Source organism: Ruegeria sp. AH3, assembly GCF_056536265.1.
In genome coordinates this window covers 226,966-340,393 of record NZ_JBQFJL010000001.1, presented here as the reverse complement: position 1 = coordinate 340,393, position 113,428 = coordinate 226,966, and the positions used below count along the sequence as shown (strand labels likewise).

The window sequence follows — 113,428 nt, the reverse complement described above, 5'->3', positions numbered from 1 at the left end:
TAGCAGACGGCGCGCATTCAGCCTGACTGACCTTCTGAGTTACAACTTTTTCTACAAGCCCCAGCGGACATCCTGTCGGCTGGGGCTTTGTCATTGGACCTCGTGATCAGCGCGGCAACCCACCGCATTCACGCGATGTTGCACAGGGCTTCAAGAATTGGTAAAGAAACTTAACCAATCCTGCAAAGGCCTGATGTCATGCCCGTGATCACCAATATCGAAGACCTCAAACGAATCTACGAACGTCGCGTTCCACGTATGTTTTATGATTATGCCGAAAGCGGCAGCTGGACTGAGCAGACTTTCCGCGAGAACAGCTCGGATTTCGAAGACATTCGCCTGCGGCAGCGGGTTGCAGTCGACATGACCGGACGCTCGACAGCATCGCAGATGATTGGGCAGGATGTGTCGATGCCGGTCGCGTTGGCACCTGTGGGCCTGACCGGGATGCAGCACGCCGATGGAGAGATCAAAGCGGCCAAAGCTGCCGAAGCTTTTGGTGTTCCGTTTACGCTTTCGACAATGTCGATCAACTCGATCGAGGATGTCGCCGAAAACACCTCGGCACCATTCTGGTTCCAGCTCTATACCATGAAGGATCAGGACTATGTCGGTCGACTGATCCAGCGGGCCAAAGACGCAAAATGTTCAGCCCTTGTCATCACGCTCGACCTGCAGATCCTGGGTCAACGGCACAAAGACCTGAAAAACGGCCTCTCCGCCCCGCCGAAGCTAACCCCCAAAACCATTGCCAACCTGATGACAAAATGGGCTTGGGGTATCGAGATGCTCGGCGCCAAGCGGCGAGAATTCGGCAACATCGTCGGTCATGTCGACAACGTAACCGACACCAGATCACTGGGCACGTGGACGGCAGAGCAGTTCGACCCTAGCCTCGACTGGGGTAAGGTCGAGAAGTTGATGGAGCAATGGGGCGGCAAAGTGATCCTCAAAGGCATTCTGGATGCGGAAGATGCCAAAATGGCCGCCAAGCTGGGTGCAGATGCGATCGTGGTTTCGAACCACGGGGGTCGGCAGCTGGATGGCGCACTCAGCTCGATCCGGGTTCTGCCTGAGATCATGGACGCGGTCGGCGGCGACGTCGAGGTGCATCTCGACAGCGGCATCCGCTCGGGTCAGGATGTGCTGAAAGCGCTGGCGCTTGGCGCCAAGGGCACTTTCATAGGCCGCGCCTTTGTCTACGGTCTGGGGGCGATGGGCCAGAAAGGTGTGACGACCGCCCTGGAAGTGATCCAGAAAGAGCTGGACACGACAATGGCGCTCTGCGGCGAACGCAACGTGGCTGATCTGGGGCGTCATAATCTTCTGATACCCGAGGATTTTGGCGGTCGCTGGCAGGATTGATTTGCAGCCGCAATCAAGGATGGGGGCTCTGCCCCCGCCGCCCTTCGGGCGTCTCCCCCGGGATATTTATAGCCAGATGAAGCAGGGGATCCGTTCTTCATCTGGCTATAAATATCCCGGAGCGCGAGGCAGAGCCTCGCAAAATTCCCTGCTGACCAAAAAGCCCTTTCCAAACTGGGTGAATCAAGCTAAGGACGCGGCTTCACGCGGGCATACAGCCTTGGAGGATGCCCGCCCTAACATTGGAGAATTATCATGGCTGGAGAGATTCCTGATCTCGTAGCTCTGGAACGGACGGGGACAGGCAAGGGCGCCGCTCGTCAGGCACGCCGCGACGGCATGGTTCCGGGCATTGTTTTTGGCGGCGACAAAGACCCGCTGCCGATCCAAATCCCGTTCAACGTCCTGTTCAAGCGCCTGAAAGCAGGCCGGTTCAAGTCGACCCTGTGGAACCTGAAGGTCGAAGGCCACGAAGACGTTCGCGTCATCTGCCGCGACGTTCAGCGTGACGTCGTCAAAGATCTGCCGACCCACCTGGACCTGATGCGCCTGCGTCGGACCACGAAGATCGCGTTGTTCATTCCTGTTGAGTTCGTCAACGAAGAAGCAGCCCCCGGCATCAAGAAGGGCGGCGTTCTGACCGTTGTCCGTCCGGAAGTCGAACTGATGTGCACCGCTGGTGACATTCCCGAGAAAATCACCGTTGATCTGACCGGTCTGAACATCAACGATGTTGTCACCATCTCGTCGGTTGACCTGCCCACGGGCACCAAGCCGACCATCGACCGTGACTTCGTGATCGCCAACATCTCGGCACCGACAGGCCTGTCGACCGACGATGAAGAGGAAGGCGAAGAAGTGGCCGCAGACGAGGTTGAAGTCGTCGGCCAGGAAGAAGCCGAAGAATAAATCCGGGCGGAACATACCGGAGATTGAAACGGGGCCTCTATCAGGCCCCGTTTTCTTTTGTCGCCCGGGCTGGAAAACCGGGGGCAATTCGTGCCATCAACCTGCTGCACTGGTTTCAGCGAACAAGGACGAGCCCATGAAACTGTTTGTCGGATTGGGAAACCCCGGATCAAAATATGCCCGGAACCGGCACAATATCGGCTTTATGGCCGTGGATCGGATCGCTGAAGATCACGGTTTCGGCCCGTGGAAATCCAAGTTCCAGGCCGAGATTGCCGAGGGGCGGCTCGGTCGCGAAAAGGTTCTGTTGATCAAACCCCAGACATTTATGAATCGTTCCGGCCAGTCCGTGGGCGAGGCGATGCAGTTCTACAAGCTAGATTCGACCGACGTGACCGTCTTTCACGACGAGCTGGATCTTGCGCCCGGAAAGGTGCGCGTCAAGGCGGGCGGAGGCCATGCCGGTCACAACGGATTGCGCTCAATCCACGAACACATCAGCCCGGCCTACGACCGGGTTCGGCTGGGGATTGGGCATCCGGGGCGGAAAGAGATGGTCTCGCCCTACGTTCTGGGGGACTTCGCCAAGGCCGATGCAGACTGGCTGGACGACGTGTTGCGTGGAGTATCGGATGGTGCGGGATACTTAGCCGATGGAGATGGCGGAAAGTTCATGAACGCGGTCGCGCTACGCACCGCCCCGCCGAGGTCTTCAAAAACCCCTGCCGAGAAGGCGAAAGCAGCCTCCAAACCTGCGCCAGAACCCGAGGTTGATGACCGCTCGGCCATGCAAAAGCTGCTTGATAAATTCAGATAGATCTTTGGCTGTTGCCGCAACGTCGTAATTGCGGATCGACATTCGGCACGCTCCAATACGGCAGCCGTTTGGGAGAGGACATATGAGAACACTGTTGAAGTGGGTGCTGCGCATCGTTTTGATGCTGGTGCTGGCAGCGGTTGTTGTCGGGGTCTGGAAACGCGAAGAGATTCAGCGGTTAATGGCGGTTAACTCTTTGTTTTCCGAAGACAAAATCATCCACAACTTCTCAAATATGGATAAGGCCTTCCTGACCGTCGACCTGCCACGCGGCACCGGTCCGACATGGGAGCTGCCCTATGGTCCCGGCTTCGACCTGCCCGCAGGCACAGATCAGTGGATTGAGGAACGCGCCGTGACCTCGCTGCTCGTGATGCAGAATGGTGAGATCCAGTTTGAAGAATATTATCTGGATACGGGGCCTGAGGATCGCAGGATCTCATGGTCGGTCGCAAAAAGCTATCTGTCGGCCTTGTTCGGTATCCTGATGGAGGAAGGCGCGATTACATCGCTGGATGATCCCGTTGTACAATATGCCCCCGAGCTAAAGGGCAGCGCCTATGAGGCCGCCACGGTCCGCAACGTATTGAACATGGCCAGCGGCGTGACCTTTGACGAAGATTATCTGGACTACAATTCAGACATTAACAGGATGGGCCGCGTTGTGGCATTGGGCGGAGAACTGGATGATTTCGCCGCCTCTTTGCAAGACAGCTTCGCCACACCTGGCGAGACCTGGCAATATGTATCGATCGACACTCATGTCATCGGGATGGTCATTCGCGGTGCAACCGGGCGCAGCGTGGCGGACCTGTTGACCGAGAAAATTATCCAGCCGCTTGGGCTTGAACGGGATGGGTATTACATCACCGACGGCGCGGGTGTGGCCTTTGTGCTGGGCGGGCTGAACTTCACGACAAAGGACTTTGCACGTTTCGGGCAGCTGATTTTGCAGAACGGCGCGCGCGATGGGCAACAGGTGGTTCCAGCCGGATGGATCAGTGATTCAACATGGCCCAGCGCCCCCACTGAGCCGGGCAAGATCGGATACGGCTACCAGTGGTGGATACCTGTTGGCGCGCATGAAGGAGAGTTCATGGCGCGCGGCGTTTATGGGCAATACCTGTATTTCGACCAACCGCGCGGCGTGCTGATCGTCACAACAGGTGCCGATCGCAAATTCCGCGAACCGGGCGTCAGCGCGCAGAATGTCGAAATGTTCCGCAAGCTCGCGGAAAGCCTGTAAGGTGGCGGCATGCAAAAGCAAGACAGCATCAATGTCCTGGGTGGCGTGCTGGCACTCTGTTCGCGCGACCCTCTGACCGGGTTCTTCCGCGATGGGGCCTGCAACACCTGCCCCGAAGATCAGGGCAGCCATACGGTCTGCGCGGTGATGACGGCCGAGTTTCTGGCCTTCTCCAAATATGTCGGCAATGACCTGAGCACCCCACGCCCTGAGTTCGATTTCCCGGGCCTCAAGCCGGGGGACAGCTGGTGCCTCTGTGCGGGCCGTTTTCTTCAGGCCTACGATGAGGGTTGCGCCCCGATGGTACATCTTGAGGCGACGCACCAAAGTGCCTTGGATATCGTGCCGCTGGACGTTCTGAAAACCAAACGGGTCGAAGACTAGATCGCTCTTGCCCGATACCCGCGGGACGTGCGCGATGGGGGTCCGGTGGGGAAACTGTGTTCAGCCAACAATTCCCAGCCTGAGCGCGCCAGCATATCTGCCACCGCCTCTGGTCGATATGTCCGATGTCGCCACTGCAACCATATGATTGCATTGCACCAATGCGGTTTGCTTACGACCAACCACAACTCCGCGCCCGCGGCAGCCAGATCACGCATACGGCGCAAGGCATCGATCGGGTTCGGACAATGCTCCAATACATGTGCAGCCATGATGCAGTCAAAGGGCTGCGTCGCTTTGAAATCTTCCAGCCGAGAGTTGTCTATCGCCGCATCTATACCGCGTCTGGCCAACGCGCTTTTAGCCTGACCCAGCATTTTCTCTGACGGTTCCAGCAGGGTCACCAAACCGTTCGTCTGAACCACCGCGCGCGCATCAGCAAAGGCACCCGTTCCACACCCAACGTCGAGGACTTTATGCCCGTAGTGCGCCGAGGGATCAGACGAAAGAAATCCGAGGTAGGCGTCGAAATAGCCAAGCAACCGCATCTTGTCCGCCCATCCGGGCGCAGCAGCATCGTATTTCTGATCGAGCTGCTCAGACCTTATGGAATGGGACGGGTTGCGCATGGGCGCAACCTGACACAATTCAATCGGAACGCATAGCCCTAGGGTCAGTCAGCTGTACGCCCCTCAGTATCCGACATATCGAAGTTCAGATATTTCGCCACGGTCTGCACATCCTTGTCACCGCGCCCGCACATGTTCATGCAGATCAGGTGATCCTTTGGCAGCTCGGGCGCGATTTTCATCACATGCGCTAGCGCATGGCTGGGTTCCAGCGCCGGGATGATGCCCTCAGTCGCGCAGCACAGCTGGAACGCCTCCAGCGCCTCTTTGTCGGTGATCGAGACATAGTTGGCGCGGCCAATCTCATGCAACCAGGAGTGCTCGGGCCCAATACCGGGATAATCGAGGCCGGCCGAAATCGAATAGCCTTCCAAAATCTGCCCGTCATCGTCCTGCAGCAGATAGGTACGGTTGCCGTGCAGCACGCCCGGTCGACCGCCGGTCAGCGAGGCGCAGTGCTCCATCTTCTCGTTCACGCCCTTACCACCAGCCTCGACGCCGATGATGTTCACATCCTTGTCGTCAAGGAACGGGTAGAACAGCCCCATCGCGTTCGATCCACCGCCGATGGCAGCGATGATGGTGTCGGGCAGACGGCCCTCGGCCTTCATCATCTGCTCTTTGGCTTCCTTGCCGATGATTGACTGGAAATCGCGAACCATAGCCGGGTACGGGTGCGGGCCAGCCACGGTACCGATGCAATAGAAGGTGTCGCGCACATTGGTCACCCAATCGCGCAGCGCATCGTTCATGGCATCTTTCAGCGTGCCACGGCCCGAGGTCACTGGTATCACTTCAGCCCCCAGCAGACGCATGCGGAACACATTCGGGGCCTGACGCTGTACGTCATGGGCACCCATATAAACGATGCATTTCAGACCGAATTTGGCGCAGACCGTTGCAGTGGCAACGCCGTGCTGCCCTGCCCCGGTTTCCGCAATGATCCGGGTCTTGCCCATACGGCGTGCCAGAATGATCTGGCCCAACACGTTATTGATCTTATGCGCACCGGTGTGGTTCAGCTCATCCCGCTTCAGATAGATTTTCGCGCCACCCAGATGTTCGGTCAGGCGTTCTGCGAAATACAGCGGCGAGGGGCGACCGACGTAGTTAGCCCACAGATCGTCCATTTCGGCCCAGAAAGTGGGGTCGTCCTTGGCTTTGTCGTATTCCTCTTCCAGCGACAGGATCAGCGGCATCAGCGTTTCGCTGACAAAGCGTCCGCCATAGATGCCGAAGCGACCCTGCTCATCCGGGCCGGACATGAAGGAATTAAATAGATCGTTAGCCATGGATATCTCCCTCGTCGTACCTGATGTTCATAGGAGGTAGCGCTAGGATTTGCCATCGCAAAACGTAAGCACGTGGTGCGGCAATGGGATCAGCTGGCAGCTTCGATGAAGGCGCGGATCAGCTCCGCGTCCTTGACCCCCGGAGCACTTTCGACCCCAGATGCAACGTCTACCTGACGCGCTCCTGTCATTCGAATCGCTTCGGCCACATTGTCAGGGGTCAATCCACCGGCAAGCATCCACGGCTTGCGCCAGTATTTTCGCCCTGCCAACAGGCGCCAATCAAACGCCAAACCGTTTCCGCCCGGCAAAACCGCGTTTTTCGGAGCTTTGGCATCGATCAAGAGCTGATCGGCCACTTCGCTATAGGTATCGATTTTGGCCAGATCCTCGGCCTCGGCCACGCCAACGACTTTCATCACTGGCAATCCATAGCGCTGCTTGATCTCTCGAACACGCTCAACGCTCTCACTGCCGTGTAATTGGAGCATATCGAACGGCGCAGATTGCGTGATGCTATCCAGAAGTTCGTCTGAAGCGTTCACCACCAGCGCCACACTTGCCACCCCTGCGGGAACTTCGGACGTCAAAGCGGCAACCTCGGCAGGTGCGACATACCGGGGTGATTTCGGGAAAAAGTTAAACCCCAAATAGCCCGCACCGGCATCTACCGCGGCGCGCACGTGATCAGGGGCGGTCAGGCCGCATATTTTGACACGAATATCAGAAGGCATGGTGGGGCCTCAGCTTGCCTCATCCAGCAGAGCCAGAACGTCATCCTGACCTTCATTCTGCTTTTTCTTGAGCTTTTTGACCTCGCGCTCAAGCTTGCGCACTTCGCCTGTCTTAACGGTCGCGTCTTTGCGGTGCTTGTGCTCGCGCAGCCATTCCCAGAGGAAGCCAATAACCAGACCGGCCACAACGCCGCCCAGCACCACCAGAAACAGCGGCAGGGATGTGGTCAGGTTGAACCCCAGCAATTCGGACAGAGCGTCCGGCATCAGTTTCAGTTCAACAATCTGGCGGTTGGCCAGCGAGACAGAAACCAGAATAATTCCCAAGGCAGCCAAAAAGGCGTAACGAATGTAGCGCATCATGGCTTAGGCTTTACCGTTCAAACGGTCCCTTAGCAACTTGCCCGTTTTAAAAAACGGAACACATTTTTCTTCGACCTGTACGGTCTCGCCGGTGCGGGGGTTACGACCTACGCGCGCATCACGCTTCTTCACCGAAAACGCGCCAAAGCCGCGCAGCTCGACACGGTCACCGCGCGACATCGCGTCGGTGACTTCTTCAAAGACAGTGTTCACGATCCGCTCGACGTCGCGTTGATAGAGATGCGGGTTTTCGTCGGCAATTTTCTGAATCAATTCTGAACGGATCATTCGCAATACCCTCCCAGGCGGACGATGTGACAAGCCTACTGTTCTGACAGTATAGGAAAAAACCCGGATCGGGGGAACGGATACTCTGCCAGCAAAGGCGGCATTTTGCGGCAAACTCACGCGAAATTTTGCCCGTGGGGCTGATTTACACACTTCAAGCGCGAATGATTGGCGAATTAAGCCGGTTATTTGGAAGATGTTGATTCGCAACAAAAACGGCCCCGCACTGGCATGCGGGGCCGAAATATCGGCTTGGGTTGAAGCCTTAGGCTTAGTCGCCGGACTTCAGCGCCGCACCCAGGATATCGCCCAGCGATGCACCCGAGTCGGAAGAACCATACTGTTCCACGGCCTCTTTCTCTTCGGCGATCTCGCGTGCCTTGATAGACAGGCCCAGACGACGGGTCTTGCTGTCAACGTTGGTGACGCGAACGTCGACCTTATCACCGACCGAGAAACGCTCGGGGCGCTGTTCGGCACGGTCACGGCTCAGGTCCGAACGACGGATGAACGACTTCATGCCTTCGTACTCGACCTCGATGCCGCCATCTTCGATTGCGGTGACTTCGACGGTGATGACCGAGCCACGCTTCACGCCGCCCACGGCTTCGGCGAACTTGTCACCGCCCAGGGCTTTGATCGACAGCGAGATACGCTCTTTTTCCACGTCAACTTCCGAAACGACGGCCGAAACCATGTCGCCTTTGCGGTAGTTCTGGATCGCATCCTCGCCGCGCTCATCCCACGACAGGTCCGACAGGTGAACCATGCCGTCGATGTCGCCTTCGAGGCCAATGAACAGACCGAATTCGGTGATGTTCTTGACTTCGCCTTCGACCTCGGTGCCCTCGGGGTGTGTTTCTGCAAACACTTCCCATGGGTTGCGCTGAGTCTGTTTCAGGCCCAGAGACACGCGACGCTTGGCGCCGTCGATTTCCAGAACCATGACGTCGACTTCCTGGCTCGTCGAAACGATCTTGCCGGGGTGGACGTTTTTCTTGGTCCAGGACATCTCGGATACGTGCACCAGACCTTCGACACCGGCTTCCAGCTCGACGAACGCGCCGTAGTCGGTGATGTTGGTAACGCGACCCTGATGAACCGAGCCGAGCGGGTACTTGGCAGCAACCAGATCCCACGGATCTTCCTGCAGCTGCTTCATGCCCAGGCTGATGCGGTGGGTCTCTTTGTTGATCTTGATGACCTGAACCTTGATGGTTTCGCCGATCGTCAGGATCTCGGACGGGTGGTTCACACGGCGCCATGCCATGTCAGTGACGTGCAGCAGGCCGTCAACGCCGCCCAGGTCAACGAACGCACCGTATTCGGTGATGTTCTTGACGACACCCTCAACGGTCTGACCTTCGGACAGGTTGCCGATGACTTCTGCACGCTGCTCGGCACGCGATTCTTCCAGGATGGCGCGGCGCGAAACAACGATGTTGCCACGGCGGCGGTCCATTTTCAGAATCTGGAACGGCTGCTTCAGACCCATCAGCGGGCCAGCGTCGCGCACGGGGCGCACATCAACCTGCGAGCCGGGCAGGAACGCAACTGCGCCACCCAGATCGACAGTGAAACCACCTTTGACGCGACCAAAGATAGCACCTTCGACACGCTGGTCGTCGGCATATGCTTTTTCCAGACGGTCCCATGCCTCTTCACGGCGGGCCATCTCGCGCGAGATGACGGCTTCGCCACGGGCGTTTTCTGCGGCGCGCAGGTAGACTTCAACCTCGTCACCAACAGCGATTTCAGGGGCTTCGCCGGGATTTGCGAATTCTTTCAGATCAACGCGGCCTTCCATTTTGTAGCCTACGTCGATGATGGCTTGGCCGGCTTCGATCGCCAGAACCTTGCCTTTGACAACAGAACCCTCTTCGGGTGTGTCCATTTCGAAGCTTTCATTAAGGAGGGCTTCGAATTCCTCCATGGATGCGTTAGCCATGTGGCGTCATTTTCCTTTACAGTACGTTTTTGCTGGCCGAGCGGTTGTCTCCGCCGGTCTTGTTTCATGATGTCTTCAGACGTGACCCGGTGCGCTCCTGAGCAAACAAACACAAAGGGCCGAGGTTTCCCGGCCCTGCTCAGAAACGTCATCCGGACGTTGACCGCCCTTGTATCGACAGCGCGCGTATAGGCGGATTTCACTACCAGCGCAAGGGCAAAGCCCATATTTCCAAGGCCCGGCCAGATATCGCCACCGTTGTGCACTTAGCCTTTTTGAACCCAGACCCTCGTATCCCGTTGCAGCATTGCAAGCTCGACTGCGTTCAGTCGAGCAATCGCGGTCGCGGGGTCACTGTCGCCACCTGTCTGCCGCCAGATTTTCAGGGCCGAGGTCGGGCTCCATGGCAGACAAGCCTGCGCCAACCACTGTCGCAGCGCTTGCGGCAGAACATCATAGGTCTGCATCGGCGAACCCCGACGCCGGCGGCGCTTCAGATCACTACGAAGGTTACGAGTCTTAGCAGATGGACGCTGTTCAATTCTCGATTTTCTCATATTGTAATGATATTACATATTCATCCATCAAGCACAATGTAGATTGAACGGTCGCCAGGGCAAAATAGTCCCCCACTTTTACTGATAGTCATCATAAGCGCAAAAACTAACGCCTCCGCGACGGTCATCGCGAAGGCAGGGGCTCAACTCACGGCCTCGAAGCGTTTCTCAAGATACGCTCTGTACCAAGAGCAAAGGTCTTTAGAACAGTTGCAGATCTTTCTGACCGCTTTGGATTTCGGCGAGGTTCGGCATGTTCTGGACCACCAAAGGTGCAGGTTTCGCACCCGGCATCGCCACCGTCGGCTTTGCTGCTGCCTTTTTAAAGGCCGGTCGATCCAGCTCTCCCCGGATGTCGCGCAGCAGAGTCTTGTGATCTGGCATCCTTTTTAGAACCTGCGCAAGATGCGCCTTTGCGGTTTTCATTCCCTGGAACCAGATCGGCTTTTTCAGCGGTCGCAGACGATCACGAATGTCGGGTCCATAGCCTGTATCATAGACCCGCTTGCCCAAAAGAACCGTTTGATAGACGCGATGGTCAAACAGGGTCGCGAACTCGATATCGTGTTCCATCGGCAAACGGTACTGCCACAAATCAAGATTCTCGGCCAAACGATCCGGCAACTTCATCTCGGTACGCGCGTCGATCCAATATTGGTCATCCGTACGATTGCCCAACCGATAATGCAGACAAATGAACTCCAGAACTTCATTATAGAGCTTATCCATCTGGCGGTTGTATCTGTCTCTGAGCGACGGCTCTATGTCCTGAGTGGGCAAATGCTCGGCGAACCAGCGAATTGCATGGTCAATCATATGGATCGCGGTGCTCTCCAATGGCTCGATGAAACCTCCGGACAGACCGATCGCCACACAGTTCTTGACCCATGCATTGCGCACACGCCCGACACGCATCGGGATTACACGCGGCGTCAGGCCCTTACCACTGTCCCCCAGCCATTCAAGATACTCATCTGCCGCCTGATCGTCCGTGCGATGCGCGGATGAAAACACATAGCCCGTGCCGACACGGTTGTAGAGCGGCACCCGCCATGTCCAGCCTGCGCCAAGTGCCGTAGACCGTGTGACGCTTTCGATCTTTTCCGGATCAGGATGCTCGACCTGCAAGGCCATGGCGCGATCATTCGGCAGATATTCCGAATAATCCATAAACGGCTCGCCCAGAGCTTGGTTGATGATCAACCCCCGGAAACCGGTGCAATCGACCACCATCTCGATATCGTGACGGCCCTTCCGCTCCAGCATCAGATGGCTGACGTTACCCTGCTCATCCAGCTCAACCGCTTGCACCTCATCCTGAATGTGCTCAACGCCGCGATTGGTACAGACCTTGGTCAGCATGCCCGCAAACTTCACAGCGTCCAGATGATAGGCATAGCCGAACCGCTGCTCGAACTCCGGGGCACCCAAAGGCCGCGCGCCCTTGCACAGACGTGCCAGATCATCATGCGGCGCGATGGACTGTGTAAAATCCCGATCGCCATTTCCAAAGCGCAGGAAATACTCAGCGGCCTCTAACCCCTCTATCATCTGGCCATGCGCAAACGGGTTCACATAATCGATGCGATTGCCCTTGGCATCGTTGTTCCAGTTGCAAAACTTCACTCCCAGCTTGAACGACGCGTTGGTTTCGCGGAAAAAGTCCCGCTCGGAAATGCCGGCCTGGCGCAGAGTGACCGGCATTCGTGGCACCGTGGCCTCGCCGACTCCGACTGTAGAGATATTGGGGCTTTCGATCAGGCATATGCGCGGGCGATCTTTGGGTCCCGACGTGCGGGAAAGCACCATCTCAAGTATCAGCGCGGTCATCCAACCAGCCGTGCCACCACCTACTATGGTGATCTTACGCAAACGATTGTTCATATTATTCTGTCCCTGTTGGCTTGAGGGATTATTTAGCTGCTGCCCTTTTTTTTGAGCTTTTTTGCAGCTTTCCCTCATGGCGTATCGGAAACTATAACAGCTTTCCCGCATCCAGCTAGGGTTAAGGCTTTTGGTGAGAGTGCCACTGTGGCTTCTTTGATCCGTGCTGACACAGCCGTAAGACCAAGGCGGTGCCAGAGCGAGAAGCGTCAGAGGCCGCCGCGCCGCGCTCCCACATCAACATGCTCTTATGATATCGGCGAATATGGAGAACTCTGCCGATCTCAGATCTCCTCGCCCTTCTTCAGAAGGTCTTCGATCAGATCGCGCTGCAAATCATGACTGTCGCCCCCGCCGAACTCCGCCGCTCCCCCGGAATACAGGGTGCCGTATGTATTGGCGATATTCACAGTCTGGGCCAACCCTGAGATCAGTTGATCCCTTTGCAATGGAGACAATGGGTGGATATACGCAGCCCATAAGGTGCCGTTGGCAATGGCGTACCGTGCATCCAGCGTACTGTCGAAATTCGCCTGCATCACGCGTTGCAGATCTTTAGGCGATAAATCCGCGGCCCGGCCAATCGCAACCATCGCGCGCATCCGATCCGCATTGGTATCCGTGACGACAAGCACTGTTACGTCCGAGACCGTCATCTCAAACCCTGGTCCAACCGGTCGCGCCTCAGGATCGAGCGCGAAGATGATCTTGCCCAGACGCTCGTAAGTCATCGGAGGTTCAGCCTCAGGCGTCGGGGCCTCAGCCTCTTGTGCGGCAAGCCCGCCCGCGACGAAGAACAAAATCAATGCTAGTCGGATCATGAGGCCACTCCTGCGATTGCCCCCTGACTTTAGGCGGCAAGACAGCGGCTGGCTAAACAAAGCTGTGTGAACAGTTTTTACGACAAATCCAGCCATTCGAATGATCTGCAATGTTTCACGGCCTATCTGCGATTAAACGTCCGATCAGATCCTCCTAACCTTGTCACATCGGTCGAGGCGCACACTGACCCCGATCTGAAAACAGAAAGGACTACTGCCATGAAATCTCAGTTTCTCACTGCACTTGCTGTAACACTGGCCCTGACGGCTCCGGTTTTTGCGGCGGATGAAATCAACGTCTCAAAAGGCATCTCAGCGGCTGGTGCCCCACTGGCCGCACATGGTGTCGATCTGGTCGCGCTCGTTACCAACGGCAACCCGGTTGAAGGTTTTGCCACCCACTCTGCCACCTATGACGGCGCGTCTTACTATTTCACCAGCTCGGAAAACCGCGAAGCGTTCGAGGCCAATCCGGCGGCCTATCTGCCTCAGCATGGCGGCTACTGCTCGTTCGGTGTGTCCGTAGGCAAGAAGTTCGATGGTGACCCGGATCAATACCTGGTTGCGGACGGCAAGCTGTACCTGTTCCTGAATGCCGAAACCCGCACCGCGTTCCTGAAGGACGTCACCGGCACCGCGAAAACCGCGGACGACCAGTGGGCCAACATCAAGAGCATCGCAGTCGGCGAACTGTAAACCTTGTTGGTGCCCGTGGCGAAGCTACGCCGCGGGCATTTTTTCTGCGATGAGCGAGATGGCCTGCGCCAACGCTTCGTCAATGCTCAGCTCAGAAGTATCCAGTAGAATGGCATCTTCGGCTGGTTTCATCGGCGCAGTGCTGCGCTCGGCATCCCGCGCATCGCGTTCGCGCACATCGGCCAGAACTTGCTCTGGCTTCACATCCGATCCCTTGGCGCTGAGCTCACGATACCGGCGCTCGGCCCGAACTTCGGCGCTGGCGGTAACGAACAGCTTCACCTCGGCTTCGGGGCAAATCACCGTGCCGATATCGCGCCCATCCAGCACAGCGCCTCCGGCGCGACGTGCAAAGCTGCGTTGGAAGTCCACCAAAGCGGCACGGACCTCGGGTATCACAGCCACTTTGGACGCAGCCTGCGCGATCTCGGCGGTGCGCAGATCACCCTGCCCAAGTTCTTCCGCCGTCAGGGCCTGCGCTGCTTCGACCGGGTCTGTACCTTCGAGAGTGCGCCGACCGACAGCACGGTACAAAAGACCCGTATCCAGATGTGCGAAACCGAAATGCGCGGCCACACCTTTCGAGATGGTCCCCTTCCCCGCCGCTGCCGGGCCGTCGATTGCGACGGTAAAGCTCATGTGCGTTCGACCCTGGCCCCCAACGTGGCCATCAAAGGCTCGAAGATCGGGAAAGAGGTCGCGATGGGGCCGCCATCATCTACCGAAACCGGAGCTTTGGCGCCCATGCCCATCACCATGAAGGACATGGCGATGCGGTGATCCAGAAAGCTTTCGCAGGTGCCGCCGCCGGGAACGTTGCCGATGCCCAGGCCTTCGACCGACCACCAGTCTTCGCCCTCTTCCACGGTTACACCATTGGCGCGCAGACCTTTGGCCATGGCGTCGATCCGGTCGCTTTCCTTCACGCGCAGCTCTTTGACGCCACCCATCATGGTGGTTCCGGTGGCATTCGCGGCAACGACAGACAACACCGGATATTCGTCGATCATCGAGGCCGCACGTTCCGCTGGCACCTCGATCCCATTCATGTTCGGAGAGTATTTCGCCCGTAGGTCGGCAACAGGTTCGCCACCCTCTTCCCGCTCGTTTTCATAGGTCAGGTCGGCACCCATTTCGCGCAACGTGGTGAACAGGCCCGCGCGCGTCGGGTTCAGACCGATGCCGGGAACCAGCACATCCGAGCCCGGTGTGATCAGCGCGGCGCAAACTGGAAAGGCCGCACTGGACGGATCGCGCGGCACGGCGATGACCTGGGGTTTCAGCTCTGGCCGGCCTGTTAGAGTGATAACGCGCCCTTCCTCCGTGTCTTCGACAGTGATCTCAGCACCAAACCCGGCCAGCATGCGTTCCGAGTGATCGCGGGTCGCCTCTTTCTCAATCACCACAGTCTTGCCGGGCGCATTAAGACCAGCCAGCAACACAGCCGATTTCACCTGCGCCGATGGAACTGGGACTTCATATCGTACCGGAGTGGGATCCGCCGCGCCGATGATCGTCATCGGCAAGCGCCCACCAGATCGGCCAACGGACCGCGTCCCAAACAACGAAAGCGGCTCGGTGACCCGCGCCATCGGGCGTTTGTTCAAGCTTGCATCGCCGGTGAACGTTGCCGTGATCGGGCACGTCGCCATCGCGCCCATGATCAACCGCACACCGGTGCCGGAGTTGCCGCAATCAATGACCTGATCCGGCTCGGCAAACCCACCGACACCCACGCCGTGCACCGTCCATTCACCACCGCCGTGATCCGTCACTTCAGCCCCAAAGGCGCGCATGGCTTTGGCGGTGTCCAGAACATCCTCACCTTCTAGCAGGCCCGAAATCCGGGTCTCACCCACAGCCATCGCGCCCAGGATCAGCGACCGGTGCGAGATCGACTTGTCCCCGGGCACCTCTGCCGTGCCGGTCAGCGGGCCGCAGGGGTGCGACGTCATCGGGATGGGCGTGCCGTGTCCGGACATGGGGGCTCCTGTTTTCGCTATCAGTTCAAGGCGGATTAGCGAATTGAGGGCCGATGGTCCAGCAGCAATCAGCCTTTGCGGCGGAAGGTCAGGTAATGAGGCGTGCGCCCTTCACGCAGGGCTTTCTGTTCATAGCGGGTGGAAATCCAGTCATCCCACGGCTCACGCCAATCCGCCGGGCGCTCGGCCAGCCATTCGAACCCGGCGCGCGGCACCTCTTCCAAGGTCTGGCGGACGTAATCCGGAATATCGGTTGCAACGCGAAAGATCGTGCCGGGCTTCAGGACCCGCGCCAGAGGCTCGAGATGTTCTGGGGTTACGAAACGGCGTCGGTGATGTCGCTTCTTGGGCCAGGGATCAGGATAGAGTAGAAACGCACGCGAGATACTGGCCTCAGGCAGCACGTCGAACAGGTCACGCGCATCGCCAGGATGCACGGCCAGGTTTTCGACACCCGCCTGACGGATCTTACCAAGCAGCATGGCTACGCCGTTGATATAGGGCTCGGCCCCGATGATCCCGATATCGGGGTTGCTTTGCGCCTGATGAATAAGATGCTCGCCGCCGCCAAAGCCGACTTCAAGCCAGACCGGTTTGCCACCAAACAGCGCATCAAGATCCAGCGGGTTTCGTTCGGGATTGCTATCCCAATCGACGGCACCGGGGGACAGCGCAGCAAGATCCTCGTTCAGATAGGTCTTTTGGCTGGGCTTTAGGGTTTTGCCCTTGAAGCGACCGTAAAAGTTTCTGCGCGGGCGTTGTGGGGTCTGCGTGCTCATGGCGGTCGCCATACTGCGGTGCGCGCGATGTGGCAAGAGGTGGAGGGCAACCTCCACGCTCGTGCTGTAATTTCGAAGAGAATGCATAGCGCGCCTATCAGGGCGCGCGATATAGCAGTCGATCAGACAGCAGACTTCAGCGCCGCAGTCAGATCGGGGCGTTCCCAGCTGAAGCCTCCGTCAGCATCCGGCTCGCGGCCGAAATGGCCATAAGCTGCGGTGCGCTGATAGATCGGTTTGTTCAACTGCAGATGTTCGCGAATCCCGCGCGGTGTCAGGTCCATAACCTGGCCCACTGCCTTTTCGATCACGGCGTCAGCGATCTGACCGGTGCCATGTGTGTCCGCATAGATCGACAGCGGCTTGGAGACGCCGATCGCATAGCTCAGCTGGATCGTGCAGCGTTCGGCCATGCCAGCGGCCACGACATTCTTGGCCAGATAGCGCGCGGCATAAGCGGCTGAGCGATCGACCTTGGTTGGATCTTTCCCCGAGAACGCACCACCACCGTGCGGAGCTGCCCCGCCATAAGTGTCGACGATAATCTTACGTCCGGTCAGACCAGCATCCCCATCAGGACCACCAATGACGAATTTTCCCGTAGGGTTGACGTGCCACTCGGTTTCGTTGCTCAGCCAGCCTTCGGGCAGGGTTTCGCGGATATAGGGCTCAACAATGGCGCGGATGTCATCCGAGGTCAGCGCAGCATCAAGATGCTGTGTCGACAACACGATCGAGCTGACGCCGACCGGCTTGCCATCACGATAGACCACCGAGAGCTGCGATTTGGCATCAGGGCCCAGCGCTGGTTCGGTACCGTTCTTACGAACCTCAGCCAAACGGCGCAGGATCGCGTGCGAATACTGGATCGGCGCGGGCATCAATGCGGGCGTTTCAGTTGTGGCATAGCCAAACATGATGCCCTGATCGCCAGCGCCCTCGTCCTTGTTATCCGACGCGTCCACGCCCTGCGCGATATGGGCGGATTGTTCGTGCAGCAGGTTTGTCACCTCGACGGTTTCATAGTGAAACTTGTCCTGCTCGTATCCGATATCCTTGATGCAGGCGCGCGCGATGTCATCAATATGCGCCATATAATCGTGGAGTTTTTCCTGATCCGACAGGCCAACCTCACCACCGATGACCACGCGGTCGGTCGTGGCAAAGGTCTCACACGCGACGCGGGCTTCGGGTTCTTCACGCAGAAACGCGTCAAGTACGGCGTCCGAGATACGGTCACAGACCTTGTCCGGATGCCCTTCGGATACAGACTCCGAAGTAAAAGTGTAGTTCTGTCGGGACATGAAAGTGCTCCATTAAGATTTCTCCGTCACGCCAGGAAGCCGTTGTGACGGGCGACCGACCGAATACGCGTGCTATCAGTCAGGGTCAATCGGTAATTGGTTTCGGCCGCGACGGTTGTGGTGCCAGAGCAGCACGAACAGCACCAGTAGTGCCAAGAGGATCGGATTGTCTCCGATCCGGGAATAGACGGTGGCGCGCTGGGCCAGCGGCAATTCAGCATCAATGAAACCCGCCTGCTCCAAAGGTAGGGATGCGGTGATCCTCCCCAAAGGGTCAATCATGGCCGATATTCCGGTATTGGCCGCGCGCATCATCGGCAGCCCCTGCTCTATCGCGCGCATCCGCGCCTGAGCCAGATGCTGATAGGGGCCGGACCACGTCCCGAACCAAGCGTCATTGGTGATCTGGAGCAAGAAATCAGCGCGTCCCGGTGCGGACAAGACATCCTGCGTAAACACTGCCTCGTAGCATATCAACGGCAACGCGTTGCCCAGAGGGCCAGCCTCCATCAACGCAGCACCCGGTCCAGCACTGAACCCGTTGCCCGTAGTTGCAGCCATCCCGTGTATGCCAAAGCGAGCCATCAGATTGCCGAACGGGACATATTCGCCAAACGGAGCGAGATGGTGCTTGTCATAAAGCCCTTGCTGCTGACCCTCGGCGTCCAGGTAGATCATCGAATTGTAGGTCCGCTGCCCTTCAGCCCTTTGGATACCCAAAAAGACCGGCGTGCCCTGGGCGGCATCGGCAATGGCGGACAGATGAGGCTGCGCGCTGCCCAGCCAGGCGGGTACTGAAGTTTCAGGCCAGACGATCAGATCAGGCCTGGGCTCCGCTACCGTAAATTCGAGCTGACGCGCGAAGAACAACGGGGCGTATGCCGGGTCCCACTTCTGATGCTGCGGCGCGTTGGGCTGGACCAATCGGACAATATATCTGGATTGTTCGACAGAGGGTCGCGTCGAAGCATAAGCGATCGTCACTGCAACAAATCCAGTGATTATGACGACGGGTATCATCAGCCCGCGCGGCGAGCGATCGTTGAACAGCGCAGCACCCAACAGAAGCGTCGCCAGCAGTGTCAATGCACCAACGCCATAAGGCCCCATAAGCGAAAGCAGTTGGGCAACCGGTGTATCCACCCAAATCTGGGCAATGCCCGCCCACGGAAACCCCGTCAGCAAATACCCACGCCCAAACTCGGCGAGGGATAGTGCTACGGCCAATATGGCGGCTTGCGTGACGGGTCGTCCTCCGATCCGCTTTGTAACGCCGAAAGCCGCACCCCAGAACAGAGCGAGACCGGCGGACATCAACAGCAGCGCAAACGGCGCCATCCAGGCGTGTCGTTCTGCATCAACCTGAAACGGCTCGACAATCCAGCTGAGGGCATGGGCAAAATACCCGGTCGCAAAAGCCCACCCCAGCGCGGCGGCACGGCGGGGTGTCTCGCAGGTCAGATAAAGCGGTGCGATCAGCAGCAAAGCCAGAAGCGTAGCCAACCAGTATCCCAAAGGGGCAAGACCCAAGGCCCCGATAGCCCCAAGCACGGCTGCCAACGCAGTCCGCAACCACATAGGCCACCGGCGGGCAGCATTCATGCAGCACTATCCGGCAGCATGACCCGCAAACGCTTGATACGGCGCGGGTCTGCGTCAAGCACTTCAAACTCGGGGCCTTCGGGATGGCAAACAACTTCACCGCGCGTAGGCACCCGGCCAGAAAGCATGAAGACCAGACCACCCAGCGTATCGATCTCCTCCTCATCCACGTCTTCGTGGCTGGTCAGAGAGCGACCGATCTCGGCCTCGAAATCTTCGAGCGGGACACGGGCTTGAACAACGTAGCAACCCGGCTTTTCCTGGATCCACAACTGATCTTCATCAGCATCATGTTCATCGGCGATCTCACCTACGACCTGCTCGATCAGGTCTTCGATGGTCAGCAGACCGTCGACCCCTCCATATTCATCAATGACCAACGCCATGTGACGTCGTTCGGTTTGCATCTTGGTCAGAAGTACACCAATCGGCATCGATGGGGGCACGAACAGCAATGTCCTGAGCATCGACTTCAGATCGAACTCGGTCGAGTTGCCGTTGAACCCGTGCGTCAGTGCGAAATCCTTCAGATGAACAAATCCCAGTGGCGTATCGAGCGTTCCCTCATAGACCGGGATTCGGGACAAGCCGCTGTCGCGGAATATCTGCGCCAACTCATCCTTTGGGGTTGTCGAGGGGACCGAGATAATCTCGGCGGTCGGGATTGCAACATCTTCCACCCGCATCCTGCGCAGGTTGATCATGCCTCTGGGTTGTTGGATGCTGACCTCGGCACCGTTTGCCTGATCCGCCTCATCACCCTGTGAAGAAAAAGCGTCGAAGATGCGTGACAACAGTCCGCCTTTTTCGTCGCCATCATTGCTGCTGTTCTGAGATTGCGCGCTCTGCGCCGCCCTAGAACTGCCGTCTGTATCGCCCATTATCCTGTTCCAAATGATCGGGCAAAGCTGCCCCTGTCATACATTATATGGGTTATCTATACCCAGTTTGCCAAGTATCTCGACCTCGACCGCCTCCATCAAAGTGGCGTCGAGGTCACGAATGTGGTCGTAACCCAGCAAATGCAATGTTCCGTGAACGATCAAATGGACGACGTGATTGTCCATATCTTTACCTGCTTCTGCAGCCTCGCGCGCGCAGGTATCGTATGAGATCGCTATGTCGCCCAGCGCTATTTCACCGGTGAAATCCGGTTGCGGCGGCGGCGGCGTATCACCGGCCCGGTCGGCGGCCAGATCTTCCGCAGGCCAGCTGAGTACATTGGTCGGCTTGGACTTGTCCCGAAACTCAGCATTCAGTTCCGAGATTCGTTGATCGTCACAGCCCAACAAGCTGACCTCACACAGGTCGGCATCCAAATCGCAATGAACCAGGGTGACCACGATTGCACGCGTCGCCAGCTCGTCCAGACCGAGCCAACGCCCATCTTCGAGAGTAATTTCCAGATTCATACCAGTGATCCCGGGCCCAAACATCGTTGGGCCCGAAGGTTATCCGGTTTCGCGGCCCGCGTCGGCCTCATACGCTTCGATGATGGCGGCGACAAGCGGGTGGCGCACGACATCCTTCGAAGTGAAATAGTTGAAGCTGATATTCGGAATCGTCTTCAACAGCCGCTCGGCATCCGCCAAACCCGACTGCACCCCGCGCGGCAGATCAACCTGAGACCGGTCGCCAGTGATCACCATCCGACTGCCCTCACCCAAACGGGTCAGGAACATCTTCATCTGCATCGTGGTGGCATTCTGCGCCTCATCCAGGACAACAAAGGCATTCGCGAGCGTGCGCCCGCGCATAAAGGCCAGCGGCGCAATCTCGATCCGTTTTTCCTCGATCAGTTTGGCCAGCTGCTTACCCGGAAGGAAGTCGTTCAGCGCATCATAAAGCGGCTGCATATAAGGATCGACCTTATCCTTCATGTCGCCTGGCAGATAACCCAGCTTTTCCCCCGCCTCGACCGCCGGTCGGCTGAGGATGATCCGGTCCACATGGCCGCCGATGAACATCGAAACACCAACAGCGACGGCCAGATAGGTCTTGCCGGTTCCCGCTGGGCCAATGCCAAAGGCCAGCTCATTGTTGAACAGCGACTGCACATAGGCTTTCTGGGCGTCGGTGCGGGGCTCAACCAGTTTCTTGCGGGTCTTGATCTCAACGGTGCCGCCCTTGAACATCTCAAGCTGATCGCCATCCCGAGTGCCAGTTCCAGCCTCAGAGTTACCCATGCGCAGCTCGCGATCTACATCTGCGGCTTCGACATCGCGCCCGCCTTCGAGGCGCGTATAGAGCGATTGCAAAACTTCGATCGCCTGCTTTTGCGAATCTTCGTCACCAAGCACGACCAGTTGATTGCCGCGCCGAACGATCTGGACCGAGAGCTTTTGCTCGATATCAGTCAGGTTGCGGTCATATTCACCACAAAGATCGATCAGTAATCTGTTATCTGGAAATTCAACAAGCGCCTCACGCTGGGGCATGTCATCTTGCGGTGGGGTCAGGGCACCGATGGCCAATCCGTTCTCCTGTCTTGGCGTTTCAACCTGAGCGTAGACAACATTCTGAGGTAGACGCAAGCCGCAGATTCAATTTTTGCAGGACCGATGGTAAAACCGTCGATTTGTGTTGCAAGCCCAGGCGCTGCAACTGATCTTTCCGACTGATCAGAAGGTGTAGTTCAATCCAAATCGCAAACCGCGATAGCTGGGTGTGGATTTGGTGGAGAACGTCGGGCCAAGATCGACGGTTTTCGAATCGAACTGAAGGTATTCGATCTCACCCGTGATCGACCAGTTTTCGTTCAGCTTGTGCTCCGCGCCCAGACTTGCCGAAAACCCCTGACGCCGGTCGACATCTTCAAACCGCGATGACCCGCCGGGATCGGATATAGAGGTCGATGTGGTTATGTCGCCCCGCACGTACCCCAGTGTCGCAAAATATAAGACACTGCCGCTGCGATTGGTCAGGCCGTTTTTCAACCGCACCGAAAATACATCCGAGATTGCCGACCTGCCCGAGACGACCGCCCCTCCGATCGTGGTTGTTGTGCTGTCATCCAGCGTTCCGTAGTCGTATCCAAGCTCGATACCATAGACGTAATCTCGCCCACCCCAGGCAGGCAGAACACCACGCCAACCGCCGCGGAAGCCGCCGAAATTTCCACTGGGGTTCAACTCTCCGAGGCCAAACAGGGTTGCGCCATTGACCCTCAGGCCGAATTCGTCTGAGCCGCCCGAGGCGCGACCACCGCTCACACCCAAATAGAACGCGCTGACGTCCCGTGCAAAACGGTTTGCCGAAACCACTTCCGGTTCTTCCACGCCCCCAGTCACATCACCCGCCAACGAAGGCGCGGCACAGCCGAACATCACGGCGACCGACATCAAAATCCGAAATGGTCCTGATCTTGGGAAACGCATCCGGCTCACCACTCATACCTCCACCGCGACAGGGTTTCATTCAACCCGCGCAGATTAAAACACCCAGAGTCCTATCCCTGTGAAATCTGGTCTTTCTCGGAACATGACTGCGATTAATAAATCAAGGGTTAAATTCCACTGAATTTTTCCCCTATGACGCAGATACGACGGCCTAAACCAGCTCTCCGGCCAGTGAATTCGCGCCAGAAGCGGTGATTCTTACCCGACGCAAATCGCCACTTTCCACATCTGCATTCGCGACGTGGACCGCGTGCAGATATTCGGATTTCCCAACCATCTGGCCCGGTTGGCGTCCCGGCTTCTCAAACAGAACGCTGACACTACGACCTACCATCGCGTCCTGAATCTCGCGTTGGTGACGTGTGATCATCGCCTGCAGGCGCTGCAGGCGGTCGTCGGCCAGTTCAGCATCGACCTGTGGCCGTTCTGCCGCAGGTGTACCGGGCCGAGTCGAATATTTGAACGAATAGGCATAACCGTATTTAACCGCTTCCACCAAATCCAGCGTCGCCTGAAAATCCTCTTCGGTCTCTTCGGGGAAACCGACGATAAAGTCGCCCGACATCAGAATATCGGGGCGCGCCTCGCGGATACGTTCGATCAGACGCAGGTAACTTTCGGCTGTATGGCTGCGGTTCATCCGTTTAAGGATCTTGTCCGATCCCGACTGCACGGGCAGGTGCAGATAAGGCATCAACTTCTCGCAGGTTCCATGCGCCTCGATCAGATCATCGCTCATGTCATTGGGATGCGAGGTGGTGAAGCGAATGCGCTCCAGCCCGTCGACCTTGTTCAACTCCCAGATCAGAGCGGCCAGTGTCATGTCTCCATTCGGGCCTGCCCCGTGATAGGCGTTGACGTTCTGGCCCAGCAGAGTGATTTCACGCACGCCCCGTTCGACCAGATCCTGAGCCTCGCGGATGATACGATCGGCGGGTCGGCTGACCTCGGCCCCGCGGGTGTAGGGCACCACGCAGAAGGCACAGAATTTATCGCACCCTTCCTGAACCGTCAGAAAGGCCGTGGGACCGCGTTTGGCCTTGGGCCGGTTCTTGAGCTTCTCGAACTTGTCCTCTTCAGGAAAGTCGGTATCGAGCGCCTTTTCGCCCGCGCGGGTCTTGGCCTCCATCTCGGGCAAACGGTGATAGCTTTGCGGGCCAACCACGAGATCGACAAGCGGCTGGCGGCGCATGATCTCTTCGCCCTCGGCCTGCGCGACGCAACCGGCAACACCAATCTTCAGATCAGGTTTGTCGGCCTTCAGCCCTTTAAAGCGCCCCAGTTCCGAATACACCTTTTCTGCAGCTTTCTCGCGGATATGGCAGGTATTCAGCAGGATCATGTCCGCATCTTCGGCGGATTTCGTTTCGACATAGCCCTGCCCGCCCAGCGCTTCGGCCATGCGTTCACTGTCATAGACGTTCATCTGACAGCCATAAGTCTTGATAAACAGCTTCTTCGGTTCGGACATGGATCGGGCCTCTGGGTTCGCTGGATCGGCGTCGTCTATACGCAACGAACGCCGCTTGCAATGCCGGCGCAATTACCCGAATTTGACGGGAATTTCCAGCAAGGCGAAACCCGGACAGGCGATGCACTACGAATCCCTCGATCACTTCCTGCAAACCGGCCAAACTGCACTTGGCAAAGGTCCTCTCGCGCTGATCTTTGCAGAAGATGACGTCGAACTGGATGGCACCTTGCGGCATCATCTGAGACTGGGTTTCAAATCCGTTATCGCTTTCATGCCCGATGCGTTCCCGCTTAGCGACGATCTCGCGGATCAGATCCATCGCGTTTCTCTGACCTGTGCGCCACGCACAGTGGTGTTCGACACGATCAACCGCATCATCCAGACCGCACCGGATCTCTGGATGTTCTACTGCTACAACGCCGAATACCTGATCTTTCCGTTCTGCGAGACGCGAACGATCGGAGAGTTGCTGGCCTTCCATACCGAAGAGCGGCGCTCGGCAATGCTGACCCACGTGATTGATCTTTATGCCGATGACCTGACGGCGTTTCCCAACGGAGTGGCCCCGGATCGGGCAATGCTCGACAGCACAGGATATTACGCACACACCCGCCACGACGCTGCAGGCAGACCTCTTGAACGGCAGCTCGATATGTCCGGTGGCCTGCGCTGGAGGTTCGAAGACCACATCCCCTATGCGCGCCGCCGGATCGACCGGATTGGGCTGTTCAGAACTAAACCCGATCTGAAACTGCAGCCGGATCACACGTTCAACGAGGCCGAATACAACACCTATGCCTGCCCCTGGCACAACAACCTTACAGCGGCGATCTGTTCGTTCCGCGCGGCCAAAGCACTCAAGACAAATGCGGGCTCTGCCTTCGGCATCTCCGACTTTCGCTGGACCCATTCGGTGCCCTTCGAATGGACATCGGCCCAATTGTTACAGCTGGGCCTGATTGAACCGGGGCAATGGTTCTGATCCGTTCCTCATCTGGCTAAAAATACCTCGGGGGAGTCGCGGCCCGCCGCGGCCGGGGGCAGAGCCCCCTAGCTTCACCGTTGCAACAAGACCGGGAACCAATCCTCGCGCAAGCGCTGCCCCGGCACCATATCATGCCCGGGAAACGGGGGCGACGTGCGACCCGGGCGCTCGACATAGCGCGCATCATCCCCCACCAGCCGTAGAGAGAACGCACGTCGACGACTATCAGATTGGTTCCCCCGCGCACCATGCAGAGTGCGATAGTTGAATGCGACCGCATCACCGGGTTCCATTTCGAACTCAACCACCCGCATACCCTCGGCGTCCGGATCCGGAACGGGGATGTATTGGCCTTCGTCGGGGAAGAACCCCTCTTCGCTGACCCAACGGGTCGGCAGCACCTCTTTCTCCCACCGGTGCGAGCCCGCAACGCAGCGCAAGGTCGCATGTGTGACTCGATCCAGCGGTGACCAGAAGCTGATCGTCTGCTGGCCTTCGACAAAGTAATACGGCCCGTCCTGATGCCACGGTGTGGCCATTGAGGTGCCCGGCTCTTTCACCAGCACATGATCATGGAACATCTGCACCCTGTTCGACTGCATCAGGTCTGCGGCAACCTCAGCTGCAGGTGAGGCTTGGATCACGTCGCGAAACTGGGGAATGCGCGACCAATTGCAATAATCGTCAAAGAATCGGCCCGACTCGCCCTCTTTCTTGTTTTCCGAGGCATAGGGTCCCGGCTCGGCCATATTGGCCGCTACCCCGTCGCGCAGGGCGTCAACGTGATCGGCAAAAAGGCCTTTGACCAGGACGACGCCATCGGACTGATAGGTGTCGATCATCTCTTGGGAAACAAGGCGGTGCGGCATGTCGGCCTCCATAAACAGCTCAGCATGATCTGCACATGGTTGCGCCCACTGTTCAAATCATATCTTTCAAACTAACTATTAACTTCATGTTATATATTTCTCTACGCCAATACGAATACATTTGCGCCATCGGTCGGTGTGGCAGCCTCTCTTTGGCGGCGGAGCAGGTCAATGTATCGCAGCCAGCCTTGTCCAACGCCCTGACCCGTGTCGAATCGCATCTTGGCTATCCTTTGTTCTCACGCAGACGCGGGGCGGCGATGGTACTGACACCTCAGGGCCGAAAATTCATCGAAGAAGCCGAGGCTCTGCTGAATCGTGCCGCCCTGCTGGAAGCTTCGAAAGAGCCCGTTGCAGGTGCAAACAGGCTGCGACTGGGCTGTTTCATCGATCTGGCGCCATTCCTGCTGGCCCAGGCCCTTCACACGCTTCGGGACAATTTGCCGGAGGTCGAAGTGACCCATGGCGTCGAGAGCTTTGAGGATCTGATCACCGGCTTGATCGAAGGTCGGTTCGATCTTGCATTGACGTATGACTTGGGTATGGACGCCGGATTTACCCGTTCAAAGCTGTTCGACAGCAGCCCATGTGCATTGGTTTGTCCGGACCACCCTCTGGCGAAGTCGCGCCAAACAACACTGGAAGAACTTGAGACCTATCCGCTGATTCTGTCCAAAGAAGGGCTCTCTGCCCAACATGTCCTTGGATTGTTCAAACAACTCAGCCTGAACCCAACGGTTTCGCATCGAGCAGAATCGCTTGAGATTCTGCGCAGCTTGTCGGCCCATGGCGAAGGTGTCGGGATCAGCTATGCGAACCCTGCGAACACGTACAGCTATGACCGGTTGCCATTGATCAGCCTGCCGATCAGCGATCCCAGCGCACGTGAGGCCGTCGTCCTTGCCCGTCATGGCAGCGGACCAACCGACTCGATTATTGCAGCGGCTGAACAGACGCTCACCGCAAGACTGCAGACTGGATAGTTACTGTGTTTTGCGCAGGCGGATCACCACATCGACCGAAGCGATTTCAACCCCTTCCGGGGCTTCGGGCAGTTGCTGGATCACCAACTGGTCCGAGGGCGCATCGCTCAGGCGGCTTTCATCTTCCCAGAAGAAATGTGGGTGATCATGCGTGTTGGTGTCGAAATAGCTCTTGGATCCATCCACGGTGATTTCTTGCAAAACGCCTGCCTCGCAGAAGGCCCGCAGGGTATTGTAGACCGTGGCCAGCGAAACTGCGTCGCCCTTGTTCTTGGCCGACTCAAACAGGCTTTCGGCGGTCACATGACGATGCAGCCCATCGCCAACGAGCAGTTCCGCCAGAGCAACCCTCTGACGTGTCGGTCGCAATCCTGCGCCAACCAACCAATTCGTAGCGATTTCCCGGCTCTGAGGTGTCATCAATCCGATACCTGTGTTTTGCTACCCCATATATAAGTGCGCTGGCACCGTAATTTCAAATGAAATTCATTCGCAAAGAATGTCGTAAGCACAACATGATATGGCGTCCCGCTCTTGCAGGACCTTGCGTACGGGTGCTAGACGAGGCCAGATGTAACAAAACAGACCCCTGGCAGGAGAGGCGGCAGAATGGCCCAATTCCCGAGCAGTTTTGACAAGGACGATCTGCTGAAATGCGCCCGAGGCGAGTTATTCGGCCCCGGCAACGCTCAACTGCCTGCTCCGCCGATGCTGATGATGGATCGGATTACCGATATCTCGGGTGATGGCGGTGCGCATGGCAAGGGTCATGTGGTGGCCGAGTTCGATATCACTCCGGACCTTTGGTTCTTTGACTGCCATTTCCCGGGAAACCCAATCATGCCCGGCTGTCTGGGTCTGGACGGCCTGTGGCAGTTGACGGGTTTCAACCTGGGTTGGCGTGGCTGGCAAGGACGCGGCTATGCGCTGGGTGTGGGCGAGGTCAAGTTGACCGGCATGGTCCGGCCCGATCGCAAGATGCTGACTTACTACGTTGATTTTACAAAAGCCGTTCAAACCCGTCGCCTGACCATGGGCGTCGCCGATGGCCGGGTCGAGGCCGACGGCGAGGTGATCTATCAGGTCAAGGACATGAAAGTTGCATTGTCCGAAAGCTGACCCCAGCTGTTGGACAGGGAACTGAACCAAGGAACACAGGAGTACGCTTATGCGTCGCGTCGTCGTCACCGGTCTGGGGGTCGTCTCCTCCATCGGGAACAATGCCGAAGAGGTCTTGGCCTCACTCAAAGCAGGCAAATCCGGGATCGAGGCCTGCGAGCAGATGGTTGAACATGGCTTTCGCAGCCAGATCGCCGGTACGCTCAAGATCGACGTAGCCGAGCATGTGGACAAACGCACGCTGCGCTTCATGGGTCCCGGTGCAGCCTATGCCCATATCGCGATGAGCCAGGCGATTGCCGATGCCGGTCTGACCGAAGAACAGGTGGTCAATCCCCGCACCGGCCTCGTAGCCGGATCGGGAGGGCCGTCAACCAGCGCCATGCTGACCGCGCACCAAACGGTGCTGAAAAACGGCGCGACCAAGCGGATCGGCCCGTTTGCGGTTCCGAAATGCATGTGCTCGACCATTTCGGCGAATCTTGCGACTGCGTTCAAGATCAAAGGCATCAACTACTCGATCACCTCGGCCTGTTCGACCTCGCTGCATTGCATCGGCAACGCGGCGGAACAGATCATGCTGGGCAAGCAGGATGTGATGTTCGCTGGTGGTGGCGAAGAACTGGATTGGACCCTGTCCTGCCTGTTCGACGCGATGGGCGCGATGTCGTCCAAGTACAACGAGACACCAGAAAAAGCCTCGCGTGCGTTTGACGAGAATCGCGACGGATTCGTGATCTCCGGCGGCGGCGGAATTGTCGTGCTTGAGGATCTGGACCACGCACTGGCGCGCGGCGCAAAGATCTATGCCGAAGTCACCGGTTATGCCGCAACCTCAGATGGTCACGACATGGTGGCCCCGTCCGGCGAAGGCGGCGAGCGCGCGATGCGTCTGGCGCTGTCCACCCTGCCCGAAGGCCGCAAGGTCGGCTATATCAACGCCCATGGCACCTCGACCCCGGTTGGCGATGTCGGGGAGGTCGAAGCTGTGCGCCGCATCTTTGGCGAGGGCGACGTGCCGCCGATTTCATCGACCAAGTCGATGACCGGCCACGCACAGGGTGCGGCGGGCGCACTTGAAACGATCTTCTGCCTGCTGATGCTGGACAATGATTTCATAACACCGTCGATCAATGTCGACACACTTGCCGAAGGCATCGTGCCCGGTGAAATTGCAACTCAACTGGTTGAAAACGCAGGCTTGGATAGTGTGATGACCAACAGCTTCGGCTTTGGTGGCACCAACGGATCCATGATTTTGTCGAAGTATAACGGGTGAACAAGATGTCAGATCAACTTAAAGGAAAACGCGGCCTGATCATGGGTGTCGCAAATGATCGCTCGATCGCCTGGGGCATCGCCAAAGCCATGCATGAGGCGGGCGCAGAACTGGCTTTCACCTATCAGGGCGATGCGTTCGGCAAACGATTGGAACCGTTGGCCCAAAGCCTGGGTAGCGATTTCATGGTCGACGCAGATGTCACCAATGACGAATCGCTGGATCGTGCATTCGATGAACTGGCCACGCGCTGGCCGACCATCGATTTCGTGGTCCACGCCATCGCCTATTCTGACAAGTCTGAACTGACGGGTCGGTTCCTGAATACCACGCGGGCAAATTTCAAACATTCATTGGACGTGTCGGCCTATTCCTTCATCGAAGTCGCGCGTCGCGCTTATCCGCTGATGAAAGACAATGGCGGCACGCTGCTGACGCTGACTTATCAGGGCTCGAACAAGGTGGTTCCCAACTACAATGTCATGGGCGTGGCCAAGGCGGCACTGGAATCGGCGACCCGCTATCTGGCCAATGATCTGGGCCCCGAAGGCATCCGCGTGAACGCCATCTCTCCCGGCCCGATGAAAACGCTGGCCGGCGCGGCCATCGGTGGTGCGCGCAAGACATACAAGTTCTGCGACCAGAACGCGCCCATGCGCTCGAACGCGACGCTTGAGGCGGTAGGCGGCACCGCTGTATATCTCGCCTCGGATGCAGGAACATATACCTCGGGCGAAATCATTCGCGTCGACGGCGGTTACCACATCCTGGGCATGCCACAACCCGAAGCGATGTGACCATTTCTTTCCCTGCGGGTGTCAAGATTTGACCATCTTTGGCCTGCAGGGATTGCATATGAGCAAACTAGAACAGATCCTTGCCAGCAATGGGCGGTCGCTCAACTTCCGGCGGAAGGTCGGAGGCATGCATGCGGGCGTGCTGTTGCTTACTCTCAGCATATTGTTGTTCGCATTGGTGTTCCTGACCCAACCGCATGTCCGGGATGCGGTTGAGCCGTTACTGGCACAGATTCCGGGGCTTTAACCTCCCGCGCGATCAGTTGACCGAAACGATTTCGATATCGAAGATCAAATCCTGCCCGGCCAGCGGGTGATTGGCGTCAAGCGTCACGGTTGCGTCATCAACCTCTACCACCGTTACAGGCAAGGCTTGCCCGTCGGGGGTCTGCATTTGTAGCTGCGTACCGGGTTCCAGCGGAATATCATCAGGGATGCCCTCACGCGGGATCTGTTGACGCATGCCCGGATTGATCGGGCCATAGGCGTCGACGCAGGCGATCTCGACCCGCTTCTTCTCACCGATCTCCATACCCGGCAACGCCACGTCCAGACCGGGAATGATTTGACCTGAGCCAACCGCAAACTCAAGCGGATCGCGTCCCTCGGAACTGTCAAAGACTTTACCGTCCAGCAGAGTTCCGGTGTAATGGATGCGAACGGTGTCGCCTTGTTTGATTGCGGTCATGGTGGCCTCCGGCCTCAAGGGGAATGAGCGGCGCAGCGTATAGGCTGACACGCTATTGTAAACCCTGCCCTCTTTAACCTGTGGAGCGGTTGTGCTTACCTGCGCCCGATCAGGGGAGGATCAGATGGCAATCACCACTTGTGTATTCGACGCCTATGGCACGCTTTTTGACGTTGCCGCCGCAGCAAGACAGGCCGCCTCCGAGCCGGGGTTCGAGAGATTGGCCAACAAGTGGCCTGAGTTGGCAAATCACTGGCGGTTGAAACAGCTGCAATACACTTGGTTGCGCGCGGTTGCTGATGCGCATGGCGATTTCTGGGATGTGACGCAAGACGGGCTCGATTGGGCGCTAGAAGCGGTTGGCTTGCAGGGTGATGACACTCTGCGCCAACGTCTTCTGGACCTTTACTGGGAGTTGCAGGCCTACCCCGAGGTTCCCGAGATGCTGAAGGCGTTGAAAGCAGGTGGTTTACAGACGGCCATCCTGTCCAACGGATCGCCCCCGATGCTGGATGGTGCGGTGCAATCTGCCGGGATCGGAGAGGTTCTGGACGATGTACTGTCCGTCGAAAGCGTAGGCGTCTTCAAGCCGCATGCCCGCGTCTATGACCTGGTCCAAGATCGGTTTGGCTGCGCCCGAGACGAGGTTCTGTTCGTCAGCTCCAACGGCTGGGATGCCGCCGGCGCCAGTGGCTACGGCTTTGTCACGGCCTGGGTCAACCGTGCGGGTGAGCCAATGGACCGTCTGCCGTGGAAACCGGCGCATGTAATGTCTGATCTGACAGCGATACCTCAGCTGGCAGGGCTTTGATGGCGTTTTTCACGACCTCTGATGGCAAACGCCTCTACTTTGAAGACACCGGATCGGGCCAGCCTTTGCTCTGCCTTGCGGGCCTGACCCGCAACAGTCGAGATTTCTCGTTCCTCGCGCCGCATATCAGCGATCTGCGGATGATCACGATGGATTATCGCGGGCGCGGACAGTCCGATCACGACCCGGATTTCATGAACTACAATATCCTGCGCGAAGGGCTGGATGTGATCGAGTTACTGGATCATCTGGGCCTAAAAATGGTCTCGATCCTCGGCACTTCTCGCGGTGGGTTGATCGCCATGGCCCTGGCCGCCAGTCACCCCGAACGTCTGTCTGGTGTCATCCTGAACGATGTCGGGCCTGTGATCGAAGCTGAGGGTATCGCCAAGATCATGGATTATGTGGGCAAACAGCCCGGCGCAAAAACCTATGACGAGGCGGCAGAGACGCTACAAAAGATCATGGATTCGCGGTTTCCCGGCGTGCCGCTCACCATCTGGCGTCAGCAGGTTGAACATCAATATCTGCAATCTGAAACAGGCCTCGATCTGCGCTATGACAGCGCCCTGCGCGAAGCTCTGATCCAGCAGGCCGCCGCGGGGCTACCGCCCGATCTCTGGCCCTTGTTCGACGCGTTACGCGATATCTCGACTGGCGTGATCCGGGGCGCAAATTCTGACGTGTTCGGAGCCGCTACGCTCGGCGAAATGCAAAGCCGTCATCCCGACCTGATCTGGGCCGAGATCGCTGATCGGGGGCATGTACCCTTTCTGGATGAGCCCGCCTCCCTCGACGTAATCCGCAAGACATTGGACGCGACATGAGCAGTATTGAGATGATCGAAGCCGCCGCAGAGCGGCTGAAGGGACATGCACGCGAAACGCCGCTGCTGTCTTCACCGTTTCTGGACGAGATTGCCGGACGCAGGGTGCTGGTGAAACCTGAATGTCTGCAACACACCGGCAGTTTCAAGTTTCGCGGCGCGTGGTCCGCGATTTCGGCTCTGGATGACACTGCGCGACAGCGGGGCGTCATCGCCTATTCCTCGGGCAACCACGCACAGGGGGTTGCTTATGCAGCCAGCCAGCACGGGATATCGTCGGTCATCATCATGCCGTCGGACGCGCCGCAGCTGAAGATCGAGAACACGCGGGCACTTGGGGGCGAGGTCGTTCTATATGACCGCGCCAATGAAAGCCGGGAGGAGATCGGCGAGGCGCTGGCCGCCCAGCGCGGACTGACCCTGATCCGGCCCTATGACGAACCACAGGTGATCGCGGGGCAGGGCACGGTCGGGCTGGAACTGGCGCGACAAGCTGAGGCGCAGGGCGTCACGCAGGCGGATGTGTTGATCTGTTGCGGCGGCGGCGGCTTGACCTCGGGCATCGCGCTGGCGTTGGAGCGCCACGCCCCCAGTCTGCGCACCCGCCCGTGTGAGCCGGAGGGATTTGATGACGTCAAACGCTCGCTCGCTTCGGGCTCAATTCAGAACAATACCGCGTCTTCCGGCAATATCTGCGATGCGATCCTAACACCAGAACCGGGAAAGATCACCTTTCCGATCCTAAACCGGCTCTGCGGACCGGGGTTTTCGGTCACCGAGCAGGAGGCACTGCGCGCAATGGCCATGGCATTCCTGCGCCTCAAGATCGTATTGGAGCCCGGCGGTGCGGTGTCGCTGGCTTCGGCGTTGTTTCGGGCCAATGAAATCGAAGGCGATGCGGTGATCGTCGTTGCCTCGGGTGGCAATGTGGACCCGCAGATTTTTGAACAAGCGTTGGAATTCCTGACCTGACAAGCGCGTGCAACACGTGCACTATTGTAGCTCGAAGCCATTTGCTCGGGACCTCTCACATGCACATCGCCGATCTTGGAGACGTCAAGATACACTACCGCATTGACGGGGACCCAGATGGTGCGCCACTGGTCTTCGGCAATTCCCTCGGCACCGACATACGCCTTTGGGATCCGATCCTGCCATTGCTTCCAAAAGGCCTGCGCATCATCCGCTTTGACAAGCGCGGCCATGGCCTGTCTTCGCAACCCGATGGTCCATATTCCATGGGGGCGTTGGTCCGCGACACCGAACGACTTCTGGACCATCTTGAAGTCAAAGACTGCATGTTTATCGGCCTGTCGATTGGCGGGATGATTGCGCAGGGCTTGGCGGTAAAGCGCATGGATCAAATCCGGGCGCTGGTCCTTTCCAATACTGCCGCCAAGATCGGTACGCCAAAGATCTGGCAGGAGCGCATGGACGCAGCCCGCGCAGGTGGGATCGAGGCGCTCGCGGATGCCACCATGGAGCGGTGGTTCTCAAAACCCTTCCGCGCCAATGTCGACCTGGAGTTGTGGCGCAACATGATGGTGCGGCAACCCTTGGAAGGGTATCTCGGCTGCTGCGCGGCAATTTCGGGAACTGATTTCTATACGCCGACCAGTGGCCTGCGCCTGCCCACGCTTGGAGTAGCTGGCAGCGAAGATGGTTCGACCCCACCCGATCTCGTGCGCGAAACGGTTGATCTGATCCCCGGCTCGCGATTTGCACTGATCCGCAAGGCAGGCCACCTGCCCTGTGTAGAGCGGCCGGCAGAGTATGCCGAACTTCTTAACGGTTTTCTGGCCGAGACCGGTCATGTGTGAGGGGGTGTAGACTTGGCTGATTTCTTGCTGGTTCACGGATCCTGCCATGGTGCTTGGTGCTGGCGCGATCTGATCCCCGAGCTTTCCACGTTCGGACATACTGCGCGCGCCATCGACATGCCCAGCCACGGCTCTGATCCAACGCCCATTCCCGATGTCACGCTGGAATCTTGCCGGGATGCGGTACTGAATGCCTCAAAGCCAGAGACAATTATCGTTGGGCATTCCTGGGGCGGTTACCCGATCAGCGCGGCAGCCGAAGCCGCGCCCGACGCGATGCGGGCTTTGGTCTATCTCTGCGCATATGTCCCGCAATCCGGTCTTTCGATGATCGAAATGCGCAAACGTGCACCGCGCCAGCTGATCGGGGATGCGGTCGAGAAATCTGCAGATGGTCTGTCCTACAGTGTTTTGCCGGACCGGGTGCACGGGTTGTTCTATCATGACTGTCCGCGCGAAGTTGTTGCCTATGCTCTCGGGCGTCTTTGCCCGCAAGCAATCGCGCCACAAGATACTCCGCTGGATCTGAGTGAGAATTTCGCACGCGTACCCAAGGCTTATATCCGTACAGCGGATGATCGTACCGTTCCGACCGAGTATCAGGCCGAGATGGCACATTGCGCAAATCCGAACCTGAGCCTGACCATCGACAGCTCTCATTCACCGTTTTTTTCGCATCCGGAGCATCTGGCCGGACTGCTGCACCAGATATCGCAGCGAATTTAGGCGTGTATTAGGCGTTTCCGCCCTCCTCGTTTGCCTTTCAGCACAACAGCGACACCCGGGTGGCGGATTCCGCCTTGCCTGTTGATCCGCAACGGGTCACCGTGACTGAAAAAGGAACGGGGAAAGACATGCAATCCATCAAAGCAGCCGTGTGCCGGGAATTCGGCGCGCCACTGGTGATCGAGGATATTCTGATCGCACCACCCGGTATGGGCGAGGTCGAGGTCACGCTCGATGCGGTGGCGATCTGCCACTCGGACATCTCTTTCGCCAGCGGGGCGTGGGGCGGACATCTGCCCGCCGTTTACGGACATGAGGCTGCGGGTGTCATCTCGGCAATCGGAGAGGGCGCCGGGGCATTCAAGATAGGCGATCCCGTGGTCGTGACCCTGATCCGCGCCTGCGGATCATGCCCATCCTGTGCAGGCGGCAAGCCTACCATTTGCGAAACGCCGTATGACACCGTTAAGGGCCCACTGCGCACCGCTGACGGCGGCGCTCTGGAACAAGCCATGGCCTGCGGAGCCTTTGCCGAGAAAGTCGTGGTCAGCCATCGTCAGATCGTAAAAATCCCTGAAACACTGCCAAAGGACCTCGCCAGCCTGCTTTCATGTGGCGTGATCACCGGGGTTGGCGCTGCGGTGAACGCCGCAGAGTTGCGCCCCGGACAGGATGTTGTCGTGATTGGTGCGGGCGGGGTTGGCCTCAACGCCATACAGGGCGCACGCATCGCCGGGGCGCGGCGGATCGTTGCGGTCGACATGACCGAAGAAAAGCTCGAGATCGCCAAGGAATTCGGCGCAACACATGGCGTTTTGGGTAGCCTCGATGCGCCGTGGAAGGCCGCATATAAAGCCCTCGGCGGGCGTGGCGCGGATGCGGTTCTGATCACCGTCGGCGCGATCCCTGCTTATGATCAGGCCCCGCGTTATCTGGGTCGGGGCGGCAAGGCGATCATGATCGGGATGCCGCATTCGGGCGATATGTCCAGCTATGAACCCGTCGTTCTCGCCGCGCTGGGACAGGGTATGGTCGGTTCGAAAATGGGGGACGTTGTGATCCAGCGGGACATTCCGTGGATGATCGATCTTTATGAACAGGGGCGTTTGAAACTGGATGAGCTGATCTCGGGTCGTTGGTCACTGTCGCAGATCAATGAGGCGATCGAGGACACCAAAACCGGTGCTGCCAAGCGCAATGTGATCCTGTTTGACAGGGACTGATAACCGGGGGAATACCAAGTGAAACTGCAGGATCTCGATGTCATCGTCACCGCGCCTCCGGCACCCGGTTGGGGCGGGCGGTATTGGATACTGGTCAAGGTCACGACCGATACGGGCGTGATCGGTTGGGGCGAATGCTACGCCTCTTCCGTCGGTCCCGAAGCCATGACCCATGTCATCCGCGATGTGTTCGAACGACACATGATGGGGGAGAACCCCGAAAATATCGAACTGATGTTCCGCCGCGCTTATTCCAGTGGCTTCACCCAACGCCCTGATCTGACCGTGATGGGCGCATTTTCAGGGCTTGAGATCGCTTGCTGGGATATCCTTGGCAAAGACCGGGATCGTCCGGTTTATGCGTTGCTGGGCGGGCGGATGAATGATCGCATTCGGTCTTATACCTATCTCTACCCCCTGCCTCAGCATAATCTGACAGACTTCTGGACCTCACCTGAACAGGCCGGGGAATGTGCTGCTGAAATGGTGCGTCGCGGTTATACGGCCGTCAAATTCGACCCTGCAGGCCCTTATACCATCCGGGGCGGGCATATGCCTGCGATGACCGATATCTCAATGTCGGTGGCCTTCTGCAAAGCCATTCGTGAGGCCGTGGGCGACAAAGCCGATCTGCTGTTCGGAACCCATGGGCAGTTCAATACCGCCGGCGCGATTCGTCTGGGTCAGGCGCTTGAGCCTTATTCGCCGCTCTGGTTCGAGGAGCCGACCCCGCCCGACATGATCGAGGACATGGCCCGCGTGGCCCGCGCTGTACGCATCCCTGTTGCAACGGGTGAGCGGATGACCACCAAAGCTGAATTCGGCGCGGTTCTGCGTGCTGGTGCCGCCGAAATCCTGCAACCCGCGCTTGGTCGCGCTGGCGGTATCTGGGAGATGAAAAAAGTCGCCGCTATGGCCGAAGTGTTCAACGCCCAAATGGCACCTCACCTCTACGCCGGACCGGTAGAGTGGGCGGCCAACATCCATCTGGCTGCATCCATTCCAAATCTCCTGCTGCTGGAAACCATCGAAACCCCGTTCCATGACCAGTTGATCAAAAGCTCGATCCGGGTCGAAAACGGCTTCGTCACCCCACCGAGCGCACCCGGCCTGGGGATCGATGTGGACGAGGACCTTGCCCGCGCCAACCCTTATTCAGGCGACGGGTTGCACCTGCAGATGCAGGAAGATCCTTGCGATTATGAGCATGGAAACGCCTTTCAGGGTGGTGCTCCGGCAACCGAGGGGTGACAATCCGCGACCAGTTGGGGCATATTATGCGAACCCCCTAATGGCATATCGGTTTATTAAGTGACGACGCAGCCCCCTGAAACCAAGACACCATCCGCAGATACCTCGGCTGACATGAAAGAAAGCGCCACTCAAGCGACCACGTTCCTGAAAGCGCTGGCGCACGAAGGCCGTCTCATGACCCTGTGTCACCTGGGTGCAGGTGAGCGATCCGTGGGCGAATTGGAAGCTCTGCTGGGGATGCGGCAAGCAGCAGTCAGCCAGATGCTAGCCCGCTTGCGCGAAGAACAGCTGGTCAAAGCACGCCGCGAAGGCAAAACAATCTACTACGCACTGAACGACGGCAAGACCGAACGCGTCATAGCGCTACTCTATGACCTGTTCTGCCAGCCAGAAAGCTGATCCGGTCAGTTCGAGACGTATCCCGCAATCACCTGCAACAGCTTGAATGCTGTCGCGGCATCGTTTTCGACAACCGCCAGGAATTCCTCTTCCCCGATGCGCAGGCACGACAGATCGGTTTCGGCGATCATACTCAGCGCGCGTGGCTCCTTGCGGATCAGGCCAAGCTCTCCGACCAAAGCCCCTGCCCCGACCTTGGTGATTAACTGATCTGCCTCTCCCGGATGGGGCAGATACAATCCCGCTTCGCCTTCCAGAATGACATAAGCACCATCCGTCGGCTGATCATCCTTGAGGAAGATCACCTGCCCCGGCTTTGCATCGAACCAGCGCGCACCAAAGGCCAGCAGGCGTAACTGACGACGGTCCAGACCAGAGAACAGCGGCGTCTGCTCCAGCGCCCGCAGCTTGCGCCCAAGGTCAGCCGAGGCCGCGCCGTCGCCTTCGACATCGGTGGGTCCTTCATCCGTCACGACGCGACCTTGCCGGATTTCAACGTACATGTCGAATACGTCCGGGCTTTCAAATTGGTCATTCAGATAGATAACGGTCGCTTCTGGCAGCAATTCGCGCAGGTTCTTATACACCGCCACCTGCGTCTGCATATCGTAACTGGCCAGCGCGTTTTCGAGGATCAGGATATCCGGCTTCTTGATCGCAGCACGGGTAAAGGCCAGAGGTTCGGCAAAAACTGCAGGCAGGTTCTGACCACCCAACGCCACCGGCACGTCATAGATCAGTTCGACCACCATCGGGCGTGCGCCGTTTTCGGCCAACACATCCACAATCAGCTTGCGTGCCTCATCCGTGCGCGCGCCGCCAATCTGACTGACCTTGCCAAAGAGCGCGTTCTCCATCACCGTCAAACCCGGTGCAAAGGTGGCCTCATCCAGTGGCACAAAGACGTTGTGCAACCGTTCCAGCAGTTTCTCGGAATGGCTGTGTCGCAGCTCTAGAATGCGGTTCTTCAATTCGTCCGAGAAAGCCGGGCCGATCTGTTCCGCCGAAATCACGAATGGCACAGCCAGCAGGTTGGCCAATTGCTCGTCATCTAGCCCGCTGACGCCTTCCTTGCGGGTCTGTTCGACCAGCTCAACTGCCGCCTCGTAGGTTGTGACCTCAAGGCCCAGCTTGCGGAATAATGGATGATCTGTGCCGTCCAATCCAAAGATCTGGCGCAGCATTTCGATTACATCTCGGGTCAGGTTGGCCAGTGTTTCATCCAGCCCTAGCTCCCGCAGTTGCCCCAGGAACACCGTTTGTTTTGCCAACAGTTGCTGTGTGACCGGCACACGAGGGGTCGCGAACAGCAGGTTCTCTACCACAGGCAGCGCGGGGTTGTAAGCGCAACGGTCAAAGACCAACGCCTGCTGTTCCAGCCCAGCCTCGCGCACAGCTTTTTGCACCAATGGGCGCAATTCAACCAACTTGGCTGCAAGTTCCGGTCGCTCTTTTGCATTGAAAACCTGTTCGGCGCCCCGCTGGAACAGCGTTGCACCCGAACCCATGCCGTCGATCAGTCTAAGCCACCATTCACGCAGATGAGTGATATCGTCGAAACCGGCAAGTCCGGGGTCTAACCATTCCGCCTGAAAGGGATCTGTGCTGTTGCCCGCCCGCAATGTCTCGGCGAAATCGGGATCCTCGGTCGCAGTAGACATCGGACGCGACCGGATCGGCATCATGACGTTCTCGCCCAGCGTTCCCTGAAACATGACCGGGCGCGAGGTCGCCAGACCGATCCGCGCTGCAACAACGCTTTGGTGCAGCCCTGACATATCGACCCCACCAACCTCAAGCCTTCCTGAGGTGGGCAAAACCTCGCGCGTTAGCAATTCGGTCAGGGCGTGGCGATCTTCTTCGCTGGGGGCCGCGATACCGATGGTCTGGCCCGCAGGAAAGGTCAGATCCAGATCGTCCAGCACCTGATTACCGTCGATATCGCGTACCGAAATCCGGTTAAGGACGATATCGCCATTCAAATGCGGACGCTGGTCGGGCTCGCCATCGAAAAGGGATTCGTTGATCATCCCGTCCGGCGCGAAACGTTCAATCACAACTTCCCAGCGCAGCGACATATCCTGCGTCTGGTTATAATAGGTCAGCAATTCCTTCCATGGAGAACTCAGGTCCTTATACGCCGCCAGCGCGGCCACCAGCGCCCCTAGCGAAACCGAACCCTGCAACACCAGCAGGCCACCCACCAGATAGAACATGAACGGCGTCAGTTGCGAGATGAAGTTGTTGATGAACTTCATAAAGAATTTTTTCTGATAAATCTCGAACCGGATGCCGAATAACCGGCCCAACTGATCCGAGATCATCGCCCGACGATAGCGCCAACCGCCATTGGCCCGCAGGGTCGAAGCACCCGCCGCGTTCTCGCCGATCTGAGCAGCCAGTACGCGGACTTCTTGTATGCGTTTCTTGTTCAGAAGATTGATTTGGCGCTGCAAGCGCGGAATCAACCAAGCCTGCAAAGGTATCAATGCAACCGCTGCCAACCCGAACCATACGCTTTGTAAAAACAGGAACGACAGGATGGTGATCATTTGCCCGGCCTGCAGCACTGGCTGGCTGATCGCATCGCCCATTAACCCGCCCATCGGCTCGCTTTCGGCGGTGATCATCGAGACCATCTCGCCCTGGCTCACACGCTCGAAATAGGGTTGCGGAAAGCGGAGCGCGCGGCTGATCAACTGATACCGGAAACGGCGCAGCATCCGTTCGCTCAGGACACCTTTCATGGTATTGATGCGCATCTTCATCAAGCCATGGGCCAAAACGGCCGCCAGGAAGGCAAAGCACAAGATCATCAGGAACGTCGTCTGCGGCAGCGCATAACCCCAGACGTTGACAATATCGCTGGTCGCGCCGATCGCATCGTTGATAATACGCTTGGGCAGTTCCAGCGTCAGATACAACAACGGAAACAGCGTCGCTGTCACGGCCAGCAGGATCAACTGGTCGCGCTTGGAGTATTTCCAGATGAACCGAAAAATCGTTCGTTCTATGGAACCCGCCCCTGCTTTTGATCCGCCGCTCAAATCGATGTTTTTGGCGTGAATACAACAGCCCGAAGTTACCGCAATCGTATCCGTGGACGCAATTAAATTTCCAAATTGCGCCGAATTACCCTTGTGTGAACAAGTTCATTTGCGCGGCAGCCAATTACCCCCTAGTCTTCTGATTCAGGACGATATCGGGAGGATTAATTTGCCTGCCAGTTTTGGCGCTGTGTTTCTGTTGCTCTGTCTGCTTCAGATCAAACATATGTTTGCCGATTATTATTTACAGACGCCCAAAATGCTTTCCGGGCGAGGCTCGTATTTCCATGTGGGGCGCGCGCAGCACGCAGCTGTGCATGTCGTGGGCTCAGTCCTTATCTTCGCGCTGTTTCGCGCGCCGGTAGAATTCATCCTGATCATTGCCGCGCTAGAGTGGATCGTGCATTTCCACATCGACTTCGCTAAAGCGCATTATTCAGAGCGAAAGCAGCTGCAACCCAATCAGGCCGCATTCTGGCGCGCTGCCGGTCTGGATCAGCTTATGCACAACCTGACTTATATCGGCATGGCTTGGGCTTGGGTGTCCTTCGCCACCTGATACTCAGGGAACTACCGGACGATTCCGCTTGATCGGGCGCAGCACGACATTGGTTTGCGCGCTGGCAACGGCTGGCAAGCGGAACAAAAAATCCTCGAGGAAAACGTTATAGGCCGCAAGGTCGCGGCACAGAACGCGCAAGTGATAGTCCGCCTGCCCGGTCGTGGCATAACACTCCTGAACTTCCTTGCTGGTCTCAACGGCCCGGATGAAATCCACGATCTTCTCGGGGTCGTGGCGCGTCAGATGTACATGCACGATAGCCTCGAAGGTAAGCCCTATAGCGGGAGGATTTACCAATGCACCATAACGCTCGATCACCCCCGCCTCTTCCAGCGCTCTGACCCTGCGCCAAAGGGCCGAAGCCGACATTCCGACGGTATCGGCCAATTCGGCATTGGACATGCGGCAATCACTTTGCAGCAGAGTGAGGAGGCGGCGATCTCTGTCATCGAGTTCAGTCATAGTGGTTTATTTATCCGATTTTTTTCAAAGATTCGAGATACTCATCCTGTTTACTCACATATCTCGCGATTTTAGGCAAAATTATTCAGCCTCGCCGGGATAAACTTCCAACTCTTACAGTTAACACCCATGGATCGCCGGAATGAGCCACCACGACCCCAACCCCCGCATCTATCAGCTTGAGGACCGCTATGCCCTGACCCAAGGCCGGGTCTTTCTGACGGGCACCCAAGCTTTGGCTAGGATCATGATGGATCAGGCACGCAGGGACCGGGACGCAGGTCTGAACACAGCCGGTTTTGTCTCGGGATATCGCGGCTCTCCTCTGGGTGGATTGGACCTCGAACTCTGGCGCGCCAAGGAGCGGTTAAAAACCGACCGCATCACCTTCATGCCCGCAGTGAACGAAGACCTCGGGGCGACGGCTGTGCTTGGGGCGCAGCAGGCAACACTGGATCCGCATTGCGAGGTCGAGGGTATCTTTTCCATGTGGTACGGCAAAGGCCCCGGTGTCGACCGATCCGGGGATGCCTTGAAACACGGCAACGCCTACGGCTCTGCACCAAAAGGCGGAGTGTTGGTTGTGGCTGGCGATGACCATGGTTGCGTCAGCTCTTCGATGCCGCACCAGTCGGATGTGGCCTTCATGGCGTGGTTCATGCCCACGTTGAACCCCGCCTCGGTCGGGGAATATCTCGAATTCGGGGAATACGGGTTCGCCCTGTCCCGCTTTTCTGGCACGTGGGTCGGGTTCAAGGCCATCTCGGAAACAGTCGAGAGCGCACGCTCCGTCAACCTGCGTCCAGACCGAAGCTTCACACTGCCGCGACTTGACCTGCCCGAACGCGGATTGCATGTGCGGACCGCAGACCTGCCCTCACCCGAGATTGAAACTCGTATCCAACACAAGCTGCGTGCCGTACGGGCCTTTGCCGAAGAGAACCCCATCGACCGGCGCATTTATGACATCGACAATGCGAAGTTCGGCTTCGTGACCACCGGCAAGGGGCATCTGGATCTGATGGAGGCCTTGCGTCTGCTGGGTCTGGATGAGGCCGCCTGCCGCCGTCTGGGGATCGACATCTACAAGGTTGGCATGGTCTGGCCGCTGGCGCGCCGCAACGCATTGCGCTTTGTGAAGGGCAAAGCCGAGGTTCTGGTCGTCGAGGAAAAGCGCGGCATTATCGAAAGCCAGTTTAAGGAATACTTCTATGACTGGCCCGGTGACAAACCCCACAAAATGGTGGGGAAGTATGACAGCCATGGTGAGCCGCTGATCCCGTGGACCGGGGAGCTCAGCCCCTTGATGCTAGCCCCCATCGTGGCCGCCCGCCTTGATACGTTCTTTCCGGAAGAAAACCTGCCCGCCAAGGCGCGCGCTCTGACTGAAACACCTCCGCCCGTCATAAGTGTTTCCGGCGCAAAGCGGACACCCTATTTCTGCTCGGGTTGCCCGCACAATACTTCGACCAAAGTTCCCGAAGGCTCCACCGCCGCCAGCGGAATCGGTTGCCACGTCATGGCCTCGTGGATGGATCGCGAGACGGTCGGCTATGCGCAGATGGGGGGCGAGGGCGTGCCCCATGTGGTGGCTTCGCAATTCAACGGCGGCAAGCACATCTTCCAGAACCTTGGTGAGGGAACGTGGTATCATTCGGGCTCTCTCGCTATCCGTCAGGCTGTAGCTGCCGAGACGAACATCACGTATAAAATCCTCTACAATGATGCGGTCGCGATGACCGGAGGGCAGCCGGTAGATGGACCTGTCAGCGTAGCGGGTATTGCCCAGACCTGTCGCGCCGAGGGGGTAGAACGGATCGCGCTGGTCTCGGATGATATCTCCAAATTCGACCGCGCCAATTTCCCGGTGGGAACCACGTTTCACGATCGGGCAAAGATGGACAGCTTGCAACGAGAGTTGCGCGACATTCCCGGTGTCACGGTTCTGATCTATGAACAAACCTGCGCCACCGAAAAGCGCCGCCGCCGCAAGCGTGGCACGATGGAGGACCCCTCGACCTTCGTCTGGATCAACGATCTGGTCTGCGAAGGCTGCGGCGACTGTTCAGTCGCGTCGAATTGCCTGAGCGTTGAACCGCGCGAAACCCCGCTGGGTCGCAAGCGCAAAATCAATCTGAGTTCCTGCAACAAGGATTTCTCGTGCCTGAACGGGTTCTGCCCGAGTTTCGTGACCATCGAGGGCGCAACCCGTAGAAAGCGGACCATAGAACTGGACCTCAATGTGATTGAGGCGGATTTACCCACTCCTGAAGTTCACTCACTGGATAAGCCATTCGATCTTCTGGTAACGGGCGTCGGCGGAACCGGCGTAGTTACAGTTGGAGCCTTGATCACCATGGCGGCGCATCTGGAGGGCAAAGGGGCCTCAGTTCTGGATTTCACCGGCTTTGCCCAGAAATTCGGAACAGTGCTGAGCTATATTCGCCTTGGCACCGCACCCGATGCGCTTAACCAGGTTCGTATTGATCAGGGCGCGGCGGATGCGGTGATTGGCTGCGATGTGGTCGTCAGTTCGGCACCCAAAGCCTCCGCCCATTATACGCATGGCACACAGGTCGTGCTGAACTTGGCCGAGATGCCGACCGGAGATCTTGTGCTGCGGCGTGATGCTCAGCTTCGGGTCGATGCACGGGAACAGGCCATTGCCGATGTGGTGGGAGCTGACAATCTGTCCAGCCTTGATGCAAACGCAATTGCCGAGGCGCTGCTTGGGGATACAGTCTTCGCCAATGTCATCATGTTGGGCTACGCGTGGCAAAAGGCACTGGTACCCGTCTCGCACAGCGCGCTGGCTCAGGCCATCCTGCTCAACGGTGTCGCGATCGAGAAGAACCGGCTGGCTTTCGCACTTGGGCGATGCCTGGCGGTTGATCCCGGCCGGGTTCAGGGGCTGACGCAACCGACCGAGGCAGAAGAAACGCTCGATCAGATGATCGCGCGTCGGGTTGCGTATCTGACAGAATATCAGGACGCGGCTTATGCTGAACGCTATGCGCAGCAGATCGAAGCAATCCGTGCATCCAAGCCGGAAATTTCTGGTCGTGTCCTGGAGTCCGTGGCCCGCAACCTGTTCCGATTCATGGCTTATAAGGACGAGTTCGAAGTGGCCCGGTTGCACACATCCTCTGCCTTCACGGATGAACTTGCGCAGCAGTTCGAGGGTGACTTCAAAACCAAATACCACTTCGCCCCGCCGATGTTCAGCTGGCGAAAAGATGAACGCGGAAGGCCGCTCAAATTTGCATTGGGTCCGTGGATGCGCCCGGTTCTTCAGAGGTTATCACAGCTGCGTGGTTTGCGCGGATCAGCGTTTAACCCCTTTGGGTATCACGCTGAGGCGCGTCTGCATCGGGATATGTTGGGATGGTATCAGTCACTGCTGGATCAGTTGCAGGCAACCTATTCCTCCGAGGATGACGCCATTTGGTATGATGCGTTGGCTTGCGCCGATGAGGTCCGGGGATATGGTCCGGTCCGCATCGAGGCCGCCCGCGCGGCGCGCCTCAAGGCTGACGGACTGCTGAAAGGCCAATCCGGTCAGGCGACCTGATGCGGACATGAGGATCGAAAGATCTTGAGCCACCGTTTGTCGAACATATCGATGTCGGCAGGAAAGCTCTCAGGGTGGATGAGGAATCCCCAATCACTGCAGAGACACCATGCGTTGTTGATGGTGATAATATGCATGAAGGGTTTACGCGGCCATGGAGCAGAACATGCGGGGCTTGATCTGTCATAGGAACGGCCTTTTTTCCAGTTCCCCGGAAAGTCAGGCCGACCCACGCTGCCGTCTAGCCCAGAACCGAGAAACTGCTTTCGTTATTGATCGGTCGTTTGCGCGAGTAGAACCCGACATCGATGCTGCGCCCGATATAGGGCAGCTCGAACCGCAGCGGATTTGCATCGTGATCCGCCCCGCCCTCGCAATAATCGATCAGGGCCGCCATCATCTTGCCCGCGATCGGGGCGTTCTTGTACTGGTTCCCGCTGGTGCCGCAGGCCATGTAGAACCCCGGAAGGCTAGATTTGTCGTAGATCGGAATCCAGTCGGTTGACGCATCATAGAGATCGACCACACCGCGGGTTTTCGATGGAATGCCAAGGCTCGGAACCCGCTGCGCATATCGCATCGCCTGCGTGGTCCACTGATCAGTAAAGTCTTGATTGTAGGTCTTATCGTCCTCGCACCACTGATGCGGGTCGCATTCCGGGTCTTCAGATCCGATCAGGATGTGATTGCCATGTTCAGGTCGGCAATAAAGCGCGATATCGCTGTCCGAAACGATGGTACCCTGGCTTTCGAAATCAAAACCTTCGGGCGCTGGAACGTGCACCACTTCCTGCCGGAGCGGACGGGTTTCGATGGTCATGTCGTCCAGAACCCCAGCCATGCCGTTGATGATCGCCGAGCCGGGGCCCGCGACATTCACGACGACTTTCGCGTGGATTTCCTCGCCCGAGGCCAGTTTGACGCCCGAGACACGCCCAGCGTCGGTGAGGATCTCCACCACCTCAACACCTGTGCACACTTTTGCGCCGTGTTGTTTGGCGGCATCCATCAGGTTTTGCGCCGACAAGGCCGGGTCCGTGACATAGCCCGCTTTGGGCCAGAACACAGCACCCTGCATCTTCTCTCCGTTGGGTTGTCCGAATTCGGGATCATCCATGCGCTTTGCCGGGGCAAAGCTATCAAGCGAATAGATCGGCAAGTGTTTCTTAATGTCCTCCGGTGACCATTCCTCGAACGGGCACTCCAATTCGGTGCTGTTGGTTTTGTGTTTGTCCAGATACCCGTTGGCTCCGGTCTTCATGACCAGACAGCCGGTCTGCCGAAATTGGGCCAGATTGGCATCCTCCGGCAGCCCCAGATACTCTGCCCAATCCCGCCAATAATGATAGCCCTCCCACGCGAACGCAGTTCCATCAAATGTCGAGTAATGCATTCTGATGATGGCGCAAGATCCGGCGGTGGAGCCATGTCCGACCTGCGTATTGCGATCCAGCGACAGGGTCTTCCACCCGGCCTTCGACATCTCGAACGCGATGGCTGCGCCGATCACGCCAGTGCCGATGATGATTGCATCTGGCTGACTCATGCGGGGTCTCCTTTCCAGTGGCTCCGGCTATATCTGCTGAATTCTTCAACTTCTTCGGCGCGCGGCTCGACCCCGGTGAAAACATAAAGGTAATGGGGGACCATCGAGATTCGCACCGAGATGGGTTCATTCAACTGCGCGAGGTCATAACCGATCTGCATATAATAGAGGACACGCGCGCGGGTCTCGGCCTCAACCTCGGTATAGCCATAGCGCGTGAACATCGCATGCAACGCTTCAAGCCGCCGTGCATCGGACTGGTCCAGCGCGCGGCGCACCTTGCCGGATTTACGCGCCCAGTCGCGAATGGCAAAGTCCAGTGCGGTGTCGAACAGATCGGTATTCACCACGCAGCGATGCACATTGCAGACCGCACCTGTTATGGTCTCGGCCGGAGCCTCAGCTTGCGCCACCAGAGCCGCCGTGTTCATCGCCTGCCAGCGTGCCAGCAGCGCGTCCAGCAGTTCTTGCCGGGATTTGAAATACCAATAGAAAGATGACCGCGACACGGCCATCCGCTCTGCCAGGTTCAGGACCTTGATCTGATCCACACCGTCCGAGATCAGTACGTCCATCGCCACGTTCAGCCAATCGTCACGCGTGACCTTGATGTTCCCGACCAGCGGCTCGGCCTTCGGGTCATCACGATGAAGGATGGGTTTGGTGTTCATTCAACTCTCCGGCGGCGCGCCGCCCTCTTCCGTGCGTCGTGCGATGAAATCCTTCAATGCGCCGATGCGATCCATATCCGACGACGGCGCTTTGAAATTCGCCAGAATATCCTTCCACACACCCGTTGCGCGGTGGTTCGCGTCGATCGAGCCGCGCTCGGCCCAAGTACCGAAATTGGCATAATCATGCAGGTGGGGCTCATAAAACGCGGTGTTATAGCGCTCCATCGTTTGGCTAGTGGCAAAGAAATGACCACTGGGCTCTACCTCGCTGAGGGCAGTGTCGAACCCGATCTCAGCCCCACCGGCCTGCGCGCCAGCACATAGCTCGGCCACCATGTTCAGCACCTCAGCGTCGCAGATCATCTTCTCGAAGGACACGGTCAGGCCACCTTCGAGCCATCCAGCCGAGTGAATGATCACCGTCGCCCCGGCCATTAGGCAGCCCCATAGCCCGAACTGGTTTTCATTGGCGGCCTGTACGTCGTTGATGTTGGCCGCAGACCCGGCTGCTGAGCGCCAGGGAAGTCCGAGATGCCGGGCCAACTGACCGGCAGCCAGCGAGGCCTGGAAATGCGACGGCGTTCCAAAAGCGGGTGCACCGGATTTCATATCAACGTTGCTGGTGAAGGTCCCATAGCACACGGGGGCACCGGGGTTCGTCAGTTGCGTCAGGGTCAAAGCCGCCAGCGCCTCGGCGTGCGACAGGGTGATGGCCCCGGCAACGGTGATTGGTGCCATCGCCCCCATCAGCGTAAACGGCGTGATGATCGACATCTGCCCATGGCGGGCAAAGTCGATCAGCCCCTGCGCCATTGGGATATCCAACGTTCGGGGGCTATTGGTATTGATGATCGTATAGCAATGCGGATTGGCCTGGAAATCATCATCGCTGAGCCCGCGCGCCATGGACAGCATCTCAAAACAGTCCATCACCTGCGGCGTTCCACGCGAAAAGAAAAACGGGAACTTGTCCGTCAGCTCCATTTGCGCCTGTGTCGTAAAGTAGTGCCTCACGTTGGTCGGCACGTCCTGCGGCTCCACCTGGGGCGAGATCATCTGGAAGACATCGAAGTGATGCGTGAGCTTCAGAAACTCCAGATAATCCTGTCCGGTCGCCGGTCTGCGCCCGCGTTCCAGATCGGTTGCGTTAGGTGCCCCTGCCCCGGGCTGAAACACCAAAGAGCCCAGCTCCAACGTGAAATCCCGCCGCCGCGCACCCGCGCGACAGGCTATGGATTTGGGGGCAGAAGCCACTGCAGCCTCGACCATGTCGCGACCGATGAAGACCATCTCGCTGTCTTCATCCACGCGTGCACCGCCCTGCGCAAAAATCCGGCGTGCCTCGGGCAGCAGGACTTTTACACCCAGCTCTTCCAGTGTGCGCAGGGCGGTGTCGTGCATGTCCGCGATCTGATCCGCCGGAAATACTTCCATCTGCGGAAACGGATTGCGAAGCTGGCGATAGTTCACATCACGACTGGGCTGTGGGGCCGCCTCAGCCCCACGCCCCCGGCGACGGCGTCTTCCGACCTCTGCCTCCATGATCAGCCTCGCATCGCTTTGCCCTGCGGGTCGTAAGGCGACGGCGCAACCACGCGGGCGGGGCGTTCAACGCCGACCACATGGACCGACAGCTCGGTCCCTGGCTCAGCCTTGTCGCGATCGACCAGAGCCATGGCCAGTGACTTGCCGGTGTAATGGCCGTAGCCGCCCGAGGTGACAAAGCCCACACGCTCTCCTCCGGCCCAAATCGGTTCATACCCGCTGGCATCGGCGTCATCTGCATCAACCTCAAGCGTGACCTGAACCTGCGCCGGACCATTGCCTTCGCGTTCGGCAAGTGCCGCCTCTTTGCCGACGAAGTCCTTATCCCAGTCGATCCAGCGATCCATACCGGTCATGCCCGGCGTGTAGAGCTGCGTGAACTCCGCCGACCAGATGCCAAAGCTTTTCTCCAACCTTGTCGACAACATCGCGTTGAAACCGCATTCGCGGATGCCCTCGTCAGCTCCGGCCTCCAGCAGCATGCGGCGTAGTTTGATATGATCGCCATAGCGGCAGTTGATCTCATACCCTTTTTCGCCGGTCACCGACATGCGCGCAACGCGGCCGCGAACCAGACCGATATCGAATTCACCGCAGCCCATGAATTTCAGGCCCGAGATATCCTGCTCAGCCAGCTTCTCAACCACTGCCTGCGATTTGGGGCCAACCACGGCGAAGCCGCAATATTCCTCGCCCAGATCGCGCACAGTAACGCCATCCATCTTGTGATCGTCAAACCAGCGCATATGCCAAGCCCGCAGATAATAGCTGCCCATGATCCACCAGGTGCCATCGCCCCAGTTCAACACGGTGAGGTCACCCTTGAGACGCCCATTCTCACCCAGCATCGGCGCCAGCTTGGCCCGACCCGGCGCGGGGAGTTTTGAGGCCATGACATTGTCCAGCCATGCCTCGGCATTTGGCCCGGTAACTTCGAACCGGGAAAAGCCCGAGATATCCAACAAGCCAACCCCTTCGCGGATCACCTTACATTCTTCAGCCACGATCTCATGTGCGTTCGACCGCTTGAGCGTTGGCGTCTCCTCGAACCCTTTCGGTGCGAAATAGAGCGGCACTTCGAGGTCCCAGCTCACACCCCATTTGCAACCCGCCTCGGTCATTGCGTCATGAGCCGGAGCCATTTTTAGCGGACGGCCTGCCGGCAATTGCTCATTCGGATAGGTCATCACGAAACGGCGGGAATAGAACTGACCGGTCGTCTCGCGGATGTAGCGTTTGTTTTGTGCAAAATCGCCATATCGTGCCACATCCATCGGCCACGCATCAGCCTCGGGCTCTCCATGGATCATCCATTCGGCCAGCGTCTTGCCGACGCCACCGCCTTGCAGGAACCCGGCCATTACGGCACAGGCTGACCAATAGCCGCGCTTGCCGGGCACGGGACCGACCAGAGGGTTTCCATCGGGCGAGAAGGTAAACGCGCCGTTCACCCATGTCTTGATGCCCACATTCTGGATCGAAGGATAACGCTCAAAGCCCAGCGTCAGTTCATTTTCGATCCGGTCGAGTTGTTCCTGAAACAGCTCCTCGCCATAATTCCAAGGCGCACCGTCCATAGCCCAGTGTTCGTGATCAACCTCGTAGATGCCAACCAGAACGCCCTTCTGGTCCTGCCGCATATAAGTAAAGCCTTCGAGATCGACCGTCATCGGCATCTCGAAGTCGGCTTCGGCCACTTCTGGGACAGAGTCAGTGATCAGGTAGTGGTGTTTGAGCGGCGAAACAGGCAGTTCCACGCCAGCCATACGCCCCACCTGTTTGGCCCAGAGACCAGCAGCGTTGACCACATGCTCACAGGTGATCGTGCCTTTGTCGGTTACCACCTGCCAGCCATCGTCGGTCTGGATCAGCTCTTCGACTTTGGTCTCTTCGTAATACTCAGCACCGCGCTTCTTGGCTGCGGTGGCATAAGCCTGCACTGTGCCGGTGGTGTCGATGTAACCTTCGCGATCCGCCCACATCGCGCCCAATACGCCATCAGTAGACATGATCGGGCAACGGCGCTGTGCTTCTTCCGGGGTCAGTAGCTCGCAATCATCAATGCCGATGGATTGGAAGATGCGGTAATTGGCCTGCAGCCACTCCCACCGCTCAGGCGTGCCGGCCAATGTCAGGCCGCCGGTCATGTGCAGACCGATATTCTGACCCGACTCCTTTTCGATCTCGCTGAGCAAGTCGATGGTGTAGGCCTGCAGCGATGCCATGTTGGGATCGGCGTTCAGGGCATGGATGCCACCGGCCGCATGCCAGGACGAACCGGACGCCAAGCGCCGCCGCTCCAGCATAACCACATCGGACCAACCGAACTTGGCCAAATGATACAGAACCGAGGCGCCAACCACGCCGCCACCGATGACTACGACACGATACTGAGATTTCATCCTGCACTCCCCTGCATGACTCGCAGAGGACGCTAATAGCACTGTTCACTTCTGTCTAGACATTTCTGTACAGTCCTGTGCCTGATGAGATTTGATGCAAAAATAACCTAAAGCTGAGCGCTGGGGCGGCTTTTGATTACGTCAAACCAAGCTTGCGTTGCGGTGTTCCCGGCGGGGACACGCATTTTGATGACGCGAGCGAAATCGACGAAGACAAAGGCCGAGATATCGGCCAGCGAAAACGCGTCACCGGCGAGGAACGCACTCTCGCGCAGACGACTTTCGAGCAGATCGAAAAACTTGTGCACCCGGTCGCTCCCGCGCTGCGCCAGCTCGGGGATCTGCGCATAATTCACCGGGCCGGGAATCGCCCTGTCCCTAAAGGCCGGGTGCGCATTTCGCAGCGTTTCGGCAATCGGTAAGCCGCCTTGCTGCTCAACAAGCGCGTTCCACATCAGCACCATGCCTTTTTCGTCCGGCGTTTGACCCATGAGGGCAGGTTCAGGAAAGCGTGCTTCGAGATAGGCCGCGATACCCAAATTCTCAGTCAGGACCGACCCCTCATCCGTCACCAGAACGGGCAAGGTGGCACGCGGATTCACAGCGCGAAACGCATCGCTCAGCTGCTCTCCCTCAGCGATTGAAATGTCACGCGTTTCAATCTGAATGCGCTTCTCGGCGATAAACATCCGGGCGCGGCGTGGATTGGGGGCGGTCGAGCAATCGTAGAATAACATGACGCAACTTCCTTCGAGGCATGACATCTCGAAGGTTAGCGGCCCTTCCGGTTAAATACGCAAGTTACCCCACGGCATTTCAGCGTTGATAGATGAAGCAGCGCCCTTCAACCGCGCCTTCTGGCAAGGGCAGTTCCTTCAAAGCCTCGAAATACATCCGGTCGCTCGACACCATCAGCCCGCCCGGAGCCAGCAACGGCTCGATCAGAGGCGAGACGAAGCGGGCAAAAGCGTCATTCTTTTCCCGATTATGTCCACCAAGATCGGCATGAATTAGGCTGGCAGATGCACCGAACCGTTCGACCGAGGCAGGCAGCGTCTCGCGTACATCGCCCAGAATCACCAGATCGTCGGGCGGGGTTGAATCCGGATGTGAGGCGATCGCACGTTCGAATACATAGATCGAACGATCCGGAATATACTGCACCATATGGTGATAGGTGCGCCCATTGCCCAAACCCAACTCAAACACGGGACCGGGCTGGCCTGCTGTCTGCGCAATCGCAAAATCCAGGCAGGCACGCTGTGACACCATGCGATCGATGAACAGATCCAGTCGGCTTTGTTGCTGGGACACGGGCAAACCTCATTGTTTTGGACAAGCCTAATAGGCATCGGTTGCGCCTTAGATGACAAAATCTCAAGACTTTGTGTAGGTGCCCCGGCATGCATTTCATATTTCCGCGACGTTTCTGCGCAAGAAGGTGTTTGACTAGGCCGCCCCAACCGCGCGAAACTGCGTCAAAAAAGTCAGGGAGATTACTAAGCCGATGTTATCAAGCGGCCAGCCGGGTGGAATTCCCGCATGAATGCATTGTTGTCCGTCCGGGATCTGAGCATAGGTTTTGGCGCAGGCGAAGCCGTTGTTCGGGATGTCAACTTTGACGTTGAACCGGGTCAAACGCTGGCCCTGGTCGGAGAATCAGGATCGGGCAAAACAATTTCGTGTAGGGCCGCGCTGAGAATTCTGCCACGTACGGCACAGATTCGCAGCGGATCAATCAGGCTGAACGATTCCAAGGGCACGGCAGAACTCACCGAAATCAGCGAGAAACAGATGCGCGGCATTCGCGGCAATCGGGTTTCGATGATCTTTCAGGAACCGATGCGCTCGCTGTCGCCGCTCCATAAAATCGGCAATCAGGTCAGTGAGGTTCTTTGGCTGCATCGCGGCGCATCCGAGGCTCAGGCCCGTAAAGAAGTTCTGACCCAGTTCGAACGCGTGGGCTTCCCAGACCCTGCGCGCGCCTATGACAGTTACCCGTTCGAGCTGTCTGGTGGTATGCGTCAACGTGCGATGATCGCCATGGCCATGGTCTCAAAACCCGAACTGTTGATCGCGGATGAGCCGACAACCGCGTTGGATGTGACGACGCAGGCGCAGGTTCTTGGACTGATCAAGGAACTTCAGCGCGAGACCGGTATGGCACTGATCCTCGTGACCCACGATCTTGGCGTTGTCGCCAATATGGCCGAGCAGGTCGTGGTGATGCACAAGGGCCGCGTGATGGAGGCCGGACCTGCCGCACCGATTCTGAACGAACCGGCGCATCCCTATACAAAACAGCTGTTTGATGCAGCACCCGAGATTCCGGATCAGGATGCCGTGGGGCTACCGATGCCCGATGAGGATCTGATCCTGCAGATGAAGGGTGTATCAAAGACCTACACGATGCGGTCCAGCAAGGGTTGGAAGGCCGACAAGCTGATCCATGCCTGCCGTGGGGTCGACATGAAGTTGGCCCGCGGCAAGACGCTGGCGATTGTAGGCGAAAGCGGCTCAGGCAAGACCACCGCCGCCCGGATCGCGTTGGGCGCGGAATTGCCCGATCCAGGAGGCGAGGTGTTATTCCGCACCTCTGTGGATGCCGAGCCGATCACCGTCCACAAGATGTCGCGCGCCGAGCGCACCGCCTTTCAGCGCAAGGCACAGATGGTGTTTCAGGATCCTTACAGCTCACTCAGCCCCCGAATGCGCATTCAGGACGCCATGACCGAGCCGCTTGAGATCCATAAATTGGGCACGGCCGCTGAACAGCGAGACAAAGCAGCCGAAATGCTGCAACGGGTCGGGCTGAGTGCCGATATGCTCAAACGCTATCCCCATGCTTTCTCGGGCGGTCAGCGCCAGCGCCTGTCAATCGCGCGCGCGATGATGCTGGACCCCGCGCTGATTGTCTGTGACGAGCCGACCTCGGCCTTGGATGTGTCCGTGCAAGAACAGATCCTGACCCTGCTGGAAGATCTACAGGACAGTCTGAATCTGTCCTACCTGTTCATCTCACACGATCTGGCTGTTGTGGCCCGGATCGCTGATGAGGTCGCCGTGATGCGTCAGGGCCTTGTTGTTGAACAGGCCCCGCCCGAAACCCTGTTCTACAATCCTCACCACCCCTACACCAAGGCACTCATCGCTGCCCAGCCTGAGCCCGATATCAATCGCCCGATCGACCTTAAACTGGTCGCTTTAGGCGCGGGTTCGCCGGACAGTTGGGATGATGCCTTCCGATTTTCCGACTCCGTGGTACCTTCACTGGTAGAAATGGAGCCCGGCCATAAGGTACGTTGCCATGTTTAAGACCACTCACCGATTGTTTCTGGCCACCACGCTGGTCCTTGCGGGCACTCTATCCGCGATGGCAGAAGTTCCCTCAAACCTGCAAGAGAGCGCCTTCTGGCAGTCCGAAGTTGACAGCGGAAACCTGCCCCCTGCCGCCGAACGTGTTCCACAAGACCCGCTTATTGTTGACCTTTCCGCCAAAGGGCGCGAGTTCGGGACCCAGGGCGGCACATTACGCACAATGGTCACCCGGTCCAAAGACATCCGGCAGATGGTGGTTTACGGCTATGCACGGCTTGTCGGTTTCGATCATGAATACAACATCGTGCCCGACCTGTTGGCCGCGTTCGAAAATGAAGACAATCGTAAATTCACGCTAAAGCTGCGCCCCGGTCACAAGTGGTCAGACGGCACACCCTTCACTTCGGAGGATTTCCGCTATTGGTGGGAGGATGTTGCCAATAACGAACTACTCAGCCCCTCCGGCCCGCCGGATTTCCTGCTTGTCGAAGGCCAGCCACCAGCGGTGAGCTTCCCGGATGAGACAACGGTGATCTTTGAATGGGGGGACCCGAACCCGAACTTCCTGCAATCGCTGGCGCAGGCCCGCCCACCCTTCATTTACCGGCCATCCGAGTTTCTCAAGCAATATCACGAGAAATTCGCCGACCCCGAAGAGCTGGCCTTTCAGGTTGAAGACGCCCGTGTCAAAAGCTGGGCCGCGCTGCACAACAAGCTCGACAATCTCTATAAGTTCGACAACCACGAATTGCCGACGCTGCAGCCTTGGCTGAACGCAAGCTCGGGTAAGAAAATCCGCCATAGCTTCATACGCAATCCCTACTACCACCGCATCGACACGAAGGGAGTGCAACTGCCCTATATGGACGTAGTCGAGATGGAGATCGTGGCTCCCGGTCTAGTTGCCGCGAAGACCAATGCAGGCGAAAGCGACCTGCAGGGGCGTGGGCTGGCCTTCCGGGACGCTTCGATCCTGAAAAAGGGCGAGGCGCAGGGCGAGTACAAGACGCTGCTGTGGAAAACCGGAGTTGCGTCACAGATCGCCATCTACCCCAATCTGAATTTCGAGGACGAAGCCTGGCGTGACGTGCTGCGCGATGTGCGTGTGCGCCGCGCCCTGTCGCTGGCAATTGATCGCAAGACGATTAATCAGGCGCTTTATTTCAAGCTGGCGCAGCCCGGTGCGATGTCGGTTCTGCCAGCTTCGCCCTACTATAGCGAAGAAAACGCGCAAGCCTGGGCGCAATACGACATCGATATGGCAAACGCCCTGCTGGATGATGCCGGTCTCAGCCAGCGCGACAAGAATGACATCCGCCTGCTGCCCGATGGTCGCCCGATGGAACTGGTGATCGAAACCGCCGGAGAACGGCAAGAGGTCGAAAACGCACTGCAGATCGTCACCGATACCTGGCGTGAGATTGGTGTGAAATTGGTGATGCGGCCTCTGGACCGGGACATCCTGCGTAACCGGGTCTTTTCCGGCAACACAATGGCATCGGTCTGGTTCGGTTGGGATGATGGGATCCCGCAGGGCCACACCTCTCCGGCCTATCTGGCACCCACGGATCAGGTGTTTCTGGCTTGGCCGAAATGGGGCCAATACTATCAGACCGGCGGCGATGCGGGCGAGGCGCCTGACATGCCCGAGGCTGAACGTCTGATGGAGCTGGCGCACAACTGGGAAATCGCCACCACCGATGCAGAGCGCGAAGCTGCCTGGCGCGAAATGCTGGATATCCATGCTCAGCAACTTTATGCGATCGGCATTCTGAATGGCGCACCGCAGCCCGTCGTGGTGTCGAACCGTCTGCGCAATGTACCCGAACAAGCCATGTGGGCGTGGGAGCCCGGCGCACATTTCGGCATTCACCGCCCCGACGAGTTCTTCTTCGCCGACTGATCAGGAGCAGCTAAATGGTCATGCTGCGCTATGCGGTGTATCGCTTTTTCACGATGCTGCTGACGTTGTTGGTGGTATCGGTCCTGATCTTCGTGATCATCAACCTGCCCCCCGGCGATTACCTCAGCAACCAGATCGCCGAGCTGCAGGCCTCGGGGCAATCGGCTGGCGTCGCCAAGGCGGAATTCCTTCGAAAGGAATATTCGCTGGATCGGTCTCTGCCGGAACAATACCTGATCTGGATGGGCTTCTGGCCCGGACCGCATGGGTTCGAAGGGCTGTTGCAAGGCAACTATGGCTGGTCCTTCGAATTCGATCGCCCGGTGTCCGAGATTGTCGGCGATACGCTATGGCTGACCGTCGTGGTCAATCTGGCCGCTATCCTTTTCGTTTACGCAGTCGCCCTGCCCCTCGGCGTGATCGCCGCCGCGCGATCGCGGACATGGATCGACTATACCTCGGCCTTTGTGGGTTATCTGGGCCTCGCCACGCCTAACTTTCTGCTGGCATTGATCCTGTTCTACTATGGCCATCAGTATTTCAACCTGCCCATCGGCGGCCTGATGGACCCAAAGTTCGAAGGCGAACCGATGAGCTGGGACAAGCTCAAATCCATCCTACTTCATCTGATCGTGCCAACCTTTGTGATCGGCACCTCGGGCGCGTCAGCGATGATGCAGCGCCTGCGGGCCAATATGCTGGACGAGCTTGGCAAACCCTATGTGGAAACTGCTATCGCCAAGGGCATGGCGCCATCGCGGATGCTGACGAAATACCCCCTGCGCGTGGCCTTCAACCCTTTTGTGGCCGACATCGGCAACCTGCTGCCGTCCATGGTATCAGGCTCGGTTCTGGTCTCGGTTGTTCTGGGCCTGCAAACCATCGGCCCGACCCTGCTGACGGCGCTGAAAACACAGGATCAGTTTCTGTCGGCTTTCATCCTGATGTTTGTGGCCTTGCTGACCCTGATCGGCACCATGATCTCGGACATCCTGCTGGTCATGCTCGACCCGCGCATCAGATATGAGGGGCGTGAAGCATGACCCAACGTCCCGACGGTCGCTATGTCGACGAAGCCCCTTTCGACCCACAGGCCTCGATCCAACAGCTGGAACGTGCCGATCTGGACGCACCCAACTGGGTGCTGGTCTGGCGCAAATTCAAGACCCATAAGCTGGGCCTGATATCTGGCATCTTCCTGCTGCTCTGTTACCTGATGCTGCCCTTTGCAGGTTTCATCGCACCATACGGTCCCAATGATCGGAACGGCGAGCACCTGTACGCCCCGCCTCAATCCATCAACTGGTTCCATGAGGGTGAATTCGTTGGCCCTTACGTCTATCCCATCGTGGCAGAGGCTGACCTTGAGACCTTCCAGTGGAAATTCGTCCCCGATACCGAGGACCCGCGCCCGATCCGGTTCTTCTGTGAAGGGTCCGAGTACAAGCTGGCGGGCCTGATCAAATCCGACACGCACCTGTTCTGCGCGCCCGAGGGCGCCACGCTGTTCCTTTGGGGTTCGGACCGATTGGGTCGAGACGTTTTCAGCCGCATCCTCTATGGCGCGCAATTGTCGCTGACCGTGGGTCTGATCGGCATCTCGGTGTCGTTCTTCCTGGGTATCCTGTTCGGTTCGATGGCCGGATATTTCGGAGGGCGCATCGACTGGGTCATCAATCGTGTAATTGAAATCCTGCGCTCGCTGCCGGAACTGCCCCTTTGGCTGGCCTTGTCCGCCGCTGTTCCATCGAATTGGAGCCCGGTTGCGGTGTTCTTCATCATCTCGATCATCCTCGGCATACTCGACTGGCCAGGCCTCGCCCGCTCTGTACGCGCCAAATTCCTGTCGCTGCGGGAAGAGGAATATGTGCGCGCCGCCGAGATGATGGGCGCGAGCTCGGGCCGGGTGATCCGCAAGCACCTGCTTCCGAACTTCATGTCACACCTGATCGCGTCAGCAACACTGTCGATTCCCGCAATGATCCTTGGCGAAACCGCACTCAGCTTCCTTGGCCTTGGCCTGCGGGCCCCAGCGGTTAGTTGGGGCGTGATGCTGAACGACGCGCAGAACCTCGCTTCGATCGAGATCTACCCGTGGACCGCGATCCCGATGCTGCCGATCATCGTCGTTGTGCTGGCCTTCAACTTCCTCGGTGACGGATTGCGCGACAGTCTGGATCCCTATCAGCAATGACCCTGCTCTCTGCCCTGCCCGCAACCGACAGCTACAAGGTCATCGGGGTCGGAGCCCGCCCCAGCGCCTTTGCGGTATCCGAACTGGCGACGGCAAGCTTTGCCGCAGTGGGTCAGGAACTGGCCCGTCTGATGACAGCCCTCAACCTGTCAGCCACGCCGCCTGAGATAGCCGTGGATCACCGGCTCGCCTCTTTGTGGTATGGCTTTTCGTTCAAGCCCGAAGGGTGGAAGATGCCCAGCTTGTGGGATACCATTGCCGGGGATTACAAGGCCGCAGATGGCTGGATCAGGTTGCACACCAACCTGCCCCACCACCGCGCCGCCGCGCTCAAGGTACTGCAGGTGGAAGCGGACCGGGACACCGTGACACGCGCGATCAAAGACTGGTCCATCATCGATCTGGAAGCTGCCATCGTCGCTGAGGGAGGTGTCGCCGCCGCCATGCGCAACCGCTCCGAATGGCAGGACCACCCACAAGGGCGCGCCGTCGCCCGCGAGCCCCTGATCGGCTGGCACGGACCGCACAATGTCACTCTGCGTGATCGTCCCGAAGCGTCGGGCGAGCGACCGTTGGCCGGGCTTCGTGTACTCGACCTGACCCGCATTCTGGCCGGTCCGGTCTCGACACGGACACTTGCAGCATTCGGGGCGGACGTGTTGCGCATCGACCCTCCGGGTTGGGATGAACCCGGAGTGATCCCCGATATCTCACTAGGGAAACGCTGCGCCTATCTGGATCTGAAAACGCCGGACGGGCTGAATCAGCTGAAAGACCTATTGGCACAAGCCGATGTGCTGGTTCATGGCTATCGCCCCGGCGCACTGGACGCGCTCGGGCTGGGCAAAGCAACCCGTGACCAACTTGCCCCTAACCGGATCGAGGTCACTCTGGATGCCTATGGCTGGCAAGGTCCATGGGCCACTCGGCGCGGGTTCGACAGCCTTGTGCAAATGAGTTCAGGGATCGCCCATGCCGGTATGGCCTGGGCCTCTGCAGACAAGCCCACACCGTTGCCCGTGCAAGCTCTCGATCACGCCACGGGCTATCTGATGGCCGCGGCAGTCCTCTCAGCCATGGCCGAGGCCGCTACGGGTCACACTGTAATGGATGCCCGCCTATCGCTCGCCCGCACCGCAGAACTGCTGGCGACCCTCGCTAAGAACAGCGGCGGTGAAGACATTACCACCGCAGCTTCTTCAGATTACGCCGCACAGACCGAAGCTTCCGGCTGGGGGCCAGGCCACCGCCTGAAACCGGCCCTCACAGTCGGACCCGCCGCAATGACCTGGCGCTTGCCCGCCGCCAAACTCGGGACGTCTGACGCGGCCTGGCCGACCCCCTCAGCCTAGCGCAATCGCCGCGCGGAACGCGCGGCTTGGCCCAACGCTTTGGGCCGCGTCGCGTCAGCGACGCAGATCAAAGGGGCGGGAGAGGACCTTACCGATCGTCGCCACCAGCCGGTCCGATATCGTCCAGATAATCCTCATCAATCGCCGCCTGCACCGCTCCGGTTACCGCTTCGCGCTGCTTTGGTGTCAGGTCCTCAGCCTCCTTGTCATCCGCCAGACGCACCGTGACCTCACGATGCGCGAAACGGATGCCTTCCCGGGCAAACAGCTCGCGTATATCCTGATAGACTTTCTTGCGCACCAGCCACTGATCGCCCGGCTTGGTCATGAACTTCACCCGGATGATCATCGCCGAATCCTGCATCTCGATCACGCCTTGAGACTTCAGCGGTTGGATGAAGTTATCGCCGATCACAGGATCGCTCAGCAATTCCTGCCCCAGCTTCTTGATCAGTTTGCGCACCTTCTCAACGTCGGTGTCATAGGTCACCCGCAAGGGCAGTTTCATGATCACCCAATCACGCGAATAGTTGGTCAGAACCTTGATCTCACCAAAGGGAATAGTGTTCAGCGCCCCAAGGTGATGCCGCAACTGGAACGACCGGACCGAGATCTTCTCAACCGTTCCCTTCACGTCGCCGATATCGATATATTCGCCCTTCCGGAACGCATCATCCATCAGGAAGAACGCCCCCGAAAAGATGTCTCGAACCAAAGTCTGCGACCCAAAGCCAACGGCCAAACCGACGACACCGGCACCTGCAAACAGGGGGCTGACATTGATGCCGAGTTCCATCAGCACGATCAGCGCAATCGTCACCACGACCACCGCCAATATCGCCCCGCGAAACAGGGGCAGCAACGTCGCCAGACGGCTTTGCCCGCCTTCGCCGCCTTCGTCACCCAGCTCCGCCTCTGCGCCTCCGTCGTCAACCTCCTCGGCGATCTTGCTGTCAATCCAGACCCGGAAAAAGTGGAACAGGATATAGCCGATGAACAGGATTACCATCACATCCAGCGCCCGACCAACCGGCAGATCCTCGCTCCAGTTCGCTTGCGGGTTCCAGATCACTACCAAGGCATAGAGGCCTACGACAAAAGCCAGAATACCGGCCACACGGCGGGCGAGATCCTCGTAAGTCAGGATAGCGTATTTACGCTTTTCGGCCTCAAGTGTGGCGGTTTCTGCTTCGGCCTTGGCCTCCGCGTCTTCCGCTTCCGCATTCAACTCTTCAATCTTGCGATTGCGATCAAAATAGCGCTCAAGCAGATAGTTCATCGCCCCGTAGGCCACGACAACCGACATAAAGATCGCATAGCTGCTGGCCACAATCGGGATCGAGTCCTCGACCTCAAGCACAAGATCGACTGCCAGCTTGAGCCAGCTGAAGACCAAATAGAGGATCAATACCGGTGCCCAGGCGAACGAGATGAAACGCAAAATCCACGACACCTGATCGGGGGCTCGCCCGCCCCGGATCGCATTTGAAATGGCACGCGCGTTGAACAGGATCATCAACACATTACCCAACGCCCCGGCCAGGGTCAGCGAGCCGTACACCATGGCATAGACATTGTAGTTCAGACCGAAATCAGCGACCCAGGTCGAGAACAAAACCACCGAAATATCATAGGTCGCCAGCGCCGATGCCCAGACATACAACCGTTTCGCATCCCGGTCCGAGAAGGGCGGCAATCGATATTGGCTGAGGTAGGGCGACAGAACCATGCGCCACAGGTCCGACACTGTGCGCGACAGGAAGAACGCCGTGAAGATCGCAGTTACGGTGAACTGAATCGAGATATCCTCGGCCTCGCCAAAGAACAGATATCCGACGATCAGCGCCATGAGCATGGCAAAGACCGTACCGCCAATCCCCATCAAGAAGCGGAACACCAGGAACGGCATCTTCTCGCGATAGCCATGAGGCTGTTCCTTGATCCGCGCCACGACAAAGCGCTTGGCGATACGTTTGCCGTAGATTTCCGTCGACAACCAGCGCCCCAGCAACAGGAATAAAATGTTCCAGAACAGCACTTCGACATAGGTTTGGATGCGACCATCCGGGCTGGTCTGTCTTAGGACATATTTTACTTCAAAAACTGAGTAGGGCAGCGCCTCAAGTCGCGAACGAACGGATTCGCGGAAGTCAGAAAAGCGCTCCTGCGCTTTCATAAGCTGTGATCCCTCACCCATGGAGTCAGCAGCTGACGACTCATTCGCCGCGCTGCCTGAGGCGGGTGTTGAAACCACCTGACCGGCACTATCGATCACGATAACGCTGGCCCCCGCCTCGGATGCAGCCCGGATAGCCGCCGCCACATCCTCATTCTCTGAGGTCGCGGTACCGGACTCTTCCGTCCCTCCGATGGGATAGCCTGGAATAAGCGACTGCGCCGCCGCCGCTGAAACAAATGCCAGCGACAGCGCCCAAAACACCAGCACCAATCCGGCAAGAACTTTCTTTTTCATGATACGTTTCATCCAATTCGCGGTTGCAGGGCAGCCTATAGAACCTGTCGAGCTGGTTCAAATCCTCACCACACGCCATCACAACATCGTCCTGCATCCGTGTTCTCGTGACACCGCTGGCTATAAGGTGTTTTCAAGCCAACGAAAATTGAATATGACAACTCAGAGAAATACGATGTTGGAGACCTGCCTCGAAAACCCCTGTTCAAAGTGGCCCACAGATGGCTTGGCCAGCAAAAGCTGTTGCCAATTCGCAATGTTTGCCACATTTGCACGGTGCGCTCTGCCGCTTTGGCAAGCAGGCACGGAACATATAAGATAACAGATGCAAACGCGCGGAATTGCACTGGAACCCGAAACAGGCAAAGCATGAGCCTAAGAACAGCACACGAAAAACACGGCCGCGCCCCGCGCATCCTGCTCTACAGTCACGATACGTTCGGTCTGGGTCATCTAAGACGGTCCCGGGCATTGGCTGCCGCTATCACGCAGGCGGATCCGCGCGCCTCAGCTCTGATTCTGACGGGTTCTCCGGTGGCCGGGCGCTTCACTTTCCCGCGTCGCGTGGACCATGTGCGCCTGCCTGGTGTTACCAAGCGTGCCGACGGCTCTTACGCGTCGCGGACTATCGGCATGGGTATCGAGGAAGTCACCGAGCTGCGATCCAGCCTGATCCAGACCGCGGTTGAGCAATTCGATCCTGACGTGTTGATCGTCGACAAGGAACCCACCGGGTTTCGCGGAGAGCTGCTGCCGACGCTCGAATATCTGGAGTATTCTCGCTCGACAAAATTGGTACTCGGCCTGCGTGACGTGCTGGATGAACCCGAAGTTCTGGCCGCTGAATGGCAACGCAAGGACGCAATCGCAGCGACCGAACGGTTCTACGACGAAATCTGGGTTTATGGCCTGCGCTCGATCTATGATCCCACGCAAGGGTTGCCCCTCAGCCCCGCGACGCAGCAGCGGATACATTGGACAGGCTACTTGCGGCGCGATCTGGGACCAGTCGGTGAGCCGCCCGAGCAGCCTTATATCCTGATCACCCCCGGCGGTGGTGGCGACGGCAAGGCGATGGTCAACCTCGTTCTTTCGGCCTACGAAAAGGACCCCGATCTGTCACCTCGCGCAGTTCTGGTTTATGGTCCGTTCCTGTCGGGCGAGCTGCGGGAGGATTTCGAAACCCGCGTCGCCGCACTGAACGGCCGGGTTACGGCGGTTGGCTTCGAATCCCAGATCGAGACGCTTTTTGCCGGTGCCGCCGGTGTTGTCTGCATGGGCGGATACAACACCTTCTGCGAAGTTCTGTCCTTCGACAAGCCCGCCGTAATCGTGCCGCGTACGACCCCACGGCTTGAACAATGGATCCGCGCCTCACGCGCGGAAGATCTGGGCCTTGTGCAGATGTTGGATGAAACGCGCGACGGACTGACGGCGGACGCAATGATCCAAGCGATCCGTGATCTGTCAGACCAGCCCCTCCCCTCACAAGCCATTCGTGCGGGGTTGCTGGATGGCCTGAAATACGTCACCCATCGTATCGATGCCCTGCTGGGTGCGGAACAAGAGCGCGCCATCGGATGACGGCCAAATCCCCCAAGCTAGCGGTGCTGGTCAAAGGCTGGCCGCGCCTGTCCGAGACGTTCATTGCACAGGAACTGGTGGCCCTGCAGGACGCCGGGCACCAGTTCGATATCTGGTCCCTGCGCCACCCCACCGACACCAAACGCCACCCGCTGCACGACAGATTTCAGGGGCAGGTTCATTACCTGCCGGAATATCTGTATGATGAACCGCAACGTCTGCAGGCTGCGCGCCAGATCGCAATGCGCTTGCCCGGCTATCAACAAGCCTATGACATCTGGCGGCAGGATCTGCGACGCGATCCCTCCCATAACCGTATCCGCCGCTTTGGCCAGGCCTGCGTATTGGCTGCCGAGCTTCCCGAGCAGACACAAGCGCTTTATGCGCATTTCATGCACACGCCCTCATCGGTCGCGCGCTATGCCGCAATCATACGCGGCCTGCCCTGGAGCTTTTCGGCCCACGCCAAAGACATCTGGACCTCACCCGATTGGGAAAAGCGTGAGAAGCTGCAAGCGGCAACATATGGGGCGGCCTTTGGCGCGACCTGCACAGCCATCGGTGCCGCGCATTTGCGCTCACTTGCCGACGATCCGGAACGGGTCGACCTGATCTATCACGGGCTGGATCTGTCACGGTTTCCCGCCCCTCCTCAACGCGCACCACGTCAGGCGGGTTCGCCGTTCCGCATGCTCTCGGTCGGGCGTCTGGTCGAAAAGAAAGGTATTGACCGGCTTCTTGAGGCGCTCGCGCTTTTGCCGAAGACGCTGGATTGGCACTGGGTCCATATCGGCGGCGGTACACTCGGCGATGCGCTGAAAGCCCAAGCCGATGCGGCGGGGTTGACCTCGCGGATCACGTGGAAGGGAGCCTGCGATCAGCCCGAGGTGATTGCCGAAATGCAGCACTCAGATCTGTTTGTCCTGCCCAGCCGTATCGCGGAAGACGGCGACCGGGACGGGTTACCGAACGTGCTGATGGAAGCGGCGTCTCAACGTTTGCCGATCCTCTCCACTCCGATTTCGGCCATACCCGAGTTCATCGAAGATGGCGTCCACGGCGTCTTGTCCAGCGACGAACCGACGGCACTGGCCAGCGCGATCATCAAGTTAGCCGAGCATCCCGATACTTCAATCTGTATGGCCGCGGCCGCTCATGATCGGTTGATCGCGGACTTCCAGATGGACCCAGGCATTCGCCGCCTGTCTGAGCGGCTGAAAACCTTGTGTACGGATGACGTCTGATGGCGCGGGTTGCATTCTATGCGCCGATGAAATCCCCCGACAGCCCTAAACCCTCGGGCGATCGCGAAATGGCACGGAACCTCATGACAGCGATCGCGGCGCAGGGGGACAGCGTCGAGCTCGCCTCGCAACTCCGCATCTACGACAAAACGGGTGATTCACAGGTGCAAGAGACGTTTCTGGCCCAAGCACAGGCGGAAACCGAGCGACTGGTTCAGGGCCTGCCTGCTGATACAAACCTTTGGGTGACTTATCACAATTACTACAAGGCCCCTGACCTGTTGGGGCCGGAAATCTGCCGTGCGCGTGGCATCCCGTACGTACAGCTTGAAAGCACCCGCGCCACAAGTCGGCTGAACGGCCCTTGGGATCGCTTCGCCCACTACGCCCATGCGGCCTGTGATGCAGCGCAGGTTATCTTCTACCATACGGCAAACGACCTGATCACATTGCAGCGAGAGCGTTACGGCAATCAGCAGCTTACCGAGCTACCCCCGTTCCTGCCGATCACAGACCTGCCGAAAGCTTCATCTCAAGATGGCCCCATGCTGACCGTAGGAATGATGCGAGACGGCGACAAGCTGAGCTCATACACCATTCTGGCTGAAACTCTGGCGCATCTGACCGGTGACTGGGTTCTGGACATCGCGGGTGACGGTCCCGCCCGCCCACAGGTTGAAGCGTTGATGGCACCCTTTGAAGATCGTGTCCGGTTTCTCGGGCAGTTGAACCGGGCGACATTGCAACAGGTCTACGAGCGCGCATCACTGTTGATCTGGCCTGGTTTCAATGAAGCTTACGGAATGGTCTACCTTGAGGCGCAGGCCAGCGGCATACCCGTGGCGGCGCAAGATCGCCCCGGCGTGCGCGATGTTCTTCTGCCTTCCGATTATCCATCTGTTGAGGCCGGAACGGCCGGGCTGGCCACACGTATACAGACCTTTTGCGCTGATCCTGATTTGCGCCGCAGAGAAGGCGAACGCGCGCGCGCGCACATTGCCAAACGACATCTGATGCCCGCTGCGACAAATACCTTCTGGTCCGCCGTTCGCCCGTTGCTGGAAGATCAACCATGAGCCGTTTAGCGCTACTACGCCACGGACATACGGACTGGAACCGCGCGGGCCGCATTCAAGGACGCAGTGACATACCGCTTGATGCCGATGCACGCGCCGAACTGTCAGTATATTGCCTGCCTGCCCCATGGGACACGGCATCGGTCTGGTCCAGCCCCTTATCACGAGCAGCGGAAACCGCGCTGCTGGTCTCGGGTCAGACCCCAAAAACATCCGAAGCCTTGACCGAAATGAACTGGGGCGAATGGGAAGGGCAGCGTGGCGTCGACCTTATCCAGATACCGGACAGCGGCTACCGGCACATAGAGGATTGGGGCTGGGGCTTCCGGCCCCCCGGAGGCGAAAGCCCGGCAGACCTTTGGACTCGGATTGCACCATGGCTGGAGACCCTTCAGGGTGACACGCTTGCCGTCTGCCACATCGGCATCATGCGGGTGATCCTTGCCAAGGCATGGGACTGGGATTTCTCAGGCCCCGCCCCGTTCAAGATCAAGCGAAACAGACTATATATCGTGGACCTCAGCACCATGCGGGCCGAGGTCGAACCAATCAGACTGATCCGAAGCGAGGCCCATCCATGAGGGTCATGATCACCGTAACTCATTTGTTGGGAACCGGGCACCTGAGCCGCGCACTGACTTTGGGTCGCGCCTTTGTTCAGCAAGGCCATGAGGTTTTTGTGATCTCAGGCGGGATGCCTGCGCCACAGCTTGACACGCGCGGGATGACATTGCTGGGGTTGCCGCCGCTGCGATCGGATGGCACCAACTTTACGCGCCTTCTGGACCAGAGCGGAGAGGTGGCAGACCCGGACTATCTGGCCGCGCGTGTTACCGCACTGACAGAGGCGCTGCGCAGGTTTCAACCTGAGATATTCATCACTGAGCTTTATCCGTTCGGCCGTCGCTCGCTTGCGCCCGAATTTCTGGCGGCGCTCGAGGTCGCACAAGCCTTGCCGACCCCGCCAGTCATTCTCAGTTCGATCCGCGATATCCTCGCGCCGCCCTCGAAACCCGCTAAAGCCGAACGCGCGGATGAAATCATTGCACAGTTCTACGACAGTGTTCTTGTTCATTCCGATCCCGACATCGCCCCGCTGCAGATAAGCTGGCCTGTATCGGATCAACTGGCCGCACGCCTGCACTATACAGGCTTTGTTGCGGCAGCCGCACCGCTGCCGCATCCCGAAGGCCTGGGGCAGGATGAAATTGTGGTCAGCGCAGGCGGAGGGTCAGTTGGCCAACCGATCTTTCGCACGGCCATCGAGGCCGCGCGAAAGATGCCCAACAGGCGTTGGCGCCTGTTGGTAGGTGGGCAAGACGCCCGGTCGCGCATTGATGAATTGTCGGCTCTTGCCGGAGATATCCCGATCACCATTGAACCTGTCCGATCAGACTTTCGGCAAATGCTGCCGCTTGCCGCAGCGTCGGTCAGTATGTGCGGCTACAACACGGCAATGGACTTGCTGCAAAGCGGCACGCCTTCGGTTCTTATTCCCTTCGACGACGGCAAAGAAGTCGAACAAAGTCTGCGCGCAGGCAGTCTTGCCAAGTTGGATGGCGTCACTGTTCTAAAAAGTGACGATCTGGATGGCGCGTCCCTTGCTGACGCATTGGCACACGTCATGTCAGGACCGGATCGTGCGCCCATGGCCCACGGGTTCAATGGTGCCCAACGCGCGGTGGAGATCGCGACCAGCTTGCGGAGGGCCAAAGGATGACCCCCGATTGGCGACCCTTGCAAGCAGAACTGGATTTTTGGCGCAAGGCGGGCCTCACTCTGCCACTCTGGTGGCGAGACGACGATGCCGTTTCAGTCACCCGGCAACTCGATCAATTGACGGCACTGTCTGATGAGCTTGGCTTGCCCATCCATCTGGCGGTGATCCCGCAAGGCGTTGAAGCTGAACTCGTGGCTTATGTGCAAGCCAGTCCTGCTTTGATCCCGGTCGTGCACGGTTGGGCGCATCAGAACCATGCACCGCAAGGCGAGAAAAAGGCGGAGTTTCGCCTCCATCGACCAATCGAGGCGATCACGGCTGATGCTGAGGCGGGTCTGATGCGGCTCAAGATGTTGTTCGGCGAATACCTGCGCCCGATGTTTGTTCCCCCCTGGAACCGGATCGCGCCTGAAGCCGCGGAGCGCCTGCCCGCTTTGGGCTATCGCATTCTCTCGACGTCTACGCCACGCAAATCCGAATTGGCAGCGCCGGGTTTGAAACAAGTGAACACTCATCTGGATCCCATCGACTGGCACGGCACGCGCGGTCTGGCCGACCCCGAGCACCTTGTCTTGCAAACCGTGCAGCTCTTGCAGGATCGCCGTGAAGGACGGACTGACAACACGGAACCGTTTGGTGTGTTGACGCACCATCTGGTCCATGATCAAGACATCTGGGATTTTACGAGAGACTTGCTGCAACGATTGCTCGATGGGCCGGGTAAACCCTGGACCGCTGCATAAGACCCTCAACTGGAAGGAAAGCCCGAATGAGCAGACTTGATTCAATGCTGCGCCGCCTGACGGCTCAGCGCGACGGGCTGAACTGGGCCGCTGCGCAGATCGAAGGCGAGGATGGCGATGTTTTGGACATGGGGTTGGGCAATGGCCGCACTTACGATCATCTTCGGGAAATCTTACCTGCGCGTCGAATCTGGGTGATGGATCGGGTCCTGCAATGTCACCCCGATAGTACGCCTCCGGAAGAGGATTTCCTGCAGGGTGAGGCGGAACCCATGTTGGAAAAGCTGGCCACACAAGGGCGAACCATAGCGTTGGCGCATTATGATTTCGGGCGCGGCATCAAATCCGAGGATGTGGCAGAGGCCGCGCGCCTCAGCCCCTTGATAGCGCAGGTGATGCGCCCCGGAGCGTTGCTGATCTCGGGCCAACCCTTGGTCGGGTTCGACCAAATCGCGGGACCCGAAACCATCGCTCCGGACCGGTATCTTTTCTACCGCGCCTGATTTGACGCAAGGATGTATCGAGAAACCGAGATGGAGTTCACACGCTACGCAGTCTATTTCCTGCCACCGCCTGAGGCTGAATGGGTCCGATTCTGCAAGGCATGGCTGGGCTGGGACGTGGACGAAGGCCAGCCAATTCCCCATCCAGATCTTTCCGATATTGATGTTGCTGCCACAACAGAAACGCCGCGCAGATACGGCCTGCACGCGACCCTGAAGCCACCATTTCGTCTGCGAGAGGGGCAAACTCTGGCTGCTTTGAAAGCTGCCTGCAGAGAACTTGCGCAAACGCAGCGACTGGCGGTTGTATCAGGATTGCACATCGCCCCGCTGGGTCGATTTCTGGCTCTTGTGCCGGGTGGTGACACCACAGCTGTCAACACACTTGCCGCCGCTTGCGTACGCGATCTGGACAGGTTCCGAATGCCATTGACTGACTCTGAACTAGCGCGCCGTCGCACGGCCAGACTAACGACAGAGCAGGAAAGCAATCTGATCCGTTGGGGGTATCCGCATGTAATGGATACTTTCCGCTTTCACATCACCCTGAGTGGCAAGCTCAACAAACCGACCCTGCAGGAGATTCAAACGCTGCTAGAGGCGAGGCTACATCCGATACTGCCCGAACCACTGGAGATACGTGATCTGGCACTGGTCGGAGAAGCTTCTGATGGCCGATTTCACCTGCTGGAGCGCATTCCCTTGGGCACTTGAGAGAGGATTGCCCCAAATCACGAGCGTAGGGGCTACCCATCGAAGCCTCAGGCAGCTATATGGCCTCGCAAACCAGATCTCACAGGAGGCCCGCCATGAGCTTTGATCGCTCCATCAAGATCGCACCTTCCATCCTGTCTGCCGATTTCGCCAATTTCGGACAGGAAATTCAGGCCATCGAAGCACAAGGGGCGGATTGGGTCCACGTCGATGTGATGGATGGGCATTTCGTGCCAAACCTCACTTTCGGCCCGCCTGCTGTCAAAGCGTTCCGTCCGCATGTGAAAACAGTGATGGACGTGCACCTGATGATCTCTCCGGTCGATCCCTACATTCAGGCTTATGCCGATGCGGGCGCCGACATCCTGACCGCCCATGTTGAGGCCGGACCGCATACACACAGGACGCTGCAGGCCATCCGCGGTGCCGGTATGAAGGCAGGTGTCGCGCTGAACCCAGGCACTCCGGCGGAGGCGGTTGAGCATTTGCTGGAGCTGACCGATCTGGTCTGCGTGATGACCGTAAACCCCGGCTTTGGCGGTCAGAAGTTCATCGACATGACGGCCAAAGTACGTCGACTGCGCGAAATGATCGGCGATCGCCCCGTGCATATCGAGATTGACGGTGGCGTTGATCCCGCCACGGCCCCTCTGGTCGCTGCTGCAGGTGCTGATGTTCTAGTTGCCGGGTCTGCGGTGTTCAAAGGCGGATCGGTGACCAATCCGTCGGTCTACGGCGACAACATTCGTGCCGTACGCACTGCTGCTGAAAGCGCCATCGGCTGAGCACAAGCGCTCCCGCCAGTCATCGACATTCCTGACGGAATGCCTCCTCCTGTTGGGCCCGGCATCGCGCGACGCGCGATGCCGGGCCCAAGGCCGTAAGCGGTATTGGCGCAGCCAATGTTGCGCGGGCGCGGGAGTACACCAGCGGGCGTTGTCACTCTGATTTATTCAGGTCATCAAAGCTGCGACCCTCGGCAACCAACTGCTCCAGCAAAGGCGCAGGTTGCCAGAAATACGGATCCTCTTCTGACCATTCGCGAATATCGCTTAACAGGTCCGGCAGCCCCTGCAGGTCGGCCCATTTCAGCGGCCCGCCCCAAAAGCGCGGAAAGCCGTAACCGTAGAGCAACGTAACATCCACATCCAACGGTCGACGTGCAATCCCCTCACCCACGACGCGCGCCGCTTCGTTCACCATCGCAACCATGTAACGTCGCACAATTTCCTCATCCGAGAAGCTTCGCACAGTCAGTCCCTGCGCCACCCGGTCGGCTTCGATCAGATTCATGACCTCCGGGTTGGGAGTGCCGCCGCGTTGCCCTTTCTGATAAATATAGTACCCCTTGCCGGTTTTCTGACCAAAATGACCAGCCTCACACAGCTTGTCGACATAAAAACTATCCCGCGCTCGCGGGTCTAGACCTGCCGCGCGTTTGCGCTTACGGGTGGCCCAGCCGATATCCAGACCGGCCAGATCCGAAACTGCAAACGGACCCATCGCAAACCCGAACTCTATCAGAGCCTTGTCGATCTGAAACGGTGACGCGCCATCCAGAACCATGTGATCGGCACACGCCCGATAGGCGCTGAGGATCCGATTGCCGATAAACCCGTCACACACACCAGCGCGGACTGAGACCTTGCCCAATCGTTTGCCCAGCGCAAAGCCAGTCGCGACCACCTCGGGCGCTGTCTGATCAGCCACAACGATTTCCAGCAGCTTCATGACATGGGCAGGCGAGAAAAAGTGTAACCCGATGACCGCATCTGGCCGGCTGATCAAACCCGCAATCTCATTGATGTCGAGATAAGAGGTGTTGGTCGCCAGAACCGCCCCCTTCTTACAAACAGCATCCAGCTGCGCGAAGACCTGTTTCTTGACGTCCATGTCTTCAAAGACGGCTTCGATCACAAGATCCGCAGCGCTCAGTGCCTCGTAATCGGTCGCCAGAACCAACTTGTTCTGCAGTATGTCGTCATGATCCTCGGGGCTCAGCTTGCCGCGTTTCACTGCGCCAGCCAGATTCCCCGCGATCCGCTCTCTGGCCGCCCGCGCCGCCTCCGACGACATTTCGAGCAGAACGACCGGCAGGCCTGACAGCAAAGCCGCCGTTGCAATACCCGCGCCCATGGTGCCACCGCCGATGACCCCGACTTGATGCAGTTCCTTCGGTGCGACCCCCTCCAACTCCGGCAATTTTGAAACTGCGCGTTCGGCAAAAAAGGCGTGGATCAGCCCTTTGCGCTGGTCAGAAGCCATGAGCTCCATGAACAATTCCCGCTCGCGCGTCAGGCCCGCAGCGAAATCCTCGGCTTCGCAGGCGGCCTGAACGGCGCGAACGGCGACCGCAGGCGACAACTGGCCCCGCCCCTTCTTGAGCACGGCATCATAAGCAGCGTCAAAATCAATTGGTGCGGGCTTGGGCATGTCGCAGACTGCGCGGCGCGGCGCGTTGCTGTCGAGCAGTTCACGCGTATAGGCCAACCCGATTTCGCGGGGGTCACCCTCTTGCACGCGATCCAGCACTCCCATCTCCAATGCTTTGGGCGCGCGCACGTGCCGCCCGGTTGTGATCATGTCCAAAGCCTTGTCGACCCCAGTTACCCGCGGCAAGCGTTGCGTCCCACCCGCGCCGGGCAGGATACCCAGATTAACCTCGGGCAGCCCGACCTTGGCCGATGGCACCGCGATACGGTAGTGACACGACAAAGCCACCTCGAGCCCGCCGCCCAGAGCAGTCCCGTGCAAAGCCGACACCACCAACAGAGGCGATGCCTCGATACGGTCGCAAAGCGCAGGCAGATAAGGTTCTTGTGGCGATTTGCCGAATTCCCGGATATCGGCGCCTGCAAAGTATGTCCGTCCCTCTCCATAGATCAGCACGGCGCGGGCCCCCTCAGACTCGGCGCGCTCGACCCCCTCAAGAATGCCGCGGCGCATGTCGACGCCCAGCGCATTTACGGGCGGATTCTGTGCGGCCAGTACCGCGATATCGTCGATTTTCTCATAGCTGATCACCTGGGACATGCGCATGACCTCTCTACCCGCGTCACTTATTTGACAGAGACTGAACTGGTCGGGCCGCGTATTCAAGCACATTTTCGACCAACCGTTCGGTTTTTGAATTATTCACACTCTAACGCTTATGTGACGCCCCTCTGCATGCCAACGCGCTAACTTGAGCAAAACAAGCTCAATTGAGACTACGCGGACGTACCGGACAATTTCGTTGGACCGACACCAAAACAGGGAGACATGAAATGTGTGATGTATGCGTGATGAACGCCGTCAAGGATCGGATGATGTCACGGCGATCCTTCTTCAAGGCGGGCGCGGCTGTGGCAGCCGGTACAGCGCTTGGGACGGCCAGTGCGCCTCCGGCATTGGCGGTTGGCCATGGAGAAGTTGTGGACATGACCCACATCTATGACGCCGACTTCCCAACGTACTTTGGCGAGCCGGGCATCGAAGCCACGCAATCCTTCAATTTCAAGGATCACGGATTTAACCTGTTCAATCTTGCGGTCAACGAACATACCGGCACGCATATTGATGCGCCGCTGCATTTCTCGGCAGACGGTCAGTCGGTTGACGAGATCCCGGTATCCAACCTTGTCTGCCCGCTCTGCGTGGTCGATATCGCCGCTAAGGCGGCCGAGGATGCGGATGCGCAGGTCACTCCGGATGACCTGAAAGCCTGGATTGACGCAAACGGCCCAATACCCGATGGCGCCTGCGTGGCGATGCATTCCGGCTGGGGAACCAAGACCGCCACAGCGGGTTTCCGGAATACCGATGATGAGGGCAAAATGCACTTCCCTGGATTCCATGTCGAAGCCGCTCAGATGTTAATAGATGAGACTGGCGCGGTTGCGCTGGCCGTCGACTCTCTGTCTCTGGATCATGGGCCATCTGCAGATTTCGCAACCCACTATGCGTGGCTGCCGACCAATCGTTATGGCATCGAGAACCTGGCCAATCTCGACAAGGTTCCCGCCAGCGGCGCGACGCTCATTGTGGGTGCTCCGGCGCATCGTGGCGGAACGGGTGGACCGGCGCGCATCTTCGCAATGGTCTGAGACATCTGTAGGCAAATTGACGCATCGTGTGGGCGAAGCTTCGGCTTTGCCCATATTTTTAGGGGAAATATTCCACTTTCGCGCTTTGAATTGCGCACGCCGCACAGCTGCTATGTCATGGGTGCTGTGGTTGTATTGTCTGGCCCGCGATACACACGTTCCCGAAACTCAACGATCAACGGGGCTCAAACATATGCGATCATCAGCAACGCAAAACCTCTCGCTGCAGTCAGCCTTCGAAGCCACCACCGACATCGCCAGAGGCATTTTGCAGGCCTTCACAGAAATCGGAGAGGCACGAGTAAAAGTTCACAGGATTCAAGCGCTTTGGTCTCTGTCCGACGCAGAGCTGGCCGCCCGCAGCCTGCGCCGCGAAGACATTGTGCGTCTGGTCATAGCGGACGTGATCTAACCAACCTTGATCGCCTTTTTCAGAGAAACCCGCATCCCTGCGGGTTTTTCTTTGGGCTGCGCTAATATGTTACCAATTTTTCACCACAGGAGCAATCACGTTACATTTTACTTGCCGCGAATCATCTTCATGACTATTAACCGACCCATCGGTCACTTAATGACGTGACATCAAATTCGGAGCCCTCGCCCTATGGACGCCTTTATCTGCGACGCTCAGCGCACCCCAATCGGACGGTATGGCGGAAGCCTCAGCCAGGTGCGCACGGATGATCTGGCAGCAATCCCGATTTCGGCCCTGATGGCGCGCAACCCACAGGTCGATTGGACAAGCGTGGACGATGTGATCTACGGCGACGCCAATCAGGCCGGGGAAAGCAACCGCAACGTTGCGCGGATGGCTGCTCTGCTGGCGGGACTGCCTGTGGATGTACCTGGCACGACGATCAACCGGCTTTGTGCCTCCGGCATGGATGCGGTCGGCATGGCGGCCCGTGCAATCCGGGCCGGGGATTATGACATGGCGATCGCTGGCGGCGTCGAGAGCATGTCCCGCGCGCCATTTGTGATGCCCAAAGCCACCTCGGCCTTCTCGCGAGCCAATGCGGTTTATGACACCACAATCGGCTGGCGCTTCGTGAATCCCAAAATGCAGCAAAATTTTGGTATCGACTCGATGCCCGAAACAGCAGATAACGTAGCGGAAGCTTATGGTATCAGCCGTTCCGATCAGGACGCCTTTGCCGAACGCAGCCAGGCCCGCTGGGCCGCGGCGCACCAGACCGGGGTGTTTCAGGAGGAGATCACCCCGGTCACAATCCCCCAGCGCAAAGGCGACCCTGTCGTGGTTGACACGGACGAGCACCCGCGCCCGGGAACTACAGCCGAGAAACTGTCAGGCCTGAAGGGCATCAACGGACCGGACAAAACCGTGACCGCTGGGAATGCCTCGGGCGTAAACGACGGGGCCGCCGCCATTCTGATGGCAAATGAGGCAACCGCAGCAAAGAACAATCTCACCCCGATTGCCCGTGTGGTCGGCATGTCCGTTGCCGGGGTCGAACCGCGCGTGATGGGCATTGGCCCGGTTCCGGCCAGCCAAAAGGTGCTGGCCCGCGCCGGGCTGAGCATCGAACAGATGGATGTGATAGAATTGAATGAGGCCTTTGCCTCACAAGGGCTGGCGACGTTGCGCGAGTTGGGCGTGGCAGACGACGCGCCGCATGTGAACCCGAACGGCGGCGCAATTGCGATCGGTCACCCGCTTGGGATGAGCGGTGCGCGGCTGGTGATGACCGCCGCCTATCAACTGCGCCGCACGGGCGGGCGCTATGCGCTTTGCACCATGTGCGTGGGCGTTGGCCAGGGGGCCGCACTTATTCTCGAACGCGTGTAAGGGAGGAGACCTCACATGTATGCTCAGATGATCAAGACAGCCGGAACAGGCGTGAAATCCCGCGAGGAGATGACCGAGCAGGAGCGCGCCTTTCAGGACAAGATTGACGCCGATATCAAGATCGAGCCCAAGGACTGGATGCCCGACGACTATCGCGCGACACTGATCCGTCAAATTGGACAGCACGCGCATTCCGAGATCGTCGGTCAGCTGCCCGAAGGCAACTGGATCACCCGCGCACCCACGCTGGAGCGCAAGGCAATCCTGCTGGCAAAGGTGCAGGATGAAGCCGGGCACGGCCTGTATCTCTATTGCGCCGCCGAAACGCTGGGCGTCAGCCGCGATGAGATCACCGAGATGCTGCTGGATGGACGCATGAAATACTCGTCGATCTTCAACTATCCAACGCTGAACTGGGCCGATATCGGTGCGGTCGGATGGCTGGTCGATGGGGCCGCGATCATGAACCAGGTTCCGTTGCAGCGGACGTCCTTCGGACCCTACTCGCGCGCGATGATCCGCATTTGCAAGGAAGAATCGTTCCACCAGCGTCAGGGTTATGACGCGATCCGCAAGATGGCCGAAGGCACGCCCGAACAGCGCAGGATGGCGCAGGACGCGATGAACCGTCTGTGGTACCCGTCGCTGATGATGTTCGGGCCATCGGACAAGGAAAGCGTGCATTCCGCGCAATCCATGGCTTGGAAGATCAAGATCAACACCAATGATGAGCTGCGCCAGAAGTTCGTGGACCAGACCGTGCCACAGGCCGAGTATCTAGGTCTGACCATTCCCGACCCGGACCTGAAATGGAACGAAGAGCGGGGCCACTACGACTACACCGACCCGGACTGGTCCGAGTTCTTCGATGTGATCAAGGGCAACGGCCCATGTAACGTCGACCGTTTGGCCGCGCGCAACAAGGCCTGGGACGACGGTAAATGGGTTCGTGACGGGCTGCTGGCCCATGCCCGCAAGAAACGCGCTACAAATCTGGCTGCAGAATAAGACTGCCCTGAGGAGGATACCAAATGAACAACGAATGGCCCCTGTGGGAAATCTTCATCCGCGGACAACATGGCATGAGCCACCGCCATGTCGGATCGTTACACGCGCCAGACGCCGAGATGGCGATCAAAAATGCCCGCGACGTCTATACCCGCCGCAATGAAGGCGTTTCGATCTGGGTGGTTGAGGCCAACAACATCTCGGCCTCATCGCCCAGCGACAAAGGTCCGCTGTACGAGCCCAGCGAAAGCAAGGTGTACCGCCATCCAACCTTCTTCGACATTCCCGAAGAAGTGGGGGCGATGTAATGAGTGCTCCGGTTTCCAATGACGCTTTGCTGCAGTTCCTGCTGCGAATGGGGGACAACACCCTGATCCTTGGCCATCGCGTCAGCGAATGGTGCGGCCATGCACCGGTGCTTGAGGAAGACATCGCTCTGGCCAATACCGCGCTGGACCTGATCGGTCAGACCCAGATGTGGCTGGGCCTTGCAGGAGAGATCAATGGCGGCAAGAGCGCTGATGATCTAGCCTTTCTGCGCGACGCCTGGGATTTCCGCAACGTACTGCTGGTAGAAGTTCCCAACGGAGATTTCGGACGCACTCTGATGCGTCAGTTCCTGTTTGATGCGTGGCATTCAATCATGCTCGGGCGTCTGATGAAATCATCCGACGAACGAGTTGCCGCGATCGCTGCCAAAGCCAGCAAAGAGGTCACCTATCACCTCGAACGTTCGGGCGATACGGTCGTCGGTCTGGGCGACGGGACCGAAGAAAGCCATGCCCGCATGCAAGAGGCGCTGGATTACCTTTGGCCCTATGTGGGCGAGATGTTTGCCAGCGACGACGTGGATGCCGAGATGGTTACGGCGGGGATCGCCCCGAGCCCGGCTGATCTGCGCGCAGAATATGACGCTCTAGTCGAGCGCATCCTGACCGAAGCGACCCTGACCATTCCAGAAAGCCGCTTTGCCCACAAAGGCGGACGCGATGGTCGCATGCATACCGAGCATCTGGGCCACTTGCTGACGCAAATGCAGTGGCTGCAACGCGCCTATCCCAGCGCAAAGTGGTAAGGATCGATGCGGGCCTCAACGGATCAGGTTTGGCAATGGCTCGACGCCGTACCAGACCCCGAGATTCCAGTGATCTCGGTCGTCGATCTGGGTATCGTGCGCGATGTTCAATGGGATGATGACACTCTGAAGGTCACGGTCACGCCGACCTATTCTGGCTGTCCGGCGACCTCGGTGATCAGCATGGACATCGAAACCGCACTACGTGACCACGGGATCAGCGATTTGCGGATCGAGACCAGCATCTCGCCGGCGTGGACCACCGATTGGCTCAGCAAAAAAGGCCGTGCCAAACTTGAAGATTACGGCATCGCCCCGCCCCAGCCCGCAGGCGGCCCCGAACGTTGCCCGCACTGCGGCAGCAAGGCGGTTGAGAAGGTCAGCCAGTTCGGCTCGACCCCATGCAAGGCCCATTGGCGCTGCACCGACTGCCTGGAACCTTTTGACTATTTCAAGTGCATCTGAGGGAGGATCACCGGATGGCACGCTTTCACGATCTGGAAGTCACCGACATTCACAAAACCATCCGCGATGCGGTGGTGGTGACGTTGAAGCCGATGAACGGCTCGGCTGAGGAGTTCGACTTTACCCAAGGCCAATACCTGACCTTCCGCCGCGATTTCGACGGGGAAGAGCTGCGTCGCTCTTATTCGATCTGCGCAGGCAAGGATGACGGAATTCTGCAGGTGGGGATCAAGCGTGTGGATGGTGGCGCGTTCTCAACCTGGGCGAACAGCGATCTGAAGGTCGGCGATACGGTGCAGGCGATGCCCCCCATGGGCAGCTTTCACACCGCAATCGATCCGTCCGCCGAAAAGCAGTATCTGGGTTTTGCCGGTGGGTCGGGCATCACCCCGGTTCTGTCGATCCTGAAAACCACACTCGCCCGAGAGCCACACTCCCGGTTCACGTTGGTCTATGCCAACAAAGGCGTGAACACGATCATGTTCCGAGAGGAGCTGGAAGACCTTAAGAACCTCTATATGGAGCGTCTGAACGTCATCCATATTCTGGAAATAGACGCGCAAGAGATCGAACTATTCACTGGTCTGGTGACGCAGGAAAAATGCGCCGAACTGTTTGAGCACTGGATCGACATCCAGAACGTCGACACAGCCTTTATCTGTGGCCCCGAGCCCATGATGCTGGGTATTGCCTCAGCGCTGCGCGCACATGGGTTGAATGACGGGCAGATCAAGTTCGAGCTCTTCGCCAGCGCCCAACCTGGTCGCGCCAAGCGAAAGGTGAGTGGAGCAGACACGTCATCTCAGGCCAACCAGACCAAAGCGTCGATCACGATGGACGGGGCTACGCAGACAGTCACCATGCCCAAGGATCAGTCGATCCTTGATGCGGCTTTGGAAAACGCGATGGACGCGCCTTACGCCTGCAAGGCCGGGGTCTGTTCAACCTGCCGATGCCGGGTGCTTGAAGGCGATGTCGAGATGGTCGCCAATCACGCATTGGAAGATTACGAGGTCGAGAAAGGCTATGTCCTGAGCTGTCAGGCCTATCCGCTGACCGACACCGTGGTCGTGGACTACGACCAGTAGACGGAGGGAATGATGGCTGAAGACATGACAATCGAGAGCTATCTCGCAGCAGGTGGCGTTCTAAGCAACCCGACCAATGTTCCGCCGCGCTATCGCGCGGAGCTGATGAAGCTGATGGCAACTTTCGTAGACAGCGAACTGGCCGGCGCAGCAGGCTTTGCCGATATCATCAATCAGGGCCCCGGCATCAAAGAACGCATCGCGGCGGCCAAGATTGTGCTGGAAAAGACCGACAATGCGGATCGTGTTTTGAAGATCATGGGCGAGTTCGGAGCCAATACGGATCGCTATGCAAATCACCACCCCTGGACCACGCGTCTGGATCGTGATGCAGATATCGGGGCGACCCGCTCTGAGCATGACATGCGCCTTGCGGTGTTCAACTATCCGATCGAGGGGTGGGAAGACGCTGTGGTGATGAATCTGCTGATGAGTCAGGCGGTTGCCGTTCAACTCTCTCAGTTTTCGCAGATATCCTATCAACCTCTGGCCGAAGCCTTCCGCGAGATATCCCCGATCGAGGCACGCCACGGTGAGCTGGCCTTTGAGGGTGCGGGCAAGCTGATCGAACAGGGAAAGGCTGCAGAGATGCAAGTGTCAGTCGACTATTGGTGGCCCCGCGTCGCGGCCAGTTTCGGGGTCGGCACCGCCGAGAAAACCGAAACGCTCCGCAAGCTTGGGCTGCGGCAGCTGACCGGGGTTGAAATGAAAGATCAGTGGGTGGCCAGAGCGACCGAACAGGTCGAGAAACTGGGCCTCAAAGCGCCCTAACTTTCAAGGTCGGCGCTTGCGACTCAGCAACCCATACTTCACGGCCAATCCGCGAAGTGAACGACGCTTGCGCCGATCTTTCTTCGATGCCTTCCGCGATTGAGCACCACTTTTCCGATTGAACTCGAAGACATCAATCACGCGCTCGGCGCAGCCACAGGCTTCGCCCAGACCGACTTTAGCAAAGTAGAATTTATCGAAACGATCAGGGCATTGCATAAGGGGCCTCCGCCCTCATTCAAACCGATCCGTGCTGCGAAACCAAATCAACTCTGCGCCAAACGCCTGTTAGAGACCGTCAACGCCGGACAAGGTCAGGTCACTCACCAGCGCGGCATAGTCGCTGCGTGCATCGGTATCTGCGCCTGCGTTCCACATGTAGAACCAGTTCAGCATCCCGAACACGGACATGGTGGTCGCTCGCAGCTTGGCTGCGTCATCCTTGAAGGTTGCAGGCGAGGTGCTGGCGATGATGTCGCTTACGAACACCACCAGATCTCTTTGATATCCACGCAGCAGTTTCTGCTGATCCTCGGGCAAGGCCGACATGCCGCTGGTTTGCACCCGGTGCTCATCATCCACGCCCTGATAGGCCAGCAGAATTTCCCGTACGACGCGCCTCAGGCGTTCCGCAGGCTCCAGCCCATCAAGGTCAAGGCCGCAAATCTGGTCACGCAGCTGCAGCAGGTAGCTGTCGAGTATATCGAACAGAATGGCATCCTTGCTGTCATAGTAATGATAGATGTTGGCCTTCGATATCCCGCATTCCCGCGCCAGTTGAGACATGGACGCCCGATCAAACCCTTCCTGCGCGAAAACGCGCGCGGCGGATTTCAGGATGCGAGCCCGTTTGTGGTCATGGTCTTTTGCTATCGTGCGCGCCAATACACTACACTCCGTCTCTGCGTTAACTGTCCCGATTGTCGATCACGCGCCGGGCTTTGCCCTGCGAGCGTTCGACTTCGCCCGGCTCGCCTATATCGATCTCGGTCGAGATGCCAACCACCTCTTTAATCCGGCGCGATAGCATCCGGGCAGCAGCGGTTTTGCTCAGCTCATCTGCTGCGTCCGGCGTTGCCTCGACATGGATGCGCATCGCGTCCATCCGACCCGCTTTGTAGAGCTCGATCTGGTAATAGGGCGCGAGACCGCCGGTTGCCAGAACCTGCTCCTCGATCTGGCTGGGGAAGACATTGACACCACGCAGAATGATCATGTCATCCGAACGCCCGGTGATTTTCTCCATCCGTCGCATCGATCGCGCGGTGCCGGGTAGCAGCCGGGTCAGGTCGCGGGTACGATAGCGGATCATCGGAAGGCCCTCTTTGGTCAGAGTGGTAAAGACTAGCTCACCAATCTCGCCATCGGGGAGGACCTCGCCAGTCACGGGGTCAATAATCTCGGGATAGAAGTGATCTTCCCAGATCACCGGACCGTCTTTAGTTTCGACGCACTCATTTGCGACGCCCGGTCCCATGATCTCGGATAGGCCATAGATATCGACGGCATGCATGTCGAAAGCTTGCTCAACCTCGGCGCGCATCGAATCCGTCCATGGCTCGGCACCAAAGACGCCAACAGCCAGAGAGCTTTCGCGCGGATCAAGGCCAACCTTATGATACTGCTCAAGAATGTTCAGCATATAGGACGGTGTCACCATAATCCCGTCCGGTTTGAAATCTGTGATCAGATCAACCTGCTTTGCGGTCTGCCCGCCGCTCATCGGGACGACCGTGGCCCCCAGACGTTCGATCCCGTAATGCGCGCCCAAACCGCCGGTGAACAGGCCATAGCCATAGGCATTGTGCACCATGTCGCCCCGGCGCAAGCCGCTGGCCCGCAAGGACCGCGCCACCAAATCCGCCCAATTGTCGATGTCGCCCTGCGTATAGCCAACTACAGTCGGCTTGCCCGTGGTCCCCGACGAGGCATGGACCCGAATGATCTGCTCTCGCGGAACGGCAAACAGGCCAAACGGATAGTTTTCCCGCAGATCGTTCTTGTAGGTAAACGGGAACCGCGCCAGATCACTGAGGGATTGCAGGTCGTCAGGATGCACCCCGGCCTCATCAAACCGCTGCCGGTACATAAGTACGTTCTCATAGGCATGGCGCAGCGACCATTTCAGCCGATCCAACTGTAAGCTGCGGATTTCATCAATCGAGGCGATCTCGATCGGATCAAGATCCGCCTTGTTCGGAGTAAGATCCTTCATGCCATCCCCCTCGTCTCAGGTCTCATCAAACACTGGCCCTTTGACCGCGCGGGAAAAGCCCCGAAACTCTGCGATCTTCTGGCCGGTCTGGTTGGTTACGGTTACGTCATAGATGCCGCTGCGCCCGGTCAGGCTTTGTTCCGTTGCGCGGGCCGTCAGCAGGTCACCGGAGCGCGCAGGCGCGACGTAGCTGATCACATTGTGCTGCGCCACTGTGGACTGGTTGCGACTGTTGCAGGCAAAGGCAAAGGCGCTGTCGGCCAACATGAAGGTCACGCCGCCATGGCAGATCCCGTGCCCGTTGCAGTGATGCTCGGCGACCTGCAGCGCCAACGTTGCAACACCTTCATCCATCTCGACCAGTTCCATGCCTGCCCATTGCGAGGCATTGTCCCGCCCCCACATGGCAGCGGCGGCTTTTTGGGCGCGTTCCTTCGGTGTCATCTCATTCCCCCCGAAACACCGGCGCGCGCTTTTCCAGAAACGCAGTTACGCCTTCGGCATAATCCGCGCTTTCACCGCAGGTTTTCATTGCGTCCGCCTCAATCTCCAGATGATCGGTCAGAGTATGCGTGGCAGCCGCTTGTATCGTCTGCTTCGTCAGGCCAAGCCCCAGCGTCGGACCATTCGCGAATTGTTCCGTCAGCGCGCGCGCCTCGGCCACCAGATCGGCGTCGGGAATCGCTTTCCAGATCAGCCCCCAATCTGCCGCCTCCTGCGCTGGCAACGGCTGCCCGGTCAGGGCCAGACCCTTGGCCCGCGCCTCACCCAGCAGGTGCGGCAAATGCCAGCTGCCGCCGGTATCGGGGATCAGACCAACTTTGGAAAACGATTGGATGAACTTCGCAGATTCGGCGGCAAGTACCACGTCGCAGGCCAAGGCGAGATTCGCCCCTGCCCCGGCAGCGACACCATTGACGGCACAAACAACGGGAAATTCCAGCGACCGGATCAGGCGGACCAAAGGCGCATAAAACGTACGCACTGTGTGGCCGAGATCAGGCGGCCCCTCCATCGTTGCAGGGTTTCGATTCCCCAAATCCTGCCCTGCACAGAACCCACGACCCGCGCCAGTCAGCAGCACAGAACGGGCGCCTTCGTCGCGCGCGGCTTCAAGCGCAGCGCGCAGGGCATAATGCATCTCATCAGTGAAACTGTTCAGGCGATCTGGGCGATTGAGTGTAATTTCAACCCATTGCCCCATATTCTGCGAAATAATCGTGTCGGACATACCCGGTTCGCTTTTCATAAGTAACAACAAACTTCTTGCATAAACCGAACGGTTGGTCAATAAATTCTCCAAGCTTTTGTGAATCGGCGGGTCAACGACATCTGTTTAGCCCCGTTGATAGTTACAAAACGAACCAATACCAAATTCACGACTTGCGCTTTTGAGGAGGAGATCCGGTCATGAAATTCACCAAGCTCACCACCCTGTTGGCCTCGGCAACGCTGGCGGTGTCCGGCACCATCGCCTTTGCTGCCGACTACACTTTGACGATTTCCAGCTGGGCACCGCCCACCCATGGCATCAACGCAAAGATGTGGCCCAAATTCGTCGAGATGGTGGAAGAGGCCACCGACGGGCAGGTCACTGCGGAACTGAAACTGGGCATCGCACCACCGCCCGCACAGATGGACCTGATCATGGACGGCGCTGCCGATGCCTCGATCATCTTCCACGGCTATCAGCCGGGTCGCTTCGTCACCACCAAACTGATCGAGCTGCCGGGTTATGAAGGTTCGGCCGAGGACGCTTCGGTGGCTTACTGGCGCGCATATGACCAGCACCTCAAAGCTGCTGACGAACATCGCGGTGTGAAGGTCATTGCCCTGCACACCCATGGCCCTGCACAGCTGCATTCCAGCACCCCCGTGACCTCTCTGGAGGAAGTATCGGGTCTGAAGGTGCGCATCCCCGGTGGCGTTGGCGGTGACGTAGGCGCAGCGCTTGGTGCAACCGGCATTCAGGTGCCTGCCCCGAAGGTCTACGAGACGCTGGCATCGAAAGCCGCTGACGGCGTGGTAATGCCACTGGAATCGCGCAAGGGTTTCAAGCTAACCGAGGTTGCGCAGAACGTCTATGAGATGCCCGGTGGCCTCTATCGTGGTTCGTTTGCCTTCATCATGAACGAAGACACCTTCGCAGATCTGCCACCCGAGCTTCAGACGGCGTTGGAAGAAAACGTATTCGGTGAACCGCTGAGCCGTGAGATCGGCAAGATCTGGGATGAGATTGATGCCACAGGTCGCGAGGCGACCGAAGCGGCGGAAGGCAATGCCATCAACGCTGCCACAGACGCGGATATGGAGAAGTTCTCGGCCATCGCTGAAGACATCCGCGGCAAGGTCATCGCCGAGGTTGACGCAACAGGTGTCGACGCTCAGGCCGCCTATGACATGATCAAATCGGAAATGTCCTCGAACTGATCCGACTGCAGGGCGGCCTTTGCGCCGCCCTGACTTACCCTGCGCGAGTTTCCCATGACCCCGATAATCCAGCTTGTGCGACGCGCCAGCGCCCTTCCCGTGATCGTGGCGTGCATCGCCCTGTTCATCCTGATGGCAATGACATTTTGCGATGTGATCCTGCGTTCGGTCTTAAATGCGCCCATTGAGGCCGCCACCGAACTGACGCGGATTCTGATGGCCATTCTGGTGTTTTCAGTCCTCCCGATCGTCTCAACCACCAACGGCCATATCGCAGTCGATCTGACGGACGGGTTCTTCCACCGTCTGCATCTGTCGCGTGCGCAGGACGTGGTGATCTATGTGGTCAGCGGCATCATGTTGTTCTGGCCGGTCCAACGCGTTTGGGTCCTGGCTGAACGCGCGCGGGATTATGGGGATGTGACCGAATATCTCTCAATCCCCACCTACCTGATCGGCTGGTTCATTACCCTGTCTGTTGCCATCACCGCACTGGTGATGATCGCCACCGGGCTGCTAAAGGCCTTCGCCCCAAATACTTTGACGGAGCCTATGTAATGACCGCAGCACTGATCGGATTTGCGATTGTATTGATCCTGGTGCTGGTGCGCCTGCCCATCGTCTTTGCCATGGGACTGGTCGGCACATTGGGCTTCGCCTACGAACGTGGCGGCTCGATCTTTGATGAGCGCGGGTTGAAGGCTGCCATGTCCATGGTGGGCCGCCAGATCACTGATACTGCTCAGGATTATGGTCTATCCGTTGTTCCGCTTTTCATCTTGATGGGCCTGTTCGTGAACAAGGGTGGCATGGCGCGCGAGCTTTATGCAGTGTCCAATGCTTTCTTGGGTCACATGCGCGGCGGAATCGCTATGGCCACGGTCGCAGCCTGTGGTGGGTTCTCGGCCATTTGCGGCTCGTCTCTGGCCACCGCTGCGACCATGTCAAAGGTCGCGATGCCGCAGATGCGACGCTATGGCTATTCCGACGAACTTTCGACCGCCTCGATTGCCGCTGGTGGCACGTTGGGCATTCTGATCCCCCCATCGGTCATTCTGGTCATCTATGGGCTGCTGACCGAGACCTCGATCGGGAAACTGTTCATGGCGGGGATCATACCTGGCATTCTCGGTATCCTCTTCTACCTTTTCGCGGTGCGCTGGACCGTTTGGCGCAATCCCGAGTCCGGGCCGGCCGGGGAGCGCGCCACCTGGTCGGAGCGTATCCGTGCACTGGGCTCGGTCTGGGCCGTGCTGCTGTTGTTCTTTCTGGTGATCGGCGGGCTGTACGGAGCCTTTGACTTTGAACCCCTAAACCTGACCTTTTCACCGACTGAGGCCGCAGGCATGGGTGCCGCGGGAGCCTTTCTGATCGCCCTATTTCGAGGTGGTCTGACTGTTGGCTCAACCTTTGAGGTGCTGAAAGAGACCTGCTTTACGGCGTCTGCCTTGTTCGCGGTGCTGATCGGCGCGCAGATATTTTCGAACTTCATCAATCTGGCTGGCTTGCCCGAAGCCCTGATTGCAATGGTCACAGCCTATGATGTGGCGCCGTTTGTCGTGATCCTGATGATCCTTGGTATCTACATCATTCTGGGTTGCGTCTTCGAATCTCTCTCGATGCTGTTGCTGACGGTTCCGATCTTCTTCCCGTTGGTCACGTCTCTGGGCTATGACCCAATCTGGTTTGGCATCGTTGTTGTGGTTGTCACCGAAATCTCGCTGATCACCCCGCCTGTGGGCCTGAACGTCTTCATCCTGAAAGGCGTGGTGGGCGATGTCTCGACCGGCACCATCTTTCGCGGCGTTACACCATTCTGGATCGCCGATATCTTCCGCCTCACGCTGATCGTGCTGGTGCCCATCGTGGTCCTGTACCTGCCGCAGCAAATGGGCGCATTAGGGCACTAAGCCCCGCCTCATTAAACAGGAGAACACCATGTCCCTGCATCAGATTTCCAGCTTTGCCGCTGGCACTTGGGTCGCGCCCGGCGAAGGCGCACGCACCATCGCATCCGCCATCACCGGCGCACCATTTGCCAGCGCAGGAAACGCGGCGCTCGACATGCAGGCCATGCTGGATTACGCGCGCAACACCGGCGGCCCCGCTCTGCGCAAGCTCACGTTCCACGACCGCGCCCGGATGCTCAAGGCGTTGGCACAAGCGTTGTCTGCGCACAAGCAGGCCCTTTACGACCTGAGCTTTGAGACCGGGGCCACGCAGAAGGACCACCTGATCGATATCGACGGCGGCATCGGCACGATGTTTGTCTTCGCCTCTAAAGGCAGACGCGAGATGCCGGACGCTCAAGTCTACCTAGACGGTGAGATTGAGCAGCTTTCGCGCAACGGCACCTTTCTTGGGCAACATATCTGCACACCACTGCAGGGCGTGGCAGTTCATATCAATGCGTTCAACTTCCCGGTCTGGGGGATGCTGGAGAAACTGGCCCCGACGCTGCTTGCGGGCGTCCCCGCCATCGTGAAACCGGCCACCAATAGCTGTTACGTCACCGAACTCGCTGTACGGATCATGCTGGACAGCGGCATCTTGCCCGCAGGTGCGCTGCAACTGGTCTCGGGCGGGTTAGGAGACATGCTGGATCACATGGGCTGTCAGGATGTGGTCAGCTTCACTGGCTCGGCGAACACCGCGTTGAAGCTACGGCAGACACCTGCGATCTTGCAGAACTCGGTCCGGTTCGTTGCCGAGCAGGACAGCTTGAACGCCTCGATCCTCGGCCCCGATGTAAAACCCGGCACGCCCGAATTCGACCTGTTCATCAAGGAAGTCTCCCGCGAGATGACCACCAAGGCGGGTCAGAAATGCACCGCCATTCGACGCATCATCGCACCCGACAGCCAGATCGATGCGGTGATCAACGCGCTGTCAGCGCGGCTGGCGAAGATCACCATCGGCGACCCTCGGGTCGAGACCACGCGCATGGGTGCGCTTGTGTCCAACGGGCAGAAGGCCGACGTGCTGGAAAAGGCCGCTCTGATCGGGCAAGAGGCTGAACGGGTCTTCGGCGATCCGGACGCGTTCGACCTACACGGCCCCGAGACCGGAGCCTTCGTCCCCCCGATGCTGTTTCACTGCGCCGACCCAGACAAAGCGCAGCGAGTCCATGACACCGAGGCGTTTGGCCCAGTATCGACCCTCATGGGATATCGCGATCTAGATCACGCGGTGGCGCTGGCCAATCGCGGTCAGGGGTCTCTGGTCACGTCGCTGATCACTCATGACACCGACGTCGCGCGCGGCGTGGTGATGGGATCTGCGGCTTTTAACGGACGTATCTACATCAACAACCGCGACTCGATGGCGGAATCGACCGGTCACGGCTCTCCGCTGCCGCATATGGTGCATGGTGGACCGGGCCGTGCGGGCGGCGGTGAGGAAATGGGCGGTGTGCGCGGTGTGAAACACTATATGCAGCGCACAGCCATTCAGGGATCACCACAGATGCTCTGCAGCATCGGAACCAAATGGGTACCCGGAGCGACAGAAGTCAAAGGCTCTGCACACCCCTTTACCCGCAAGTTCGGAGAGCTGCAGGTCGGAGAGACGCTGCACACCGGCTCGCGCAAAATCACGCTGGACGATATCGAACACTTCGCCAATTTCACCGGCGATACGTTCTACGCCCATATGGACGAGGACGCAGCGGCGCGAAATCCGTTCTTCCCGGGCCGCGTGGCGCATGGCTATCTGTTGCTGAGCTTTGCTGCGGGCCTGTTTGTCGAGCCGAACGAGGGGCCGGTGCTGGCCAATACCGGGCTGGACGGGCTGCGCTTCATGAAACCCGTTGTTGCCGGAGATAGCATCAAGGTACGACTGACGGTGAAGCAGAAAACTCCGCGCAATGATGACTATGGTGAGGTCCGCTGGCACGTGTCCCTGACCAATCAGGATGACGAACCGGTCGCAGAATACGAGCTTCTGACCATGAACGCGCGCTGAAGGGCTGCACATACCTGTTTTTCTTATTGGACCTAATGGGTTAAACTGGTCGTATGACCAACCAAAGCTCGTGGTTCGAAACGGCTGTGGCCGAGTTGACGGACCCGCAAGACCAGCGGGTGTGGTCGATCATTGTCTCGCTGTTTGGAGACATGGCGCAGGAGCCCGGAGCCCAGATCTCGGGCGGTGCTCTGACACGGATTATCGAGCCGATGGGCATCAAGCCCGAAGCCATCCGTGTCGCTGTACATCGCTTGCGCAAGGATGGCTGGATCGAGAGTGACCGGATTGGCCGCGTCTCGCGCCATATTCTTTCGGAGTTCGGCAGAACCCAATCGGCCATGGTCACGCCGCGCATCTATGCGCGCGGCCCGACACCCATCGAGCATTGGCATCTGCTGATCGCCGAAGACGGATCCGGAACGCAGGTGCTTGAGGACGTGATGCTCAGCGATGATTACATCCCCATAGGGCGCAATGTTGCTATGGGTGCAGGCGTGGCTCCGAGTCAGACGGATGGCTTGCTCGCTCTGGACATTTTCCCGCACACAGCCCCGAAATGGGTTCAGGATCGGTTGTGCCCACCTGAGTTACGCGCCTCGTGTCAGACCCTTTTGGCAGCGGTCGACAGGGCTGCGAAGTCCCGCCCCGAGGCGTGGGTGCCAACACCCTTGCAGAGCGCGACTTTGCGCACCCTGCTCGTGCATCGATGGCGGCGTGTTGTGCTGCGCCAGCCGGATCTGCCCCCGGGGTTCTACCCTTCGGACTGGGTTGGTCCCGCGTGCCGCGACCGTGTGTTTGGCCTGCTTGACGTGCTACCGCGCCCATCGGCAGCCGTGCTGAGTGGGAATGGCTGACCATACGGCAGTCTGTTCAAACTGCGTGCCTGCCCCATATCATCAATGCAGTGCGCAAACGAAGGGGAGGCAGAGATGGCGGCGCAAACCGACATGCTGATCGTCGGAGCCGGGTTCTCGGGCCTGACTATGGCACTTGAGGCTCGCAAGCGCGGGCTATCGGACATTACCATTCTGGAAAAAGCCAGCGATATCGGCGGGACATGGCGCGAAAACACCTATCCCGGCGTTGCTTGCGATGTACCCTCGCATCTTTATTCAATGGCAACCCACCTCAACCCGCATTGGACCCGCGCCTATGCCGGTGGCCCTGAGATCCAGTCCTATCTGCAGCGTATCGCGCGGGACGAAGGGCTATATGAGCTCTGCCATTTTCATCAGAAACTCAAATCCGCCCATTGGGACGGCTCCCGATGGCAAGTTGAAACAGAGGATGGCCACCGCTGGTCAGCGCGCTTTCTGGTCTCGGCCATCGGCGCACTGCATGTGCCGCGCATTCCGCAGATACCAGGCGCCAGTAGCTTTCCCGGCCTCAGCTTTCATTCCGCGGAATGGGATCATGACGTTTCGCTGAGCGGCAAACGGATCGCCGTTATCGGGACCGGAGCTTCAGCAGTTCAATTCATCCCCGAGATCGCTAAAACCGCAGCCCGCGTCACCATTTTCCAACGCAGCGCACCCTACGTTCTGCCTCGCCCGGACGGCCCGATTGCTCCATGGGTGCGCCGCTTGTACGCGCACCTTCCGCTGCTGCCCCGCATCCGGCGCCAATTGATCTATATGTTGTTCGAGTTTCGCCACCGCGTATTCCGAGGCGAACCCCGCGCCGTCGACTTTGCAATGAAAATGTGGCGACAGGCTTTGGAGAGCGCAATATCCGACCCAACACTGAGAGCGGCGCTGACGCCCGATTACACAATCGGGTGCAAACGCATCCTAAGCTCAAACGACTGGTACCCGGCACTGGCCCGAGACGATGTAGATGTGGTGCCTCGTGCGGTCACTTCGATTGACGGAAACCGTCTTACGGCAAGCAACGGCGATGAGATCGAGGCCGATGTTCTGATCTGGGGAACCGGGTTCCATGTGACTGACATGGTCGACAATCTCGACATCACGGGTGCTGATGGTCTGACCCTGAAACAAGCTTGGACCGATGGCATGAAGGCGAACCTTGGCACCGCAATCGCCGGGTTTCCCAACTTCTTCATCCTTCTAGGACCCCATACCGGGCTGGGGCACAATTCGGTTGTGCTCATGATCGAAGCGCAAGTCGCCCATATCGGCCGCGTTCTGTCGGGGATGCGTGCGAATGGCCTCCGCATCATTACCCCGGATGCCGACAAGCAGGCTGCGTTCACGCAAGAAATGCAAGAGCGCCACCTTGAGAGCGTTTGGCAATCTGGCGGTTGCACCTCGTGGTATCAGGACGCCAACGGGCGCAACACGACGCTCTGGCCGGGCACAGTCTCCGAGTTCAGAAAACGCATGGTGCGATCGGGGCTCGAGCAATACCATGCCCTAACAGAAACAACCGGAGATCCCTGATGTCGATCCTGCTAACGATTGTCTTGCTGTTGGTGGCTTGCCTGCTGGGCATGCACCTTTGGACCCGCCGCCTGACGCGGCAGGGTACCGAGATGGTGCCGCAACTGGGACAGATCGTTCCTGTTCCGGGTGGCAGCATCCACTATGTCGAAAAAGGCGACCCCGCCAACCCGACCATCGTCATGATCCACGGCCTCTCGGGCCAGTTGCAGCATTTCACCTATGCGCTGATGGATGACCTTGCGCAGGATTATCACGTTCTCGCGGTCGACCGTCCGGGCTGTGGCTATTCCACCCGCGATACTGCTCAACTGGCGGCCTTGCCTGAACAGGCCCGCATGATCCACGCGTTTCTCGAAACCAAGAATGTCGATCAAGCCATATTGGTTGGTCACTCGCTCGGCGGCGCCGTGTCACTGGCAATGGCTCTGGACTACCCGGACAGAACGGCGGCGCTGGCGCTGCTGGCTCCCCTGACTCAGGCAATGCCCACACCGCCTGCCGTCTTCAAACCACTGGAAATCCGCACCGAGTGGCTGCGCAACCTCATCGGCAACACGATCGCCGTCCCGATGGCCCGAAAAACTGCGCCCCTCGTCTTGAAAGACGTCTTCGCCCCCGAACCCGCGCCCAATGATTTTCTGGATCGTGCCGGAGGTGCCCTCGGCCTGCGCCCCTCGGCCTTCATTACCGCATCGCAAGACGTCATCGGTGTCGAATCCAGCATGGGCGCATTGAACCAGCGTTATGGTGAACTGCAAACGCCCGGTGGTATCCTGTACGGCAGCGAAGACCCAATCCTGTCAGCCAGGGTCCACGGCGCGGCAATGACGAAATTTGGCCTGACCTTTGAGGAATTAGAGCAGTGCGGCCATATGATCCTGATCACCGAACCCGAAGCCTGTGCGCGTTTCATTCGCCAAATCGCCGAGAAAACCCACGGCCTCACAACAAAACGTAGCACTCGCTGAGAGACCAAGCAAAGAATCTCGACGGGCACGCTTTTCCCTCTTGACCCTCCCCGGCCCCTCGCTTAAATCGCCTCTCACTCATGGCGGAGTAGCTCAGTTGGTTAGAGCAGCGGAATCATAATCCGCGTGTCGGGGGTTCAAGTCCCTCCTCCGCTACCAAAATCCCAACATTGTCCGAAACGTGCTAACGCGCACCCGCGTATGGCGTTTATTCAACTCAGGCCTTCGATCGCAATACCGCTTCAAACACTTGTTTGATCTCTGCGATCTGCTCCGGTGTATAGCCCGAAGATACCTGATCTGAACCATTTTCCAGATCATCAGTCGAAAACAGCTGCGGTAGAGAGGGGAAGAAGGACTGGCGCAGCGCCTCATTACCCTGTTCATATTTGCTCACGTAGTCCCGGCGTTGAGCTTGCGTCAGCATCCGCGCCTTTCCACTCTGATCCGGTGGCAATGCCCTTTGTATTTGACGGATTTTCGGATGCCCTGCCTCTGCCAAGGCCTGCAGCAACTGAATGCGCCCAAGGGAGGGAGAGGTGTTCTCAACCCGCGTTTTGGGCACCAAACGCGCCAGGTCATCGAAACCCATCACAGACAGAGCGTCCGTCACTGTCGATCCCCCGATCAGACTGTCGCGTTCGCAGATACGTGGATGGATATCGCATTCCAGATTGAACCACGGCCGCAATTCCGCATAGTAATCCGATCCGGAACCATCGAACTTATCGATGTATTCCCAGATCGTCCCCCGGAATCGACCGTTCTTCATTTTCTGCAGGTATTTACTTTCGATATAGCGATCCTGCCGACGGAAATAGACCAACAAATTTAAAGGATACTGTCCAAGCACAGGAAGCGCTTCCATGATATCGGCGGGCGACATTCCAAACAGCATCTCTGACGAAATCAGAGCCTTTCGGGCTGTGCAGGTTCGAATTTGCTGTGTCAGATGTGAGGATATCTCTTCAAGCTGCTCCAGACGATGCTTGTTGATCGCAACAGCAAGCTTATTGACCGAGGAATGCCCTTTGGCGGTAGCATATAATAGCCCTGTATCTTCGAGCGTGGCAGAGTTCTCATTACAATAGTGCTGAAGCGCTGTGGTACCGCTTTTGGCAGTGCCAATATGCAGCCAGATTTCCTGAACCATATTTGCCTTCGGTTTCTTACTTGCGCTTCGGCCACCGCACGAATGCTAAGAATTTTGATGATTTCATCACTCGGGGAATACAAAGTAAACGCGTATTCTTAACGAGCCCGGCGATTTCCAAGCTCTCGGTGCGGCTCTCAGGATGATGACGTTTATTCTGCATGTAAAAAACGGCGGTTATGATCCCATACTTTCAAATGCCATAGGACAACCTGTGGTCGCGAACTGAATTTAGTGCGAGGAACTGCCAAAGCATTCAATTCAGAATACCGGCGATTGCCCCGATTAGGTTCAACACTTGGAACGTGTCACGGTTTACATCGCAAACTTAGTCTCCGACTCGCACATAGTATCTTTTGCACCGCAATCCCCATCAGCTGGGGTCGTCGTCCCGGACATACCCCTCATAGATGTAGTCACCCGGTGATAGTTCTTAGCCTTCCCGAGCGGGACACACTGCGTCGCCTTTTTTTCGCGGGCCTAAGGGGCAATGTCTGGGCTTGGATTTCGCAAGCATAGGCGCAGTTGTGTCGGCTCCATGACATTACCCAGTGCCAAAGCCCAACTATCTGTGATTTAAACTTCCAATTGACGTGCCCTGCAGGGTCAAAGTTATCGTCAAAATTCCAACAGCTATTATCATTCCCAGCGCCCTTCATCAGCTTAACGGTCCAGATTGCTCGTGAACGGGCATTGACGAGTATATCGGCGAAGCGATGTCCTCGGCGCGGCGGCCATGTCGGCAACCAAAGGGGCTAACGCTGGGCGTTTCTCTCTACCCCCAAAGAGGCCAGAGTAGATCCTTTTCACCCACCATGCCGCCCGGTAGTTCGTTTGTCTTTGTTTCGAGAACAACATTAACTGAATGTGAACAATGTATTCTCAAAGTGTTCAACCAAGCTGAGGCATAGTGTTCTTGTTGGATCAAACGAGTGGTAAACCATTTGATCGCTGACAAGGGGAAACGCATGATTAAGCCTGCCTTTGTGACTGAAGAGTCCAGCACAACAGCTGTGATGCAAACTTCCGGCCAAAGCGCCGAAGAACGTTTGTCAACCACGACCAAATCGAGCAGTGGTCGCTTCCCTCCTATCGAAAATGCATTAACACAGATCGTCAAAAACAAGCGGCTTTCCGAGGCACATAACAACGTCTGAAGGCAGTTCAGCAGACCCCCACACAATTCCCGATATCTGTCCTGATTATTGGAATTGAAAACTAAATCCCGCTCCGTTTTGGGGCGGGATTTCTTTTTTGGCACGTCACAAAAAACGCTTGCGGCCTACGCCGGCTTGGCTAGGCCCGAGAATAATGTAGGCCAGCCACTTCCCATCCCTACGAAGCATGCGGCTGGCCCAGCATGCAGTACTTCCGTGAGTAGTCAGCACTGTGGGTTATATGAGCTGAGGGAGCTTTGGTCTGTGCTTACAGACCCAGAAGAGACTTGACCTCCGCCTCAACGGCATCGGTGACAGGTTTGTTGGCTGCGGCTTCCAAAGCTTCCCGTTCGGTCAATTCCTGTTCTTCAACCAGATCGACCAACTCCTGAACCTCTTCAGTCGCTTCTTCGTACTCAACTGCGGCTTGTCTTTCATCGTTCAGGTCTTGTGCTTCTTCGACCGAACTCTCCAAATCTGCGCGCGCTTGTTCGAGTTGTTCTTCTATTTCTGGGTCGGTTCCACCCGCGTCCTCCAACGCTTGTTCAAGCTCCCCGACGCGCACCTGGTTTTCCTGAACATTGTCCAGCGCAGTTTGCAGATCTTCCTCGATTTCAGGAACTGTCCGCGCCGGTGGCTCCAGATCGGTGAGCTGTTCAAGTTGTTCTGCAAGCTCCTCACGCAATGCATCTCCAGCCAAGACGGTATCGCGGTAATTGCCAATGCGACCAACCCGAGAATTGGGCGATGCATTCGCCAATGCAGTTGGGCTGGCGTTGGCCGCGTTCAAAGCACCCAACTCCGACGGGTGGGCACCAAGAAGCGCAGCTATCCTGTTACCTTTAGTCCGGACTTCTGGGCGAATGGATTCTTCAACAATCACTGTTTTTGAAGGCTTCTTTTGCGTCCTTGGCTTTTGCTTTCCACCACCGATGATCGATTTTTTCTTTGAAGTAGCTAATGTTCGCGATTTGTCTTTGCTGCCGAAGATGTCCTTCAATGAAAAACGGCCACCTTTAGCTGCAGTAGAACGCGAAGATTTTGACTTTGAGTTGCCGACTTTGGATTTTCCTGCAGTTCGGCCAACTCGGTTTTTTTCGGCACCCTTTTTCCCGCCCTTGTTTCCGGCAGAGCTGTTGTCACCGCGGTCTCCTTTGCCGGAGTTACCGTTTCCACCGTTGCCGTTTCCACCCCCCTTGCCTTTGCCTTCCTTAGCAAAAGCAACGTCCGGAGCGGCAATGGTGGCGACAATAGCTGTCGACCCCAGCAAAGCGATTGCCAAGGTTGAGGCTTTTATCAGTCCCAAAGTAGTGGTCTTCATATCGATCTCCTCGCCGGACGGCAGCAAACACCAGTTCTTAGAACCAGATATTAATGTTCAAGCGTCTTGATTCATGCACGAATCGTTCATCTTCTTGGCCATTGAACTTGAGTGTGCTTGAACGCAGAGGTAACTGCTTGTTCATCATCGGTTCATGTCGGGCCGCGTAATCTTGCGCCAGGAAATACGAGGACTTTCATGCGTGCGTACGTATTCTTGCTGGCTGCAAGCGTGCTTGTTGCTTCACCCAATGGGGAAGCGACTGCCCAAACACGCGAGCTCAAGCAAGGTGAACTGCGCAAGGCGACCCTGACAGGTGGCACTCTCCGGCTAAAACGGGTTATCGATGGTGTAGAGAATGCCTATGGCGGTATCCCGGTCGATGCGCGTGCGTTTCAGGCTGATCAGATTTACTATCGCATTCTCGTCAAAAAGCCTGATGGAAAAATCATCAGCGTGATTGTGAATGCCCAAACCGGTACCGTCGTTTCCAATCGATCCAGTATTGGCCGTCAAATATCGAACGCTGCCCGTTCAAACCCCACTAAAGCGAACAATCGCAATACCAATAGCAACCGCGGAGCCTCAGCGAGCCGTGGAAACAACGGAAACAAAGGGAACGGCAACAGCGGCGGCAATGGCAACGGTGGTGGAAACGGCGGCGGGAATGGCAACGGTGGTGGCAATGGCAACGGTGGCGGAAACGGCGGTGGCAACGGCGGCGGGAATTCTGGCGGGAACGGCAAAGGAAACGGCAAAAAATAAAGCTTAAACCAAACCGGTAGTGACTGTAGTTTTCGAGTATGAGAGTACTTCTAGCCGAAGATGAGCCGCAGCTGTGCGAGCAGATTAAGAAACTTCTAAATGCAGAAGGCCGCGTGGTAGATGTGGCCGACAATGGAACGGACGCGCTTCACCTGGGATCGACCGAACCATACGACATGATCATCCTCGACATTGGTTTACCGGAACGCGACGGCATCTCTGTCCTGCGTGAATGGCGCGGCGCTGGGGTTAAGACACCGGTGTTGATCCTTACGGCCCGCGATGGATGGAGCGAACGCGTGGATGGCCTTGATGCTGGTGCGGACGACTACATGACCAAGCCGTTTCATATGCCAGAATTGGCCGCACGTGTCCGCGCAATCCTGCGTCGACAGAGCGGTCAGTTGAACCCTGTGATCGAGATGGGGGACGTTTCCCTGGATACGCGAAACGGGCGGGTCAGCGTGGGCGGAATTCCCGTTGATCTGACCGCGCAGGAGATCGCGGTCCTGACATACCTTGCGCACAATATCGGACGCATGGTGTCGCGCACAGAATTGTCAGAGCACATCTACGAATACGACGGCGACCGGGATTCCAACACTATCGCTGTTTTCATAACCCGCCTGCGTAAGAAACTGGGCTCGGACCTCATCACAACGGTCAGAGGGCGCGGCTACATGATCGATACCGTCTGATGTTATCACTGCGCCAACGCGCTTTGCTTGGCGGCCTCGCCACCGGAGCGCTTTCTGTCGGCGTCGGAACTCTGATTGTATTCTCCTACATCAACACCCGCGTTCTTGGCCAGTTCGACGAGACGCTGCGCGATAGGCACACCCAACTCGTTGTTGGGTTGAGCGCGACCACGGATGACCCTGAGGCTTTGCGCGATCTTATGTTCGACCCGGCCTATGGTACGCCGTACTCAGGCCGATACTGGCAGGTGACGGACGGAAACGGAGCTGCATTTACTTCTGCCTCGTTGTTTGACGAAACAATTTCCGAACCCGCACGTGTGAAAGAAGAGGCAGTCGTGTGGAACACGTCAGGCCCGGATAACGAGGCCGTTCGCAGCGTTTATCAGAAAATCACGTTCGAAGACGGAACCGAATGGGGCGTGACCGTTGCCGAAAGCAGGCTTGAGTTGATCCGCGAACGTCGGGCTGCTCAAAACAACTTGCTTCCGGTTTTCGGGTTGGTCGGCTTAATCGGAGTTGCCGGCTCTCTGCTATTAATGTCTGCAATTGTCGGCCCGCTCACGAAGCTACGCACGGATGTGACGCATCGCTGGGACAAGGGAGACGACCTGAACCCGGAAGACTATCCAGAGGAGGTTTCACCGCTTGTCGAAGACCTCAATCAGTTGCTGCACAGAAACCGCGAAATTGTGTCTGGCTCTCGACGGCAGGCGGCGGATTTGGCGCACGCGCTTAAAACTCCAACCGCTATACTTCGAAACGAATTGACAAGTTTGTCGGACAACGGAGCAAATACAGAACCTGCCGAAGACGCGCTGAACAGGATTGATGCCCAGCTCAAGCGTTCTCTCGCGCGCATGCGTGCGTCAAACACCGCTGAACTTACGCACTCCCGAACTGATCTGTCGAATTCGGTCGCCAGACTATCCAGGCTATTCTCGGTCATGGCAGAACGCGAAGGGAAATCACTTACAACCGATTGCGAGGATGGACTGCAGGTTCGAATGGACACTCAGGACATTGAAGAAGTGATTGGAAACCTACTCGACAACGCCCTCAAGTGGTGCAGAACAAGCGTTCACATCACCGCGAAACGTGTTGCAGATGGAATTGAGATATCCATCGAAGATGACGGACCTGGAATTCCGGAAGACGCACGTGCAGGGGTGCTGCGTTCCGGAGGTCGGCTGGACACCTCTGTAAGCGGAACCGGCTTGGGATTGGCCATCTCCGTAGATCTTTTGAACGCCTACGGCAGTGAGCTGAAATTGGGAACATCTACCAGCCTCGGTGGCCTGGCCGGTCATATGCTTCTATCAGTATAAATATGACCGCATCGACTCAAACCGGGCACCGACCTCGCGAAATCGAAAGGTGCCTACTTACGCAGCTCTCACACTCACTAGTAAAATAACGATATTAGCTTTAGGACACCATACTCGTCGATGCCCGAAAATTCGACACCTTTCAGTCACAACCGTCGGCACACCTTTAAAAGCGCCTAAGATAACGGTTTGTGCAATCCTCGCCGAAAACACTCAGCATGGGGCTGGAAAAGCCCTATCGCTCTCGAACAATAAGTAACCTAAGCGAGCACTTCGAGCGGCACAGAAACGCGACAAACCCAAAGCGTGTATGAACGCCCCAGCGTTCTTGTCCGTTCATTCTTGCGGCTGTAGTTGTACAGCATTCTCGCTAAGATCCCGTGCGCTTATTGCTTCCTGGGTCGCACGTCTCATTTGCGGCGGGCACCTGGAGATGAGGCCTTCCGCCGCAAAAGTTCGTTGACTTATTTAGTGTTCACGATAGGCGGTTCAGCGCACCGCCCTAGACAATAGTGAACACCAGCTATCGCGTCTTTTGGTAGTGTTGACGGCGGTTCACCAGGAAATAACATATCGACACAAGCCAAATCGCTCACGTCAAAGTACAGTTTTATGCGATCGCTGAGGATGTTTTGACCTGCTCTATACCTAGCGAAATCAGCTTTGCCGAATAAAGTTCTTATGTTGGCTTCCCAATACTCTTTGACCTTAATGTTTTTCCCGTATGCATAAAGTTTGTGACTGAAGCCTTCAGCTATAGCCGCGCTGACCGGCAGGTCTGTACGTTGATAGGCTTCATAGAATACGTTCCCGGGATCATAAGAAGGCACATAAGGCCCTCCATCAGGTGTTCTTTTTTTGTCAACACCCAATTTATTGGCTTCAACATGAAAATACTGAAATCGGATTTTAACACCATCTGCAGGACGAGCGATTTTAGTAACCATCAGAACACAAAGGCGAAGTCTATTAGCGTTTTCGTCGTAGTAGTAGCCAGGCAGGCTTTCGTCATGAAGGCATCTTTCAAGTATTCGGCCTCGGACAACCGTATCCCTGTTGCCAAATAAGTTTCCACGGCTCCAAGCGGTTCGGAGAAACGCCCAAGTGGTTATCCCTGACAGCGAACCATAGGTGGAAATTATCCTACTGCCCTTGGCGTCTCTATCGCATGACACAGTTGGACTACCTTCTTCACAGGGCGGGCGAGGTAAATCACTTAAAATTTCGTTCATTTGTGAGTCGGTAAGGTCATCGACCGGAATGATTTTCTTTTCAACGACATCTTGGATGCGCGGAGAGATTGCGGTTAGAAACTTCTTCTCTGGCACATCTGTCGATCGAAATTGCTTTCCGTTCATAGGATTGACGGCCACAGAAGAGCATGCCGAAAGCACAAGTAGTCCAAACAATGCAGAACAAGAATGGGCAAATAGTTTGCGCATTTTAACCCCCAACAATTATAAAAATATTGCTACTCATAACACAAAATTGTTAATTTTATTAGGATTTTCCCATTTTTCGTGTTCAATCACTGGCTGGCTAACCCATCGCACGACTATATTCTTAACTAGCTTCGACTTCTAAGGCGACTTGAGCTGTCAGTTGATCATGAAACTTTATCGGCGAATCTTCTAGGAGTTTTATGGCTTCAGCAACCTGACTGGCGGCTTCTTCTACTTCGCCTTTGCTCAGGCAAGCTGAAGCAAGCAATGTATGTGAAAAGGCTATTATCTGCCCCGACCCAGTAGCTTTGTATCGCTCTAAACCCGATCGTATCCTTTCGATGCCGCCATCCGCGCTTCCGCATTTGGCTTCTGCCCACCCCAGAATGATGCTTGACCACGCTTCCCAATACTGGAACTCAATCTTTTCGCTAATACGATGTGCCTCGGAGGCAAACTCAAGGGATCGTTCAGGGTCGTTTATTGTACAATAGATCGTTGCAATGATGCTAAGCGCATAACATCTGGTAAACTCACTTGTCTGCGAGTTGGTGAGTGCAATTGCGACCTCAAGCTCATCTTGAATTGCTTCGAGCGTCAATTCCTTCAGCGCGATGGCCCAACACCGCATCACGGTGTCAACGACGGCTGAGTTCGCCGGATAGTAGCGGTGCATATCCTCGGGGTTTGATTGTTTGTGAAATTTCAAGGCAAGATCAAAATGAGAAATCGCTCGGTCGAATTCACCCAACAGAACGGACGCCATCCCCTTATAATGGTGACAAAGCGTGTGCATAGCTGATGACGTTTCGGATTCTATGACAAGCGCCATACGTTCACAATGCTCCCACGCGACGTCTGGCCGTCCTGCAATGAGATTGTCACCTGCGAGTTGATTAAGATTGGTGAAAACGGCCTCTTTATCTCCTACTTTCTCTTTGAGTTGGATCAACCGGTCGAGGTTTACGCCAATATCAGGAGATCCCCAGCCACGCATTTCAAGCGCCAAATATAGATTTTGTCGCAGATCGATTTCAATCTGATCTGACCCAGCTTCCCAGTCCAGATTATTGTGCGCTTCAAGAGCAGCTGAAAGGTGCGCGACTGCTTCTTGGCTCGCGAATTTTTGCAAACTTACTTGAGCTGCCAGATTCCATTGATCCCGAGCTGCCGCATGGTTTTCGGCTTCTCTTAAATGAAGAGCAAGAATTTCCGGGTTGCGATCACAGTAGTTGGGGAAATCCCGCATCATAACGTTTGCAATACGAAGGTGTAATTGCTTGGCCTTTTGAGGCAGTATCGCATCGTAGGCTGTGTCGCGAATTAGAGCATGTCTAAAGGAAAAACTGGCTTCTTTCCTACCTGATTTCGTAACCAGAATCTGTGCACGAACTAGAGTGCTGAGCTCCTGTTCGATTTCAAATACATCGCGATCAGCCATAGCCGCCACCAATTGGGAGGAAAAACTTCTTCCCATGGCAGCGCAAACTGAAATCGTGTCAGGCGCCACGTTAAGGTGATCAAGCCGAGCACGAAACAGGTCTTTTAAAGTTGTCGGAAAAACTGAACCGTCGCTTAGCGGAGCGTTATTAACACCATCCAGACCAACCCGCTGAAACATGTTAACCAGTTCCTCAATAAACAGCGGAACACCCTCTGATCGCTTGGCTATTGTCGCTTCAACGGTACGGAGTAATTCGCTAGAATTTAGTAGTACCTCCACAAGCTGACGCGTCTCATGATTGCTCAATCGTGACAACGAAAGGGTAGTGACCTTGGAGTTACCATGCCAACGCGGAATGTATTCAGGCCGATATGTGCCAAGCACCATCACGCGTAACTCGTCCAATCGGTCGATCAAAGTGTTCAGCAGTTCTTCCGATGATGGATCTACCCAGTGCAGATCCTCAAAAAGGATAAGGACTGGACTTTGTTCAGACATCTTCTCAACGTAACGTAGCAGCGCATTCGTTATTCTAGATTTAGTTCCTTCGGGTGACGAAACATCACTATTTTCAATTCCTTCGATCGACAGGAATTCTGAAAGCGGTGCAAGAAACTCGTTTGCGTATTGTTCGCCCGACGCCACAAATGATTGAAGTTTCTTCAGTTTCGTTTCCTGGGTGTCCCCATCATCCAGACCGATAACATAATCAAGGTGCGACTTGACCGGATAAAACGGGCTGTTTTGATGATATGGTGAACACTGAAACACCAGGCGTCGCCCATTCGCTACGGCCAAATGCTTAAGGGTTTCTTCCGCAAGGCGCGATTTTCCTATTCCGGATTCTCCGGAAAGAAAGACTGCCTGCCCTTCCCGTTGGCAAGACATCATCCAACGACCATGTATTAGGTCGAGCTCCTGCTTGCGCCCGACCAGAGGGGTCAGATCGCCACGTTTACGCTTGTCAAAGCGAAGTTCTGTGTTTTTGGCCCCCTCAACCAACCAAACCTTAATAGGATCGGCAAACCCTTTCAATCGGTGGGCACCAATCGCCTTGCATTGGAAATTGCTTCCCAGCATCTGCTGCGTACGTTCAGAAATCGCAATTTGGCCAGGTGTCGCGATTGTCTGAAGCCGAGCAGCCAAATTAGGGATATCTCCCAATGCGATGTTGTCCATTGACTGACTAACATGATCTAAGTCTTCAATAACAACATCACCGGTAGCGATGCCGATACGCGCTGATAGCTCCTGTGGCGACTCTAAATCCCAAAGACGAATTTTTTCCTTTATCTGCAATGCACTTAATGCCGCTCGCTCAGCATCATCTTCATTCGCGTATGGGAAACCAAAATAAGAAACGACCCCGTCACCAACAAATTGGGCAAAATACCCAAAGTTGTCATGAATGGCCTCGGTGCTACAATATTGGAACTCTTTTAATATATCCCGATAAGCCTCAACACCAAGTTCCTGAACCAGGCCAGTCGAGTTCACTAAATCCACAAACATTATTGTCATCTGACGCAGTTCGCCGATCAGCCTTTCAGAGGTGCTCGCTTCCTTGTGGTTGTCCTTCACAGTTGGTTCTTGGTCGTGAATCGACGCAACAGTTGTGCTTAGTTCCAACGATTGCGCCGCCCGTATGAGACGTTTTCTATCACCCAAGGGGATATCGAGACGGATCAGGTCTTCTTCGGTCAACAGGGCCACAACATCGAGGTCAACAGAGTTTTCCTCAAAAACTGTGAGGTATTTTTCCATTTTTATGGAGGCCAACCAGGCTTTTAGATTGCTCACAACCTGTCACTTCCCAACCAACGGCACATCGAAAAAAGCTGTTAATTTTGTAAATCCGCACGCTTCACAAAATTCTGCATCAAGCCAACTGACTTGTCAAAACGCTCAACATGCCGCCGAGCACAAGCCGACCCAGTGGCCAAAGCAAATGCTTGACCCGCCGCGCGAAGTAGAAGGCCCCTGCTTTCACGAATGAGAAGTGAACGGTTTTGTTCTCCAGCACGTACTACGCCCTTGGTCAGCTCCGGTTAAAGCTGAAGGGAAACAGCAGTTTACCTGTTGGGAGTGGTGCCCGGGGGCGGAATCGAACCACCGACACGAGGATTTTCAATCCACTGCTCTACCCCTGAGCTACCCGGGCACGGGAACGGAACTTACCGTTGGGTGGAGGCGTTCTATGATTTGCCATCGGGAGTGTCCAGAGGCTTTTTGACATTTTTTCAATGTTGACGCGGTTGTCCTTGATCATCGTCTGAAACGTCAGGATCCGCATCCTCTTCGCGCTGTGAAGGAACAGAGTATGACCCGTTCAGCCATTTGGCCAGATCAAGATCCGCGCAGCGTTTTGAACAGAAGGGGCGGAAGCTGTGGACGGAATCTTCGCCGCAGATCGGGCAACTCATTTCAGCACCTCAGTCAGCGGAACGCGAGCACGTTTGCGTTGCAATTCATAATGACCAAGCGGGGTCCAGCCGGCCAGAATGGTCTCGTCGGGATCGGTTTTGAAGGCAGCGCGCAAGGCGGCCTCGAACCCACGGCGGTCTTTCTTGGGCATTGGGGCGAGATCCAGCGTGATTTGTCCGCCAAGCCCGCGCACTCTCAGCACCCGAGGCAGTGATTTGGCGCAGGCGAAGTTGGCTTTGGTTCCTGCCGCCAGCGAACTGTCCGACCCGGTATTAACATCAACCGCGACCAGTGCCCGCGTGGGCTGGATATAGAGGTGCCCGCCACCCGCAAGAGGTTCGGAGATGCCGCGCGCGACGTCCAGCGCATCCAGCACGCCGTGATCCTCGAAACCACCCGGGGCGGTGACGACCTCGGCTGGGTCAGTCCAGTCGCGCCAGGCGAGAATATGCGGGCCATCACCCTCGCTGAGGGTTTCAGGCTGGTCGCCCGGGTCGTTCAGAACCTGTTCGGCCTGGAGACGCATCGCAGCGATGTCTTCCGCGATCTCGTCGCTTTCCGCCCCGGCGCAGCAAGACCTCAGGATCAGGCCATGCGGGCTGTCCTCCATCTGCTCGTGCGCGATTTCCAGCAAGCGGTCTCGCTCGTCTTCGTCGCGGATGCTGCGCGAGATATTGAGGCCGGGTGCATCGGGCGTGACAATGGCGAAGCGGCTTTTGAACAGAACGCGGTTGGTAACCGGTATCGCCTTACCCGGCTCGGCGTAACCACTGATCTGGACCAGCAGCAACGCCCCCGGAGCCAACCCCTTGACCTGCCGCAGAAAAGCGGGGCCGTCGGGGGTGGTCAGAAACATGCCGCCCTGCCCTTTGACCGGGCGCTCGGCGCGCGCACGATAGATGGTGCCCGGAGGAGGTGCCTCTCCGGTAATCAGAAAGTCCTCAAGTGCGCCATCCATCATGAGTGCGGCGGCTTCGCGGCCTTCGATATGGTCCAGAACGATTGTGCGGCCTTTCATGACACCTCACCACGATACAAGGGGTAACCGATGCCTTGCAAAAGCGAGGCAGTCTCGGCCAGAGGTAAGCCCACGATGCCGGTGAACGAACCAGAAATCCATGGGATGAACGCTCCGGCGGGGCCTTGGATGGCATAAGCGCCGGCCTTGCCTTGCCAGTCCCCCGTCGACAGATAAGCGTTGATCTCTGTGTCCGAGAGGCGCTTTACCTTGACCTGTGAAACCACGTCGCGTTGCAGAATTTTCTCACCGCGGCGTACGGCAACCGAAGTGATCACACGATGGCGTCTGCCGGACAACGCATGCAGGAATTCGGCGGCCTGCCCTGCATTTTCAGGCTTGCCCAGAATACGGCGGCCCAATGCAACGGTGGTATCCGCGCAAAGGGTGACATCACCGCTATCCGCCTGAACCGCCTGCACTTTTTCGCGCGTGATGCGACTGCAATAGGGAAGCGGCAACTCGCCTTTCAAAGGCGTTTCGTCGATCTCAGGAGGGTGTATCGCATCAGGATGAACACCAAGCTGCGCCAGCAGGTCCAGCCGCCTTGGGCTGCCCGATCCGAGGATAAACGCCATTGGGCGAAGCGTTATTTAAAGCGGTAGTTGATCCGACCCTTGGTCAGATCATACGGGGTCATCTCGACCTGAACCTTGTCGCCAGCCAGAACACGGATGCGGTTCTTGCGCATCTTGCCTGCCGTATGTGCGATGATCTCATGGCCGTTTTCCAGCTCGACCCGAAACGTCGCATTAGGCAGGAGTTCCTTCACGACACCGGGAAATTCGAGCGTATCTTCCTTGGCCATGTTGTCTCCACATCTAAGTTGCACTCGCAGAATCTGCGAGGGTGTGCGCTTAAATGAGCTTATTTCGGCCTTATTTCAAGGGCGGAATCACCTAAAGGGGTGATATTGTGACTGAATCGACTCTGGGACCCTGTTCGACCCAATGAGCACGGTTGAGCACATGACCATCAGCGCGGACAGCAGCGATTGCGCCCAGATCGACATCGGCATAGGTCCATCCCGGCTGGTTCAGGACCCCCTCGGCCAGAACACCGGTTTGCGGGAAGCCTTTGTCGGGCGGGCCAAAAACACCGCCCATGCCGGTGTTCATATCCACGGCTTCAGACCACTCATTGTTGCCGACAAGTGACGACATAACTGTAACGCATTGATTTTCAAGTGCTCTTGACATCGCACCAATGCGTACACGCCAATATCCTGATAGGGCCTCAGTGCAGGATGGTACCAGGATCAGGTCGGCATCCTGCAGGGCGCGACCCAGCAATGGGAACTCACTGTCATAACAGATCAGCACGCCGATCTTTCCCAAAGCCGTATCAAAGAGCTTCAGCGGACCGCCCGGCGCGATGTCCCAGGCATCACGTTCGAACCGGGTCATGATCTGCTTGTCCTGATGGTCAACGCCACCGTCGGGCGCATAGAGCGTGGCCCGATTCACCGGTCGGCCCGGTCCATCCACAACAGGGGCCGAGGCACCCAGAATGTATGTGTTGTACTCTTTCGCGAGGCGCTGATGTATGTGTTGTACATCTTCCATGCGGTCGGAAACCGCCCGGATCGAGCGTTCCAGATCGCCAGCTGCAGCTGCACCATCAAGCGTCGAAAGCTCCATCGCGCCGTATTCGGGAAAGACCAGCAGCCCGGCCCCCTGCCTCGCGGCCTCGGACACCCAACGATTCAGCTTGTCTTCGTACTGCGCCCAGCTGTCGAACCAGTCGAGATCATATGCAGCGGTTGCGACTTTCATGCCCGAAATCCTTAACGGTTTATTTCGCGCTACATTAAGGTGCGCATTCGGTGGCTGTATAGGCCAGTTGCAATGCCTTAGATAGTCGAGTCCGAAAGAACAGACAGCGCTCAACGCGGCAGAAGCCAAGATCGGCAACAAAAACTTGGAACTCGTCGCAAAGGCGGAAGGGTGACGTCCGAACACCGTCAGGTTTGAGGAAAGTTTTGTATTTACCTCGGGATGCCCCTCAAGGCATTGGGGTATATATGAAAATAGCGGTCATATCGCCGTGCAAACCACGCTCAATTTGACCCTTGAAAAGCCGATGAAACACAATGGGAATCGCGGGCAAGAAACTATAAAAACTGCTTTTTTCTTCAAGGTGTTGAAGAATTTTAACGATCAGAATGGAGAGATGGTGCTGCTGGAGAGAATTGAACTCTCGACCTCTCCCTTACCAAGGGAGTGCTCTACCTCTGAGCTACAGCAGCGCCGTGGGCGGGTGATTAGACTCAAACGAAACGCGGCGCAAGGGTGTCTGGACGGTTTTTTTCCACTCCTGTAGAGAAAGGCAATGGCAGACAAAAATTCACCCAAAAAACACGGCAAACCCGGTGATGCACGCGAGGAGCGGCTGAAGGCGGCGCTCAAGGCGAATATGGCGCGGCGCAAGGCGCAGGCCAAGGCGCGGGCGGCATCCGAGGACAAGGCCGGCAAGGACGAGGGATAAGAGCAGATGGATTCGATTCTGGTAACGGGCAACGGCCCGCTGAACGGGCAGATCCCGATTGCGGGGGCCAAGAATGCGTGCCTGACGCTGATGCCCGCGACGCTTCTCAGCGAAGAACCCCTGACGCTGACCAATGCGCCGCGTCTAAGCGACATCAAGACCATGACCGCGCTGCTGCAATCACTGGGGGCCGAGGTCTCGTCGCTGCAGGACGGTCAGGTGCTGGCGATGTCCAGCCATGACCTGATCAGCCACACGGCGGATTATGAGATTGTGCGCAAGATGCGTGCCTCGAACCTTGTGCTGGGGCCAATGCTGGCGCGGCTAGGGCAGGCTGTGGTCTCGCTGCCCGGCGGCTGTGCAATCGGGGCGCGACCGATGGATCTGCATGTCGAAGGGCTTGAGGCGCTGGGGGCCGAGATCGAGCTGAAAGACGGGTATCTGCACGCCAAGGCCCCGGGCGGCCTAAAAGGTGCAGTGCATGAGATGCGCTTTGCCTCCGTGGGTGCGACCGAGAACATCGTCATGGCCGCCACGCTGGCCAAGGGCACCACGGTGCTGAAGAACGCCGCACGCGAGCCCGAGATCGTCGATCTGGTCGAATGCCTGCGCAAGATGGGGGCTCAGATTTCGGGCGAAGGCAGCTCGACCATCGAAATTCAGGGTGTCGACCGTTTGCATGGCGCGACCCATCAGGTGGTGACCGACCGGATCGAACTTGGCACCTACATGCTGGCCCCGGCCATTTGCGGGGGCGAGGTCGAATTGCTGGGCGGGCGCATGTCGCTGGTCGAAAGCTTTGCGGCCAAGCTGGATGCGGCGGGGATCAGCGTCTCTGAGACCAACAAGGGGTTGAAAGTGTCCCGCAAGAACGGGCGTGTGACCTCGGTCGATGTGGTCACCGAACCGTTCCCCGGTTTCCCGACCGATCTGCAAGCGCAGATGATGGCATTGATGTGCACTGCCGAAGGTGTGTCCGTTCTTGAAGAGCGTATTTTCGAGAATCGCTTTATGCATGCGCCCGAACTGGTGCGCATGGGTGCGAATATCGAGGTGCATGGCGGCACCGCCACCGTGACCGGGGTTGAGCGTTTGAAAGGCGCGCCGGTCATGGCGACGGATCTGCGGGCTTCGGTCTCGTTGATCCTTGCCGGTCTGGCGGCGGAAGGTGAGACGGTGGTCAGCCGGGTCTATCATCTGGATCGCGGATATGAGCATGTGGTGCGCAAGCTGGAAGGCGTGGGCGCAAAGATCGAACGGATTAAGGGTCAATGACAGACGCGAGTTTCAAAGACGGCCGCGAGGCACCACTGAACCTTGGGGCCGAGGATGAGGATGACCTGAAGGTCATCGCGACCCTGACACAGGACGCGATTTTCCCGGTCACCGAGATGACATGGCAACCCAGCCAGCGCCGCTTTGCGCTGCTGCTCAATCGCTTTCGCTGGGAAGACAAGGATGCCGCCGCCCGGCGCGGTCGTGCGTTTGAGCGGGTGCAGGCCGTTTTGATGTTCGGCTCGGTTCTGTCGGTGGCCAGTCAAGGCATCGACCGCAGCGACAAGGACATGATCCTGTCGCTGTTGTCGGTCGAATTCGAACCGTCGGAAGATGGCGCAGGGCAAATCCTGCTGACGCTGGCGGGCGATGGCGCGATCCGCCTGTCGGTCGAGGCCATTGATGCCACGCTGAAAGATGTCACGCGCCCCTACAAGGCACCGTCCGGCCACGCCCCTCATCACCCCGAGTGAACAACAAACGCGGCATAGCGCAGGCCTTCCCGAACCCGCCGCAAGGCACTGCAGTGCGGCGGGCAACCGTGTTTGATGTGTTCGATATCAGTCGCACCCTGATCCGTTCGATCCGCAATCTGTGTCAGGCGGATAATCTGGGTGACCCCGAAAAGCTTGCTCTGTGGATCGCCAACAAGGACCCGGCCTCGGTCCGGGGCTGGATCGAGGCCGGCGCCTCTCTATGGGTCGCGACCAGGGGGGATGGGATCGCAGCTGTTGGCGGGTTGCGAGCAGAGGGTGAGATATCGCTGCTCTATGTCGATCCCGATTGTTCCGGTTGCGGACTCGGCACGGCGCTGTTGTGCCGTTTGGAGAATGAACTGCATGCGCAAGGCTGTACCGAGGCACACTTGCAGGCAACCAAAACCGCCCATGCGTTCTATCGCAAGCAGGGTTGGCAGGATGATGGTGGCCCAACCGAGTGGCACGGCATCCCGCAATTCCCGATGCGCAAATCGCTGCACCCCTTGGGCTAAGGGTTGAGGCCGCCCGGTCTCGGCGATAAGACCCGTGGGAACGCTTTCGGAGTCCCTTATATGCCCGTTTTCCTCGACACGACCTCCGCCGATTTCGAGCCTGTGTTTCAGGCGCTGTTGTCCGCCAAGCGTGAGGACAGCCCCGATGTGGATGCGGTCGTGGCGCAGATCATCGATGATGTGCGGACCCGTGGCGATTCGGCAGTGATCGAGTTGACCGCCAAATTCGATCGGTTGGAGCTGACGCCCGAAACCATGGCCTTCTCTGCCGAAGAGATCGCCGAGGCCGTTGCACAGGTCACGCCCGAGGACCGCGCCGCACTGGAACTGGCTGCCGCGCGTATCCGGGCCTATCACGAAAAGCAGATGCCTGAGGATCATCGGTGGACCGATGAGTCTGGCGCTACGCTAGGCTGGCGCTGGTCGGCGGTGTCGGCTGCGGGGCTTTATGTGCCGGGCGGATTGGCATCCTATCCGTCGTCGGTTCTGATGAACGCGATCCCGGCGAAGGTGGCAGGGGTGGAGCGGCTGGCCATCGTTGTGCCGACACCTGACGGTCAGGCTAACCCGCTGGTCCTGCTGGCAGCGCAGCTGTCGGGCGTGGATGAGATCTATCGCATCGGCGGCGCGCAAGCGGTGGCCGCGCTGGCTTATGGCACCGATACGATTGCGCCGGTCGACAAGATCACCGGGCCGGGCAATGCCTTTGTCGCCGCCGCCAAACGCCGAGTATTCGGTAAGGTTGGCATCGACTTGATCGCGGGGCCGTCGGAGATTCTAGTGATCGCCGATAAGGACAACGAGCCCGACTGGATCGCGCTGGACCTGCTCAGCCAGGCCGAACATGACGAAAGCGCCCAGTCCATTCTGATCACGGACGACGCGGGCTTTGGTCAGGCCGTCGCGCAGGCGGTCGACAAACGCCTCGAAACCCTGGAACGCCGCGCCATCGCCGGGGCCAGCTGGCGCGACTATGGCGCCGTGATCACCGTGCGCGATCTGGACGAGGCAGCCGCGCTGTCCAACCGTATCGCGCCCGAACATCTGGAACTCTGCGTGGCCGATCCGGTAGCGCTGAGCCAGCAAACCATCCACGCAGGCGCTATCTTCCTCGGTCAGTACACGCCCGAGGCCATTGGCGATTATGTCGGCGGCCCCAATCACGTGCTGCCTACCGCGCGTTCGGCGCGCTTTTCGTCCGGCCTCAGCGTCATGGATTTCCTCAAACGCACCACGCTCAGCCAGATGACGCCCGAGGCCCTGCGCGCCATCGGCCCCGCGGCGGAAACGCTTGCGCGATCCGAAAGCCTCGAAGCGCATGGCCTGTCCGTTTCCGCGCGCCTGAACCGGCTGAATGACTGAAGTGACGCAAAGACCCGGCGCGCATGGCGTTTCTGTGCGTTGCCCATTGAAATTCGTTGTTATAGGTCTGTGCAGACGTAAGGATTGTGACCGTTAAGATGACCCGTATCTCGCATATCGAACTGGATGACCGAAACCTGCCCCCGCCGACCCCTGAGATCGAGCAGGAGCGCAAGGTCGCCATCTATGATCTGCTTGAAGAGAACTCGTTCACCCTTCCCGCACGCGACGACCGGGCGATCCCGGACGGGCCTTACCATGTGCAGCTGTCGATCCGTGACAAACGGCTGGTCTTCGACATCGAAACCGAGGCGAGCGAAAAGGCGGCCGAATTTCACCTGTCGCTCGGCCCGTTCCGGCAGGTGGTCAAGGACTACTTCCAGATCTGCGAAAGCTATTTCAACGCGGTGAAGAACCTGCCGCCCAGCCAGATTGAAACCATCGACATGGCCCGGCGCGGCATTCACAACGAAGGCAGCCGCGTGTTGCAGGAGCGACTGGAGGGCAAAGCCGAGGTCGATACCGATACTGCCCGCCGCCTCTTCACGCTGATCTGCGTGCTGCATTTCGGAGGCTAACGGGTGACGCCGCTGCCGCAGTCCATCCTGTTCTGTTGCGACCACAATTCGGTCCGGTCGCCCATGGCTGAAGGCATCATGAAGAAATTCTACGGCACAGGTACCTATGTACAGTCTGCCGGAGTGCACAGCGATCTGGATATCGATGGGTTCTGCATCGCGGTCTGTCAGGAGATCGGCGTCGAGCTGTCCCGCCATCGCACACGATCCTTCGACGAGATGGAGGAATGGGGGGACGATCTGAGTTCGTTCGACCTGATCGTCGCGCTGTCCCCGGCCAGCCAGCGCCGGGCGTTGGAACTGACCCGAATTTTTCACCTCGATGTCGATTATTGGCCAATTATGGACCCTACCGGTATGGGAGAGACACGGGAAGCCAAGCTACACCACTACCGACAAACCCGCGATCAGATCGTTTCGCATCTGAAAGACCGCTGGGGCGAACCGACGGAGTGACCATGAACCTGACCGTGAAAACCTATTTCGACGCCTTCAACGCCGGTGATGTGGACGGCATGCTGGCCTGCCTGTCCGCTGATGTGGCCCATCACGTGAACGAAGGCCAGATTCGCGTGGGCAAGGAGAAATTTGCCGCCTTCTGCACCCATATGAACCGCTGCTATCGCGAGAATCTGACCGATATCGTGATCTTCGAGGCCGAAGGTGGCACCCGCGCTGCCGCCGAATTCATCGTTAACGGCACCTATCTGGAAACCGATGAGGGCCTGCCCGACGCGCATGGTCAGACCTATCGCCTGCCGGCGGGTTCGTTCTTTGACCTCCAAAATGGCAAGATCACCCGCGTGACCACCTTCTAC

At 57.8% G+C, this 113,428-nt stretch carries 112 protein-coding genes, 3 tRNA genes and 1 riboswitch (2 of these 116 running past the window's edge); of the genes, 66 read left to right on the top strand and 49 right to left on the bottom strand.

Annotated features, from left to right (window positions below):
* From trpA to ACR3EM_RS01645, 6 genes are all read left to right on the top strand, one after another.
* Positions 1-26 carry the 3' portion of a tryptophan synthase subunit alpha gene (gene trpA, locus ACR3EM_RS01670; RefSeq protein WP_480469084.1) on the top strand. It extends 766 nt beyond the left edge of the window, so 26 of the gene's 792 nt are visible here — the last part of the coding sequence; the start codon falls outside the window, past its left edge; its stop codon occupies positions 24-26.
* Between the two features lie 172 nt (positions 27-198).
* Entirely contained in the window at positions 199-1,365 is a 1,167-nt protein-coding gene (locus tag ACR3EM_RS01665; protein WP_480469083.1) for an alpha-hydroxy acid oxidase, read from the top strand.
* 255 nt (positions 1,366-1,620) lie between these two features.
* Complete coding sequence (locus tag ACR3EM_RS01660) at positions 1,621-2,274, top strand: 50S ribosomal protein L25/general stress protein Ctc (RefSeq protein WP_480469082.1); 654 nt, start codon at positions 1,621-1,623, stop codon at positions 2,272-2,274.
* 136 nt (positions 2,275-2,410) lie between these two features.
* On the top strand, positions 2,411-3,091 hold the full coding sequence (gene pth, locus ACR3EM_RS01655; protein WP_480469081.1) for an aminoacyl-tRNA hydrolase: 681 nt from the start codon (positions 2,411-2,413) through the stop codon (positions 3,089-3,091).
* An 82-nt stretch (positions 3,092-3,173) separates the two neighbouring features.
* On the top strand, positions 3,174-4,337 hold the full coding sequence (locus tag ACR3EM_RS01650) for a serine hydrolase domain-containing protein (RefSeq protein WP_480469080.1): 1,164 nt from the start codon (positions 3,174-3,176) through the stop codon (positions 4,335-4,337).
* Positions 4,338-4,346: 9 nt separating this feature from the next.
* Complete coding sequence (locus ACR3EM_RS01645; RefSeq protein WP_480469079.1) at positions 4,347-4,721, top strand: DUF2237 family protein; 375 nt, start codon at positions 4,347-4,349, stop codon at positions 4,719-4,721.
* Here ACR3EM_RS01645 and ACR3EM_RS01640 read toward each other — a convergent pair.
* The 9 genes from ACR3EM_RS01640 to ACR3EM_RS01600 form a co-directional block, all read right to left on the bottom strand.
* Positions 4,718-5,350 (bottom strand): class I SAM-dependent methyltransferase, encoded by a 633-nt coding sequence (locus tag ACR3EM_RS01640; protein WP_480469078.1) that lies wholly within the window; start codon positions 5,348-5,350, stop codon positions 4,718-4,720. The two genes, ACR3EM_RS01645 and ACR3EM_RS01640, sit on opposite strands and share 4 nt — an antisense overlap.
* Positions 5,351-5,394: 44 nt before the next feature.
* Entirely contained in the window at positions 5,395-6,642 is a 1,248-nt protein-coding gene (gene trpB, locus ACR3EM_RS01635) for a tryptophan synthase subunit beta (RefSeq protein ID WP_480469077.1), read from the bottom strand.
* 89 nt (positions 6,643-6,731) lie between these two features.
* A complete protein-coding gene (locus ACR3EM_RS01630; RefSeq protein WP_480469076.1) occupies positions 6,732-7,376 on the bottom strand; it encodes a phosphoribosylanthranilate isomerase in 645 nt (214 codons plus the stop codon).
* Between the two features lie 9 nt (positions 7,377-7,385).
* On the bottom strand, positions 7,386-7,736 hold the full coding sequence (locus ACR3EM_RS01625) for a LapA family protein (protein ID WP_480471878.1): 351 nt from the start codon (positions 7,734-7,736) through the stop codon (positions 7,386-7,388).
* A gap of 6 nt (positions 7,737-7,742) precedes the next feature.
* Positions 7,743-8,027 carry an integration host factor subunit beta gene (gene ihfB, locus ACR3EM_RS01620; protein WP_008758048.1) on the bottom strand — a complete coding sequence of 95 codons (285 nt, stop codon included), beginning with the start codon at positions 8,025-8,027 and terminating at the stop codon, positions 7,743-7,745.
* Between the two features lie 271 nt (positions 8,028-8,298).
* Positions 8,299-9,975, bottom strand: coding sequence for a 30S ribosomal protein S1 (rpsA, locus tag ACR3EM_RS01615; protein ID WP_039532111.1), 1,677 nt, complete (start codon positions 9,973-9,975; stop codon positions 8,299-8,301).
* A gap of 266 nt (positions 9,976-10,241) precedes the next feature.
* Positions 10,242-10,532: a DUF6525 family protein gene (locus ACR3EM_RS01610; RefSeq protein ID WP_480469075.1), complete on the bottom strand. Its 291-nt coding sequence runs from the start codon at positions 10,530-10,532 to the stop codon at positions 10,242-10,244.
* 201 nt (positions 10,533-10,733) lie between these two features.
* Positions 10,734-12,416: a tryptophan halogenase family protein gene (locus ACR3EM_RS01605; protein ID WP_480469074.1), complete on the bottom strand. Its 1,683-nt coding sequence runs from the start codon at positions 12,414-12,416 to the stop codon at positions 10,734-10,736.
* A gap of 284 nt (positions 12,417-12,700) precedes the next feature.
* Positions 12,701-13,237, bottom strand: coding sequence for a hypothetical protein (locus ACR3EM_RS01600; protein ID WP_480469073.1), 537 nt, complete (start codon positions 13,235-13,237; stop codon positions 12,701-12,703).
* Between the two features lie 219 nt (positions 13,238-13,456).
* Between ACR3EM_RS01600 and ACR3EM_RS01595 the strand changes: the two genes are divergently transcribed.
* Positions 13,457-13,933 carry a YHS domain-containing (seleno)protein gene (locus ACR3EM_RS01595; RefSeq protein WP_480469072.1) on the top strand — a complete coding sequence of 159 codons (477 nt, stop codon included), beginning with the start codon at positions 13,457-13,459 and terminating at the stop codon, positions 13,931-13,933.
* Between the two features lie 24 nt (positions 13,934-13,957).
* Here ACR3EM_RS01595 and cmk read toward each other — a convergent pair whose 3' ends face one another.
* The 10 genes from cmk to miaB form a co-directional block, all read right to left on the bottom strand.
* On the bottom strand, positions 13,958-14,572 hold the full coding sequence (gene cmk, locus ACR3EM_RS01590) for a (d)CMP kinase (protein ID WP_480469071.1): 615 nt from the start codon (positions 14,570-14,572) through the stop codon (positions 13,958-13,960).
* A complete protein-coding gene (aroA, locus tag ACR3EM_RS01585; RefSeq protein WP_480469070.1) occupies positions 14,569-15,915 on the bottom strand; it encodes a 3-phosphoshikimate 1-carboxyvinyltransferase in 1,347 nt (448 codons plus the stop codon). The genes cmk and aroA overlap by 4 nt, the downstream gene beginning before the upstream one ends.
* Before the next feature lie 68 nt (positions 15,916-15,983).
* Positions 15,984-16,694 carry a tRNA (guanosine(46)-N7)-methyltransferase TrmB gene (gene trmB, locus ACR3EM_RS01580; protein ID WP_480469069.1) on the bottom strand — a complete coding sequence of 237 codons (711 nt, stop codon included), beginning with the start codon at positions 16,692-16,694 and terminating at the stop codon, positions 15,984-15,986.
* Positions 16,695-16,816: 122 nt separating this feature from the next.
* Positions 16,817-17,998, bottom strand: a complete 1,182-nt coding sequence (metK, locus tag ACR3EM_RS01575; protein WP_480469068.1) for a methionine adenosyltransferase — start codon at positions 17,996-17,998, stop codon at positions 16,817-16,819.
* Between the two features lie 5 nt (positions 17,999-18,003).
* Positions 18,004-18,052: riboswitch (SAM-SAH riboswitch) on the bottom strand.
* Between the two features lie 21 nt (positions 18,053-18,073).
* Positions 18,074-19,600, bottom strand: coding sequence for an apolipoprotein N-acyltransferase (gene lnt, locus ACR3EM_RS01570; protein WP_480469067.1), 1,527 nt, complete (start codon positions 19,598-19,600; stop codon positions 18,074-18,076).
* Entirely contained in the window at positions 19,597-20,481 is an 885-nt protein-coding gene (locus ACR3EM_RS01565) for a hemolysin family protein (RefSeq protein ID WP_480469066.1), read from the bottom strand. The genes lnt and ACR3EM_RS01565 overlap by 4 nt, the downstream gene beginning before the upstream one ends.
* Positions 20,482-20,517: 36 nt before the next feature.
* Positions 20,518-21,012: an rRNA maturation RNase YbeY gene (gene ybeY / locus ACR3EM_RS01560; RefSeq protein WP_480469065.1), complete on the bottom strand. Its 495-nt coding sequence runs from the start codon at positions 21,010-21,012 to the stop codon at positions 20,518-20,520.
* 39 nt (positions 21,013-21,051) lie between these two features.
* Positions 21,052-22,074, bottom strand: coding sequence for a PhoH family protein (locus ACR3EM_RS01555; RefSeq protein ID WP_480469064.1), 1,023 nt, complete (start codon positions 22,072-22,074; stop codon positions 21,052-21,054).
* A 147-nt stretch (positions 22,075-22,221) separates the two neighbouring features.
* Complete coding sequence (locus ACR3EM_RS01550; protein ID WP_480469063.1) at positions 22,222-22,941, bottom strand: outer membrane protein; 720 nt, start codon at positions 22,939-22,941, stop codon at positions 22,222-22,224.
* A 208-nt stretch (positions 22,942-23,149) separates the two neighbouring features.
* Positions 23,150-24,469, bottom strand: coding sequence for a tRNA (N6-isopentenyl adenosine(37)-C2)-methylthiotransferase MiaB (gene miaB, locus ACR3EM_RS01545; RefSeq protein ID WP_480469062.1), 1,320 nt, complete (start codon positions 24,467-24,469; stop codon positions 23,150-23,152).
* A 121-nt stretch (positions 24,470-24,590) separates the two neighbouring features.
* Here miaB and ACR3EM_RS01540 point away from each other — a divergent pair, with 121 nt between their 5' ends.
* Positions 24,591-25,454: a glycosyltransferase family 2 protein gene (locus tag ACR3EM_RS01540; protein WP_480469061.1), complete on the top strand. Its 864-nt coding sequence runs from the start codon at positions 24,591-24,593 to the stop codon at positions 25,452-25,454.
* Between the two features lie 74 nt (positions 25,455-25,528).
* Here ACR3EM_RS01540 and ACR3EM_RS01535 read toward each other — a convergent pair whose 3' ends face one another.
* The gene (locus tag ACR3EM_RS01535; RefSeq protein WP_480469060.1) at positions 25,529-26,326 is read right to left on the bottom strand and encodes a phytanoyl-CoA dioxygenase family protein; all 798 of its coding nucleotides are present in this window, start codon (positions 26,324-26,326) and stop codon (positions 25,529-25,531) included.
* Between the two features lie 86 nt (positions 26,327-26,412).
* Here ACR3EM_RS01535 and ACR3EM_RS01530 point away from each other — a divergent pair, with 86 nt between their 5' ends.
* On the top strand, positions 26,413-27,309 hold the full coding sequence (locus ACR3EM_RS01530) for a LysR family transcriptional regulator (protein WP_480469059.1): 897 nt from the start codon (positions 26,413-26,415) through the stop codon (positions 27,307-27,309).
* Here the strand turns inward: ACR3EM_RS01530 and irrA are convergent, their stop codons facing one another.
* On the bottom strand, positions 27,310-27,729 hold the full coding sequence (gene irrA, locus ACR3EM_RS01525; RefSeq protein WP_480469058.1) for an iron response transcriptional regulator IrrA: 420 nt from the start codon (positions 27,727-27,729) through the stop codon (positions 27,310-27,312).
* 189 nt (positions 27,730-27,918) lie between these two features.
* On the opposite strand from irrA, the gene fabA reads away from it, so the two are divergent.
* Genes fabA through ACR3EM_RS01505 form a run of 4 tightly spaced genes read left to right on the top strand, consistent with a single transcriptional unit; the run spans position 27,919 to position 30,751 of the window.
* A complete protein-coding gene (gene fabA / locus ACR3EM_RS01520) occupies positions 27,919-28,428 on the top strand; it encodes a bifunctional 3-hydroxydecanoyl-ACP dehydratase/trans-2-decenoyl-ACP isomerase (RefSeq protein WP_093964585.1) in 510 nt (169 codons plus the stop codon).
* A gap of 49 nt (positions 28,429-28,477) precedes the next feature.
* Positions 28,478-29,707 (top strand): beta-ketoacyl-ACP synthase I, encoded by a 1,230-nt coding sequence (fabB, locus tag ACR3EM_RS01515; RefSeq protein WP_480469057.1) that lies wholly within the window; start codon positions 28,478-28,480, stop codon positions 29,705-29,707.
* Between the two features lie 5 nt (positions 29,708-29,712).
* A complete protein-coding gene (locus ACR3EM_RS01510) occupies positions 29,713-30,504 on the top strand; it encodes an enoyl-ACP reductase FabI (RefSeq protein WP_480469056.1) in 792 nt (263 codons plus the stop codon).
* Positions 30,505-30,562: 58 nt separating this feature from the next.
* A complete protein-coding gene (locus ACR3EM_RS01505) occupies positions 30,563-30,751 on the top strand; it encodes a hypothetical protein (protein ID WP_480469055.1) in 189 nt (62 codons plus the stop codon).
* Positions 30,752-30,763: 12 nt separating this feature from the next.
* Here ACR3EM_RS01505 and ACR3EM_RS01500 read toward each other — a convergent pair whose 3' ends face one another.
* Complete coding sequence (locus tag ACR3EM_RS01500; protein ID WP_480469054.1) at positions 30,764-31,192, bottom strand: FKBP-type peptidyl-prolyl cis-trans isomerase; 429 nt, start codon at positions 31,190-31,192, stop codon at positions 30,764-30,766.
* Between the two features lie 124 nt (positions 31,193-31,316).
* On the opposite strand from ACR3EM_RS01500, the gene ACR3EM_RS01495 reads away from it, so the two are divergent.
* From ACR3EM_RS01495 to ACR3EM_RS01460, 8 genes are all read left to right on the top strand, one after another.
* On the top strand, positions 31,317-32,003 hold the full coding sequence (locus ACR3EM_RS01495) for a haloacid dehalogenase type II (RefSeq protein WP_480469053.1): 687 nt from the start codon (positions 31,317-31,319) through the stop codon (positions 32,001-32,003).
* On the top strand, positions 32,003-32,830 hold the full coding sequence (locus ACR3EM_RS01490; RefSeq protein WP_480469052.1) for an alpha/beta fold hydrolase: 828 nt from the start codon (positions 32,003-32,005) through the stop codon (positions 32,828-32,830). Before ACR3EM_RS01495 ends, ACR3EM_RS01490 begins: the two co-directional genes overlap by 1 nt.
* Positions 32,827-33,801 (top strand): threonine ammonia-lyase, encoded by a 975-nt coding sequence (locus tag ACR3EM_RS01485; protein WP_480469051.1) that lies wholly within the window; start codon positions 32,827-32,829, stop codon positions 33,799-33,801. The genes ACR3EM_RS01490 and ACR3EM_RS01485 overlap by 4 nt, the downstream gene beginning before the upstream one ends.
* Positions 33,802-33,860: 59 nt before the next feature.
* Complete coding sequence (gene pcaD / locus ACR3EM_RS01480) at positions 33,861-34,649, top strand: 3-oxoadipate enol-lactonase (protein ID WP_480469050.1); 789 nt, start codon at positions 33,861-33,863, stop codon at positions 34,647-34,649.
* Between the two features lie 12 nt (positions 34,650-34,661).
* Positions 34,662-35,375, top strand: coding sequence for an alpha/beta fold hydrolase (locus tag ACR3EM_RS01475; RefSeq protein ID WP_480469049.1), 714 nt, complete (start codon positions 34,662-34,664; stop codon positions 35,373-35,375).
* Between the two features lie 128 nt (positions 35,376-35,503).
* Positions 35,504-36,598 (top strand): Zn-dependent alcohol dehydrogenase, encoded by a 1,095-nt coding sequence (locus ACR3EM_RS01470; protein WP_480469048.1) that lies wholly within the window; start codon positions 35,504-35,506, stop codon positions 36,596-36,598.
* An 18-nt stretch (positions 36,599-36,616) separates the two neighbouring features.
* Positions 36,617-37,849, top strand: coding sequence for a mandelate racemase/muconate lactonizing enzyme family protein (locus ACR3EM_RS01465; RefSeq protein WP_480469047.1), 1,233 nt, complete (start codon positions 36,617-36,619; stop codon positions 37,847-37,849).
* Positions 37,850-37,963: 114 nt separating this feature from the next.
* Positions 37,964-38,251: an ArsR/SmtB family transcription factor gene (locus ACR3EM_RS01460; RefSeq protein ID WP_480471877.1), complete on the top strand. Its 288-nt coding sequence runs from the start codon at positions 37,964-37,966 to the stop codon at positions 38,249-38,251.
* 5 nt (positions 38,252-38,256) lie between these two features.
* Here the strand turns inward: ACR3EM_RS01460 and ACR3EM_RS01455 are convergent, their stop codons facing one another.
* Complete coding sequence (locus ACR3EM_RS01455; RefSeq protein WP_480469046.1) at positions 38,257-41,298, bottom strand: ABC transporter transmembrane domain-containing protein; 3,042 nt, start codon at positions 41,296-41,298, stop codon at positions 38,257-38,259.
* Positions 41,299-41,467: 169 nt separating this feature from the next.
* Here ACR3EM_RS01455 and ACR3EM_RS01450 point away from each other — a divergent pair, with 169 nt between their 5' ends.
* A complete protein-coding gene (locus tag ACR3EM_RS01450; protein ID WP_480471876.1) occupies positions 41,468-41,857 on the top strand; it encodes a DUF3307 domain-containing protein in 390 nt (129 codons plus the stop codon).
* A 3-nt stretch (positions 41,858-41,860) separates the two neighbouring features.
* Here the strand turns inward: ACR3EM_RS01450 and ACR3EM_RS01445 are convergent, their stop codons facing one another.
* Complete coding sequence (locus ACR3EM_RS01445) at positions 41,861-42,322, bottom strand: Lrp/AsnC family transcriptional regulator (protein ID WP_480469045.1); 462 nt, start codon at positions 42,320-42,322, stop codon at positions 41,861-41,863.
* Between the two features lie 142 nt (positions 42,323-42,464).
* Here ACR3EM_RS01445 and ACR3EM_RS01440 point away from each other — a divergent pair, with 142 nt between their 5' ends.
* A complete protein-coding gene (locus ACR3EM_RS01440) occupies positions 42,465-45,893 on the top strand; it encodes an indolepyruvate ferredoxin oxidoreductase family protein (RefSeq protein ID WP_480469044.1) in 3,429 nt (1,142 codons plus the stop codon).
* Between the two features lie 241 nt (positions 45,894-46,134).
* Here the strand turns inward: ACR3EM_RS01440 and ACR3EM_RS01435 are convergent, their stop codons facing one another.
* From ACR3EM_RS01435 to ACR3EM_RS01410, 6 genes are all read right to left on the bottom strand, one after another.
* A complete protein-coding gene (locus ACR3EM_RS01435) occupies positions 46,135-47,439 on the bottom strand; it encodes an NAD(P)/FAD-dependent oxidoreductase (protein ID WP_480469043.1) in 1,305 nt (434 codons plus the stop codon).
* Complete coding sequence (locus tag ACR3EM_RS01430) at positions 47,436-48,110, bottom strand: TetR/AcrR family transcriptional regulator (RefSeq protein ID WP_480469042.1); 675 nt, start codon at positions 48,108-48,110, stop codon at positions 47,436-47,438. The genes ACR3EM_RS01435 and ACR3EM_RS01430 overlap by 4 nt, the downstream gene beginning before the upstream one ends.
* Positions 48,111-49,655 (bottom strand): trimethylamine methyltransferase family protein, encoded by a 1,545-nt coding sequence (locus ACR3EM_RS01425; RefSeq protein WP_480469041.1) that lies wholly within the window; start codon positions 49,653-49,655, stop codon positions 48,111-48,113.
* A gap of 2 nt (positions 49,656-49,657) precedes the next feature.
* Entirely contained in the window at positions 49,658-52,060 is a 2,403-nt protein-coding gene (locus tag ACR3EM_RS01420) for a GcvT family protein (protein WP_480469040.1), read from the bottom strand.
* Between the two features lie 107 nt (positions 52,061-52,167).
* On the bottom strand, positions 52,168-52,797 hold the full coding sequence (locus tag ACR3EM_RS01415; RefSeq protein WP_480469039.1) for a glutathione S-transferase: 630 nt from the start codon (positions 52,795-52,797) through the stop codon (positions 52,168-52,170).
* A gap of 79 nt (positions 52,798-52,876) precedes the next feature.
* Positions 52,877-53,374 carry a class I SAM-dependent methyltransferase gene (locus ACR3EM_RS01410; RefSeq protein WP_480469038.1) on the bottom strand — a complete coding sequence of 166 codons (498 nt, stop codon included), beginning with the start codon at positions 53,372-53,374 and terminating at the stop codon, positions 52,877-52,879.
* Between the two features lie 228 nt (positions 53,375-53,602).
* Here ACR3EM_RS01410 and ACR3EM_RS01405 point away from each other — a divergent pair, with 228 nt between their 5' ends.
* Genes ACR3EM_RS01405 through ACR3EM_RS01385 form a run of 5 tightly spaced genes read left to right on the top strand, consistent with a single transcriptional unit; the run spans position 53,603 to position 60,827 of the window.
* Positions 53,603-55,375 (top strand): ABC transporter ATP-binding protein, encoded by a 1,773-nt coding sequence (locus ACR3EM_RS01405; protein ID WP_480469037.1) that lies wholly within the window; start codon positions 53,603-53,605, stop codon positions 55,373-55,375.
* Entirely contained in the window at positions 55,368-57,281 is a 1,914-nt protein-coding gene (locus tag ACR3EM_RS01400; protein ID WP_480469036.1) for an ABC transporter substrate-binding protein, read from the top strand. Before ACR3EM_RS01405 ends, ACR3EM_RS01400 begins: the two co-directional genes overlap by 8 nt.
* A 14-nt stretch (positions 57,282-57,295) precedes the next feature.
* A complete protein-coding gene (locus tag ACR3EM_RS01395) occupies positions 57,296-58,324 on the top strand; it encodes an ABC transporter permease (RefSeq protein WP_480469035.1) in 1,029 nt (342 codons plus the stop codon).
* Positions 58,321-59,475 (top strand): ABC transporter permease, encoded by a 1,155-nt coding sequence (locus ACR3EM_RS01390; protein WP_480469034.1) that lies wholly within the window; start codon positions 58,321-58,323, stop codon positions 59,473-59,475. The genes ACR3EM_RS01395 and ACR3EM_RS01390 overlap by 4 nt, the downstream gene beginning before the upstream one ends.
* Positions 59,472-60,827 (top strand): CoA transferase, encoded by a 1,356-nt coding sequence (locus tag ACR3EM_RS01385; protein ID WP_480469033.1) that lies wholly within the window; start codon positions 59,472-59,474, stop codon positions 60,825-60,827. Before ACR3EM_RS01390 ends, ACR3EM_RS01385 begins: the two co-directional genes overlap by 4 nt.
* 88 nt (positions 60,828-60,915) lie before the next feature.
* Here the strand turns inward: ACR3EM_RS01385 and ACR3EM_RS01380 are convergent, their stop codons facing one another.
* A complete protein-coding gene (locus tag ACR3EM_RS01380; protein ID WP_480469032.1) occupies positions 60,916-63,300 on the bottom strand; it encodes a mechanosensitive ion channel domain-containing protein in 2,385 nt (794 codons plus the stop codon).
* A 369-nt stretch (positions 63,301-63,669) separates the two neighbouring features.
* Here ACR3EM_RS01380 and ACR3EM_RS01375 point away from each other — a divergent pair, with 369 nt between their 5' ends.
* The 9 genes from ACR3EM_RS01375 (at position 63,670) to rpe (ending at position 71,669) form a co-directional block, all read left to right on the top strand.
* Positions 63,670-64,884 carry a glycosyltransferase family protein gene (locus tag ACR3EM_RS01375; protein WP_480469031.1) on the top strand — a complete coding sequence of 405 codons (1,215 nt, stop codon included), beginning with the start codon at positions 63,670-63,672 and terminating at the stop codon, positions 64,882-64,884.
* Positions 64,881-66,128, top strand: a complete 1,248-nt coding sequence (locus ACR3EM_RS01370) for a glycosyltransferase (protein WP_480469030.1) — start codon at positions 64,881-64,883, stop codon at positions 66,126-66,128. Before ACR3EM_RS01375 ends, ACR3EM_RS01370 begins: the two co-directional genes overlap by 4 nt.
* The gene (locus tag ACR3EM_RS01365) at positions 66,128-67,204 is read left to right on the top strand and encodes a glycosyltransferase family 4 protein (RefSeq protein ID WP_480469029.1); all 1,077 of its coding nucleotides are present in this window, start codon (positions 66,128-66,130) and stop codon (positions 67,202-67,204) included. Before ACR3EM_RS01370 ends, ACR3EM_RS01365 begins: the two co-directional genes overlap by 1 nt.
* Positions 67,201-67,785 (top strand): histidine phosphatase family protein, encoded by a 585-nt coding sequence (locus ACR3EM_RS01360; protein ID WP_480469028.1) that lies wholly within the window; start codon positions 67,201-67,203, stop codon positions 67,783-67,785. Before ACR3EM_RS01365 ends, ACR3EM_RS01360 begins: the two co-directional genes overlap by 4 nt.
* Complete coding sequence (locus ACR3EM_RS01355; protein WP_480469027.1) at positions 67,782-68,924, top strand: glycosyltransferase family protein; 1,143 nt, start codon at positions 67,782-67,784, stop codon at positions 68,922-68,924. The genes ACR3EM_RS01360 and ACR3EM_RS01355 overlap by 4 nt, the downstream gene beginning before the upstream one ends.
* Positions 68,921-69,667 (top strand): polysaccharide deacetylase family protein, encoded by a 747-nt coding sequence (locus tag ACR3EM_RS01350; protein WP_480469026.1) that lies wholly within the window; start codon positions 68,921-68,923, stop codon positions 69,665-69,667. Before ACR3EM_RS01355 ends, ACR3EM_RS01350 begins: the two co-directional genes overlap by 4 nt.
* A 26-nt stretch (positions 69,668-69,693) precedes the next feature.
* Positions 69,694-70,170, top strand: coding sequence for a class I SAM-dependent methyltransferase (locus ACR3EM_RS01345; protein WP_480469025.1), 477 nt, complete (start codon positions 69,694-69,696; stop codon positions 70,168-70,170).
* Between the two features lie 12 nt (positions 70,171-70,182).
* Complete coding sequence (locus tag ACR3EM_RS01340) at positions 70,183-70,884, top strand: DUF1045 domain-containing protein (RefSeq protein WP_480469024.1); 702 nt, start codon at positions 70,183-70,185, stop codon at positions 70,882-70,884.
* Positions 70,885-70,979: 95 nt separating this feature from the next.
* On the top strand, positions 70,980-71,669 hold the full coding sequence (rpe, locus tag ACR3EM_RS01335; protein WP_480469023.1) for a ribulose-phosphate 3-epimerase: 690 nt from the start codon (positions 70,980-70,982) through the stop codon (positions 71,667-71,669).
* 154 nt (positions 71,670-71,823) lie between these two features.
* Here rpe and ACR3EM_RS01330 read toward each other — a convergent pair whose 3' ends face one another.
* Entirely contained in the window at positions 71,824-73,917 is a 2,094-nt protein-coding gene (locus tag ACR3EM_RS01330; protein ID WP_480469022.1) for a 3-hydroxyacyl-CoA dehydrogenase NAD-binding domain-containing protein, read from the bottom strand.
* A 233-nt stretch (positions 73,918-74,150) separates the two neighbouring features.
* On the opposite strand from ACR3EM_RS01330, the gene ACR3EM_RS01325 reads away from it, so the two are divergent.
* The 9 genes from ACR3EM_RS01325 (at position 74,151) to ACR3EM_RS01285 (ending at position 81,183) form a co-directional block, all read left to right on the top strand.
* Positions 74,151-74,969 carry a cyclase family protein gene (locus tag ACR3EM_RS01325; protein WP_480469021.1) on the top strand — a complete coding sequence of 273 codons (819 nt, stop codon included), beginning with the start codon at positions 74,151-74,153 and terminating at the stop codon, positions 74,967-74,969.
* A gap of 193 nt (positions 74,970-75,162) precedes the next feature.
* On the top strand, positions 75,163-75,381 hold the full coding sequence (locus ACR3EM_RS01320; protein WP_480469020.1) for a DUF1127 domain-containing protein: 219 nt from the start codon (positions 75,163-75,165) through the stop codon (positions 75,379-75,381).
* Between the two features lie 192 nt (positions 75,382-75,573).
* Complete coding sequence (gene pcaF / locus ACR3EM_RS01315; protein ID WP_480469019.1) at positions 75,574-76,776, top strand: 3-oxoadipyl-CoA thiolase; 1,203 nt, start codon at positions 75,574-75,576, stop codon at positions 76,774-76,776.
* Positions 76,777-76,791: 15 nt separating this feature from the next.
* Entirely contained in the window at positions 76,792-77,784 is a 993-nt protein-coding gene (gene paaA, locus ACR3EM_RS01310; protein WP_480469018.1) for a 1,2-phenylacetyl-CoA epoxidase subunit PaaA, read from the top strand.
* 23 nt (positions 77,785-77,807) lie between these two features.
* The gene (paaB, locus tag ACR3EM_RS01305) at positions 77,808-78,092 is read left to right on the top strand and encodes a 1,2-phenylacetyl-CoA epoxidase subunit PaaB (protein ID WP_170404692.1); all 285 of its coding nucleotides are present in this window, start codon (positions 77,808-77,810) and stop codon (positions 78,090-78,092) included.
* Positions 78,092-78,859, top strand: coding sequence for a 1,2-phenylacetyl-CoA epoxidase subunit PaaC (gene paaC / locus ACR3EM_RS01300; protein ID WP_480469017.1), 768 nt, complete (start codon positions 78,092-78,094; stop codon positions 78,857-78,859). The genes paaB and paaC overlap by 1 nt, the downstream gene beginning before the upstream one ends.
* 6 nt (positions 78,860-78,865) lie before the next feature.
* Complete coding sequence (gene paaD / locus ACR3EM_RS01295) at positions 78,866-79,324, top strand: 1,2-phenylacetyl-CoA epoxidase subunit PaaD (RefSeq protein ID WP_480469016.1); 459 nt, start codon at positions 78,866-78,868, stop codon at positions 79,322-79,324.
* Positions 79,325-79,338: 14 nt separating this feature from the next.
* On the top strand, positions 79,339-80,412 hold the full coding sequence (paaE, locus tag ACR3EM_RS01290; RefSeq protein WP_480469015.1) for a 1,2-phenylacetyl-CoA epoxidase subunit PaaE: 1,074 nt from the start codon (positions 79,339-79,341) through the stop codon (positions 80,410-80,412).
* Between the two features lie 12 nt (positions 80,413-80,424).
* A complete protein-coding gene (locus ACR3EM_RS01285; protein ID WP_480469014.1) occupies positions 80,425-81,183 on the top strand; it encodes a Phenylacetic acid catabolic protein in 759 nt (252 codons plus the stop codon).
* Between the two features lie 3 nt (positions 81,184-81,186).
* Here the strand turns inward: ACR3EM_RS01285 and ACR3EM_RS01280 are convergent, their stop codons facing one another.
* The 5 genes from ACR3EM_RS01280 to paaG all read right to left on the bottom strand — a co-directional run bounded on the left by ACR3EM_RS01280 (position 81,187) and on the right by paaG (position 84,629).
* Positions 81,187-81,402, bottom strand: coding sequence for a hypothetical protein (locus ACR3EM_RS01280; RefSeq protein WP_480469013.1), 216 nt, complete (start codon positions 81,400-81,402; stop codon positions 81,187-81,189).
* A 69-nt stretch (positions 81,403-81,471) separates the two neighbouring features.
* Positions 81,472-82,068, bottom strand: coding sequence for a TetR/AcrR family transcriptional regulator (locus ACR3EM_RS01275; protein ID WP_480469012.1), 597 nt, complete (start codon positions 82,066-82,068; stop codon positions 81,472-81,474).
* Positions 82,069-82,090: 22 nt separating this feature from the next.
* Positions 82,091-83,398, bottom strand: a complete 1,308-nt coding sequence (paaK, locus tag ACR3EM_RS01270; protein WP_480469011.1) for a phenylacetate--CoA ligase PaaK — start codon at positions 83,396-83,398, stop codon at positions 82,091-82,093.
* A gap of 15 nt (positions 83,399-83,413) precedes the next feature.
* Positions 83,414-83,842 (bottom strand): hydroxyphenylacetyl-CoA thioesterase PaaI, encoded by a 429-nt coding sequence (gene paaI, locus ACR3EM_RS01265; RefSeq protein WP_480469010.1) that lies wholly within the window; start codon positions 83,840-83,842, stop codon positions 83,414-83,416.
* Position 83,843: 1 nt separating this feature from the next.
* A complete protein-coding gene (paaG, locus tag ACR3EM_RS01260) occupies positions 83,844-84,629 on the bottom strand; it encodes a 2-(1,2-epoxy-1,2-dihydrophenyl)acetyl-CoA isomerase PaaG (RefSeq protein ID WP_480469009.1) in 786 nt (261 codons plus the stop codon).
* 179 nt (positions 84,630-84,808) lie between these two features.
* On the opposite strand from paaG, the gene ACR3EM_RS01255 reads away from it, so the two are divergent.
* From ACR3EM_RS01255 to ACR3EM_RS01220, 8 genes are all read left to right on the top strand, one after another.
* Positions 84,809-85,828, top strand: coding sequence for a TRAP transporter substrate-binding protein (locus ACR3EM_RS01255; protein WP_480469008.1), 1,020 nt, complete (start codon positions 84,809-84,811; stop codon positions 85,826-85,828).
* 54 nt (positions 85,829-85,882) lie between these two features.
* Positions 85,883-86,386, top strand: coding sequence for a TRAP transporter small permease (locus ACR3EM_RS01250; protein ID WP_480469007.1), 504 nt, complete (start codon positions 85,883-85,885; stop codon positions 86,384-86,386).
* Positions 86,386-87,738, top strand: a complete 1,353-nt coding sequence (locus ACR3EM_RS01245; RefSeq protein WP_480469006.1) for a TRAP transporter large permease — start codon at positions 86,386-86,388, stop codon at positions 87,736-87,738. Before ACR3EM_RS01250 ends, ACR3EM_RS01245 begins: the two co-directional genes overlap by 1 nt.
* A gap of 28 nt (positions 87,739-87,766) precedes the next feature.
* Positions 87,767-89,791 carry a phenylacetic acid degradation bifunctional protein PaaZ gene (paaZ, locus tag ACR3EM_RS01240; protein WP_480469005.1) on the top strand — a complete coding sequence of 675 codons (2,025 nt, stop codon included), beginning with the start codon at positions 87,767-87,769 and terminating at the stop codon, positions 89,789-89,791.
* Between the two features lie 53 nt (positions 89,792-89,844).
* The gene (locus ACR3EM_RS01235; RefSeq protein WP_480469004.1) at positions 89,845-90,648 is read left to right on the top strand and encodes a PaaX family transcriptional regulator C-terminal domain-containing protein; all 804 of its coding nucleotides are present in this window, start codon (positions 89,845-89,847) and stop codon (positions 90,646-90,648) included.
* A gap of 75 nt (positions 90,649-90,723) precedes the next feature.
* Positions 90,724-92,196, top strand: coding sequence for a flavin-containing monooxygenase (locus tag ACR3EM_RS01230; protein ID WP_480469003.1), 1,473 nt, complete (start codon positions 90,724-90,726; stop codon positions 92,194-92,196).
* A complete protein-coding gene (locus tag ACR3EM_RS01225; protein WP_480469002.1) occupies positions 92,196-93,167 on the top strand; it encodes an alpha/beta fold hydrolase in 972 nt (323 codons plus the stop codon). The genes ACR3EM_RS01230 and ACR3EM_RS01225 overlap by 1 nt, the downstream gene beginning before the upstream one ends.
* Before the next feature lie 82 nt (positions 93,168-93,249).
* Positions 93,250-93,326, top strand: a tRNA-Met gene (locus ACR3EM_RS01220).
* 58 nt (positions 93,327-93,384) lie between these two features.
* On the opposite strand, the gene ACR3EM_RS01215 is transcribed toward ACR3EM_RS01220, so the two are convergent.
* Positions 93,385-94,320 carry a hypothetical protein gene (locus ACR3EM_RS01215; protein ID WP_480469001.1) on the bottom strand — a complete coding sequence of 312 codons (936 nt, stop codon included), beginning with the start codon at positions 94,318-94,320 and terminating at the stop codon, positions 93,385-93,387.
* 968 nt (positions 94,321-95,288) lie between these two features.
* Here ACR3EM_RS01215 and ACR3EM_RS01210 point away from each other — a divergent pair.
* Positions 95,289-95,477, top strand: coding sequence for a hypothetical protein (locus ACR3EM_RS01210; RefSeq protein ID WP_480469000.1), 189 nt, complete (start codon positions 95,289-95,291; stop codon positions 95,475-95,477).
* A gap of 268 nt (positions 95,478-95,745) precedes the next feature.
* Here the strand turns inward: ACR3EM_RS01210 and ACR3EM_RS01205 are convergent, their stop codons facing one another.
* Positions 95,746-96,798, bottom strand: a complete 1,053-nt coding sequence (locus tag ACR3EM_RS01205; RefSeq protein ID WP_480468999.1) for a hypothetical protein — start codon at positions 96,796-96,798, stop codon at positions 95,746-95,748.
* 198 nt (positions 96,799-96,996) lie between these two features.
* Between ACR3EM_RS01205 and ACR3EM_RS01200 the strand changes: the two genes are divergently transcribed.
* Both ACR3EM_RS01200 and ACR3EM_RS01195 read left to right on the top strand, forming a co-directional pair.
* Positions 96,997-97,563: a PepSY domain-containing protein gene (locus ACR3EM_RS01200; RefSeq protein WP_480468998.1), complete on the top strand. Its 567-nt coding sequence runs from the start codon at positions 96,997-96,999 to the stop codon at positions 97,561-97,563.
* A 38-nt stretch (positions 97,564-97,601) separates the two neighbouring features.
* A complete protein-coding gene (locus ACR3EM_RS01195) occupies positions 97,602-98,261 on the top strand; it encodes a response regulator transcription factor (protein WP_480468997.1) in 660 nt (219 codons plus the stop codon).
* A gap of 5 nt (positions 98,262-98,266) precedes the next feature.
* On the opposite strand, the gene ACR3EM_RS01190 is transcribed toward ACR3EM_RS01195, so the two are convergent.
* Positions 98,267-98,401 carry a hypothetical protein gene (locus tag ACR3EM_RS01190; protein WP_480468996.1) on the bottom strand — a complete coding sequence of 45 codons (135 nt, stop codon included), beginning with the start codon at positions 98,399-98,401 and terminating at the stop codon, positions 98,267-98,269.
* Positions 98,402-98,461: 60 nt separating this feature from the next.
* Between ACR3EM_RS01190 and ACR3EM_RS01185 the strand changes: the two genes are divergently transcribed.
* Positions 98,462-99,589, top strand: a complete 1,128-nt coding sequence (locus tag ACR3EM_RS01185; RefSeq protein ID WP_480468995.1) for an ATP-binding protein — start codon at positions 98,462-98,464, stop codon at positions 99,587-99,589.
* A gap of 464 nt (positions 99,590-100,053) precedes the next feature.
* Here the strand turns inward: ACR3EM_RS01185 and ACR3EM_RS01180 are convergent, their stop codons facing one another.
* The 9 genes from ACR3EM_RS01180 to ACR3EM_RS01140 all read right to left on the bottom strand — a co-directional run bounded on the left by ACR3EM_RS01180 (position 100,054) and on the right by ACR3EM_RS01140 (position 108,165).
* Complete coding sequence (locus tag ACR3EM_RS01180; protein WP_480468994.1) at positions 100,054-101,031, bottom strand: hypothetical protein; 978 nt, start codon at positions 101,029-101,031, stop codon at positions 100,054-100,056.
* 121 nt (positions 101,032-101,152) lie between these two features.
* Positions 101,153-104,275, bottom strand: a complete 3,123-nt coding sequence (locus ACR3EM_RS01175) for an adenylate/guanylate cyclase domain-containing protein (protein WP_480468993.1) — start codon at positions 104,273-104,275, stop codon at positions 101,153-101,155.
* 286 nt (positions 104,276-104,561) lie between these two features.
* Positions 104,562-104,636 (bottom strand) — tRNA-Phe (locus ACR3EM_RS01170).
* 79 nt (positions 104,637-104,715) lie between these two features.
* The gene (locus ACR3EM_RS01165; protein WP_480468992.1) at positions 104,716-104,898 is read right to left on the bottom strand and encodes a DNA gyrase inhibitor YacG; all 183 of its coding nucleotides are present in this window, start codon (positions 104,896-104,898) and stop codon (positions 104,716-104,718) included.
* On the bottom strand, positions 104,895-105,917 hold the full coding sequence (locus ACR3EM_RS01160) for a ribonuclease E/G (protein ID WP_480468991.1): 1,023 nt from the start codon (positions 105,915-105,917) through the stop codon (positions 104,895-104,897). The genes ACR3EM_RS01165 and ACR3EM_RS01160 overlap by 4 nt, the downstream gene beginning before the upstream one ends.
* Positions 105,914-106,495, bottom strand: a complete 582-nt coding sequence (locus tag ACR3EM_RS01155; protein WP_480468990.1) for a Maf family protein — start codon at positions 106,493-106,495, stop codon at positions 105,914-105,916. Before ACR3EM_RS01155 ends, ACR3EM_RS01160 begins: the two co-directional genes overlap by 4 nt.
* An 11-nt stretch (positions 106,496-106,506) precedes the next feature.
* Positions 106,507-106,725, bottom strand: a complete 219-nt coding sequence (gene infA, locus ACR3EM_RS01150; protein ID WP_005978431.1) for a translation initiation factor IF-1 — start codon at positions 106,723-106,725, stop codon at positions 106,507-106,509.
* A gap of 91 nt (positions 106,726-106,816) precedes the next feature.
* Positions 106,817-107,692 carry a carbon-nitrogen hydrolase family protein gene (locus ACR3EM_RS01145; RefSeq protein WP_480468989.1) on the bottom strand — a complete coding sequence of 292 codons (876 nt, stop codon included), beginning with the start codon at positions 107,690-107,692 and terminating at the stop codon, positions 106,817-106,819.
* 398 nt (positions 107,693-108,090) lie between these two features.
* Positions 108,091-108,165 (bottom strand) — tRNA-Thr (locus ACR3EM_RS01140).
* 83 nt (positions 108,166-108,248) lie between these two features.
* On the opposite strand from ACR3EM_RS01140, the gene ACR3EM_RS01135 reads away from it, so the two are divergent.
* From ACR3EM_RS01135 to ACR3EM_RS01100, 8 genes are all read left to right on the top strand, one after another.
* On the top strand, positions 108,249-108,404 hold the full coding sequence (locus tag ACR3EM_RS01135) for a hypothetical protein (RefSeq protein ID WP_480468988.1): 156 nt from the start codon (positions 108,249-108,251) through the stop codon (positions 108,402-108,404).
* A 6-nt stretch (positions 108,405-108,410) separates the two neighbouring features.
* Entirely contained in the window at positions 108,411-109,679 is a 1,269-nt protein-coding gene (murA, locus tag ACR3EM_RS01130; protein ID WP_480468987.1) for a UDP-N-acetylglucosamine 1-carboxyvinyltransferase, read from the top strand.
* Entirely contained in the window at positions 109,676-110,152 is a 477-nt protein-coding gene (locus ACR3EM_RS01125; RefSeq protein ID WP_480468986.1) for a DUF2948 family protein, read from the top strand. Before murA ends, ACR3EM_RS01125 begins: the two co-directional genes overlap by 4 nt.
* The gene (locus ACR3EM_RS01120; protein ID WP_480468985.1) at positions 110,149-110,670 is read left to right on the top strand and encodes a GNAT family N-acetyltransferase; all 522 of its coding nucleotides are present in this window, start codon (positions 110,149-110,151) and stop codon (positions 110,668-110,670) included. The genes ACR3EM_RS01125 and ACR3EM_RS01120 overlap by 4 nt, the downstream gene beginning before the upstream one ends.
* A gap of 60 nt (positions 110,671-110,730) precedes the next feature.
* Positions 110,731-112,032 carry a histidinol dehydrogenase gene (gene hisD, locus ACR3EM_RS01115; RefSeq protein WP_480468984.1) on the top strand — a complete coding sequence of 434 codons (1,302 nt, stop codon included), beginning with the start codon at positions 110,731-110,733 and terminating at the stop codon, positions 112,030-112,032.
* A gap of 98 nt (positions 112,033-112,130) precedes the next feature.
* A complete protein-coding gene (locus ACR3EM_RS01110; RefSeq protein ID WP_480468983.1) occupies positions 112,131-112,610 on the top strand; it encodes a UPF0262 family protein in 480 nt (159 codons plus the stop codon).
* Between the two features lie 3 nt (positions 112,611-112,613).
* Entirely contained in the window at positions 112,614-113,066 is a 453-nt protein-coding gene (locus tag ACR3EM_RS01105; protein WP_480468982.1) for an arsenate-mycothiol transferase ArsC, read from the top strand.
* A gap of 2 nt (positions 113,067-113,068) precedes the next feature.
* Positions 113,069-113,428: the 5' portion of a ketosteroid isomerase-related protein gene (locus ACR3EM_RS01100; RefSeq protein WP_480468981.1), read on the top strand. Its footprint extends 39 nt past the window's final position; 360 of the gene's 399 nt are visible here — the first part of the coding sequence; the start codon lies at positions 113,069-113,071; its stop codon lies off the right edge, out of view.

Bases quoted from the DNA above. Each gene is read 5' to 3' on its own strand.
- ACR3EM_RS01665 (WP_480469083.1), top strand. From the start codon at position 199: ATGCCCGTGATCACCAATATCGAAGACCTCAAACGAATCTACGAACGT.
- ACR3EM_RS01660 (WP_480469082.1), top strand. From the start codon at position 1,621: ATGGCTGGAGAGATTCCTGATCTCGTAGCTCTGGAACGGACGGGGACA.
- pth (WP_480469081.1), top strand. From the start codon at position 2,411: ATGAAACTGTTTGTCGGATTGGGAAACCCCGGATCAAAATATGCCCGG.
- ACR3EM_RS01650 (WP_480469080.1), top strand. From the start codon at position 3,174: ATGAGAACACTGTTGAAGTGGGTGCTGCGCATCGTTTTGATGCTGGTG.
- ACR3EM_RS01645 (WP_480469079.1), top strand. From the start codon at position 4,347: ATGCAAAAGCAAGACAGCATCAATGTCCTGGGTGGCGTGCTGGCACTC.
- ACR3EM_RS01640 (WP_480469078.1), bottom strand. From the start codon at position 5,350: ATGCGCAACCCGTCCCATTCCATAAGGTCTGAGCAGCTCGATCAGAAA.
- trpB (WP_480469077.1), bottom strand. From the start codon at position 6,642: ATGGCTAACGATCTATTTAATTCCTTCATGTCCGGCCCGGATGAGCAG.
- ACR3EM_RS01630 (WP_480469076.1), bottom strand. From the start codon at position 7,376: ATGCCTTCTGATATTCGTGTCAAAATATGCGGCCTGACCGCCCCTGAT.
- ACR3EM_RS01625 (WP_480471878.1), bottom strand. From the start codon at position 7,736: ATGCGCTACATTCGTTACGCCTTTTTGGCTGCCTTGGGAATTATTCTG.
- ihfB (WP_008758048.1), bottom strand. From the start codon at position 8,027: ATGATCCGTTCAGAATTGATTCAGAAAATTGCCGACGAAAACCCGCAT.
- rpsA (WP_039532111.1), bottom strand. From the start codon at position 9,975: ATGGCTAACGCATCCATGGAGGAATTCGAAGCCCTCCTTAATGAAAGC.
- ACR3EM_RS01610 (WP_480469075.1), bottom strand. From the start codon at position 10,532: ATGAGAAAATCGAGAATTGAACAGCGTCCATCTGCTAAGACTCGTAAC.
- ACR3EM_RS01605 (WP_480469074.1), bottom strand. From the start codon at position 12,416: ATGAACAATCGTTTGCGTAAGATCACCATAGTAGGTGGTGGCACGGCT.
- ACR3EM_RS01600 (WP_480469073.1), bottom strand. From the start codon at position 13,237: ATGATCCGACTAGCATTGATTTTGTTCTTCGTCGCGGGCGGGCTTGCC.
- ACR3EM_RS01595 (WP_480469072.1), top strand. From the start codon at position 13,457: ATGAAATCTCAGTTTCTCACTGCACTTGCTGTAACACTGGCCCTGACG.
- cmk (WP_480469071.1), bottom strand. From the start codon at position 14,572: ATGAGCTTTACCGTCGCAATCGACGGCCCGGCAGCGGCGGGGAAGGGG.
- aroA (WP_480469070.1), bottom strand. From the start codon at position 15,915: ATGTCCGGACACGGCACGCCCATCCCGATGACGTCGCACCCCTGCGGC.
- trmB (WP_480469069.1), bottom strand. From the start codon at position 16,694: ATGAGCACGCAGACCCCACAACGCCCGCGCAGAAACTTTTACGGTCGC.
- metK (WP_480469068.1), bottom strand. From the start codon at position 17,998: ATGTCCCGACAGAACTACACTTTTACTTCGGAGTCTGTATCCGAAGGG.
- lnt (WP_480469067.1), bottom strand. From the start codon at position 19,600: ATGAATGCTGCCCGCCGGTGGCCTATGTGGTTGCGGACTGCGTTGGCA.
- ACR3EM_RS01565 (WP_480469066.1), bottom strand. From the start codon at position 20,481: ATGGGCGATACAGACGGCAGTTCTAGGGCGGCGCAGAGCGCGCAATCT.
- ybeY (WP_480469065.1), bottom strand. From the start codon at position 21,012: ATGAATCTGGAAATTACTCTCGAAGATGGGCGTTGGCTCGGTCTGGAC.
- ACR3EM_RS01550 (WP_480469063.1), bottom strand. From the start codon at position 22,941: ATGTCGGTCGCCGTGATGTTCGGCTGTGCCGCGCCTTCGTTGGCGGGT.
- miaB (WP_480469062.1), bottom strand. From the start codon at position 24,469: ATGTCCGAACCGAAGAAGCTGTTTATCAAGACTTATGGCTGTCAGATG.
- ACR3EM_RS01540 (WP_480469061.1), top strand. From the start codon at position 24,591: ATGCACTACGAATCCCTCGATCACTTCCTGCAAACCGGCCAAACTGCA.
- ACR3EM_RS01535 (WP_480469060.1), bottom strand. From the start codon at position 26,326: ATGCCGCACCGCCTTGTTTCCCAAGAGATGATCGACACCTATCAGTCC.
- ACR3EM_RS01530 (WP_480469059.1), top strand. From the start codon at position 26,413: ATGTTATATATTTCTCTACGCCAATACGAATACATTTGCGCCATCGGT.
- irrA (WP_480469058.1), bottom strand. From the start codon at position 27,729: ATGACACCTCAGAGCCGGGAAATCGCTACGAATTGGTTGGTTGGCGCA.
- fabA (WP_093964585.1), top strand. From the start codon at position 27,919: ATGGCCCAATTCCCGAGCAGTTTTGACAAGGACGATCTGCTGAAATGC.
- fabB (WP_480469057.1), top strand. From the start codon at position 28,478: ATGCGTCGCGTCGTCGTCACCGGTCTGGGGGTCGTCTCCTCCATCGGG.
- ACR3EM_RS01510 (WP_480469056.1), top strand. From the start codon at position 29,713: ATGTCAGATCAACTTAAAGGAAAACGCGGCCTGATCATGGGTGTCGCA.
- ACR3EM_RS01505 (WP_480469055.1), top strand. From the start codon at position 30,563: ATGAGCAAACTAGAACAGATCCTTGCCAGCAATGGGCGGTCGCTCAAC.
- ACR3EM_RS01500 (WP_480469054.1), bottom strand. From the start codon at position 31,192: ATGACCGCAATCAAACAAGGCGACACCGTTCGCATCCATTACACCGGA.
- ACR3EM_RS01495 (WP_480469053.1), top strand. From the start codon at position 31,317: ATGGCAATCACCACTTGTGTATTCGACGCCTATGGCACGCTTTTTGAC.
- ACR3EM_RS01490 (WP_480469052.1), top strand. From the start codon at position 32,003: ATGGCGTTTTTCACGACCTCTGATGGCAAACGCCTCTACTTTGAAGAC.
- ACR3EM_RS01485 (WP_480469051.1), top strand. From the start codon at position 32,827: ATGAGCAGTATTGAGATGATCGAAGCCGCCGCAGAGCGGCTGAAGGGA.
- pcaD (WP_480469050.1), top strand. From the start codon at position 33,861: ATGCACATCGCCGATCTTGGAGACGTCAAGATACACTACCGCATTGAC.
- ACR3EM_RS01470 (WP_480469048.1), top strand. From the start codon at position 35,504: ATGCAATCCATCAAAGCAGCCGTGTGCCGGGAATTCGGCGCGCCACTG.
- ACR3EM_RS01460 (WP_480471877.1), top strand. From the start codon at position 37,964: ATGAAAGAAAGCGCCACTCAAGCGACCACGTTCCTGAAAGCGCTGGCG.
- ACR3EM_RS01445 (WP_480469045.1), bottom strand. From the start codon at position 42,322: ATGACTGAACTCGATGACAGAGATCGCCGCCTCCTCACTCTGCTGCAA.
- ACR3EM_RS01440 (WP_480469044.1), top strand. From the start codon at position 42,465: ATGAGCCACCACGACCCCAACCCCCGCATCTATCAGCTTGAGGACCGC.
- ACR3EM_RS01435 (WP_480469043.1), bottom strand. From the start codon at position 47,439: ATGAGTCAGCCAGATGCAATCATCATCGGCACTGGCGTGATCGGCGCA.
- ACR3EM_RS01430 (WP_480469042.1), bottom strand. From the start codon at position 48,110: ATGAACACCAAACCCATCCTTCATCGTGATGACCCGAAGGCCGAGCCG.
- ACR3EM_RS01425 (WP_480469041.1), bottom strand. From the start codon at position 49,655: ATGGAGGCAGAGGTCGGAAGACGCCGTCGCCGGGGGCGTGGGGCTGAG.
- ACR3EM_RS01420 (WP_480469040.1), bottom strand. From the start codon at position 52,060: ATGAAATCTCAGTATCGTGTCGTAGTCATCGGTGGCGGCGTGGTTGGC.
- ACR3EM_RS01415 (WP_480469039.1), bottom strand. From the start codon at position 52,797: ATGTTATTCTACGATTGCTCGACCGCCCCCAATCCACGCCGCGCCCGG.
- ACR3EM_RS01405 (WP_480469037.1), top strand. From the start codon at position 53,603: ATGAATGCATTGTTGTCCGTCCGGGATCTGAGCATAGGTTTTGGCGCA.
- ACR3EM_RS01400 (WP_480469036.1), top strand. From the start codon at position 55,368: ATGTTTAAGACCACTCACCGATTGTTTCTGGCCACCACGCTGGTCCTT.
- ACR3EM_RS01395 (WP_480469035.1), top strand. From the start codon at position 57,296: ATGGTCATGCTGCGCTATGCGGTGTATCGCTTTTTCACGATGCTGCTG.
- ACR3EM_RS01390 (WP_480469034.1), top strand. From the start codon at position 58,321: ATGACCCAACGTCCCGACGGTCGCTATGTCGACGAAGCCCCTTTCGAC.
- ACR3EM_RS01385 (WP_480469033.1), top strand. From the start codon at position 59,472: ATGACCCTGCTCTCTGCCCTGCCCGCAACCGACAGCTACAAGGTCATC.
- ACR3EM_RS01380 (WP_480469032.1), bottom strand. From the start codon at position 63,300: ATGAAAAAGAAAGTTCTTGCCGGATTGGTGCTGGTGTTTTGGGCGCTG.
- ACR3EM_RS01375 (WP_480469031.1), top strand. From the start codon at position 63,670: ATGAGCCTAAGAACAGCACACGAAAAACACGGCCGCGCCCCGCGCATC.
- ACR3EM_RS01370 (WP_480469030.1), top strand. From the start codon at position 64,881: ATGACGGCCAAATCCCCCAAGCTAGCGGTGCTGGTCAAAGGCTGGCCG.
- ACR3EM_RS01365 (WP_480469029.1), top strand. From the start codon at position 66,128: ATGGCGCGGGTTGCATTCTATGCGCCGATGAAATCCCCCGACAGCCCT.
- ACR3EM_RS01360 (WP_480469028.1), top strand. From the start codon at position 67,201: ATGAGCCGTTTAGCGCTACTACGCCACGGACATACGGACTGGAACCGC.
- ACR3EM_RS01355 (WP_480469027.1), top strand. From the start codon at position 67,782: ATGAGGGTCATGATCACCGTAACTCATTTGTTGGGAACCGGGCACCTG.
- ACR3EM_RS01350 (WP_480469026.1), top strand. From the start codon at position 68,921: ATGACCCCCGATTGGCGACCCTTGCAAGCAGAACTGGATTTTTGGCGC.
- ACR3EM_RS01345 (WP_480469025.1), top strand. From the start codon at position 69,694: ATGAGCAGACTTGATTCAATGCTGCGCCGCCTGACGGCTCAGCGCGAC.
- ACR3EM_RS01340 (WP_480469024.1), top strand. From the start codon at position 70,183: ATGTATCGAGAAACCGAGATGGAGTTCACACGCTACGCAGTCTATTTC.
- rpe (WP_480469023.1), top strand. From the start codon at position 70,980: ATGAGCTTTGATCGCTCCATCAAGATCGCACCTTCCATCCTGTCTGCC.
- ACR3EM_RS01330 (WP_480469022.1), bottom strand. From the start codon at position 73,917: ATGTCCCAGGTGATCAGCTATGAGAAAATCGACGATATCGCGGTACTG.
- ACR3EM_RS01325 (WP_480469021.1), top strand. From the start codon at position 74,151: ATGTGTGATGTATGCGTGATGAACGCCGTCAAGGATCGGATGATGTCA.
- ACR3EM_RS01320 (WP_480469020.1), top strand. From the start codon at position 75,163: ATGCGATCATCAGCAACGCAAAACCTCTCGCTGCAGTCAGCCTTCGAA.
- pcaF (WP_480469019.1), top strand. From the start codon at position 75,574: ATGGACGCCTTTATCTGCGACGCTCAGCGCACCCCAATCGGACGGTAT.
- paaA (WP_480469018.1), top strand. From the start codon at position 76,792: ATGTATGCTCAGATGATCAAGACAGCCGGAACAGGCGTGAAATCCCGC.
- paaB (WP_170404692.1), top strand. From the start codon at position 77,808: ATGAACAACGAATGGCCCCTGTGGGAAATCTTCATCCGCGGACAACAT.
- paaC (WP_480469017.1), top strand. From the start codon at position 78,092: ATGAGTGCTCCGGTTTCCAATGACGCTTTGCTGCAGTTCCTGCTGCGA.
- paaD (WP_480469016.1), top strand. From the start codon at position 78,866: ATGCGGGCCTCAACGGATCAGGTTTGGCAATGGCTCGACGCCGTACCA.
- paaE (WP_480469015.1), top strand. From the start codon at position 79,339: ATGGCACGCTTTCACGATCTGGAAGTCACCGACATTCACAAAACCATC.
- ACR3EM_RS01285 (WP_480469014.1), top strand. From the start codon at position 80,425: ATGGCTGAAGACATGACAATCGAGAGCTATCTCGCAGCAGGTGGCGTT.
- ACR3EM_RS01280 (WP_480469013.1), bottom strand. From the start codon at position 81,402: ATGCAATGCCCTGATCGTTTCGATAAATTCTACTTTGCTAAAGTCGGT.
- paaK (WP_480469011.1), bottom strand. From the start codon at position 83,398: ATGAAGGATCTTACTCCGAACAAGGCGGATCTTGATCCGATCGAGATC.
- paaI (WP_480469010.1), bottom strand. From the start codon at position 83,842: ATGACACCGAAGGAACGCGCCCAAAAAGCCGCCGCTGCCATGTGGGGG.
- paaG (WP_480469009.1), bottom strand. From the start codon at position 84,629: ATGTCCGACACGATTATTTCGCAGAATATGGGGCAATGGGTTGAAATT.
- ACR3EM_RS01255 (WP_480469008.1), top strand. From the start codon at position 84,809: ATGAAATTCACCAAGCTCACCACCCTGTTGGCCTCGGCAACGCTGGCG.
- ACR3EM_RS01250 (WP_480469007.1), top strand. From the start codon at position 85,883: ATGACCCCGATAATCCAGCTTGTGCGACGCGCCAGCGCCCTTCCCGTG.
- ACR3EM_RS01245 (WP_480469006.1), top strand. From the start codon at position 86,386: ATGACCGCAGCACTGATCGGATTTGCGATTGTATTGATCCTGGTGCTG.
- paaZ (WP_480469005.1), top strand. From the start codon at position 87,767: ATGTCCCTGCATCAGATTTCCAGCTTTGCCGCTGGCACTTGGGTCGCG.
- ACR3EM_RS01235 (WP_480469004.1), top strand. From the start codon at position 89,845: ATGACCAACCAAAGCTCGTGGTTCGAAACGGCTGTGGCCGAGTTGACG.
- ACR3EM_RS01230 (WP_480469003.1), top strand. From the start codon at position 90,724: ATGGCGGCGCAAACCGACATGCTGATCGTCGGAGCCGGGTTCTCGGGC.
- ACR3EM_RS01225 (WP_480469002.1), top strand. From the start codon at position 92,196: ATGTCGATCCTGCTAACGATTGTCTTGCTGTTGGTGGCTTGCCTGCTG.
- ACR3EM_RS01215 (WP_480469001.1), bottom strand. From the start codon at position 94,320: ATGGTTCAGGAAATCTGGCTGCATATTGGCACTGCCAAAAGCGGTACC.
- ACR3EM_RS01210 (WP_480469000.1), top strand. From the start codon at position 95,289: ATGATTAAGCCTGCCTTTGTGACTGAAGAGTCCAGCACAACAGCTGTG.
- ACR3EM_RS01205 (WP_480468999.1), bottom strand. From the start codon at position 96,798: ATGAAGACCACTACTTTGGGACTGATAAAAGCCTCAACCTTGGCAATC.
- ACR3EM_RS01200 (WP_480468998.1), top strand. From the start codon at position 96,997: ATGCGTGCGTACGTATTCTTGCTGGCTGCAAGCGTGCTTGTTGCTTCA.
- ACR3EM_RS01195 (WP_480468997.1), top strand. From the start codon at position 97,602: ATGAGAGTACTTCTAGCCGAAGATGAGCCGCAGCTGTGCGAGCAGATT.
- ACR3EM_RS01185 (WP_480468995.1), top strand. From the start codon at position 98,462: ATGTTCGACCCGGCCTATGGTACGCCGTACTCAGGCCGATACTGGCAG.
- ACR3EM_RS01180 (WP_480468994.1), bottom strand. From the start codon at position 101,031: ATGCGCAAACTATTTGCCCATTCTTGTTCTGCATTGTTTGGACTACTT.
- ACR3EM_RS01165 (WP_480468992.1), bottom strand. From the start codon at position 104,898: ATGAGTTGCCCGATCTGCGGCGAAGATTCCGTCCACAGCTTCCGCCCC.
- ACR3EM_RS01160 (WP_480468991.1), bottom strand. From the start codon at position 105,917: ATGAAAGGCCGCACAATCGTTCTGGACCATATCGAAGGCCGCGAAGCC.
- ACR3EM_RS01155 (WP_480468990.1), bottom strand. From the start codon at position 106,495: ATGGCGTTTATCCTCGGATCGGGCAGCCCAAGGCGGCTGGACCTGCTG.
- infA (WP_005978431.1), bottom strand. From the start codon at position 106,725: ATGGCCAAGGAAGATACGCTCGAATTTCCCGGTGTCGTGAAGGAACTC.
- ACR3EM_RS01145 (WP_480468989.1), bottom strand. From the start codon at position 107,692: ATGAAAGTCGCAACCGCTGCATATGATCTCGACTGGTTCGACAGCTGG.
- ACR3EM_RS01135 (WP_480468988.1), top strand. From the start codon at position 108,249: ATGGCAGACAAAAATTCACCCAAAAAACACGGCAAACCCGGTGATGCA.
- murA (WP_480468987.1), top strand. From the start codon at position 108,411: ATGGATTCGATTCTGGTAACGGGCAACGGCCCGCTGAACGGGCAGATC.
- ACR3EM_RS01125 (WP_480468986.1), top strand. From the start codon at position 109,676: ATGACAGACGCGAGTTTCAAAGACGGCCGCGAGGCACCACTGAACCTT.
- hisD (WP_480468984.1), top strand. From the start codon at position 110,731: ATGCCCGTTTTCCTCGACACGACCTCCGCCGATTTCGAGCCTGTGTTT.
- ACR3EM_RS01110 (WP_480468983.1), top strand. From the start codon at position 112,131: ATGACCCGTATCTCGCATATCGAACTGGATGACCGAAACCTGCCCCCG.